Source organism: bacterium, from assembly GCA_035691305.1.
In the GTDB taxonomy this organism is placed as follows: domain Bacteria; phylum Sysuimicrobiota; class Sysuimicrobiia; order Sysuimicrobiales; family Segetimicrobiaceae; genus DASSJF01.
Genome location: DASSJF010000082.1, coordinates 115344 through 228572, shown reverse-complemented (window position 1 = coordinate 228572; position 113229 = coordinate 115344). Strand labels below are relative to the sequence as shown.

The 113229-nt window shown below is 70.5% G+C and carries 120 protein-coding genes (2 of these 120 running past the window's edge); 38 read left to right on the top strand and 82 right to left on the bottom strand.

The window, feature by feature from the left end:
• The 4 genes from VFL28_16625 to VFL28_16610 form a co-directional block, all read left to right on the top strand.
• Nucleotides 1–306, top strand: partial view of a CoA transferase gene (locus VFL28_16625; GenBank protein ID HET7266292.1) — the 3' end only. 915 nt of this gene lie to the left of the window's left edge; only the last 306 of its 1221 coding nucleotides appear in the window; the start codon falls outside the window, past its left edge; it ends in the stop codon at nt 304–306.
• Nucleotides 303–1922 carry a thiamine pyrophosphate-binding protein gene (locus VFL28_16620; protein ID HET7266291.1) on the top strand — a complete coding sequence of 540 codons (1620 nt, stop codon included), beginning with the start codon at nt 303–305 and terminating at the stop codon, nt 1920–1922. The genes VFL28_16625 and VFL28_16620 overlap by 4 nt, the downstream gene beginning before the upstream one ends.
• Before the next feature lie 205 nt (nt 1923–2127).
• Nucleotides 2128–3870 carry a histidine kinase gene (locus VFL28_16615; protein HET7266290.1) on the top strand — a complete coding sequence of 581 codons (1743 nt, stop codon included), beginning with the start codon at nt 2128–2130 and terminating at the stop codon, nt 3868–3870.
• Nucleotides 3860–4522, top strand: a complete 663-nt coding sequence (locus VFL28_16610; protein ID HET7266289.1) for a response regulator transcription factor — start codon at nt 3860–3862, stop codon at nt 4520–4522. Before VFL28_16615 ends, VFL28_16610 begins: the two co-directional genes overlap by 11 nt.
• 52 nt (nt 4523–4574) lie before the next feature.
• Here the strand turns inward: VFL28_16610 and VFL28_16605 are convergent, their stop codons facing one another.
• The 5 genes from VFL28_16605 to VFL28_16585 all read right to left on the bottom strand — a co-directional run bounded on the left by VFL28_16605 (nt 4575) and on the right by VFL28_16585 (nt 9080).
• Nucleotides 4575–6011: a hypothetical protein gene (locus tag VFL28_16605; GenBank protein HET7266288.1), complete on the bottom strand. Its 1437-nt coding sequence runs from the start codon at nt 6009–6011 to the stop codon at nt 4575–4577.
• A gap of 62 nt (nt 6012–6073) precedes the next feature.
• On the bottom strand, nt 6074–6511 hold the full coding sequence (locus VFL28_16600) for a cupredoxin domain-containing protein (protein ID HET7266287.1): 438 nt from the start codon (nt 6509–6511) through the stop codon (nt 6074–6076).
• A gap of 11 nt (nt 6512–6522) precedes the next feature.
• A complete protein-coding gene (locus VFL28_16595) occupies nt 6523–8001 on the bottom strand; it encodes a 4Fe-4S binding protein (protein ID HET7266286.1) in 1479 nt (492 codons plus the stop codon).
• Complete coding sequence (locus tag VFL28_16590) at nt 7998–8459, bottom strand: cupredoxin domain-containing protein (protein ID HET7266285.1); 462 nt, start codon at nt 8457–8459, stop codon at nt 7998–8000. Before VFL28_16590 ends, VFL28_16595 begins: the two co-directional genes overlap by 4 nt.
• A gap of 81 nt (nt 8460–8540) precedes the next feature.
• Entirely contained in the window at nt 8541–9080 is a 540-nt protein-coding gene (locus tag VFL28_16585; protein ID HET7266284.1) for a sulfocyanin-like copper-binding protein, read from the bottom strand.
• 141 nt (nt 9081–9221) lie between these two features.
• Here VFL28_16585 and VFL28_16580 point away from each other — a divergent pair, with 141 nt between their 5' ends.
• Both VFL28_16580 and VFL28_16575 read left to right on the top strand, forming a co-directional pair.
• A complete protein-coding gene (locus VFL28_16580) occupies nt 9222–10187 on the top strand; it encodes an NAD(P)-dependent oxidoreductase (GenBank protein HET7266283.1) in 966 nt (321 codons plus the stop codon).
• Nucleotides 10169–10636 carry a TIGR03668 family PPOX class F420-dependent oxidoreductase gene (locus tag VFL28_16575; protein ID HET7266282.1) on the top strand — a complete coding sequence of 156 codons (468 nt, stop codon included), beginning with the start codon at nt 10169–10171 and terminating at the stop codon, nt 10634–10636. Before VFL28_16580 ends, VFL28_16575 begins: the two co-directional genes overlap by 19 nt.
• On the opposite strand, the gene VFL28_16570 is transcribed toward VFL28_16575, so the two are convergent.
• The gene (locus VFL28_16570) at nt 10599–11762 is read right to left on the bottom strand and encodes a hypothetical protein (GenBank protein ID HET7266281.1); all 1164 of its coding nucleotides are present in this window, start codon (nt 11760–11762) and stop codon (nt 10599–10601) included. The genes VFL28_16575 and VFL28_16570 overlap by 38 nt on opposite strands.
• Nucleotides 11763–11956: 194 nt before the next feature.
• Between VFL28_16570 and VFL28_16565 the strand changes: the two genes are divergently transcribed.
• Both VFL28_16565 and VFL28_16560 read left to right on the top strand, forming a co-directional pair.
• Nucleotides 11957–12841, top strand: a complete 885-nt coding sequence (locus tag VFL28_16565; protein HET7266280.1) for a DUF2066 domain-containing protein — start codon at nt 11957–11959, stop codon at nt 12839–12841.
• 68 nt (nt 12842–12909) lie between these two features.
• Complete coding sequence (locus VFL28_16560) at nt 12910–13437, top strand: CGNR zinc finger domain-containing protein (protein HET7266279.1); 528 nt, start codon at nt 12910–12912, stop codon at nt 13435–13437.
• On the opposite strand, the gene VFL28_16555 is transcribed toward VFL28_16560, so the two are convergent.
• From VFL28_16555 to VFL28_16545, 3 genes are all read right to left on the bottom strand, one after another.
• Nucleotides 13434–13802 (bottom strand): YciI family protein, encoded by a 369-nt coding sequence (locus VFL28_16555; protein ID HET7266278.1) that lies wholly within the window; start codon nt 13800–13802, stop codon nt 13434–13436. The two genes, VFL28_16560 and VFL28_16555, sit on opposite strands and share 4 nt — an antisense overlap.
• Nucleotides 13799–14230, bottom strand: a complete 432-nt coding sequence (locus VFL28_16550; GenBank protein ID HET7266277.1) for a YciI family protein — start codon at nt 14228–14230, stop codon at nt 13799–13801. Before VFL28_16550 ends, VFL28_16555 begins: the two co-directional genes overlap by 4 nt.
• 97 nt (nt 14231–14327) lie before the next feature.
• Nucleotides 14328–14918 carry a pyridoxine 5'-phosphate oxidase C-terminal domain-containing protein gene (locus VFL28_16545; protein HET7266276.1) on the bottom strand — a complete coding sequence of 197 codons (591 nt, stop codon included), beginning with the start codon at nt 14916–14918 and terminating at the stop codon, nt 14328–14330.
• A gap of 92 nt (nt 14919–15010) precedes the next feature.
• On the opposite strand from VFL28_16545, the gene VFL28_16540 reads away from it, so the two are divergent.
• Entirely contained in the window at nt 15011–15271 is a 261-nt protein-coding gene (locus tag VFL28_16540; GenBank protein ID HET7266275.1) for a YciI family protein, read from the top strand.
• 15 nt (nt 15272–15286) lie between these two features.
• Nucleotides 15287–16567: an RNA polymerase sigma factor gene (locus VFL28_16535; protein ID HET7266274.1), complete on the top strand. Its 1281-nt coding sequence runs from the start codon at nt 15287–15289 to the stop codon at nt 16565–16567.
• 21 nt (nt 16568–16588) lie between these two features.
• Here the strand turns inward: VFL28_16535 and VFL28_16530 are convergent, their stop codons facing one another.
• The 14 genes from VFL28_16530 to VFL28_16465 form a co-directional block, all read right to left on the bottom strand.
• A complete protein-coding gene (locus VFL28_16530) occupies nt 16589–17200 on the bottom strand; it encodes a LysE family translocator (GenBank protein ID HET7266273.1) in 612 nt (203 codons plus the stop codon).
• Nucleotides 17197–18564, bottom strand: coding sequence for a dihydroorotase family protein (locus VFL28_16525; GenBank protein HET7266272.1), 1368 nt, complete (start codon nt 18562–18564; stop codon nt 17197–17199). The genes VFL28_16530 and VFL28_16525 overlap by 4 nt, the downstream gene beginning before the upstream one ends.
• A gap of 16 nt (nt 18565–18580) precedes the next feature.
• Nucleotides 18581–19633 carry an alcohol dehydrogenase catalytic domain-containing protein gene (locus VFL28_16520; GenBank protein HET7266271.1) on the bottom strand — a complete coding sequence of 351 codons (1053 nt, stop codon included), beginning with the start codon at nt 19631–19633 and terminating at the stop codon, nt 18581–18583.
• 97 nt (nt 19634–19730) lie between these two features.
• A complete protein-coding gene (locus tag VFL28_16515) occupies nt 19731–20762 on the bottom strand; it encodes an alcohol dehydrogenase catalytic domain-containing protein (protein ID HET7266270.1) in 1032 nt (343 codons plus the stop codon).
• A complete protein-coding gene (locus VFL28_16510) occupies nt 20759–21502 on the bottom strand; it encodes an isochorismatase family cysteine hydrolase (GenBank protein HET7266269.1) in 744 nt (247 codons plus the stop codon). The genes VFL28_16515 and VFL28_16510 overlap by 4 nt, the downstream gene beginning before the upstream one ends.
• A gap of 5 nt (nt 21503–21507) precedes the next feature.
• Nucleotides 21508–22209 (bottom strand): ABC transporter ATP-binding protein, encoded by a 702-nt coding sequence (locus tag VFL28_16505; protein ID HET7266268.1) that lies wholly within the window; start codon nt 22207–22209, stop codon nt 21508–21510.
• Entirely contained in the window at nt 22209–22898 is a 690-nt protein-coding gene (locus VFL28_16500) for an ABC transporter ATP-binding protein (GenBank protein HET7266267.1), read from the bottom strand. The genes VFL28_16505 and VFL28_16500 overlap by 1 nt, the downstream gene beginning before the upstream one ends.
• A gap of 91 nt (nt 22899–22989) precedes the next feature.
• Nucleotides 22990–24273 (bottom strand): ABC transporter substrate-binding protein, encoded by a 1284-nt coding sequence (locus tag VFL28_16495; protein HET7266266.1) that lies wholly within the window; start codon nt 24271–24273, stop codon nt 22990–22992.
• A 14-nt stretch (nt 24274–24287) separates the two neighbouring features.
• Complete coding sequence (locus tag VFL28_16490; GenBank protein ID HET7266265.1) at nt 24288–25280, bottom strand: branched-chain amino acid ABC transporter permease; 993 nt, start codon at nt 25278–25280, stop codon at nt 24288–24290.
• Between the two features lie 3 nt (nt 25281–25283).
• Nucleotides 25284–26144: a branched-chain amino acid ABC transporter permease gene (locus tag VFL28_16485; GenBank protein ID HET7266264.1), complete on the bottom strand. Its 861-nt coding sequence runs from the start codon at nt 26142–26144 to the stop codon at nt 25284–25286.
• 4 nt (nt 26145–26148) lie between these two features.
• Nucleotides 26149–27132, bottom strand: coding sequence for an amidohydrolase family protein (locus tag VFL28_16480; GenBank protein ID HET7266263.1), 984 nt, complete (start codon nt 27130–27132; stop codon nt 26149–26151).
• A 10-nt stretch (nt 27133–27142) separates the two neighbouring features.
• Nucleotides 27143–28399, bottom strand: coding sequence for a Xaa-Pro peptidase family protein (locus VFL28_16475; protein ID HET7266262.1), 1257 nt, complete (start codon nt 28397–28399; stop codon nt 27143–27145).
• Between the two features lie 33 nt (nt 28400–28432).
• The gene (locus VFL28_16470; protein HET7266261.1) at nt 28433–29650 is read right to left on the bottom strand and encodes a Xaa-Pro peptidase family protein; all 1218 of its coding nucleotides are present in this window, start codon (nt 29648–29650) and stop codon (nt 28433–28435) included.
• The gene (locus tag VFL28_16465) at nt 29647–30642 is read right to left on the bottom strand and encodes a Gfo/Idh/MocA family oxidoreductase (protein ID HET7266260.1); all 996 of its coding nucleotides are present in this window, start codon (nt 30640–30642) and stop codon (nt 29647–29649) included. Before VFL28_16465 ends, VFL28_16470 begins: the two co-directional genes overlap by 4 nt.
• Before the next feature lie 178 nt (nt 30643–30820).
• Between VFL28_16465 and VFL28_16460 the strand changes: the two genes are divergently transcribed.
• Nucleotides 30821–31519, top strand: a complete 699-nt coding sequence (locus tag VFL28_16460) for a hypothetical protein (GenBank protein ID HET7266259.1) — start codon at nt 30821–30823, stop codon at nt 31517–31519.
• Between the two features lie 26 nt (nt 31520–31545).
• Here VFL28_16460 and VFL28_16455 read toward each other — a convergent pair whose 3' ends face one another.
• The 7 genes from VFL28_16455 to VFL28_16425 form a co-directional block, all read right to left on the bottom strand.
• Nucleotides 31546–32187 (bottom strand): Dabb family protein, encoded by a 642-nt coding sequence (locus tag VFL28_16455; protein ID HET7266258.1) that lies wholly within the window; start codon nt 32185–32187, stop codon nt 31546–31548.
• Between the two features lie 3 nt (nt 32188–32190).
• Entirely contained in the window at nt 32191–32880 is a 690-nt protein-coding gene (locus VFL28_16450) for a hypothetical protein (GenBank protein HET7266257.1), read from the bottom strand.
• Complete coding sequence (locus tag VFL28_16445) at nt 32880–33713, bottom strand: carbohydrate ABC transporter permease (GenBank protein HET7266256.1); 834 nt, start codon at nt 33711–33713, stop codon at nt 32880–32882. The genes VFL28_16450 and VFL28_16445 overlap by 1 nt, the downstream gene beginning before the upstream one ends.
• A complete protein-coding gene (locus tag VFL28_16440; GenBank protein HET7266255.1) occupies nt 33703–34677 on the bottom strand; it encodes a sugar ABC transporter permease in 975 nt (324 codons plus the stop codon). Before VFL28_16440 ends, VFL28_16445 begins: the two co-directional genes overlap by 11 nt.
• A 76-nt stretch (nt 34678–34753) precedes the next feature.
• Nucleotides 34754–36058: an extracellular solute-binding protein gene (locus VFL28_16435; GenBank protein ID HET7266254.1), complete on the bottom strand. Its 1305-nt coding sequence runs from the start codon at nt 36056–36058 to the stop codon at nt 34754–34756.
• Between the two features lie 23 nt (nt 36059–36081).
• Nucleotides 36082–37086: an amidohydrolase family protein gene (locus VFL28_16430; GenBank protein HET7266253.1), complete on the bottom strand. Its 1005-nt coding sequence runs from the start codon at nt 37084–37086 to the stop codon at nt 36082–36084.
• A 4-nt stretch (nt 37087–37090) separates the two neighbouring features.
• On the bottom strand, nt 37091–38104 hold the full coding sequence (locus tag VFL28_16425; GenBank protein ID HET7266252.1) for an NAD(P)-dependent oxidoreductase: 1014 nt from the start codon (nt 38102–38104) through the stop codon (nt 37091–37093).
• A 53-nt stretch (nt 38105–38157) separates the two neighbouring features.
• Between VFL28_16425 and VFL28_16420 the strand changes: the two genes are divergently transcribed.
• Nucleotides 38158–39342, top strand: coding sequence for an MFS transporter (locus VFL28_16420; protein HET7266251.1), 1185 nt, complete (start codon nt 38158–38160; stop codon nt 39340–39342).
• 4 nt (nt 39343–39346) lie between these two features.
• Here the strand turns inward: VFL28_16420 and speB are convergent, their stop codons facing one another.
• The 12 genes from speB to VFL28_16360 all read right to left on the bottom strand — a co-directional run bounded on the left by speB (nt 39347) and on the right by VFL28_16360 (nt 51006).
• A complete protein-coding gene (gene speB / locus VFL28_16415) occupies nt 39347–40351 on the bottom strand; it encodes an agmatinase (GenBank protein ID HET7266250.1) in 1005 nt (334 codons plus the stop codon).
• A gap of 26 nt (nt 40352–40377) precedes the next feature.
• Nucleotides 40378–41211: a carbohydrate ABC transporter permease gene (locus VFL28_16410; protein ID HET7266249.1), complete on the bottom strand. Its 834-nt coding sequence runs from the start codon at nt 41209–41211 to the stop codon at nt 40378–40380.
• Nucleotides 41198–42154 carry a sugar ABC transporter permease gene (locus VFL28_16405; protein ID HET7266248.1) on the bottom strand — a complete coding sequence of 319 codons (957 nt, stop codon included), beginning with the start codon at nt 42152–42154 and terminating at the stop codon, nt 41198–41200. The genes VFL28_16410 and VFL28_16405 overlap by 14 nt, the downstream gene beginning before the upstream one ends.
• Nucleotides 42155–42158: 4 nt before the next feature.
• The gene (locus tag VFL28_16400) at nt 42159–43175 is read right to left on the bottom strand and encodes an amidohydrolase family protein (protein ID HET7266247.1); all 1017 of its coding nucleotides are present in this window, start codon (nt 43173–43175) and stop codon (nt 42159–42161) included.
• Nucleotides 43172–44479, bottom strand: coding sequence for an extracellular solute-binding protein (locus VFL28_16395; GenBank protein HET7266246.1), 1308 nt, complete (start codon nt 44477–44479; stop codon nt 43172–43174). The genes VFL28_16400 and VFL28_16395 overlap by 4 nt, the downstream gene beginning before the upstream one ends.
• Nucleotides 44480–44496: 17 nt before the next feature.
• Nucleotides 44497–45636, bottom strand: a complete 1140-nt coding sequence (locus VFL28_16390) for a hypothetical protein (protein ID HET7266245.1) — start codon at nt 45634–45636, stop codon at nt 44497–44499.
• A gap of 133 nt (nt 45637–45769) precedes the next feature.
• A complete protein-coding gene (locus VFL28_16385; GenBank protein HET7266244.1) occupies nt 45770–47404 on the bottom strand; it encodes a PucR family transcriptional regulator ligand-binding domain-containing protein in 1635 nt (544 codons plus the stop codon).
• Nucleotides 47405–47424: 20 nt separating this feature from the next.
• Nucleotides 47425–48732 (bottom strand): extracellular solute-binding protein, encoded by a 1308-nt coding sequence (locus VFL28_16380; GenBank protein ID HET7266243.1) that lies wholly within the window; start codon nt 48730–48732, stop codon nt 47425–47427.
• A gap of 31 nt (nt 48733–48763) precedes the next feature.
• The gene (locus VFL28_16375) at nt 48764–49747 is read right to left on the bottom strand and encodes a D-glycerate dehydrogenase (protein HET7266242.1); all 984 of its coding nucleotides are present in this window, start codon (nt 49745–49747) and stop codon (nt 48764–48766) included.
• 54 nt (nt 49748–49801) lie between these two features.
• Nucleotides 49802–50059, bottom strand: coding sequence for a zf-HC2 domain-containing protein (locus VFL28_16370; GenBank protein HET7266241.1), 258 nt, complete (start codon nt 50057–50059; stop codon nt 49802–49804).
• Entirely contained in the window at nt 50059–50697 is a 639-nt protein-coding gene (locus tag VFL28_16365) for a sigma-70 family RNA polymerase sigma factor (protein HET7266240.1), read from the bottom strand. The genes VFL28_16370 and VFL28_16365 overlap by 1 nt, the downstream gene beginning before the upstream one ends.
• 132 nt (nt 50698–50829) lie before the next feature.
• Nucleotides 50830–51006 (bottom strand): hypothetical protein, encoded by a 177-nt coding sequence (locus tag VFL28_16360; GenBank protein HET7266239.1) that lies wholly within the window; start codon nt 51004–51006, stop codon nt 50830–50832.
• A gap of 135 nt (nt 51007–51141) precedes the next feature.
• On the opposite strand from VFL28_16360, the gene VFL28_16355 reads away from it, so the two are divergent.
• The 7 genes from VFL28_16355 (at nt 51142) to VFL28_16325 (ending at nt 55001) form a co-directional block, all read left to right on the top strand.
• Entirely contained in the window at nt 51142–51786 is a 645-nt protein-coding gene (locus VFL28_16355; protein HET7266238.1) for an MOSC domain-containing protein, read from the top strand.
• Nucleotides 51783–52559: a 3-oxoacyl-ACP reductase family protein gene (locus VFL28_16350; protein ID HET7266237.1), complete on the top strand. Its 777-nt coding sequence runs from the start codon at nt 51783–51785 to the stop codon at nt 52557–52559. The genes VFL28_16355 and VFL28_16350 overlap by 4 nt, the downstream gene beginning before the upstream one ends.
• On the top strand, nt 52546–53268 hold the full coding sequence (locus VFL28_16345) for a transporter substrate-binding domain-containing protein (protein ID HET7266236.1): 723 nt from the start codon (nt 52546–52548) through the stop codon (nt 53266–53268). The genes VFL28_16350 and VFL28_16345 overlap by 14 nt, the downstream gene beginning before the upstream one ends.
• Before the next feature lie 25 nt (nt 53269–53293).
• Complete coding sequence (locus VFL28_16340) at nt 53294–53539, top strand: hypothetical protein (GenBank protein HET7266235.1); 246 nt, start codon at nt 53294–53296, stop codon at nt 53537–53539.
• Between the two features lie 18 nt (nt 53540–53557).
• Nucleotides 53558–53842 carry a hypothetical protein gene (locus VFL28_16335; protein HET7266234.1) on the top strand — a complete coding sequence of 95 codons (285 nt, stop codon included), beginning with the start codon at nt 53558–53560 and terminating at the stop codon, nt 53840–53842.
• A gap of 62 nt (nt 53843–53904) precedes the next feature.
• Nucleotides 53905–54567, top strand: coding sequence for a haloacid dehalogenase type II (locus VFL28_16330; GenBank protein ID HET7266233.1), 663 nt, complete (start codon nt 53905–53907; stop codon nt 54565–54567).
• A 32-nt stretch (nt 54568–54599) separates the two neighbouring features.
• Nucleotides 54600–55001: a hypothetical protein gene (locus VFL28_16325; protein ID HET7266232.1), complete on the top strand. Its 402-nt coding sequence runs from the start codon at nt 54600–54602 to the stop codon at nt 54999–55001.
• Nucleotides 55002–55014: 13 nt separating this feature from the next.
• Here VFL28_16325 and cysK read toward each other — a convergent pair whose 3' ends face one another.
• Nucleotides 55015–56049, bottom strand: coding sequence for a cysteine synthase A (gene cysK / locus VFL28_16320; GenBank protein ID HET7266231.1), 1035 nt, complete (start codon nt 56047–56049; stop codon nt 55015–55017).
• Nucleotides 56050–56292: 243 nt separating this feature from the next.
• Between cysK and VFL28_16315 the strand changes: the two genes are divergently transcribed.
• The 6 genes from VFL28_16315 to VFL28_16290 all read left to right on the top strand — a co-directional run bounded on the left by VFL28_16315 (nt 56293) and on the right by VFL28_16290 (nt 62442).
• Entirely contained in the window at nt 56293–57081 is a 789-nt protein-coding gene (locus VFL28_16315; GenBank protein ID HET7266230.1) for a 5-oxoprolinase subunit PxpA, read from the top strand.
• The gene (locus VFL28_16310) at nt 57063–59381 is read left to right on the top strand and encodes a xanthine dehydrogenase family protein molybdopterin-binding subunit (protein HET7266229.1); all 2319 of its coding nucleotides are present in this window, start codon (nt 57063–57065) and stop codon (nt 59379–59381) included. Before VFL28_16315 ends, VFL28_16310 begins: the two co-directional genes overlap by 19 nt.
• Nucleotides 59381–60349 (top strand): TIGR03619 family F420-dependent LLM class oxidoreductase, encoded by a 969-nt coding sequence (locus tag VFL28_16305; GenBank protein ID HET7266228.1) that lies wholly within the window; start codon nt 59381–59383, stop codon nt 60347–60349. The genes VFL28_16310 and VFL28_16305 overlap by 1 nt, the downstream gene beginning before the upstream one ends.
• Entirely contained in the window at nt 60342–61310 is a 969-nt protein-coding gene (locus tag VFL28_16300) for a CoA-transferase (protein HET7266227.1), read from the top strand. The genes VFL28_16305 and VFL28_16300 overlap by 8 nt, the downstream gene beginning before the upstream one ends.
• 10 nt (nt 61311–61320) lie before the next feature.
• The gene (locus VFL28_16295; GenBank protein ID HET7266226.1) at nt 61321–62091 is read left to right on the top strand and encodes a CoA-transferase; all 771 of its coding nucleotides are present in this window, start codon (nt 61321–61323) and stop codon (nt 62089–62091) included.
• Nucleotides 62092–62169: 78 nt separating this feature from the next.
• Nucleotides 62170–62442 (top strand): DUF4242 domain-containing protein, encoded by a 273-nt coding sequence (locus VFL28_16290; protein ID HET7266225.1) that lies wholly within the window; start codon nt 62170–62172, stop codon nt 62440–62442.
• A gap of 106 nt (nt 62443–62548) precedes the next feature.
• On the opposite strand, the gene VFL28_16285 is transcribed toward VFL28_16290, so the two are convergent.
• Genes VFL28_16285 through VFL28_16250 form a run of 8 tightly spaced genes read right to left on the bottom strand, consistent with a single transcriptional unit; the run spans nt 62549 to nt 70040 of the window.
• Nucleotides 62549–63514 carry an alpha-ketoacid dehydrogenase subunit beta gene (locus VFL28_16285; protein HET7266224.1) on the bottom strand — a complete coding sequence of 322 codons (966 nt, stop codon included), beginning with the start codon at nt 63512–63514 and terminating at the stop codon, nt 62549–62551.
• Entirely contained in the window at nt 63514–64530 is a 1017-nt protein-coding gene (locus VFL28_16280) for a thiamine pyrophosphate-dependent dehydrogenase E1 component subunit alpha (GenBank protein HET7266223.1), read from the bottom strand. The genes VFL28_16285 and VFL28_16280 overlap by 1 nt, the downstream gene beginning before the upstream one ends.
• 4 nt (nt 64531–64534) lie before the next feature.
• Nucleotides 64535–65377 carry an urea carboxylase-associated family protein gene (locus VFL28_16275; GenBank protein HET7266222.1) on the bottom strand — a complete coding sequence of 281 codons (843 nt, stop codon included), beginning with the start codon at nt 65375–65377 and terminating at the stop codon, nt 64535–64537.
• Between the two features lie 19 nt (nt 65378–65396).
• Nucleotides 65397–66116 (bottom strand): ABC transporter ATP-binding protein, encoded by a 720-nt coding sequence (locus tag VFL28_16270; GenBank protein ID HET7266221.1) that lies wholly within the window; start codon nt 66114–66116, stop codon nt 65397–65399.
• Nucleotides 66113–66916, bottom strand: coding sequence for an ABC transporter ATP-binding protein (locus VFL28_16265; protein HET7266220.1), 804 nt, complete (start codon nt 66914–66916; stop codon nt 66113–66115). The genes VFL28_16270 and VFL28_16265 overlap by 4 nt, the downstream gene beginning before the upstream one ends.
• Nucleotides 66913–67950, bottom strand: coding sequence for a branched-chain amino acid ABC transporter permease (locus VFL28_16260; GenBank protein HET7266219.1), 1038 nt, complete (start codon nt 67948–67950; stop codon nt 66913–66915). The genes VFL28_16265 and VFL28_16260 overlap by 4 nt, the downstream gene beginning before the upstream one ends.
• On the bottom strand, nt 67947–68846 hold the full coding sequence (locus tag VFL28_16255) for a branched-chain amino acid ABC transporter permease (protein ID HET7266218.1): 900 nt from the start codon (nt 68844–68846) through the stop codon (nt 67947–67949). The genes VFL28_16260 and VFL28_16255 overlap by 4 nt, the downstream gene beginning before the upstream one ends.
• A 57-nt stretch (nt 68847–68903) precedes the next feature.
• Nucleotides 68904–70040, bottom strand: coding sequence for a branched-chain amino acid ABC transporter substrate-binding protein (locus VFL28_16250; GenBank protein HET7266217.1), 1137 nt, complete (start codon nt 70038–70040; stop codon nt 68904–68906).
• Nucleotides 70041–70260: 220 nt separating this feature from the next.
• Here VFL28_16250 and VFL28_16245 point away from each other — a divergent pair, with 220 nt between their 5' ends.
• Nucleotides 70261–70929, top strand: a complete 669-nt coding sequence (locus tag VFL28_16245) for an urea carboxylase-associated family protein (GenBank protein HET7266216.1) — start codon at nt 70261–70263, stop codon at nt 70927–70929.
• Here VFL28_16245 and VFL28_16240 read toward each other — a convergent pair.
• The 9 genes from VFL28_16240 to VFL28_16200 are packed head-to-tail and all read right to left on the bottom strand — an operon-like array spanning nt 70926 to nt 81886.
• Nucleotides 70926–73310: a xanthine dehydrogenase family protein molybdopterin-binding subunit gene (locus VFL28_16240; protein ID HET7266215.1), complete on the bottom strand. Its 2385-nt coding sequence runs from the start codon at nt 73308–73310 to the stop codon at nt 70926–70928. The two genes, VFL28_16245 and VFL28_16240, sit on opposite strands and share 4 nt — an antisense overlap.
• Nucleotides 73303–73767 (bottom strand): (2Fe-2S)-binding protein, encoded by a 465-nt coding sequence (locus tag VFL28_16235; GenBank protein ID HET7266214.1) that lies wholly within the window; start codon nt 73765–73767, stop codon nt 73303–73305. Before VFL28_16235 ends, VFL28_16240 begins: the two co-directional genes overlap by 8 nt.
• Nucleotides 73764–74645, bottom strand: coding sequence for a xanthine dehydrogenase family protein subunit M (locus VFL28_16230; GenBank protein ID HET7266213.1), 882 nt, complete (start codon nt 74643–74645; stop codon nt 73764–73766). Before VFL28_16230 ends, VFL28_16235 begins: the two co-directional genes overlap by 4 nt.
• Before the next feature lie 2 nt (nt 74646–74647).
• Nucleotides 74648–75436 carry an SDR family oxidoreductase gene (locus VFL28_16225; protein ID HET7266212.1) on the bottom strand — a complete coding sequence of 263 codons (789 nt, stop codon included), beginning with the start codon at nt 75434–75436 and terminating at the stop codon, nt 74648–74650.
• A gap of 58 nt (nt 75437–75494) precedes the next feature.
• The gene (locus VFL28_16220; protein HET7266211.1) at nt 75495–77159 is read right to left on the bottom strand and encodes a hydantoinase B/oxoprolinase family protein; all 1665 of its coding nucleotides are present in this window, start codon (nt 77157–77159) and stop codon (nt 75495–75497) included.
• On the bottom strand, nt 77156–79228 hold the full coding sequence (locus VFL28_16215) for a hydantoinase/oxoprolinase family protein (protein ID HET7266210.1): 2073 nt from the start codon (nt 79226–79228) through the stop codon (nt 77156–77158). The genes VFL28_16220 and VFL28_16215 overlap by 4 nt, the downstream gene beginning before the upstream one ends.
• Before the next feature lie 36 nt (nt 79229–79264).
• Nucleotides 79265–81016: a CocE/NonD family hydrolase gene (locus tag VFL28_16210; GenBank protein HET7266209.1), complete on the bottom strand. Its 1752-nt coding sequence runs from the start codon at nt 81014–81016 to the stop codon at nt 79265–79267.
• The gene (locus tag VFL28_16205) at nt 81013–81450 is read right to left on the bottom strand and encodes a cupin domain-containing protein (protein HET7266208.1); all 438 of its coding nucleotides are present in this window, start codon (nt 81448–81450) and stop codon (nt 81013–81015) included. Before VFL28_16205 ends, VFL28_16210 begins: the two co-directional genes overlap by 4 nt.
• A 16-nt stretch (nt 81451–81466) precedes the next feature.
• Entirely contained in the window at nt 81467–81886 is a 420-nt protein-coding gene (locus VFL28_16200; protein HET7266207.1) for a cupin domain-containing protein, read from the bottom strand.
• 88 nt (nt 81887–81974) lie between these two features.
• Between VFL28_16200 and VFL28_16195 the strand changes: the two genes are divergently transcribed.
• Nucleotides 81975–82382, top strand: coding sequence for a VOC family protein (locus VFL28_16195; GenBank protein HET7266206.1), 408 nt, complete (start codon nt 81975–81977; stop codon nt 82380–82382).
• 38 nt (nt 82383–82420) lie between these two features.
• Nucleotides 82421–83287, top strand: a complete 867-nt coding sequence (locus VFL28_16190) for an AEC family transporter (protein HET7266205.1) — start codon at nt 82421–82423, stop codon at nt 83285–83287.
• Here VFL28_16190 and VFL28_16185 read toward each other — a convergent pair.
• Together VFL28_16185 and VFL28_16180 are read right to left on the bottom strand one after the other, a co-directional pair.
• Nucleotides 83214–84638: an ATP-binding protein gene (locus tag VFL28_16185; protein HET7266204.1), complete on the bottom strand. Its 1425-nt coding sequence runs from the start codon at nt 84636–84638 to the stop codon at nt 83214–83216. The genes VFL28_16190 and VFL28_16185 overlap by 74 nt on opposite strands.
• Before the next feature lie 52 nt (nt 84639–84690).
• Entirely contained in the window at nt 84691–85908 is a 1218-nt protein-coding gene (locus VFL28_16180) for a threonine synthase (protein HET7266203.1), read from the bottom strand.
• Between the two features lie 311 nt (nt 85909–86219).
• On the opposite strand from VFL28_16180, the gene VFL28_16175 reads away from it, so the two are divergent.
• Nucleotides 86220–86975 (top strand): hypothetical protein, encoded by a 756-nt coding sequence (locus tag VFL28_16175; protein HET7266202.1) that lies wholly within the window; start codon nt 86220–86222, stop codon nt 86973–86975.
• Nucleotides 86976–86979: 4 nt separating this feature from the next.
• On the opposite strand, the gene VFL28_16170 is transcribed toward VFL28_16175, so the two are convergent.
• Together VFL28_16170 and VFL28_16165 are read right to left on the bottom strand one after the other, a co-directional pair.
• Complete coding sequence (locus tag VFL28_16170; GenBank protein HET7266201.1) at nt 86980–87819, bottom strand: methyltransferase domain-containing protein; 840 nt, start codon at nt 87817–87819, stop codon at nt 86980–86982.
• 122 nt (nt 87820–87941) lie between these two features.
• Nucleotides 87942–88616: a DEAD/DEAH box helicase gene (locus VFL28_16165; GenBank protein HET7266200.1), complete on the bottom strand. Its 675-nt coding sequence runs from the start codon at nt 88614–88616 to the stop codon at nt 87942–87944.
• 370 nt (nt 88617–88986) lie between these two features.
• On the opposite strand from VFL28_16165, the gene queF reads away from it, so the two are divergent.
• Together queF and VFL28_16155 are read left to right on the top strand one after the other, a co-directional pair.
• Nucleotides 88987–89349, top strand: coding sequence for a preQ(1) synthase (gene queF / locus VFL28_16160; protein ID HET7266199.1), 363 nt, complete (start codon nt 88987–88989; stop codon nt 89347–89349).
• A gap of 107 nt (nt 89350–89456) precedes the next feature.
• Complete coding sequence (locus tag VFL28_16155) at nt 89457–89921, top strand: QueT transporter family protein (protein HET7266198.1); 465 nt, start codon at nt 89457–89459, stop codon at nt 89919–89921.
• A gap of 5 nt (nt 89922–89926) precedes the next feature.
• Here VFL28_16155 and VFL28_16150 read toward each other — a convergent pair whose 3' ends face one another.
• The 8 genes from VFL28_16150 to VFL28_16115 form a co-directional block, all read right to left on the bottom strand.
• A complete protein-coding gene (locus tag VFL28_16150) occupies nt 89927–91312 on the bottom strand; it encodes an amidase (protein HET7266197.1) in 1386 nt (461 codons plus the stop codon).
• 20 nt (nt 91313–91332) lie between these two features.
• Complete coding sequence (locus VFL28_16145) at nt 91333–91536, bottom strand: hypothetical protein (protein HET7266196.1); 204 nt, start codon at nt 91534–91536, stop codon at nt 91333–91335.
• A gap of 28 nt (nt 91537–91564) precedes the next feature.
• Nucleotides 91565–92113 (bottom strand): ECF transporter S component, encoded by a 549-nt coding sequence (locus VFL28_16140; protein HET7266195.1) that lies wholly within the window; start codon nt 92111–92113, stop codon nt 91565–91567.
• A gap of 120 nt (nt 92114–92233) precedes the next feature.
• Entirely contained in the window at nt 92234–93073 is an 840-nt protein-coding gene (locus VFL28_16135; GenBank protein ID HET7266194.1) for an energy-coupling factor transporter transmembrane component T, read from the bottom strand.
• Entirely contained in the window at nt 93070–93942 is an 873-nt protein-coding gene (locus VFL28_16130) for an energy-coupling factor transporter ATPase (GenBank protein ID HET7266193.1), read from the bottom strand. Before VFL28_16130 ends, VFL28_16135 begins: the two co-directional genes overlap by 4 nt.
• Nucleotides 93939–94814 carry an energy-coupling factor transporter ATPase gene (locus tag VFL28_16125; protein HET7266192.1) on the bottom strand — a complete coding sequence of 292 codons (876 nt, stop codon included), beginning with the start codon at nt 94812–94814 and terminating at the stop codon, nt 93939–93941. The genes VFL28_16130 and VFL28_16125 overlap by 4 nt, the downstream gene beginning before the upstream one ends.
• On the bottom strand, nt 94799–96052 hold the full coding sequence (locus VFL28_16120) for an ArgE/DapE family deacylase (protein HET7266191.1): 1254 nt from the start codon (nt 96050–96052) through the stop codon (nt 94799–94801). The genes VFL28_16125 and VFL28_16120 overlap by 16 nt, the downstream gene beginning before the upstream one ends.
• Nucleotides 96053–96071: 19 nt before the next feature.
• A complete protein-coding gene (locus VFL28_16115; protein HET7266190.1) occupies nt 96072–97532 on the bottom strand; it encodes an aldehyde dehydrogenase family protein in 1461 nt (486 codons plus the stop codon).
• A gap of 135 nt (nt 97533–97667) precedes the next feature.
• Here VFL28_16115 and VFL28_16110 point away from each other — a divergent pair, with 135 nt between their 5' ends.
• Nucleotides 97668–98696, top strand: a complete 1029-nt coding sequence (locus VFL28_16110) for an amidohydrolase family protein (protein HET7266189.1) — start codon at nt 97668–97670, stop codon at nt 98694–98696.
• Nucleotides 98697–98882: 186 nt separating this feature from the next.
• Here the strand turns inward: VFL28_16110 and VFL28_16105 are convergent, their stop codons facing one another.
• From VFL28_16105 to VFL28_16065, 9 genes are all read right to left on the bottom strand, one after another.
• Nucleotides 98883–99362 (bottom strand): DUF4189 domain-containing protein, encoded by a 480-nt coding sequence (locus VFL28_16105; GenBank protein HET7266188.1) that lies wholly within the window; start codon nt 99360–99362, stop codon nt 98883–98885.
• 190 nt (nt 99363–99552) lie between these two features.
• The gene (locus tag VFL28_16100; GenBank protein HET7266187.1) at nt 99553–99837 is read right to left on the bottom strand and encodes a hypothetical protein; all 285 of its coding nucleotides are present in this window, start codon (nt 99835–99837) and stop codon (nt 99553–99555) included.
• Between the two features lie 40 nt (nt 99838–99877).
• A complete protein-coding gene (locus VFL28_16095) occupies nt 99878–100456 on the bottom strand; it encodes a DUF4337 domain-containing protein (protein ID HET7266186.1) in 579 nt (192 codons plus the stop codon).
• 177 nt (nt 100457–100633) lie between these two features.
• Nucleotides 100634–101899, bottom strand: a complete 1266-nt coding sequence (locus VFL28_16090) for a D-alanyl-D-alanine carboxypeptidase family protein (GenBank protein HET7266185.1) — start codon at nt 101897–101899, stop codon at nt 100634–100636.
• Nucleotides 101900–101910: 11 nt separating this feature from the next.
• Nucleotides 101911–103008: a Zn-dependent alcohol dehydrogenase gene (locus tag VFL28_16085; protein HET7266184.1), complete on the bottom strand. Its 1098-nt coding sequence runs from the start codon at nt 103006–103008 to the stop codon at nt 101911–101913.
• A gap of 165 nt (nt 103009–103173) precedes the next feature.
• Entirely contained in the window at nt 103174–104370 is a 1197-nt protein-coding gene (gene ada, locus VFL28_16080) for a bifunctional DNA-binding transcriptional regulator/O6-methylguanine-DNA methyltransferase Ada (protein HET7266183.1), read from the bottom strand.
• 354 nt (nt 104371–104724) lie between these two features.
• The gene (locus VFL28_16075; GenBank protein ID HET7266182.1) at nt 104725–105000 is read right to left on the bottom strand and encodes a hypothetical protein; all 276 of its coding nucleotides are present in this window, start codon (nt 104998–105000) and stop codon (nt 104725–104727) included.
• Nucleotides 105001–105112: 112 nt separating this feature from the next.
• Complete coding sequence (locus VFL28_16070) at nt 105113–106177, bottom strand: AI-2E family transporter (GenBank protein ID HET7266181.1); 1065 nt, start codon at nt 106175–106177, stop codon at nt 105113–105115.
• A 115-nt stretch (nt 106178–106292) separates the two neighbouring features.
• Entirely contained in the window at nt 106293–107258 is a 966-nt protein-coding gene (locus VFL28_16065) for a cobalamin-binding protein (GenBank protein HET7266180.1), read from the bottom strand.
• A 197-nt stretch (nt 107259–107455) separates the two neighbouring features.
• Here VFL28_16065 and VFL28_16060 point away from each other — a divergent pair, with 197 nt between their 5' ends.
• Genes VFL28_16060 through VFL28_16035 form a run of 6 tightly spaced genes read left to right on the top strand, consistent with a single transcriptional unit; the run spans nt 107456 to nt 112377 of the window.
• Nucleotides 107456–108133 carry a methyltransferase domain-containing protein gene (locus tag VFL28_16060; GenBank protein ID HET7266179.1) on the top strand — a complete coding sequence of 226 codons (678 nt, stop codon included), beginning with the start codon at nt 107456–107458 and terminating at the stop codon, nt 108131–108133.
• The gene (locus VFL28_16055) at nt 108130–109344 is read left to right on the top strand and encodes an NAD(P)/FAD-dependent oxidoreductase (protein ID HET7266178.1); all 1215 of its coding nucleotides are present in this window, start codon (nt 108130–108132) and stop codon (nt 109342–109344) included. Before VFL28_16060 ends, VFL28_16055 begins: the two co-directional genes overlap by 4 nt.
• Nucleotides 109345–109809: an SRPBCC family protein gene (locus tag VFL28_16050; protein ID HET7266177.1), complete on the top strand. Its 465-nt coding sequence runs from the start codon at nt 109345–109347 to the stop codon at nt 109807–109809.
• Between the two features lie 45 nt (nt 109810–109854).
• Nucleotides 109855–110334, top strand: a complete 480-nt coding sequence (locus VFL28_16045) for a hypothetical protein (GenBank protein HET7266176.1) — start codon at nt 109855–109857, stop codon at nt 110332–110334.
• A 31-nt stretch (nt 110335–110365) separates the two neighbouring features.
• A complete protein-coding gene (gene fabF, locus VFL28_16040) occupies nt 110366–111610 on the top strand; it encodes a beta-ketoacyl-ACP synthase II (protein HET7266175.1) in 1245 nt (414 codons plus the stop codon).
• Nucleotides 111611–111666: 56 nt separating this feature from the next.
• Nucleotides 111667–112377, top strand: a complete 711-nt coding sequence (locus VFL28_16035; protein HET7266174.1) for a hypothetical protein — start codon at nt 111667–111669, stop codon at nt 112375–112377.
• Between the two features lie 52 nt (nt 112378–112429).
• Here the strand turns inward: VFL28_16035 and VFL28_16030 are convergent, their stop codons facing one another.
• A protein-coding gene (locus tag VFL28_16030; protein HET7266173.1) for a phenylacetate--CoA ligase crosses the window boundary here: on the bottom strand, nt 112430–113229 show its 3' portion. Its footprint extends 520 nt past the window's final position; the window shows 800 of its 1320 coding nt (coding positions 521–1320); the start codon falls outside the window, past its right edge; the stop codon is at nt 112430–112432.

The window sequence follows — 113229 nt, the reverse complement described above, 5'->3', positions numbered from 1 at the left end:
CGACGGTACACGAAGCGGGAGGCGATGGAGCGACTCGGGCGGGCGGGTGTCCCGGCCGGGGCGACGTTCGATACGCTCGAACTCACACAAGACGACCACCTCAATCGCCGGGAGGCGATCGTAACGGTGGACCATCCGACGCGCGGGACGCTGAAGATGCCGGGGTGGCCGGTCAAGATGGAGCAGTCACACGTCGGCGTGACCGCGGCACCGCTGCTCGGCCAGCACAACCGCGACGTGTACACCGAGTTGCTCGAGCTGCGCGAGGATGACATCGCCAAGCTCCACGAACAGGGTGTGATATGACCGGCAACGAGATTCTCGCGCGGACGCTCAAAGACCACGGGGTCGAGGTGATTTTCTTTCTGATGGGCGGCCCCATGATCGACTGCGAGAACGCGTGCGGTCAACAGGAGATCCGGATGATCGACGTCCGGCACGAACAGGCCGCCGCGATGATGGCCAACGCCTACAGCCGGCTGCGCCGGCGCCCCGCGGTGTGCATGGCCTGCAGCGGCCCGGGCGCCACCAACCTCGTCACGGGCGTCGCCAACGCCTCCGTCGACTCCGCGCCGGTCGTCGCGATCGGCGGCTCGACGCCGGTTTCTCAGTCCGGGATGGGCGCCTTCCAGGAGACCGATCAAGTGGCGGTGTTCCGGCCGATCACCCGCTGGGCGGAGCGCTGCTACGATCCGCGACGGATTCCCGAGCTCGTCGCGACGGCGTTTCGCCACGCCTTTGGATCGCGGCCCGGTCCTGTCTACCTCGACATGCCGGGCGACGTGTTGTACCGCGAGGTCCCCGACGATCAGGTGCGGTGGACGGCGGCCCCGGGCGGCCGGCACCGGCCGCAGGGCGATCCGGCGCTCGTCGAGCGGGCAGTCGGCCTCATCGCGGCGTCCGAGCGCCCCGTTGTGATCAGCGGCAGCGGCGTGCTGTGGGCCGAAGCCGAGCCGGAGCTGCGCGCGCTCGTGGAGCAGGCGAAGATCCCGTTCTACACCACCCCGCAGGGACGCGGGGCCATCCCCGAGGACCACCCGCTGTCGTTCCTCGGCGCGCGGAGCGCCGCGTGGCGCGACGCCGACCTCGTCGTGCTGGCGGCGACGCGGCAAAACTACGTGGTCGGTTACACACGGCCGCCGCGCGTCAACCCGAGGGCGAAGCTGATTCAGATCGACATCGATCCGGCGGAGATCGGCCGCAACCGGACGCCCGACGTCGGCATCACGGGCGACGCGAAAGCGGTGCTGGCGCAGCTTATCGCCGCCGGCAGCGGCCGCCTCCGTCCGGAGCGACGCGCGGGCTGGATCTCCGGCCTCGCCGGCGAGGACGAAGAGAAGCGCGCGGAACTCGAAAAGCGCATGTCCTCCGGCGCCACCCCGATCCACCCCCTTCGCCTCTGCAAAGAGGTCCGCGACTTTCTTCCGCGCGGCGCGGTGCTGTGCGTCGACGGCCAGGAGATCCTCAACTACGCACGCAGCGCGATCCCATTCTACGCGCCGCACAGCCTGAACTCGGGACCGTACGGCTGCATGGGTGTCGGGCTGCCGTTCGGCCTCGGCGCCAAAGCCGCGATGCCGGACGCGCTCGTCGTAGTCCTGCACGGCGACGGCTCGTTTGGGCTCAACGCGATGGAGATGGACACCGCCCTGCGCCATCGCCTGCCGGTGATCTGCATCATCTCGAACAACGGCGGGTGGACGGCGACCGATCGGCCGAAGACGGGCCGCGACCTCGGCTTCACGCGCTACGACCTCATGTTCGGCGCGATCGGCTGCCACGCCGAGTACGTCGAGGACCCCGGGCAGATCCGGCCCGCGCTGGAGCGCGCGGCGGCAAGCGGAACGCCCGCGGTCGTGAACGTAATCACCGACCCGACCGCGCGCGCTCAGACCGCGCGGTACGCGGACTACTCCACGTAGCGCCGCGGCATCCGGCCGGGGCCCGACCTCGACAATCCAGCCCCTGCCGTATGGTGCCGCCACCGACGCGCCGCCATACTGGGGGGACAAGCGCGACACAGCCGGGCCGAGGAGGTCGATTACGGTCCCTGTTCCCGGAACACCGGGGTCAAAGCGGCGGCTACCGGGCGGATCCCTGGGGCTGCAGGCACGCATTACGCTCAGCGTGGCGGCCGCCACCGCGGTCATCCTCGCGGTGTTTGCGGTCATTGCGGTACGGGCGGTGCAGGAAGCCACGTCCACCGTGCTTCAGCAACGGGTCCGCGTCGCGGCGGCGCTGACCGGCGGCATCGCCGCGATCCTCGACGGGTACCGGCACGAGCTCGACGACTTGGGCTGGGAGCTCTCCCAGGAAACCTCGCCCGAGCGCCGGGCGGCGGTCCTCGAGAATTCCGAGTGGGCCCGCCGGTTCTCCGGCCTCGCGATCGTGCGGCCGAACGGCCGCGTGGTCTGGGCGCAGCCCGCGGCGTGGTTCGCTTCGATGTCGCCGGATCTGGCCGCGGCGATCGAGGGCGCCGCGGCCAGCGGCGCGGCTCCGCTGCCGCCGACCCGCGTCGCGCCGGCGGTCCGCCTGACCGCGCTTACCGTCCCGCTTGCGGGAGGCGATGTGCTCGTCGGCGCGGTCGATCTGGAACGCGTGGCGCTCGCCGGGGCCTTCGACGAGCGGGGGGGACGCCCCGTCGACTTCGAGATCATGGACCCGGGCGGGACCGTGCGCGCAGCCGCGATCATGGCGGACGTCGGCCGCCCGAGCGAGCATCTTCCCATGCTGGCGCCGCTGGTGCGGCCCGGGCAGAACGCGATCGTCCTCCACAACGTGCCGGGCCATCCGCACTACGTCGCCTATACGCCGCTGACGGGATTCCCGGGATGGGCCGTCAACCTCGAAGAGCCGCGCGACGTCGTGCTCTCGCTCCCGTACGCGCTCCTCGCGGGACTGTTGGCGCTCGGCGCGGTCATCGTCGGGGGTATGTCGACGCTGGCGTTCTTCGACACGAAAGGCGTGGTCCGACCGCTCGCGCGTCTGCGCAGCGCCGCCGAGCACATCGCCGGCGGCAATCTCGAGGACGCGGTGCACGTGGAGCGCCGGGACGAGGTAGGCGCCCTCGCGGAGACCTTCGAAGCGATGCGGGTGACGCTGCGGACATCGCGCGAAGAGATCGCCGCCTGGAACCGGGAGCTGGAGAGCCGGGTGGCCCGCCGCACCCAGGAGCTCAGCGCCGCCCACGCCCTCCGCCGCCAGCTGCTGGAGCGGATCGTCGTCGCGCAGGAGGATGAGCGCCGCCGCGTGGCGCGAGAACTCCACGACGAGATCGGTCAGGGCCTGAGCGCCCTGGTACTCCAGCTCGGCGCCGTCGAGGGGACGCTCCCGCCCGAGGACGGCGCCGCGCGCTCGCAGCTCGCAGCGATCCGCGTCGAGACCTCGGAGATGATCGGGAACGTGCGGCGGCTCATGCTCGACCTGCGGCCCGCGGTGCTGGACGATCTCGGACTCGTCCCGGCCATCCGCTGGTGCGCCGACTCCCACCTGGCTCCGGCCGGCATCGGTCTGCGCATCACCGTCTCCGGACTGGCCGAACACGATCGCCTGCCCCGCCGGCTCGAACTGGTGACGTTTCGTCTCGCCCAGGAAGCGATCACGAACATCATCCGGCACGCGCAGGCGCGGCATGTCACGATTTCCCTCGCGCGCGCGGACGGGTCGCTCGAGCTGGTCGTCGTCGACGACGGCCGGGGCTTCGACGTCGAGCGGCTGGCGGTGCCGCGCGAAGAACGCGGCTGGGGCCTCGCCGGCATGCGCGAGCGGGCCGCGCTGCTCGGCGGGACGCTGTCGGTGACGTCCCGGCCGGGGGAGGGCACGCGCGTGTCTGCCAGGATTCCGGTGGAGGAGACGCCGGGTGCCGATTAGGGTGCTGATCGCGGATGATCACCGGATAGTCCGCGCGGGCATCCGGGCGTTTCTCGAAGGCAAGTCCGATATCGCCGTCGTCGGCGAGGCCGGGACGGGCGAGGAAGCCCTGGCGATGGCACAGACCCTGCGCCCCGACGTAGCGGTGATGGACCTCAACATGCCCGGCATGGGCGGGCTCGAGGCGATCCGCCGAATCAAACGCGAGGCCGCGGAGGTGCACCTCGTCGCCCTTACCATGCACGGCGACCAGCGCTTCTTTCTGGAAGCCCTCGCGGCCGGCGCCGAAGCCTACGTCCTCAAGGGCGCCGACCCGGCCCAGCTGCTGGAGGCCGTGCGCGCCGCGGCGGCCGGGACGGCCTATCTCACGCCCGAGCAGGCGAAGCGGATGCTGACCGAGTTCCGCCGCGCGGGGGAGCGCGAAACCGAAGGGGCCGGGCCGGGCCTCACGGGACGCGAGCGCGAGGTGCTCACCCTTATCGCGCAGGGGCTCACCGGAAAGGCGATCGCCGAGCAGCTCGGCCTGAGCCCGAACACCGTGGAGCGGCACCGCACCAACATCATGAACAAGCTGGGCCTGCACAACCGCGCGGAGCTCGTCCGGTTTGCGATCCGCGAGCGGCTGATCGACAGCGAACCGCCCGAGCCCTAACAAACGGACGGCGGCGGGCGCGTATCCCCGCCGCCGTCCGTGGTCTACCGCCCTAGAACGCCCACCAGGTGAACAGCAGGAGCGTGTTGTTGTCGCTCGCGTTCCGGCCGGAGCCGTCGTAGTTCGTCGTCCCGCCGTTGAACATCAGGTAGTCCGTGTACTGCAGTCCGATCCGGACGTTGAGCCACGGATAACCTGGGTGGCTCACGTCGCTTCCGAACGGGGTCCAGTCGACCTGCGCGATGATCGCCTGCGAATTCGGGCTGCCGTTGGCGCTGCCCGTCAGCGCAGCCGGCGCGTAGAGGCCCGTATCCGTACTCCCGGTCGTGCTGGTGAAGGCCAGCGTGGCCCCGTACCGGCTGTTCCAGTAGTACGATGCCGCGATGCGGAACTGCGTCAGATTGTTGGTGGCGTTGGCCGACAACCCCGCCGCCGACGACGCCGCCAGGTTTTGGTTCTCGAACAGGACGTTGCTCGTGATTGCCAGGACGTTGGCGCCGTATGTGCGCTGATAGGTCGCGTCGATTCCCCAGTCAGTGAACGAATTCTGGTCGGTTGGGCTGTTGGCGCCGGGCACGTTCCGCAGCGGCATGTTCATGTACACGCCGCCGATTTCGAGGAAGTTCGGGCCCCACGACTGCTGGTGCGCCAACCGGAAGTAGGGCGCCCCGCCGACGATCGTGCCAAAGCTCGAGGCGGCGATGTTCATCGTCGTGAGCGTGTTCGGGTCCCACGATTGGTAAAGGCCGGCCTCGACATACCAGCTGTTATCGTACAGTGCGTACAGCGTTGTCCCGTAGACGGTCGTTCCGAGGCCGGCGATCGCCGGGTTCGCGGCCGGGAACGGTCCGATAAAGGGAATGATGTACGGGAACGCAAAACCGTTGTAGAGCGTGTTGTAGGGATCCCCCGCCCCCGGCGTATTGTTGAAGTGAAACCCCACCAGCAGCGAGTGGTTCTTGATGGTAATGGGCTTCGTGATCGCGAGGTCCGACGTGGCCTCGGACGCGAACATCGGCCCGCCCGGCGCCTGCAGAAGCCCGATCTGCTCGAAGCCGCCGATGCCGTACTCGCCCTCGAACGAGTGGCCGCCCGCGATGAAAATCGACGTCCCGCTGCCGAGGAGGTTGGAGAAGTTGTTGGTGTTGCTGTACCCGCTGGGGGGGGACGGCTGGTCCACCGCCTGGGTTTGATAGCTCGGTGACACGACGAGGTTGAGCGGGATGTGCGCCCAGGGGCCGGTCCCGCCGCCCCACGTGTAGCCGTTTGCCCGGAACGCGATCCCGAACGGCGTGAGCTGGGGGCCAAAGCCGCCCACGTGGCACGCACTGCACGGCGCGCCGGTTTGCGCGGCGAAGCTCGGCAGCGCGTCCGCCGGCCGCGCCCACACGCAGAGGGCGAGTAGACCGAGCGTGGCAAGAAGGACCGCGCGGGAACGAAGCGCGCGGAGGAGTGTCGCGTCGAGCACGTAGCGCGTAGCAGGCACCATGGCCCCCCCTTGCGTGCGTAATCTCAGACGAGTCTCAATTCTACGTGCTGTTCCGGCAGTCCTTACGGGGCCGTCACGATCAGCTTGCCGAACATCGTGGCGTGTTTTAGCCCGCAGAACGTCGTGCACATGTAGAGGTAGGTGCCCGCCTTGGGCGCCGTCACCGTGAGCTCCATCGACTTGCCGGGAATCAAGGCGGTCACCTGCGCGTCCAGGCCGATGATCCGGAACCCGTGCACGACGTCGTCGGACTCGAGCCGGATCCGGAACGGCACGCCCGCCTTCGCGTGCAGCACGTTGGGCGCGTACTGCCACTGCTGCGCGTGCACCACGGCGACATTTCGATCCATGTATCGGCCGTAGGCCAGCACGGCCGCCGGGCCGATCGCGAGCGCCACGACCGCGACCGCGAGCGCCGCGAACTCGCCGATTCCGATCGCCCGGAGCTTGAACAACCGCTGCCGGGTCCGCTTCGATACCGCCTGCATGAGGGTTCGCATCTCGGCCTCCTTTAGCCGACGAACAGCCAGAGAAACGCCGCCGTGATTCCCGCGAGCAGGACGATCTGCGGCAGCACCGCGCGCGCCGCGGCGGCCGGCGCGGGGAACGTCTGCCGGGCGATCTTGCGCGCCACGTCGACCGAGTAGACGAACCCGAACAGCAGCGCCGCGGCCTGCAGCGCCGGCATCCAGCTCGTCAGCACCGGCGTCCACGCGAAGTGCGCCGTACCGAAGAGGTTCCAGCCCCAGCCGAAGGGGTCGGAGATGATGCGGATCACGTACGAGCCGTTGGGCAGCAGGATCGCGAAACTGAAGCCGATCCACGCGAGGAGCCCGATCGGCACCAGGTGATAGGTGAAGTTGGTGAACACGCGCCGGAACGGCACGGTCCGCCCCGCGAGGCGCCAGGACAACCACGCGGTGGCGCCGTGCACCGCGGGCAGGACGCCGGCCAGCAGCGCGATGAGCCCGCCGGCGAAGAGCGCCCAGCCGCCGAGCGACCTCAGGTTTGCCATGTCCTTGAGTGTGCCCCACGGCCCCATCATCGTCGCGGAGTACACGCCGGCCGCGCCGAGCATGATGAAGGCCTTCCACGACTCGTCGAGGCCGCGGTGGGAATCCACGAGCAGATCCGTGCCGAACGGCCGGGCGAACAGACCCATGTTGTCGTGCGAGCAGCAGCGGAAACACTCGAAGCACAGTCCGCAATAGGTATTGCGCTTGAGGCTGGTCGGCTGCTCGAGCCACGGGCAGCCGTGACCGGCCATGCTGCCGAGAATGCACTCTTTGGACTTGTGGCCGACGCAGACCGGCTGGCTCCTGGGCCGGATCTCGATCGCCGCGAAATTGGCGTACAGGCCGAGGAAACCGCCCACCGGGCAGAGGTAGCGGCAGAACGTCCGCCGCTCGTAGACCAGGAAGAGCGCCGTGCCGAGAATCATGATCGAGCCGAGCAGCGCCACGGTCGCCCAGGGCCGCGTCGTGATGATCCCGCTGAACGCCGCGACGCCGAGGAAGACGACGTTGACGAGCCACATGCTGCGCAGCTTCTTCGGCCACTTCAGGGACAGCCCCAGCGGGCGGTGCCACCGGCGCTTGACGATCGAGAACCGCTGCACCCACTCGCCGAGCACCGGAAGCGGGCACATGCCGCACCACAGGCGAGAGGCGAAGGGCACGAGCACGAGCATCAGCGCGGACCACCAGAGGATCCAGATGAAGACGATCGCGATGTTCGCGTTGCCGACGGGCGTGCCTACGACGCCCGCGGCGAGGATCACCAGGAACAGGAACAGGTTGAGCGCGGTGGGCACGAAGGTCGTCCAGCGGCTCCGCAGCAGGCTGCGAAGCCACGTCGCCTTCGTCAGCTCCAGGCGGGCGTCCACCGGCACGAGCCCGAGGAACGCCTCGCGCGGAGCGGCCGGCATCTTCGCCGTTTCGACGGCCTCAGCTATCGCGGTGTTCCCCACGATCCGCTTCCCGCCGCTCATCGTCCGCGTCCCTCCTCCCACGCCGCGAACAGCGCGGAGGCGCCGACCATACCGACGGCCAGCAGGCCGAGCCGCAGCGTGACGTTGGGCTGCACCCGCAGCCAGCCGATCATGTAGGGGTGGAACGCGCCACACGTCACGGCGCACCGGAACATCCAGCGTCCGCTGCGCGTGGCCACGAACTTCACGGTGATCGTTTCGCCGGGCACGACGGTCTCTGTGACGTTGTAGCCGTCGAGGTAGAACCCGTGCGTCACGTCGGTGGCCTTGATGACGATCGTGACCGGGTCGCCTTCGTTCACGGTGACCACGCCGGGCGTGTAGCGCCACTGCGACGCCTCGAGCGTGATCGTCCGCGGATGCGGCAGCGGCGACGCCCCCAGCCGGACCGCGAAGAGGCCGGCTGCGAGGAGCGCACCGCCAACCGCCACCGCCAGGAATCGCCGCCTTCTCATCATGCCCGCCTCCCCTCCACTCGGTGGGATCGGGCCCGGCGGCTCGCGCTGCGCGGCCGCCGGGCCTCCCGTACCTCTATCGGCTCAGTTCGAACCCACGGTGAGAGTCGCCGCACCGGCCGGGGTGACGCTGGGTGCCTGGGCGTCGGGCGAGACGACCAGCTTGTCCCACATCCCGGCGATGGCGTGGCCGGACACGCCGCAGACGAACTCGTACGTGCCGGGCTTGCTCGCCTCAAACGTGAACGTCTGCTTCGCGCCCTTGGGAAGCCCCGCCGAAAGATCTTTGGTAGTGGCTCCCGAGAACACCGGAGCTCCGCCCGGCGCCGGCTGCTTGTCCGCGCCTACCGCCAGCACGGCCACGCTGTGCGGCAGGTCGTTCGCGTTCGTGAAGTGCACGGTGACCTGCCAGCCGACCGGGACGGTGACCGTCATGCCGCCGTTCTTGTAGCCGTTGAAATCGAACCCGCCGCCGCCGGCGTCCTTGCCGGCCACGATCGACACGTCGACCGCGTGTGCCGCCGCCGCGAGGCTCGCCGTCCCGGGGACCAAGGCCGCGGCGCCGCCGATAATCGCCACCGCCAGCATCCGCCGCATCACTCTTGCCAGACCGGCTGTTTTCATGGTCTATCCTCCTTTGGTCTCCCGACCGCGTGTCTGGGGCTGCGGTACGGGTACGGCTGTTACCGGCACTGTAGCCCCCTGCGCGCCGGCGGCCATCCCCAAAGGCCGCCACCGCCGAATGGCGATTTCCTGTGAGAAGGCATCGGGCGGCCGCCCGATGTCCGCTTCCCGCATGAACTGCTCCCGGCTGCACAGAAGTACCGCGAGCATGGTGACAAAATCATGACTAAACGAGTCGGGTTTGTCGGGTTGGGCCGAATGGGACAGCCGATGGCGCGGCGGCTGCTCGCCGCGGGCTACCCAGTCACGGCCTACGACATCCGGGAGGACGCCGTGGCGGCCGCGCGCGCCTCCGGCGCCGCGGCCGCCACGAGCGTCGCCGGTGCCGTCGAGGGCGCGGATACGGTCATCACGATGCTGCCCGACGGCCCCGCGGTGGAGCGCGCCGCGCACGGCGCCGATGGCCTCCTGGCCGCGGCACGCGCGGGGCAGACGCTCCTCGAAATGACGTCCTCGCACCCATGCGTAACGCGGAAACTCGCGGCCGACCTGACTGTCCGCGGCGTGGGGACGCTCGACGCGCCGGTCTCAGGCGGCGTGCGCGGCGCCGAACAGGGCACGCTCTGCGTCATGGTGGGCGGCGCCGCGGCGCTGCTGGACTCGCAGCGGCCGGTGCTGGAGTGCTTCGGCCGGATCGTCCACGTTGGGGACGCGCCCGGCGACGGCGACATCGTCAAGACGATCAACAACCTGATGTCGGCCGCCACGGTTTGGAGCGCCGTCGAGGCCGTGGCGCTCGCGCGGCGCGCGGGCGTCGCGCCCGAGCGGATGCTCGAGGCCGTCAACCTCTCGAGCGGGCGGAGCAACACGACCGAGAACAAAGTCGCGCAGTACATGCTGCCGCGCCGCTTCACCACGGGCTTCACGGTCGCGCAGTACCTCAAGGACCTCGACATCTGCCTCGACGTCGCCGCGGGACTGGACGTGCCGATGCTGCTCGGCGAGGCGCTGCGGCAGGCGTGGCGTGCGGCCGCGCAGTCCGGGCTGGCCGCGGAGGACCACACCGCGCTCATCACCTTGGTCGAGCGGTGGCTGGGAACCACGTAGCGGGCCGGCCCGCCGCGCGAGGGGGCGCGACCGCGCTCCGCCGGGCGCGCATCGCCCGCCTCGCCACCGCCGACCGCCGCGGACGGCCGCATGTCGTGCCGATCTGCTTCGCCGAGACCGGCGGCCGCCTCTACTCCCCGATCGACGAAAAGCCCAAGCGCGCCGCGCCGCTACGCCTGCGGCGCGTGCGTAACATCGCCTCGAATCCGCACGTGGCGGTGGTGATCGACGCGTACCGGGAAGACTGGCGGCGCCTGTGGTACGTGCTCGTCTTCGGGACCGCGCGCGTCATCAAGCCGGGCGTCGCGGAGCACACCCGGGCGCTTCGCGCGCTGCGGCGGAAATACCGTCAGTACCGGACGATGCGCCTGGAGCAGCGCCCGGTGCTCGCGATCACGGTGGACCGCACCGTCACCTGGCCGCGTACGGCGCGTACTCGAGCACGCTGAGCCCGCGGTAGCGGTCGATCGCGTAGACCAGGCCCCGGGCGTCCACGAAGATGTCGTTGGTCTGTACCGCCGGCTCGCCCTCCGGCGCCGGCGGAACGTAATAACCCACCTCGCGCGGCAGGTAGGGATCGGAGACGTCGACCGCGCGCACTCCGCCGCTGAACCACGCAAGAAACACGATATTGTCCGGACCGACGTGCTCCCACGGCTGGTGCGCCCCGAAGCGGCGGCCCGGTACGACGAGCCCCGCGGGATCGGCCTGGTACGTGGCCACGGGCACAGGCCGCGACTCGTTCGTGATATCGAGCACCCACATGAACGCCGGCGGGTCCTCGAGCACGTCGTCCGTGACGTCTTCGTCGGTCACAACCGCGAAGCGGCGGCCGCGGATCGCGTGCGGCAGCGGCAGCACCGTATGCGTCGGCGACGTGTACGGCGGGTTCCAGGCGGCGGATCCGATCGTCCGAGGCGCCCGGTGATCCGCAATGTCGAGGATCACGGCGCCGGCCTGCCCGCATGCCGCGTACGCGCGCTCGCCGCGCGCCAGCACAAGATGCACCCAGTAGTGCCGCCCGCCGGACGGCGGCTGCTCCCCGGCGGCGACGTGCTGTCCGGGCAGCCACCACTGCCCCACCATCTCGGGACGCTCCGGGCGCGCCACGTCGACGATCGTCAGGATGTTGGTGGAAAAACCCTCCCACTCGGTCGAGAGGAATACGCGGGTCCCGGCGAGGTCGAACCGGTGGACGCCGCGCGCCGCGGTCGCAACCCCGCCGATGAGGCGCGGCTTCGCGCGGTCGGCGATATCGTACAGCACGAGACCGACCGGGGGCCGGCCGGCGCGGTCCGCCCCGGCCCGATGCGAAGAAAAACGTTCGTGATTGACCAGCATGAGGTCGCCGAGCACGCGCACCTTGTGCGAATGGATGTTTTCCGGGATGGAGATCTGCGAGGCGAGCTTCGGCGCGCGCGGATCGGAGACGTCCACGATGCTGGTGCCGTACGGCGGCGCCATGTGGCCGACATAGGCCCAGCGGCCGTCGACGACGACCTGACCGCCCCCGGGAATGTCGAGGTAACCGATGCGGGTGAACTGCGACGCGCGCGCGCCATCGCGCTTTTCCAAGGGGAACCGCTCCCGACGAGATGAGCCGTGTCGTGGGGTGGTACGGCGGGCCACGCGCGACTTCCTCGGCCGCGGCCCGCCGGCGAGAGGCAGGTAGTCGATCAGGAGGCGCGTAACCAGCGTTATCGGATCGGCGGTTATCGCGGGGGTGGGCGCGCATCTCGCGGGCCGGGCCCTGCCAGGGGGTGGTGGCAATGACGGATCGGCACACGACACCGCGGTGGCGCGTCCCTGCCGCGTCCCTCGGGGTACTCCTGGTCACTCTCGCGGCCGGGGTCCCATCCTTCGGCGCATTTGTAGGGGGGGCCACCCCGCCCAAGGACGTCCCCCAGTTTTCGTTCGTGGCGCGGAATCTCGAAAGCATGTATCAGGCTGTCGCGGTTGTGACGGGGTCCGACAAGCGGTACCGCGGGATGGGGTTCGCCCAGTGTCTGCGGACGGTACTCGCGAAGGTCTCAGGCAATCCACGGCTCGGGAAGGATCCGCGGGTCGACCGTTTCACCCGGCAGGCGAATCTGTTTGTCGCGTCCTTTGACTACGTGGATCAGATGGCCGCCTACCACGTCAAGGATGACCAGGGCACCTACGACCGGCCGTTCAACCTCACGGTGCGCTTTGTCCCGGCGAAGATCGACGCGATCCTCGCGACGCTCGGGGAGCGGCCCTGGCACGGTGAGCGGCCGGTCATCATCCCGGCGCTGGCGGTGCACGGCGTGAGCACCGCCTACCTCCTCAGCGCGAACGTCGCCGCGGGCGCCGACCAGCGGGGCTCACTCGAGGAGATGGCGAGCGAGATGGGTCTGCGCGTCCGCTTCCCGACGGACGCGCAGTTGGCCGGATGGGGCGTGACGTTACAGCGATTTGCGCCGCCCCGCGCGTCGACGCGGCCGAACCAAGCACTGGTCGCCGGCACGTTGCAGTTCCAAACGGCCCTGCCCGGGTGGGCCGGATCGTGGCGAATGCGCTACCGGAGCGGCGACTACGCATGGACGATCCGCGGGGTGAATTTCGACGCGGCGTTTCGGGATCTTGTGAACGGCGTCGCTCTGGTCGCGTCAGGCCACGGCGCGCCGGAGTGATCACGCCGCACCGCGCGTCGCCGATGGAACCGGGCGGACGTGCGCCGGCGCCCCGGACACTGCGCTTGGTGCAGGAGTTTATCAACACCTACAATATCGAGCGCTCGCATCTCGGGCTGCGCACCGACGAGTTCGCTGCGCCGGCGGACCTCCGCCGCTGGCTGACCGTCCGCGGCCTGCTGCGCGGATCCGCGGCGGTCCGCCCCGACGACGTCCGGCGCGCGGTCGAAGTGCGCGAAGCCCTGCGGCGCCTCGCGCTCGCCCACAACCGGATGCCGGCGACCGCCGAGGCGGCCGCGGCGCTGGCCCGCCTGGCGCGCGACGCGCGCCTGGTCGTCCGGGTGCGGCCGGAGGGCACGATGAGCCTCGATCCCGACGCGCCGGGCGTCGTCGGCGCGCTCGGCCGGCTGCTGGCCGCGGCGCTCGTCGCGCAGATGGACGGCACCTGGCGGCGGCTCAAGGCGTGCCGCCGGTGCCACTGGGCATTCTACGACCAGTCCCGCAACCGCTCCGGCGCGTGGTGCTCGATGTCGATCTGCGGCAACCGCGTGAAGGCCCGGACGTTCCGGACCCATCATCCGCGGGCGGCGCGTTAGGATTTCGAGAGGCCGTCCGGCACACCGCGGACTTCCAGGATCGGCCGGATTTCGATCGTCCCCAACTTCGCGCTCGGAAGCCGTCCGGCGATCGCAATGGCCTCGTCGAGGTCCGTCACGTCCAGGAGAAAATATCCGCCGAGCTGCTCGCGCGTCTCCGCGAACGGCCCGTCCGTTATGAGCGGCTTGCCGTCCCGCACGCGCACGCTCGTGGCCGTGGCGACCGGGTGCAGCGGCGCGGCGACGGCGTTCCGCCCGGCCGTGCGGAGATCATGGACGATCTGCCCGGAGTCCTTGTAGCATTGCTCCCGCTCGCTTTCGTCCCAGGCCCGCTCGTCACTGTACGCCAGCAGCATATACTTCATCGCATCTCCTTTCGCTGTCCCGCCGAGCGGCCAACCTCAGGGTACTTCGCCGCGACTTTCCGGACGTCTTCGGGGAACTCGGACATCTCGAAGATCTGCCGGACTTCGATCGTGCAATCCTGGCCCGGACACCGCGTCGCCCACTCGACCGCTTCGGCCTTCGAGTTGACGTTGATGATCCAGTACCCGCCCAACGCCTCCCGCGTTTCGATGAATGGGCCGTCGGTGACGATGTGCTTGCCGCCCCCCGTGAACTCCACACGAGCGCCCGCCCGCTGCGGATGCAGGCCGTCGAGCGCCACCAGGATCCCGGCCTGACGCATCGACTCGTTGTACTTCATCATCGCGTCGACGGCCTCCGCGCTCGGCACCGCATGCACGTCTGCCTTCTCGTAACCCTTCGGGATCATGAGCAGCATGAAACGCATTGGGAACCCCTCCCGTTCGGCTTCTCACTGCGTGGTCGTCCGGCGCGGCTCGAAATCGACAGCGCCGCCGGCCTCCCCGGAGGCGCCGGCGCGGGCCTCAGGGGACCAGCGTGGCGCCCTCCCAGCCCTCCGCGACCCGCCGGTACCGCCGGCGATCGTGCAGGCGATCCTCCGAGCCGTGCCACGCCTCGATCTCGCGCGGCACTACGTAGATACCCGCGAGACTGGCCGGCCGCGGCACGCCCTCGCGGGCGGGATAGCGGCGGCGAAGGTCCTCGATTCCGGCCAGGAACGCCTGGCGGGAGGGCACCTCGCTGCTTTGCGGCTGGTATTCCGCGTAGTAGTGCTCGAGCAGCATCGAACCGAGCCCTTTGCGCCGCCAGTACGTCTCGATTTGCTCGGGCTCCATCGGCGTGATCGGCCCCCAGATCCGGTACTGCCGCCGGACCGTCGGCCAGTGGATCAGCAGGGTGGCCGTCTCGGCGCGCGCCACCTGATGCCACTTGGGGCTCGTTCGGCTGATGAGCACGCCGACGCCGCGCTCGGTAACGTCGCGCAGCGTGAGCGCGCGCGCCTCCGCCCGGTCCGGCGCCGCGATCGTGACGAGGTAGCAGACTTCCGCGAGCGGGTCGCCGCGCTCGCGCGCCCGCTCCCGCTCGGTGACGATCTCCTGGATCGGTTCGGCCATGCTCATGACTTTTGGGCCCGGCGCGTGTCGATCCTCCGGCTCCCCGAACGACGACCTAACGTAGGCATCCCACCATCGGGAGACGGGGGTCGATGACGTATCTGTGCCTGATCTACAATAACAAGGAAGTGGAACCGGCCGGGGCGCCGGGGCGCCGGCAGGGTGCCGTGACGATCCGGGTGAGGAACGGCAGGCTCTCCACGGTCGAGGGCGGCGGGGCCGCCGGCGGCCACCTACAGGATGTCGTGCTCATCCGTGCCCGGGATCTGAACGACGCCATTCGCGTGGCCTCACAGATGCCCGAAGCACACCTCGGCTCCGTCGAAATCCGGCCGGTCGACGACCCGGAGTAAAGGACCGTGATCGCCCTGGCAACGCAGCCACCCAACAGCCGTGAAGTCGAAGAGGCGCGTCAGGCGGTGGAGACCGTCTACCGCGCCGAGTCGCGCCGCGTCCTGGCCACGCTCATTCGTCTCGTCGGGGACTTCGACTTGGCGGAGGAGGCGATGCACGACGCGTTCGCCGCGGCCGTCGAGCAGTGGCCGCGCGCCGGGGTGCCCTCCAACCCCCGGGCGTGGCTCGTGTCGGCGGGACGTTTCAAGGCCGTCGACGCCTTGCGGCGCCGGACGCGGTTCGACGCGTCGCTCGGCAAGATTGCCGAAGAAATCGAACTGACCGCGGGCGATGCGGCCGATCGGCCGGACTACGGCGAACTTGAAGACGACCGGCTGCGGCTGATCTTCACGTGCTGCCACCCGGCCCTCGCGCCGGAGGCGCAGGCGGCGCTCACGCTGCGCGAGGTCTGCGGGCTTACGACCGAGGAGATCGCGCGCGCGTTCCTGACCGGCGCCCCGACGCTGGCACAGCGCATCGTCCGCGCGAAGCGGAAGATCAAGGACGCGCGCATCCCCTATCAGGTCCCGTCGAAGGAAGATCTGCCCGCCCGGCTGGACGGCGTGCTGCGCGTCGTCTATCTCGTGTTCACCGAGGGGTACGCGCCCTCGTCCGGCCCGTCGCTCGTCCGGGCCGACCTGTCCGGCGAGGCGATCCGCCTGGGCCGGCTCTTGCTGGAGCTGCTGCCGGAGCCCGAGGTCATGGGGCTGCTCGCGCTGATGCTGCTCCACGAGTCGCGGCGCGCCGCGCGCACCTCTCCGTCCGGCGAGCTCGTACTGCTGGACGACCAGGACCGCTCGCAGTGGAATCGGAACCAGATCGTAGAGGGCACGGTACTCGTGGAGCGGGCCTTGGCCTCTCGGCGCTTCGGCCCGTATGCGCTCCAAGCGGCGATCGCCGCAGTGCACGCCGAGGCGCCGTCCGCCGCGGCGACGGACTGGGGCCGGATCGTCGGCTTCTACGACGCTCTGCAGGCCGCGTACCCATCTCCCGTCGTGGAGCTCAACCGCGCCGCGGCGGTGGCGATGCGCGACGGTCCGGCGGCCGGCCTCGCGCTCATCGACGCGCTGCTCGGGCGTGGAGACCTCGACGACTACCACCTGGCCCACGCCGCGCGGGCGGATCTGTGCCGGCGGCTCGGGCGGACCGCGGAGGCCCGCGCGTCCTACGAGCGCGCCCTGCGGCTCGTGAAACAGGAGCCGGAGCGGCGGTTTCTCGAACGGCGCCTGCGCGAGGTCACGGCCGCCGGCGGCTGACCGGCCGGATGCCGGCTACAGCTAGCGGCTGGCAAAAGCGAGCTTGACGCCCAGCGCGACGAACGCCGCCGCGAACGCACGGCGCATCCAAGCCAGGACGGGCGGACGCGAGATGACGTGACGGCGGACCGCCGCGGCGCCGAGGCCGTACCCGACGAACACGACGAACGTCAGCAGCATGAACACCGCGCTCAACGCGAGCATCCGCGACAGCGGGTGCGTGTCGGCGGCGCTCACGAACTGCGGTAGAAACGCCACGAAGAAGATCGAGAGTTTCGGATTTAGAAGGTTGATGAGCACCGCGGTACCGATCACCTCGGCGGCGGACCGGGCGCCCGCGGGTTCTTCGACGCGGAGTGCGCCGTGCTCGCGCAGCGCATTCCAGCCCATGTAGAGAAGGTACGCGACGCCGGCATACTTGAGCGTCTGAAACGCGACGGCGCTCGCGTGCAGCAGCGCGGCGAGCCCCAGGACGGCCGCGGCCATGTGCGGGATGATGCCCAGCGTGCAACCGAACGCGGCGACAACGCTGGCCCGCCGCCCGCGCGAAAGCCCGGCCGCCAGTGTATACAGCACGCCGGTGCCGGGGGACACAACGACAATCAACGACGTCACGAGAAACTCGAGACTCACGGGGTCTGCCCCTCTCTCTGTTGCGCGCCGGCGCCGGGCAGCCAGCGCCCCCACCCCGGCTCGCCCACCCCGCGGCCGTCGCGCGCGACGAGCCGCCCCCGCACGAACGTCATCGCCGGCGTGCCGATCACCTCGCGGCCCGCGTAGGGCGTCCAGCCCGCCTTGCTCACGACCGCGGCGTCGGCAAGGCGGCGCCGACCCGCGGGATCGATGAGCGTGATGTCCGCGTCCGCGCCGGGAGCGAGCGTGCCCTTCTGCGGATAGAAGCCGTACAGGCGCGCGGGTTGCTCGCAGAGCACGTCGACGACCCGTTCGAGCGTGGTTCGGCCCTGCGCCGCGGCCGTCAACATGAGCGACAGCGTCGTCTCCACGCCCGGCAGACCGAACGGACACGCCCAGATGTCCCCCCGCTGCTTCTGCGCGCGCGTGGCCGGCGCGTGATCTGTGCTGACGTGCGTGACGGCGCCCGAGGCGAGGCGTGCCCACATCGCGTCCGCGTCCTCGGGTGTGCGGATGCGCGCCGGCGGCGTGAACTTCCGGAACGGTCCGTGCTCCAGCACCTCGCGCTCCGCGAGATAGAAGTACTGCGGACAGCTCTCGACCCACAGCCGCGCGCCGCTCCGCCGCACCGCCGTGATGAGGTCCACGATCGGCGCGTGGCTCGTGTGCGCGATCACGACGCGCGCGCCGGTGAGGCGCGCGAGCGACGCGACCTCGTCGGCCGCCACCGCCTCCGCCTCGCGGGCCCGCCATTCCGGGATCACCCCGCCGTCCGTGCGGCCGGATGCGCGAAGCGCTTCGGCCCGGTCCCGCGTGATCGCGTCGTCCTCGCAGTGCGCCAGCACGACGCCGTCCCACCGGGCGATCTCGTGAAACGCGCGCAGGAGGTGGCCCGCCGGCACGGCCGGCACGCCGTGCGTCTCGCAGGTGAAGACCTTGAGGTACGCGGGCCCGGCCGCCCACAACTCGGCCAGGCGCGGCACCTGATCCGGCCACACGTGTGCCGCGAGCGCAAAGTCGACGAGCGACCGGCGCGCGAGGTGGCGCACCTTGCCGCGGAGGTCCGCGGCCGTCCGCACCGGCGCGGCGTGCGTGTGCTCGACCACCGTCGTCGTCCCGCCCACCGCGGCCGCGGTGCTGCCGGTGATGAAGTCCTCGCGCTCCGTCTCGCCGGGGTCCATGAAGTGAACGTGGCTGTCGACGACGCCGGGGATCGCGATGAGGCCGCCGGCGTCAACCGTCTCCCGGGCCGGCGCGTCGAGCGTGCCGAGCGAGACGATCCGGCCGCCGTCGACGTGCAGATCGGCCCGGTAGCGGCCGCGCGGGCCGGCGACGGTCGCCCCGCGGATGACGAGATCGATCATCGGGAGGCGGGCCCGCTCACTGCGCGACGCGGACGACGACGCGCCCCGTCACGCGATCTTCGCGCACCATGGCGAGCGCGTCGTTGGCCCGCTCGAGCGGCACCTCCTCGGCCACGATCGGCCGGACGAGTCCGCGCGCGACGAGATCGAACGCCCGGCGCAGCTCCCGGCGCGTCACGTACCGGGAGCCGGCGACGGTCAGCTGGCCGAGCACGACACGCTCGCTCGGCAGCGGCGGGTAATCGGCCGCGGTCACGGTGTACCCCACCAACACCACGCGGCCGCCCTTCCGCGCCAGATCCACCGCCGCGAGCAGCGATGCGTGATGTCCGACCGTATCGACCACGACGTCCGCGCCGCGGCCGCCGGTCGCCTCGCGCACGGCGCCGGCCGCGTCGGCCCCCGCCGGAAAGGCGCCCTCCGCCCCGGCGACCCGCGCCGCGTCGAGCCGGTGGCGCTGCAGGTCGACGGCCAGCGCGCGGGCGCCGGCGGCGCGGACGACCTGCACCGCGTGCAACCCCACCCCGCCGGCGCCGAGGATCGCGACGCTCTCGCCCGCCTGCACCCCGCCCCGCGTCACGACCGCGTGATAGGCGGTGCCGAGCGCGCAGGACAGCGGTCCGCCGTGCTCCGGCGCGACGTTGGCGGGCAGCGACAGCACGCAGTCGTCCGGCACGACGAGGTACTCCTGAAATCCCCCGGGCGACGTGAAACCCGTCCAGCCGCGCAGGCGGTCGCAGAGATTCTCTTCGCCGGCCTGGCAGTGCTCGCAGGTCCGGCAGCCCCAGTAGTTGTAGACGACCACCCGGTCACCGGCCCGGAGGCCGCGCGACCGTCCGTCCTCCGCGGGACCGAACTCCACGATCTCGCCCGCGATCTCATGCCCGGGGACGTGCGGCAGGCGCAGCGACGGCGAGAACGGCATCGCGCCGTCGGCGATTTTGAGATCCGACCGGCACACGCCGCAACCGAAGACGCGCACGAGCACCTGCCCCGGCCCGGGCGCCGGCCGCGGCAGATCGAGCAGCCGCAGCGGTGCTCCGTATTCTGCCACCGCCATCGCGCGCATGCCCCGTCCCTCCGATGCCGGCGCTTACCGCCGGTTAGTCCCGCTCGCGCGGGGCGACGCCGGCGCCGGCCGCCGGCCAGTCCCCGCAAGGGGGCGCTCAGGCCTCGTTCACAATCGCGCCGCGTCCGAGGAGCGACCGGCTCCGCAGGAGTCCGTGCAGCGCTTCCACGTCCGCGAGCGGCCGCACGTCCGACACAACCGGCGTAATCGCACCGTCGCGGACGAGCCGTCCGGCCGCCAGCACCTCGGCGCGCGACGCGTAGCGCGATCCGAGCAGCGTCAGTTCGTTCATCACCATCTGTCGCGACGGCGCCTCGAGCATGGTGTCCTGAAACGTCGTGAGCGTGACCATCCGGGCGCCCGGCCCCAACAACCCGAACGCCCACGCGAGCGTGTGGTGGCTGCCGACGAGGTCGATCGCGACGCTCGCGGTACCGTCGAGCGCCGTCCGCGCACGACCCTGTGCGTCCGGCGCGGTGATGTTCACCGTCTCCGCGGCGCCGAGGCGCCGGCAGTGCTCCAACTTCGCGTCGTCCACGTCGACGGCGACCACCCGGCCGCCGAAGAGCCGCGCCATCTGCGTCATATGGATGCCGACGCCCCCGCCGGCGCCGATGACGAGCACGCGGTCGCCGGGCCGGACGCCCGCCCGCGCGGCGCAGACGTGGTACGGCGTCGCAACCGCGTCCGGGATCACCGTGCCGTCCACGAACGGCACGCCGTCCGGCAGCGGCAGGACGTTGGCCTCCGGCAGGACGGCGAGTTCGGCATAGCCGCCGTCGCGGTGGACCCCGACGTAGCCGGCGTGGCGGCGGCAGAGCGGGTCACGGCCCGCGAGACACCACTCGCACCGGCCGCACGTCAGGTAGAAGTAGCTCATCACGCGGTCGCCCGCCCGGACCCCCGCGACGCCCTCGCCCGTTTCAACCACAACGCCCGTAAACTCGTGGCCCGGGATCCGCGGCAGGGACTCGGGGCGGCCGAGGTTGCCGCCCATGTAGTTCACCACCGTCAGGCCGACGCCGCAGGCCCGAACGGCGATCAGCACCTCGCCGGGGCCGGGTGCCGGGTCGGGGTGGTCGCCGTGGCGCAGCGGCTCCCCCCAGGCGTGGAGGAGCTGGGCCTTCACCGCGCGCGGTTGGCTGCGGGCACGCCGCCGAACAGCGCCAGGATCTCGTCTACCGGCAGCACCCAGCCGAGACAGCGCTGGACGTTCTCCAGACCCAGCACGTGCAGGTCGTCGCCGTACATGCTGGCCACGCCGTCCTGGGCCACTACGACGCGGAAGTCCCGGTTGAACGCGTCGAACGCCGTACAGAGCACGCAGGTATTGGTGTTGATCCCGCAGATCACGACGGTTTCCGCCCCGAGCGCCCGCAGCAGCGTGTCGAGGTCGGTGCCGTAGAACGCGCTCAGCCGTTTTTTGCTGCGGATCACGTAGTCGCCCGGCTCCGCGGCGAGCTCGGCCGGCAGCTCCGTCTGCACGGAGCCTTCCTGGTTGTGGTGCACGATCGTACTGCGCCGCCCCGGCGTCATCGACTCGCGCGCCGCCTCGACCGCCTTCCAGAAGGGGTTCACCATGCTCTCGAGACCCGGCGGCGTCGTGCGCCGGTACGTCAGCAGGACGTAGATGACCGGCACGTGCGCGGCTCTCGCGCCGCCGAGCAGACGCGCCACGGCCGCCCGCACGCGCCGCGCGTCGCCGGTGGACACCGGCATCGTCGCCACCTCGGGGTCCAGATGTCCCCGGTGGACATCCACCGCCAGCACCGCGGCCTTCGCCGGATCGAGGCGCAGCTGCGCGCGGATCGCCTCGAGAAACGGGCGGCGGTCGACAATCTGTGTTCGCGTCGAATCATCCGTGGACATCGGCGCTACACCCCCAGGTAACGGTGCGTGACCTCGGCGTCGGCGGCCAGGTCGGCCGGCGGACCGTGGTAGACCACGTGGCCCTTGCTCAGCACGTAGACGTCGCCGGCGACCCGCAGCGCCATCGGCAGGTTTTGCTCCACGAGCAGAATGCTCAGGCCCTCCTCGCGGAGGCGGACGATGGCGTCTCCGAGGTTGCGGACCAGCAGCGGCGCGAGACCTTCCGACGGCTCGTCCATCAGCAGCAGGCGGGGATTGGTCAGCAGCGCCCGGCCGATGGCGAGCATCTGCTGCTCGCCGCCGGAGAGCATGTTGCCGCGGTGGCCGGCGCGTTCTCCGAGCCGCGGGAAGAGCGTCAACACCCGCTCCACCGTCCAGGTCGCGCCGTTCGCCGCCCGCGCCCCGACGGTCAGGTTCTCGAAAACGGTCAGCGACGGGAAGATGCGGCGGCCCTGCGGAACGAGGCCGATGCCGAGCCGGGCGATCTCGTGGCTCGGCGCGCGCGTGATGTCGCGCCCGCCGAAGAGCACGCGGCCTCGGCGCGGCCTGGCAAACCCCACGATCGAGCGGATCAGCGTCGTCTTACCCATGCCGTTCCGGCCGAGCAGTGCCGCGACCGTGCCGGGGCGGACCTCCAGGCTCACGCCCTGCAGCACGTAGGAATCGCCGTAGTAGGTGTGGATGTCCTCGACGGTGAGCGCGCCCATCAGTGCGCCCTGCCCGCGTCTTCCGCGCCGAGGTAGATCTCCTGAACCGAAGGATCCGCGCGCACCGCGTCCTTCGCGCCCTCGGCCACGACGCAGCCGAAGTGCAGCACCGTGATCGCGTCGACGATCTCGAATGCGACGTCCATGTCGTGTTCGATCAGCAGCAGGGTCAGCCCGGGATCGAGGTTCTTGATGAACTGCGCCATCTCGCGGCGCTCTCCCGGCGACAGCCCGGCCGCCGGTTCGTCCAGCAGCAGAAGGCGCGGGCGTCCGGCGAGGGCCAGCAGCACCTCGAGCTGGCGCTGCTCCCCGTACGAGAGGACGTGCACTTCGACGTCGCGTTTCTGCCAGAGCCCCGCGGGCTCGAGCAGCCCCCGCGCGCGGTCCAACACCCCGCGGTCCCGTCGAAGCGGCCGCAGCATCGCGTACTTGGACGGCGAGAGCGCCTCCACCGCGAGCAGCATGTTGTCTTCGACGGTGAGCGCGCCGAAGAGGTTGGTGATCTGAAAGGTACGGCCGAGCCCGAGCGCGGCCCGCCGGTGCGCCGGGAGACTCGTCACGTCGCGGCCGAAGAGCCGCAGGCGGCCGGAGGTCACCGGAAGCTCCCCCGTGATGATGTTGAACAACGTCGTCTTGCCGGCGCCGTTCGGCCCGATGATGGCCCGGCGAGACCCCTCCGGCACCGACATGGAAACGTCCCGGATCGCTTCGAGGCCGCCGAACCGGCGACAAATCCGGTCGAGCTCCAGGATGGGCCGCGTCCTCAGCGTGCTGCGATCCTTACGCGCAGTGCGCGCACGGCGGATAGTTGCGGTCGTACACCGGCTGCTTCAGGAAATCTGCCGGCGCGAACGTCCAGAACTGCGAGACGTTGTGGAAGGTGTGGATCACCGTGTTGACGAGACGGCCGTTTCGAAATTCCACCTTCCGCACGTACTCGTTCTGGATCGGATTGTGGTAACTGTCGAGGCGGATCGGCCCCCGCGGGGCGTTCGGCAGCTGGACCGCGAGCAGCGCGCGCAGGAACGCCGCGCGGTCGTCCACCTTGCCGTCGATGCGCCGCGCCGCCTCGTCGAGCCACATGCCGCCGGTGTAGTTGGTCTCCGCGTAGTACGACGGATCCTTCTTATAGCGGGCGTTGTAGGCGTCGACGAACTTCTTCGCGGCGAGCGTGGTCAGCCCCGCGGCCCAGTGCAGGCACGTGACGATGCCGGTCGCGTCCTCCGGCGCACCCATGCCGCGGAGCAGACTCTCGTCGGACAGCAGGCCGCCCCCGATGAGCGGGGTCTTGTCCTTCAGGCCGTACTGCCGGTACGCCTTGGCAAAGCGGATCACGTCGACGCCGACCGGAATGGCGAACACCGCGTCCACGTCCCGGCGCAGTTGCGTCACGTACGGACTGTAGTCCGGGGTTCCGAGCGGCGCCCAGATCTTCTGCACGATCTGCCCGCCGTGCAGTTCGAACGTCTTCTGAAAGCCCCCGACCACCTCGTAGCCGAACGCGTAGTCGCTGCCGATGGTGGCGATCCGCTTGTACTTGAGCTCGGTGGCCGCGTACTCGCCGAAGGGATGCGAGGGCTGGCTGCTCGACCAGCCGGTGCGGACGAAGTTGGGGGCGCCCTTCCGCTGCGTCAGGTCGTCCGCGGAGGCCACCATGTAGATCATCGGCGTACCGCGTTCGGCCACATAGTCGCGGACGGCGTAGGCTTCGGAGGCGAGGAGCGGCGCGGTGAGGAGGTGGACGCGATCCTGCTCGATCAGCTTGCGGGCCTTCGTCAACGCGTTGGCCGGCACGCCGCCCGCGTCCTCGACAATCAACTGCACCTGCCGTCCGCCGAGCATCGAGTTCTTCTCGGACAGGTACATCTGAAAACCGTCCAGCATGTCGCGCCCGCTCGGCGCGACCGTGCCCGTGATATCGGCGACGAACCCGATCCGGAACGCGGCCGACGGCTGCGCGTACGCGACCGGGCGCAGACCGCCGAGGGCCCGGGCGGCCGCGGCGCCGGCAAGGGCGGCCCCGCCTTTGAGCAGCGTCCGGCGTCCGATGCCATGTCTCGCCAATCTTCTCACCTCCACTAGGTGGTTTCCGACTGTTCGACGGCCGGGACCCGGGTCCCGCGTGCGGGAGGCCGCCGGGCGAACAGCGTGCGCGCGGCGCCGACCACCCCGCGCGGCGCATACATCACAGCCAGCACCAGAATCGCCCCGAGGATCGTCAGCCAGCGCTGCGTGATGCCGCTCAGCATGTTCTGGAGGAAGACGAGCAGCGCCGACCCGACGAGCGGGCCGAAGAGCGTGCCGGTGCCGCCGAGGATCACCATCAACAGCGCGTTCGCGGACGCGACGAGGTGCACGTCGGCCGGCGAGACGAAGCCGTTGTAATAGGCGTACAGGACACCGGCGAGGCCGCTGAACGTGCCGGCGACGATGAACGCCAGGTACTTGTGGAGGAAGACGTTGTAGCCGAGCACCCGCATCCGCGATTCGCTCTCGCGGATGCCGCGCAGCGTGAGGCCAAACGGCGATGTCACGACAAGAGACATCAAGAGCGCCGCGACCAACGTTACCGCCATCGCGAAGTAATAAAAGGTTTGAATCCGGCTCATGCTGAGCCCGGCCGCGAGCACCGGCCGCGCGATGCCCCGAAGGCCGTTGTCGCCGCCGGTCACCGAGACCCACCTGTAGGCGAGGCCCCAGATGATCTGCCCCAGCGCCAGCGTGATGATCAGGAAGTACGGCCCCGTGGCGCGGATGGCGAGCAGGCCGAACAGCGCCGCCGCGACCGCAGCGGCGAGGAGTCCGCCGCCCGCGGCGGGCCAGAACCCCCAGGCGTGCACGGTGGCCAGTACCCCGACCGTGTAGCCGGCGACGCCGAAGTAGGCGGCGTGCCCCAACGAGGCCAGCCCCGTGTACCCCACCAGCAGATCCAGGCTCATCGCCATGATGCCGTAACAGAACGTCAGCGTCAGCAGGTGCAGGTAGTAGGTCGGCGCGACGGCCGGCAGCGCGCCCAACGCGGCGACGATCACCGCGCCGGCCCCGAGACCGCCGTACGCCCGGGACCGCATCGGTCAGGCCCGGCCGAAGAGGCCGGTCGGCCGCACGGCGAGGATCAGCGCCATCGGCGCAAAGAGCGTAAAGTACGAGAGCTCGGGGAACAGCGCCTTGCCGAAGTTGTCGAGCAGACCGACGAGCAGGCTGCCGACGAGCGCGCCCTTCAGGCTGCCGAGGCCGCCGACGATCACTACGACGAACGTCAGGGGCAGGACGTCGAAGTCGGCGCCGGGATAGATCGAGAGAAACGCACCGCCCATCACACCGCCGGCGGCGGCGAGGAAGGCGCCGAGCGCGAAGACGCCGGTCATCACGCGTCCGACGTTGATCCCGAGACCGCGCGCCATCTCGGCGTCGTCGACGGCCGCGCGCACGGTCGCGCCGAGGCGGGTGCGCTCGAGCAGCAGCCACAGGCCCGCGAAGACGCACAGCCCCACGGCGATCACGAACATGCGGTACGCCGGAAAGTACACGGGGCCGAGCACGAGCGTCCCCGCGAGCGCCTTCGGCACCGGAATGCTTTGCGGGTCGCCGCCCCACAAGAGCAGCGCCTGGTCGGAAAAGAAGAACGCGAATCCCATCGTCAGCAGGACCTGGGGCAGCGCCTGCTGATGGAAGCGCGCGAGGAACCACCGCTGCATGACGATGCCGATCGCCCCGACGGCCGCGCCGCCGGCGACGATCGCGAGCGGGAACACCGACGTCCAGCGCATCACCGACAGCCCGACGTACGCGCCGAGCAGATAGTACGAGCCGTGCGCAATGTTGGCGACGCGCATCAGGCCGAAGATCAGCGTCAGCCCGCTCGCGAGCAGGAACAAGAGCGCCCCGAACGAGAGGCCGTTCAGCGCCTGCTGGAGGTAGAACGACGCCCCCACGGCCCTAGAGCTCGAGCCGCAGGAGCCGGGCCGCGTTGCCGGCCTCGATGGCCGCGGTCGCGGCGGGGGGAAGGCCGAGCCGCCTGAGGCGCGCGGCCGGATCGGCGTCCGCCATGTCGTACGGCAGATCGGTGCCGAGCAGCACGCGCTCGTGGCCGGCGGCCTCGATGAGAAACCCGAGCGCCCGGTCGCCGTGTGTGATCGTGTCGGTGTAAAACCGCCTGAAGGACGCGGACGGAGCCCGCCGGAGGGCGCTCTTCACTTCCGCCCGCACCGCGTAGGTGTGGTCAAGACGCCCCAGCAGAAACGGCAGCGACCCGCCGCCGTGCGCGAGCACCACCTCCAGGTCGGGGTGACGGTCGAGGACGCCGCGCATAACGAGACGCGCGCCGGCGAGCGCGGTCTCGGCGGGGTTGCCGACGGAGTTGTCGAGGTGCCACTCGCCCATGCGCTCGCCGCCGGCGTTGTTGAGCGGATGCGTGAACACGGGCAGCCGGAGCCGCACCGCGCATTCCCAGACCGGCTCGAACGACGGGTCGTCGAGATAACGGCCGTTCACGTTCGTGCCGACGTACAGCGCCCGGCAGCCGGCCCGGGCCGCGCGCTCGGCCTCCGCCGTCGCCGCCGGGACGTCCTGCAGCGGCAGCGTCGCGAACGCGAGGAACCGGCGCGGGTGGGCACGGGCGATCGCCGCGATCTCGTCGTTGAACACCGACGCGAGCTCCCGGCCGACATCCGGGGGCGCCCAGTAGAGCATCGGCGGGGAAAGCGACAACGCCTGAACGCCGATGCCCCAGCGGTCGAGCGCGGCGAGGCGCTCCGCGACGTCCCAGAACACCGGACCGATCGTCGACCGCTGGCGGGGGCTGCTCCAGACGATCCGCTCGTCCCCACGCGTCTCCACTTTGGCGCCGTACCGCGCGCCGATCCGGTCGAGCGCGGCCAGAAACCGCTCCGGAAAGACGTGGCTATGGACGTCGACGATCATGCGGCGGTAGTCAGGCGCGCATGTCGTCGGCGTGCTCGCAGAGCGTGAATCGCTCGTGGCCTGTCTCGGTCACGACGATATTCTCCTCGAGCCGCACCGTCTGCGGGAGCCCTGGGTGCCCGGCGAACGTCTCGATCGCAAAATACATGTTCTTCTTGAGCTCGGCCGGATATTTGAGCGAGTAGGCCCGCGAAATCCACATCCCCTCGTACAGGCTGAGCCCGATGCTGTGCGCGAACTGCTGGAGCGAGACACTCCCGTACTTGTCGTCGTCGTAGACGGGGAAGTGCTTCGCGACGTCCGCCGACGTCGCCCCGGCGCGGACCGCGCCGATCGCCGCATAGAGCGAGTCGTAGCACTCCTTGTAGAGGTCCTTTTCCTGCTGCGTGGGCTTGGCCGCAACCTTCCAGCAGCGGACGAAGTCGATGAAGTAGCCGCCCGGACCGACGGCGTTGATGTCGATGATCATCAAATCGCCCTGGCGGATGATCTTGTCGGTGTGCCAGCGGCGGTATGGACTGGTGTTGCCGCCCGAGGCGACGATGATATCGTAGACGAAGTCGAAGCCGCTGCGGTACAAGTACTCGTTCACTTTCGCGCAGACTTCCGCTTCGCGTACGCCCGGCTTGGCCCACTCGTGCTTGGCCATGTACATCGCGGCGTCCCCGTGCGCGGCGGCGATCTTGTGGCACTCCAGCTCGTCCTCGGTCTTGATGACGCGCGCCTGCGACATCGCCGGCCACCCGTTGACGATGTTGAGCCCCTCCTTCGTCAGGGCCTGGTAGGCCATCAGGTCCATGATATCGATACCGATCTTCTCCTTGTGCACACCCGACTCGCGCAGCACGTCGGCGATCGACCCCGCCATCCGCGCCGCCATCTCCGGCTCGGCGCCTTCCGACCACTTCCAGGTGATCGCCGGGCGGATTTCGTGCAGCCACGGCGCGTCGATCTGCGCGCACACGAGGTCGCTGCCGACCGTCTCGAACAGCACCGGGTCCTTCCCGCGGGGCAGCACCGCGTAGCGGATGAAGATGTTGTTCTTCCAGTTGCCCTGGTAGACCCCGGTCGTGTACCGGACGTTCTCACCGACGAACAGGATCAGCGCGCCGAGGTTGTGTTTGTCCATCATCTCCCGCGCGCGCGTGAGGCGGTCGCTCCGCAGCCGGTCGAAATTGACGCGGCCCTGCCAGTCCGTCCCGGAGGTGCTGAAGACGCGCCGCGGCTGAAGCTCGTGCTGCCCGGCGAGGAACTGATGGTACGTCATCGATGTGGCCCCCCTTTGACCGTTCTCACTCCGCTACGCAAGCAGCGCCGCGCAGTAGGGACTTCGCGAGATCCGCCGCGCCCCGCGCGGGGTCACGGCCACCATATCTTCCAGCCGGACGCCGCCGCCTCCCGGCACGTCCGGCAGCCAGATCAGCGGCTCGAGCGCGAACACCATGCCGGCCTCGAGCGTCACGGTTGCCGCCCCGGGAAACGCCTCGCCGATGTACGGAGGCTCGTTGGAGCCGCAGCCGATCCCGTGGCCGATGAAGAGACTGAGGAAGCGGTCGCCGAGCCCGTGCGCCGCGGCGCGGTCGCGGATCACCTTCGTGACCTCGGCGTTGGTCGCGCCCGGCCGCATCGCCTCGATGCCGGCCTGCAGACCCTCCCACACGGCGCGGTAGATCCGGCGCTGCTCCACGGACGGCCGCCCGCAGATCACGGTCCGGCCGATGTCGCCGAAATAGCCGTTCCAGCAGGCGCCGATGTCGATGAAGACCAGGTCGCCCTCGCGGATCAGCTTGTCGGTCGCGATCCGCGTCGGGGGGGACATCCGCTCGCCGCTCGCCACGAACGGCGTCGTCACGTGCGGATACTCGCCGCCGAGCCGGTGCAGCGTGCGCAGGGCCTCGCCGACTACTTCGCACTCCCGCGCCCCTTCGCGGACGGCGTCCGTCGCGGTCGCCGTGACGGCCTCGGCGATCGCGGTCGCCTCCTCGATCACCGCCATCTCCTCCGCGGTCTTGATCCGCCGGGCGGCCTGCATCGCGACGTCGCCGTCCGCCCACGTGATGCCGGCGCAGGTCTCGACGAGCGCGTCCATCAGCAGCTTGCTCGTGAGATCGATGCCGACCCGCCCCCCGCGCAGCCCCCGGCGGCGCAGCAGCGCGGGGATGAGCTCCGCGGCGACGTGGCGGATCAGCCCCGGCTCCTCGAGGATCGGGATCGTCTCCCAGTCACCGACCCACGGCATGGTGGCCTCGGCCCGATCGCGGTCCCCGCCGGAGACCAGCAGCGCCGTCGTCCCGTCGCGCGTGCAGAGCGCCCCGTTCAGCACGCCGTTCTTCCCGGCAATGACCTGCGGGCGCAGGCTCGTGAGATACCGGACGTTCTCCTCTTTCCAGACGAGGACGGCGTCGAGGCCGGCCGCGGCCATCGCCTGCCGCGCCCGTTCGATCCGTCCGGCGCGCAGGCGGGCCATGTCGATCCGCGCCTCATAGTCCGCGGCCCCGGCACCGCGCGACCAGGTCAATACGCGACCTCGACGAGGCGGCCCTCGCGCGCCGCCCGGATCACGGCGTCGGTCAGCTGCACGCTGCGGAGGCCGTCCGTGCCCGAGGCGTTCGGCTCGCGGTCGTGCGCGACGGCATCGTTGAAGGCGGCCACGGATCGCACGACCGCGTCCATGCTGGAATATTTGGTCGTCTGCTCGCCGGCGCCGGTGAGCACGCGCAGCTCGCCGACGCGAAACGGGCGCGTGGTGTCGATGCCGACGATGCGCCCCGCCGTCCCGTAGATGTCGATGTCCGGCTGGAAGTTTGGCACCTTCTGGTTGGCGTTGACGTACGCGAGCGCGCCGTTCTGGAAGCGCAGCAGCGCGAGCACCATGTGTTCCAGTTCCGTCGACCGGCCCACGTCCGTCACGGCCGTCACTTCCTTGACCTCCGAGCCGAGCAGGTAGCGCAGCAGGTCGAAGGGGTGCACCGCGATGTTGTTGATCGAGCCGAGGCCGGCGAGCTGCGGGTCGGCGCGCCAGCTGCGGAACGGGTTCGCGCCGGAGCTTACCTCGATCTGGACAAGAATGACGTCGCCGATCGCGCGCTGCTCCAGCAGGCGCTTCGTCTCGACGAACGCGGTGTGGTGCCGGGTCTGGAAGTGCGTGCCGAGCTTGAGGCCCGCGGCCCCGAACGCGTCGACCATGCGGCGGGCGTCGGCCGCGGAGAGGGCCAGCGGCTTTTCGCAGAGGACGTGCTTGCCCGCGCGCGCGGCGGCGAGCGCCTGCTCCGCGTGCTGCGCGTTCGGGGTGGAGATGTAGACGATGTCGACGTCGCGGTCGCGGAGCAGATCCGCGTAATCCGTATACGCCCGCCGCGCGCCGTGCTGCGCCGCAAACGCGTCCGCGCGGCCCTGATCGCGGCTCACCACGCCGACCAGCGAGCCCCGCTCGCCGAGCGCCTTGATCGCGGGCGCGGTCGCGCTGCCGGCGAAGCCGCCGGTTCCGATGATGCCCCAGCCGAGTGCCACCGTTCTATCCCCCCTATCGCGTCCATCGCGGCGTCCGCGATGTTCTTCGGTGAAGTCCCGGCGCCCTACCCCGGCGGGCGCCGTTCGCGACGTCGGCCGCCGCCCGTGGATCGGCGGGGCCCCTCCGCGGCGTCTCGCATCGGCACGCAGGCCGCGCCGCCGGCCCGCGAGAAATACCGTGCTCATGCTGCGACACTCGGTGATCTGGCGCCTCCGCGACACGACCACGCCCGCCCTGCAGACGGAGATGCTGGAGGGTCTGGCCTACCTCCGCATGGAGTGCCCGATGGTACGGTCGGGTGACTACGGCGACGACCTCTTCGGCGGCTCCCGCCGATTCGACGATCCGCCGCCGTTCGAAGCCTCGCCGGTCCGGCGGCGCGGCGCCGACGGCCCCCCCGCGAACTACGATGTGGCGCTCCACCTCGACTTCGACGACTGGGACTCCTACCGCCTGTACAGTCCGCATCCCGCGCATAGGGCCGGCTCCGTCTTCAACGGGATGGTATCCTGGGACGAACTCACGGCGCGCGTCGACTGGTACTTCGACGGCCAGGTCCCGATCCGCCACGGCCGTGTGAAACACGTCGCGATGTTCGTCTGGTCCGACGGCGCCTCCGAACCGGCCAAGCAGCGCGCCCTCGACGCCGTGAGGGCCCTCGGTGAGGCACCGGGCGTGGACGCCGTCACACTGGGCCACAACGTCGGGCAGCTCGTCAGCGATTACGATTGGATCATGGACGTCCAGCTGCCCGACCGCGCCGCGGCGGAGCGGCTGCTCGGCGGCCCGCACTACGCGCGGGCGATGGAAGCGGTCGCCGCCGCGACCAAGTACGAATGGACGGCGCGCCTGTCCCACGTCATGCGTGGTCCGTAACCTCGGGCCGTTCACCCACCCCGGTCTCATCCGGCCTTCATCCGGTGCTGGATCGCGGCGGTCTGCTCCGTCCGCGTGAGGCCGTCGAGCAATCCGGCCGCCTCGCGGTAGGCCGGGTGCGCGAGGAAGGCCGCGGCGCCTTCTGCGTCGGCGAAGTGCGCCTCGAGCACGAGATCCGCGCGCCCCGCTTTGGCCCAGCCGAGGTCGTCCGCGACCTCGAGGGCGTAGATCGCTTCGCAGTCGGCGCGCAGCGCGGCCAGCGCCCGCCGCGCCTCCCGTTTCCGCCGATCGTCGGCGCCCTCGCGCCAGCAGTACAGCGCGAGGTGACGCACCCGGCCCCGGACCGACGCCGGCCCTGTGTACAGGTAGTCGGCCCGGGCCTGCCTCTCCACGTGCGTGATGGCGTCGATGAAGCCGCCGACGCGGGAGTGGTGCGGGTCGGTGACGTACGCGTCCCAGGACGCCTTGTCGCGGTGATCCCGGAGCAGCGCGAGCCCGCAGTTCGTACCCGCGGACAAGCCGAGGTCTTCTCCGAAGTCGACCGCGTCGACGGAGCTCGCGTAGCTGATGTACGCGAGCCCTTCTTTGGCCCTGAGCCGCCGCTCCGGCGTCGCGTCCCGGTTCCACCGCCACAGCACGACGCGCCGCAGGACCGGTGAGATGGTCACCGCCTAATACCCCCGCATGACGTGTGTGATCCTCGCCGTCCATTCATGCTTGGTCGCGGACGCGATGACGCCGATCGCGGCGGCGTACCGCGGGCCTTCCACGAAGCCGCGCGCCGCCGCGTCTTGAATCTGGACGTCGAGGATCCAATCGAAGTTGCCTGCGGGGCCGCCCGCGTTCTCGCCGGTGACGGCCGACATGACGCCCGGTACCTGGGCCAGGCTTCGCGCCGCGGCGAGGGCCCGGGCGCGCGCCGCGGCGTCCGCGTCGGCGGCCCAGACGAACAGGGCCGTGTGGCGGACGAGCCCGCGGCGGACCGGCGGGCCGCCGTCGTGCCGCCAATCGATGCGCGCGGTCAGCTCCGGCACCGTGACGGCGGCCTGCAGGCGCGCCACGGCCCGGTACGTCTCGCCGGCGAAGTACCGGCCCCTCGCGGCCTCGTCGTCGAAGTCCAGATGGAGCGCGACGTCGTAGTTGCAGGCCGGCCCTTCCCGGCGCGCGCGCCAGCGCGGCGTGCGCTTCCACGGCGGGACCGCGAGCAGCGGGCTCGAGCCGCCGAACAGGTCGTCCCCGTAGTCGCCGGCGCGCGGTCCCTCGCCCTCCATTCGCAGAAAGGCCAGTCCGCGCCGCATCGCCAGCTTCTGGTCCTCGCCGGCAGTGTCGCGGTGGAGAAACAGCGCCGTGTGCCGCAGCATCAGTGGCGCATCCCCGTCGTCGCGACGCCGGTGATGATCTGGCGCTGAAACACCAAGAAGAGCAGCGTCAGCGGCACCGACGCGATCGCGGACACGGCCATCAGCATCGGAAAGTCCGACGTCTCCGCCGACTGAAACGTCTGCACGGCGAGCGGGACGGTGGCCTTCGCCGTGTTGCTGATAATGAGGAACGGCCAGACGAAGTCGTCCCAGGTCGACTGGAAGATCAGGATCGCGACGGTCAGGACCGCCGGCCAGGCGAGCGGAACGGCGATGCGCAGAAACGTCACCGCGTGGCCGGCGCCGTCGATGCGCGCGGCGGCGATGAGGTCGTCCGGGAGCGACAGGAAGTACTGCCGCATCATCAGCACGCCGAGGGCGTTCGCGGCGACCGGGACAATCATCCCCTGGTAGCTGTTGAGCCACCCGAGGCGCTGCACCGTAAGATACAGCGGCACCATGACCACCTCGAGCGGCAGCATCAGGGTGGCGAGAATGACGACCAGAAGGACGTGCCGGCCGAGGAAGCGGTATTTGGCGAGGCCGTAGCCCGCGAGCGCCGACAGCGCGACGTTCAGAACGGTGACGCAGCCCGTGACGATGGCGCTGTTCACGAAGTAGCGCGTGAAGCCGACGGTTCTGTACGCGGCCGGGTAATTGCTCCACAGCGGCTGCCGCGGAATCCACTGGATCGGCAGATCGAACACGTGCCGGTTGGATTTCAGCGAGGTCGAGACCATCCAAAAGATCGGCATGAGAAACACGATGGTCACGCCGGTGAGCAGGAGCAGCAGCGCGATCGTCACGATCCGCTCCCGGATCTTACTCTTCATGGGTCCTGAACGCGCGCAGGCTGAAGATGGTGAAGGCGACGATGATCAACAGCATGACGAGGGCGGCGGCGGACGCGTAGCCCATCTGGAAACCGATGAAGCCGGTCTGATACACGAACAGCGACAACGTGGTGCTGGCGTTGTCGGGGCCGCCGCCCGTCATGACCAGCGCGAGGACGAAGTTCTGCACGGTCAGCGTGATCGCAAACACCACGACGACCAGAAACGTCGGCTTGAGCATCGGCAGCGTGACCGACCGGAACCGCCGCGGGGGACCTGCCCCGTCGATCGCCGCGGCCTCGTACAGCTCGTGGGGGATCGACTGCAGGCCGGCCAGGTAGATGACCATGCACAAGGGGGTCAGCCGCCAGGCCGTCGCCACGACCAGCGCCTCGACGGCGCCCCGCGCGGACAGCAACCAGTTCACGGGGTGCAGCCCGACGGACTTGAGGACCGTGTTTACGAGGCCGTACGGATGGAAGAGGAACTGCCAGAGAATCGGCGTCACGATGATCGGCACGACGGCAGGCAGAAAGAGCAGCGTCCGAAACAATCCCCGGGCGGGAAGCCGCTGGTTGAGCAGCACCGCGAGGGCGAGTCCGAGAACCATCGAGATCGCGATGGTGGCGCTGACGTAGCGCGCGGTCGTCTCGAGCGCGCCGATGAAGACCGTGTCGTGCGTCAGCCGGAGGTAATTGGCGGCCCCGAGAAACCGCGACGTCCGCTGGGTGAGAGAGGCGTTGGTGAGACTCAGCGACGCGGCGTAGGCCATCGGCCAGAACTTGAAGCACACGAGCAGCAGCAGAATCGGAGCCACGAACACGGCGCCCCACCACGGCTGCGTGGGGCCGAGCCAATGCCGGCGCACCCGGGCCCAGAGCGGCTCGGCCGGCCGGCGGGCGCCGCCGTCCCGTACGCCGCCGCGCGCGGCGACGGCGCCCTGCGCGATACGTTCGTTGCTCACGAGGATGTGGAGCGTCCCGGCTCCGGACCGTGTGTCGGTTCGGAGCCGGGACGAGTGTATGCTCCTCTCGACAAGGTTACTTGCCGATCGCCTGCAGGTATTCTTGCTGCGCCTCCTGGAGCGCCTGCGGGATCGCTTCGCTCTTGAACACGACCTTCTGCACGCCGTTCTGGATCGCGCCCTGCAGCTGGCCCCAGTGCGTGGTCTGAGGCAGCGGCTGGGCGTACGTCAGCTCGGTCTTGAACACGTCGATGAAGGGCGTGGCCTTCACCTCCGGCGCCTCAAAGACGGCCCGGCGCGGCGTGATGCTGCCGGTGTTCACGAAACGAACCACGCCGCGGCTCGCGATGTAGTCGATAAGGCTCCAGGCGGCGAATTGCTCGGCCGCGGAGGCGGTCTTGTTGACGCAGAAGTCGAACGAGTACTTCGGCGAACCGCCCGGCTTCCCCGTAATGCTCGGCAGCTGCGAGACGTAGACGTTGCCCTTTAGGTCGGGATTGAGGCGAACCGCGAAGCTCACGGCATTCGCGCCGCCGTACGACATCACGTCCAACCCGTCGGCGAAGTCCTGGTAGGGCGACGTCTGCACGTCCTTTGTGATCGTCGGCGCGACGGCGGTATCTTTGAAGATCTGCATCGCTTTCACGGCCGCGGCGGACGTCAGCAGCGGGCTGCCGTCCCGGTCCAGCACGCGGGCGCCCTGCGATTCGACCGACGCGACGAACAGCATCGCGTACCACTGAGGCCCGGCGGTGTAGCGGACGCCGAACCCGCGCTGGACCAGCTGGCCGCCGGCATCATACTTGGTCAGCCGCTTCTGCAGGGCCGCGACCTGCGCCCACGTATGAGGGATGTCCTCGGGGATCTTGAGGCCGGCGGCCGTGAACTTCGCCTTATTGACGAGCAGGCTCCAGGACGGGGCGGAGACCGGGAGGCAGTAGACCGCGCCGCCGCGACTCTGGGCGTCGAGCGCGTGCGGCAGATACAGATCGTTGATCTGCCGCATGGTCTCCTTGCCGAACGCCGCCGGGATCGCCGGGGCCATGTACGGCACAAACCCCTCGATCCAGGGCTCGAAGACGGCGAACACGGCCGGCCCGCCGCCGGTCGGCAGCTGCGTCGAGAGCTTCTGGAATCCCGGACCGAGCGGTGTCTGCGCCGCCTGGACGGTGACGTTCGGGTGCAGCTTCTGCCATTCGGCGATCAGTTGTTCTTCGATGTGGAACCCCGGCGCTTCGTCGCTGCCGAACATCGTGAGCGTGATGTTGCCGCTCGGAAAGCCGGCCGGCGCCGAATTCGCGGCCATGCCGCCCGCCAGCAGCGAAGCGGAAACCGCGACCGCCGCCAGAACCGCCACTCGTACGACCAACCATTTCCGCATGCCGACACCCCCGTGTGCTGTTGTCACAGACCGAGCAATCCCGCGAGATTCCTGACCAGAACTTTCGATTCGACGTCCCGGGGGAGGCCCGCGGCGCGCACGGCGTCCACGGGGCGCTCGTCCCCCATGTTGAACGGGTAGTCGCTGCCGATCACGACGTGATCCTCGCCCATGCGGTCCAGCAGGAACCGCAGGGACAGCGCGTTGTGCGTCAGGCTGTCGCAGTAGAGGTTCACGAGGTACTCGCTCGGACGGCGGGCCAGCCGCTCGTGCACCTCGCGCCGCGCCGCCCAGCCGTGGTCGAGCCGCCCGACCTGGTACGGCAGGTATCCTCCGCCGTGCGCCAGGATGACGCGGAGCTTCGGAAACTGCTCGAAGACACCGCCCATGATGAGGTGCGACGCCGCGAGCGCCGTCTCAAGCGGGAAACCGGCGAGGTTCCACAGGGCGTAGTCGTGGAACCGCCGCATATCGCCCCAGTTCTGCGGATGCAGAAACAGCGGCACGCCGAGCCGCTCCGCCGCCGCGTACACCGGCCGCAGACCGGGATGGTCGAGGTCGCGGCCGTTGATGTGGGTGCAGATCTCGGCGCCGCGCAGTCCCAATTCCGTAACCGCGCGGTCGAGCTCCGACGCGGCCCGATCGGGGTCCTGCATCGGCAGCGTGGCCAACCCGGCGAAGCGGTCCGGATGCGAGCGCACCAATTCCGCCATGCCGTCGTTCTGCATCGCCGCGATGCGCGCGCCGGCCGCCGGCGGCGCCCAGTAGTAGAACTCCTCGGGCGACGGGCCGAGGGCGGCGGCGTCCAGTCCGCGGCGGTCGAGCGCCTCGAGGATCAGCCCCTCGTCGTACAGGTGCCGCGGCAGCGTCGTGCCCGGCTCGAGGACGACGTCCGGCGGCGCATGATACACCATCCGGTCGGCGCCGCCGTCGCGGGCGAGCTCCACGATATCGGCGAACGTCCCGCGCCGCACCGAGTCGACGAACCTCGGCGGCACGACGTGGAAGTGGACGTCGATCGAGCGCACGGCGCTAGTCGAGCACCAGCCCGTCCGGACGCTCGCCCTGGATGAGCGCGACGATCTGCCGGGCCGTCGCCTTGGTGAGCTCGCTGCGCGCGTGCCAGGTGGCCCCGCCGTTGTGCGGCGCCAGAATGACGCTGTCCATCGTGAAGAACTCCGGGCTCGGCGCCATCTCCGGCGACCGCGGCGGCTCGTGCCAGAAGACGTCAAGGCCGGCGCCGGCGATCGTCTTGTTCTGCAGCGCGCGGACGAGCGCCGGTTCGTCGACGAGCCGGCCCCGCGCGGTGTTGATGAAGTACGCGGTGGGCTTCATCAGCCCGAATTCCCGTTCCCCGATGATCATGTGGTTGTCGGGATTGTAATCGACCTCGAGGCAGAAGAAATCGCTGCGCCGCAGCAGTTCGTCCTTACTCGCGACCCAGGTGAGCCCCATCTCCCGCTCCTGGTCGGGACTGAGCCGGGTGCGCTTATTGTAGAGGAGGCTGCACCGGAACGGCCGCAGACGCGGGACCATCTTCTTGGCCACGATGCCGAGGCCGAAGAGCCCGACCGTCTTCCCGATTACGCCCGGCCCCATGAGCGCCATCGTGTGCTCCTGCAGCGAACGGCCGGACCGCGTGTAGCGGTCCGCGTCAACCATCCGGTAGGCCAGGCCGAGCAGCATCGCGATCGTCAGATCGGCGGTCGCGTCGGCGATGTGGTCGTACACGGGCTCCCACGGGTACTGGAAGATCACCGGGATCCCGAGCTGCCGCGCCGTGTCGAGGTCGACGGAGTTGCCCTGCGGCAACCGCCGGTGCACAAGGGCGACGCCTTTGAGCTTCGGGTTCGCCTTGAGAATCTCAGCCGTGATGTTGTTTCCACCCATCACCAACAGGTAGTCGGAGCGCGCGGCTTCGACGATCCATTCCTCTTGACTCATGTTGCGGTCGACGCGAGGAAACACCCTGACGTCGGCGACCTCCCGCAGAATCTCGAGCCCCGGCTCCGGAATCGGCTGGCTGACGAACACCCTCGGCTTCACACCGCACCTCCGCGATGAAATGACTGCTCCGGCGTCGAACCACGCACCCCACGATGAGCGCCGGTGACCGCGTACCCCCCAGCCTGGCGCTCGGCGCGGCGGGCTTCTGCACGAGCATCTCCTGGCAGGCCGTCGTCCCGGTTCTGCCCCTCTATCTGGCCCAGCTCGGCTACAGCACTGCCGCGATCGGCGTCGTCGCCGGACTGTTCAGCGTGACGATGGCGGTAACGGAGCTCCAGGCCGGCAGGTTCGCGGCCGCCTTCGGCCGGCGGCGCGTGCTGCTCAACGGCTACGTGGCCAACGCCGTCTGCCTCGGCCTCGTCGCGGCGGCTCACGGACGGCCGTTCGTCGCGGGTTCCCTGTCGGCGGCCGGCGCGGCGCGCGGCGTCATCGTCCCGCCGCTTCACGCGACCGTCGCCCATTCCGCCGGCCCCGCCACGCGCGGCCGCGCGTTCGGACTCTTCTGGCTGTGGACGTCGTTCGCAGCGCTGAGCGGCCCCGCGATGGGCGGCCTGCTGGCGGCGCGTTACGGATACCGGGCGGCATTCGCGCTGGCCGCCCTCTTCAGCCTCGTCGGTCTGTTGATCATGCGCCTGTTCACACGCCCCGCGCCCGGGGACGGCCCCGCGGCCGGCCGACTCACCGGCCGGGCCGCCTCCGCCGGCGGCCTGCGGACGCTGCTCTCCGACCCGTCGGTCGCGCTCCTCGGGCTCAGCATCCTGCTGTGCTACAGCCTCTCCGGCATCTGGGCCACGTTTCTGCCCCTGTACGCGGCGCACCGCGGCCTGCGGGTGCAGACGATCGGTTTGATCTTCGCGCTGCAGGGCGGCATGTATGCGCTCATGCAGTGGCCGACCGGCCGGTTGATCCGCCCCGAACGCGGCCGCTGGATGGTTGCCGCGGGCATCGGCTGCATCGCGGCCGTCGAGCTCGCCGTTCCCTTCGCGCGCGCGGCGTCCGTACTCGTGGCCGCGGGCATGCTGTACGGGATCGCGATCGGCCTCATGCCCGTGACCTTTTCGACCCTCGTCACATGGCGCGTGCCGCCCGACCGTTACACCGGTGCGATGAGCGTCTACAATGCCGCGATCGACTTCGGGTTGTTCGCCGGTCCGCTGCTCGGAGCCGCGGTGGCGCGGGTCGACGTCGCGGCGCCGTTTGCGCTCGCGCTGCCGCTCGGGCTCGCCGCGGTGGTCCTGAGCCTGCGAACCGAGCACGGGTCGCCCGGCGCCGGCTAGCCCGCTACTCGCCATTCCGTCCGGCCGCCGCCCCCGCCCGTCCGGCCGCGCCAGGCCGCGCCCCGGACTTCGACAGCGCGATCAGGGCGAGAAACTCGAAGACGACCGTGGCCGCGAGCAGCGCCGTGATCGCGGTCGGGTCGTGGGCCGGCAGGACTTCCACCACGTCGAACCCGGCGAAGGGCAGACCGGTGATGTGGCGCAGGATCTGCAGCCCAAAGGCACTGGTCGGCCCGCCGGCCTCCGGCGTGCCGGTGCCCGGCGCGAACGCTGGGTCGAAAAAGTCGATGTCGAAGCTGAGAAACGCGGGTCCCGCACCGACCCGCCGCCGGATCGCCGCGGCGACCTCGGCCGGGGACATCGTGAGCAGATCGGGCGCGAGCAGCGTCTCGAAGCCGAGCCGCCGGTTGTCGTCGAGATCGCCCGGCGCGTACTCGCTGCCGCGCAGCCCCACCTGAATCGAGCGCGCGGTATCGAGGAGCCCCTCCTCGCATGCGCGGCGGAAGCCCGTCCCGTGCGTGTAGCGCACCCCCCAGTAGTTGTCCCAGGTGTCGGTGTGGGAGTCGAACTGAACGAGCGCGAGCGGCCCGTCGCGCTTGGCCAGCGCCCGCAGTTCGCCCAGCGTGACGGAGTGGTCGCCGCCGAGCCCGATCGGCAGCACGCCGGCCGCGGCGCACCGGGCCCACTCCTGCTCGATGTTCGCATAGGTGCGCGCCACGTCGCCGGGCACGACCATCACGTCCCCGCAGTCTACGACGCGCAGCGTCTCGACCGCGTTGATCTTGTGAAACTGGTTGGACGGCCGCAGCAGCACCGAGATGTCGCGGATCGCGGACGGGCCGAACCGCGCGCCGGTGCGGAAGCTCGCCGCGGTATCGAATGGAATGCCCATGATGGCGACGTCCGCGCCAGCCTCCGCCGCGTTCGCCGCGTACGGGAGCCGCATGAAGGTGCGGATCCCGGAGAACCGCGGGCTCTGGGTCGCGCTCGGAATTTCGGTCGACTGCATGGCCGGCACCTGGGCCTCGCGAGACGTCAATCCTTGAGGCCGGAGAGCGCGATCCCTCGAATGAAGGCGCGCTGGAAGAAAAAGAACAGCAGCACCATCGGCACCATGGCGATCGTCGAGATGGCCATGACCGAGTTGTACGTCGTGACGTACTGCGATTCGAAGCGCTCGAGGCCGATCGGAATCGTCCGCAGGGCGTCGTCCGTGACGATGAGGTACGGCCAGACGAAGGCGTCCCACGTTTCCCGCCACGTCAGGATAGCGAGCGTCAGCACGGCCGGCCAGCAGAGCGGTACGACGATGCGGAAATACGTGCGGAGCTCGCCGGCGCCGTCGATCCGCGCCGCTTCGACGAGCGAGTCCGGCAGGCTCAGCATGTACTGGCGCATTAGAAAGACGCCGAAGGCGTCCGCCGCCACCGGGACGATCAAGCCCTGATAAGAGTTGAGCCAGCCGAGGTCCTTCGCGATGATGAACGTCGGCACCATCAGGACCTCGATCGGCAGCATCAGGGTGCTGAGGATCGCGATGAACAGCGCGCGCTGACCGAAGTACCGGTACTTCGCGAGGCTGTATCCGGCCATGCCGGCCAGCAGGACGTTCAACACCGTCACGGACAGCGACACGATGAAGCTGTTGGCGAAGTAGCGCGCGAACGGAAACTGGTTCCACGCGTCCGGATAGTTGGACCACTCGGGCGGGTGCGGCAGCCACTGCACCGGCAGGGCGAAGACTTGGTTCAGCGGCTTCAGCGACGTCGAGACCATCCAGACGATCGGCGCCAGCTGCACGAGGCCCCAGCCGGCAACCAGGAACACGCCAACCCACGTGAGCAGGTCGCGGCGCCTATCCGCGGGCATCGTCGCGGAAGATCCGCAGCTGCAGCAGGGTGAACACCATGGTGCCGAAGAGCAGAAACATCGAAGCGGCGCTGGCAAGCCCCATCTTGAAGTACTGGAACCCGGTCTGGTAGATGAACAGCGACAGCACCCGCGTCGCGCTGCCGGGTCCGCCGCCCGTCATGATGAGCACGTTCGTGAACACCTTGGACATGAAGATAATCGAGAGAATGACCACGAGCAGGACCGTCGGCCGCAGCAGCGGCAGCGTCACGTACCGGAACGCGTCGACGCCGGCCGCCCCGTCGATCGACGCCGCTTCGTAGTACTCGTTCGGAATGTTCTGCAGCCCGGCGAGATAGATGATCATGAAGTACGGCACGAAACGCCACAAGGCCGAGAGAATGAGCGCCGGCATGGCCGCCCGGCGGTCGGCGAGCCACCCGAGCGGCGGCAACCCCAAGCCGTGGAGTGCCGCGTTCGCGAGGCCGTACGGATGGAACATGAACAGCCAGATGATCGCGTAGACGACCACCGGCACGATCGCCGGCAGGAAGTAGAGGGTTCGCAGAAAGTTCCGGCCGGGCAGCGGCGCGTTGAAGATCACCGCCGCGGCGAGCGACAGGAACCAGATGAACACGCTGGTGCCGAAGACAAAGTAGACTGTGACCGCGATCGATTGGTGAAACAGCGGGTCGCCGAGCAGATCCGTGTAGTTGCGCAGCCCGATGAATCGCGGCGGGCTGAGCAGATCGTAGTTGGTGAGGCTCAGATAGAGCGCCTGGATCATCGGGATGAATTTGAAAACGACCAGCAGCAGAAACATCGGCGCGAGGAACAGATAGCCCCACGCCTGATGCCGGGCCTCCGCGGAGCGAAGCCATGCAAGCGACCAACCGCGGGCGGAGCCGGACGCTGCGCCGGCCCGAGATGCCGCGGTCGTTCCCGCGCCCAGCGAGCCCACGTCCTTACGTCAGCTTCAACAGCCGCGCCAGGTTGCGGCCGAGCACGTTCGCTTCCGCCCCCGTTCCAAGGCGGCACGCGCGCACGGTCTCGACCGGCGTCTCGTCCCCCATGTCGAAGGGGTAGTCCGTACCGATCACCACGTGGTCGTCGCCGAGCCGCTCGACGAGGAACCGTAGCGACGTTGTGTTGTGCGTGAGGGTGTCGCAGTAGATACCGCCGAGGTACGCGCTCGGCGGCTTCGGCAGCCGGTCGTGGAGTTCGGCGCGCACCTTGTACCCGTGGTCGAGGCGGCCGATCTGGTACGGGAAGTACCCGCCGCCGTGCGCCAGCACGACCTTGAGGCCGGGGTTGCGCTCGAACACCCCGCCCGCGACGAGCCGCGCCGCGGCCAGTCCCGTCTCGAAGGGAAAGCCGACCAGGTTCCAGAGGTGGTAGTCCTTGATGCGCCGCATCTCGCCCCAGTTCTGCGGATGCAGGAAGATCGGGACATTGTGGCGCGCCGCGGCGGCGAAAACCTGCTCGAACGCCGGATCGTCGAGATCCCGTCCGTTGATGTGCGTGCAGATCTCGAACGCGCGCAGGCCGAGACGGGTCACGGCGCGTTCCAGCTCGCGCACCGCCCGCTCGCCGTCCTGCATCGGCAGCGAGCCCATCGGGATCATCCGGTCCGGGTGCGAGCGCGCCAGTCCCGCGATGCCGTCGTTGGTGACCTGGGCGATCCGCTCGGCGGTTTCCGCGTCGGCCCAGTAGTAGAATTGCCCCGGCGACGGCCCGACCGCGGCGGCATCCAGGCCGCGCCGGTCCAGGCCCCGGAGCATGAGGCCCGGATCCGTGCACTCCGCCTCGACCGCTCCGCCGGGTTCGAGTACCACGCCCGCCGGCGGATGGTACACCATGTGCTCCTCCCCGCCGCGGCGCTCCATCTCCACCCAGCGGCGGAACGTGCCCCGCCGGACCTCGTCATAGAACTCCGACGGGACGACGTGAAAGTGGACGTCGATCGTTTCGGGCGCACTCACCGCGTCGCCCGACTGTACTCTTCCGCGGCCTGATCGAGGGCCTGCTTCGAATCGGCGCCGCTCAGGATCACGCGCTCCACCAGGCGCTTGAGCGCGGCTTGCAGCTCAGGGTAATTGGTGCTCCTCGCGACCGGCCGCCCGAGCGAGAGATCGTGGTTGAACACGTTCAGGAACGGAGTCTTCTGGGCCTCGGGAGTCTTGTACCAGCCTTCCGCGCCCTGCAGGAAGCCGATCCGCGTCCACCACAGCGTGGGCTGAGTGCTGAAGTAGTGGATGATGTCCCACGCCACGCGCTTCTGCGCCGCCGACGCGCGCGCGTTCACTGTCCAGTTGAAGGAGTAGAGCAGCGTCACCGGGCGGGCTGGGTTGAGCTGCGGCAGCGGGACGACGGTCATGTTGCCCTTCATCTTCGGGTTGACCTGTTCGAACACCGGCCCGCCGTTCGGCCCGGCAAACGTCATTGCGTCCTGCTCTACCGCGAAGTCCTGATACGGGGACGAGCAGGTGTTTTGGGTAACCTGGGGCGCCACGACGAGACTCTTCCACGTGTTGAGCGCCTCGAGGCCCGCCGGGCCGTTGAACGCCGGTTTGCCGTCCTGCAGGACCTGACCGCCGGCCTGATACACCAGGGCCTGGAAGAGCTGCGCTTCCCAGTGCCCGTCGTCGCAGACGTAGCGAAACTCAAAGCCCTTCTGCGTGATCCGGTCGCCCTGCTTTTTCGTGAGGACCTTGTCGAGCCGCGCGACGTCAGCCCACGTCTTGGGCGCGTCTTTCACCGGGTCGAGACCGGCCGCTCGGAACAGCCGGTTGTTGATCCACAGACTGTGGGCGTTCATTTGATCCGGCACCGCGTACAGGGTGTGGCCGGCCATGAAGCCGTCCAGGACGTGCGGCAGGTAGAGCGTGAGCACGCCGTCCACCGTCGGCTTCCCCCAGGCGGCCGGGGGCAGCGGCTCGAGCGCCCCCGCCTTGATATACTTGGGCAGCACAGAGTCAGGCGCTTCGAAAATCACAGCCGCCGTGCCGGCGGCAACGGCCGCCGCGACCGTCAGCGATTTCACGTCCGTCTCGAACTGAATTTTGACGTTCGGGTGCATCTTCTCGTAGTTCGCGATCAGTTCCAGCAGCAGATGCGACTTCGTGCCGTCGCCGCCGTCCCACTCGGTGATCGTCACCGGTCCGGTCGGCAGCACCCAGCCGGCCGCGGCGGTGGCCGCGGGCACACCGGCCCCGCGGAACCCCGCTCCTAAACAGACCGCCAGGACCGCGCTCACTGCGATTGCAAGACGGGCGCGACGCATCATCGGTCTCCCCCTCCTCATCAGTCGTTGCGTCGGAGCTCCAGCACGCTCAAACCCTCGTAGCGGTCGATCGCGTACACGAATCCCCGGCGATCGACGAAGATGTCGTTGGTCTGCGCCGCCGGGCGGCCGCGTCCGGGAGGCGGGACGTAGGCCGCGAGCTCGCGCGGGCGGTACGGGTTGGAGATGTCCACCGCGCGGACCCCGCCGCTGAACCAGGCGAGGAACACGACATTGTCCTCTCGGATGTCCTCCCACGGCTGGTGCGCGCCGAAGCGCTGCCCCGGCACCACGAGCCCGTCCGGCGCCGCCTGGTACGTCGCGACCGGCACGGGGCGCGTCTCCTCGGTGATGTCGAGCACCCACATGAACGCCGGCGGATCCTCGAGCACATCGTCGGTCACGTCCTCGTCGGTCACGACGGCAAACCGGCGGCTGCCGATGCGGTGCGGCACCGGCAGAAACGTGTGCGTCGGATTGGTGTACGGCGGGTCCCACGCAACGGCGCCCACGGTGCGCGGCCGGCCGAGATCGGAGATGTCGACGATCATCACCCCGGCGTGGCCGCACGCCACGTACGCGCGGTCGCCGCGGGCCAGCGCGAGATGCACCCAGTGGTCGATCGGCAGCGGTTGCGGCGCCGCCGCCTCCTCCTGGCCGGCAAACGACCACCGGCCGGCGACCTGCGGGCGCGCCGGATCGGCGAGATCGACGATCAGCAGGATATTGGAGCGGAACCCCGGCCATTCGGTTGAAAGAAACGCGTGGCGCCCCTGGAGGTCGAACCGGTGAACGCCGCGGCCCGCCGTCCGGAAGAACGCGATCTCGCGCGGCCGGCTCCGGTCCGCGATATCGAAAACCTTGAACCCGACCTCGGGCCTGACCGAGCGGTCGTTTTCAGGGTAGCGCTCGTAGTTCACGACCATCACGTCGCCGGCGACCCGTACTTTGTGCGAGTGAATGTCGCCGGGGACGTTCAACTGGGCGACGAGCCGAGGATGCGCGGGATCGGCGACGTCGAGAATCGACGTACCGTACGGCGGCGCCATGTGGCCGACATACGCGTAGTCGCCGTCGACCGTGATCTGCCCTCCGCCCGGGAGCGCGAGATGCCCTACCGGCTCGAACCTCGCTGCGACCTGCCGGGCGCTTGGCAACATCTCACCGACCGCGGAGGGATTATTGTCTCAGCATGCGCGGGCACGGCCGTAGATTCAAGGGGTGCGGTGCACTACCTGTACGCTCCGATCTGTGCGCCGCGCACAGGACGGCAGAAAGCGGGCGTGGACGGGGTCAGCGAGGCTCTGAGGCCAGCAGGTGTTCGATTTCCTTGATCACCGCGAGGTCCCGGCGCACCGTCGGGTCGCCCAAAGACCGGCAGAGCAGCGTCTGGACTCGCTCCAGGCGACCGCGCATCGTGTTGCGGTGGATCCCGAGCGCCGACGCCGCCGCCTCCTTGTTGAAACCGGCGTCGACGAGCGCCCACAGCGTCTCGCGCAGCACACGGCCCATCGGGCCCGCGAGCGCCGGCCCGAGTGTCCTGGCGTACATCGCCTGCAAGGAGGCCGTGTCGGAAATCTGGGCGAGGAGATGCGCGAGCGTCAGGTCCTCGAAGAACAGCACGCCGTCGGCGTCCTTGGCCAGAGCGAGCGCGCGGTCGGCCTCCCAGTACCCTTTGGAAACGCCGGACAGCCCCGCGTGCGCCGTCCCGAAGGTCACCAGCGCCGGCGGCACCCCGCCCGCCTCCGCCAGCGACTCATGCACCACGCGGCCGAACCGGCGCAGCCGCTCAGGCTCGTCCGGCATGCGGCCGACCGGCAGGAGACACACGACGCGGTTGAGCGAGTAGGTGACGAGCGTCGGCAGCCGCTTCTGGCCCAGCAGCCGGCGGACGATCTGGGCGGCGCGCTCGCGGCGGTAGTACTCGTCGCCGCTGGTCAGCGGCCATTTGCGGCCGCGCGCGGCCCGGTTCACGAGCGACACCATCATGACCACATAATCGCCGTCCGGGTCGAAACCGAGGAGCCTCGACCGTTCGATCAGGTCCTCTTCCGGCACGTCTCCGCGGATCAGCGCATCGACGACGGTGTGACCGATGCGCGCCTCCACGGCGGCCTGCGAGCGCTGGCGCAGGATGTGCAGCGCCGCGACCATCGAACCGTGCTCCGCCACGCGGAGCTCGAGGTCGCCGAGCGGCGCGTCGCCTTCGAGGATTCTCAAGTACCCGAGGAGCTCGGTCCCGGCCCGGATCGCGCACGCCGCCCCGCCGTCGAGGCGCACCGCCCCGTCGGCGTGCCGCAGCCGTTCGTATACCGCGCGCGCCTCGGCGGGAACGTCGGCCCGCGGCGATTTCACCGCGGCGGGCGAGTCCGCCGGCAGGCGGTCCGCCCGGGCGAGGGGCCGGGACTCGGCGTCCTCGATGGCGACGGATCGGCGCGTCAGCTCACAGACAGTGCGGGCGATGTCGTTCAGGTCTTTCGCCTCCACGGCCGCGGCCGTGATCTGCCGGTGATACCGGTCGGCGCGCTCGATCATCTCGTACTGCCGGCGGACCAGCTCGCGGCCGACCGCTTCCGTCACGTCGGCGAACCGCAGCTTCCGCGGCGCGACCAGCACGGGCAGCTCGAGCCGGCCGGCCTCGTCCACGACGCTCGCGGGGATCTCGCCGAGGAACGGTCCGGGATCGAAGAGAATCGCCGCCAGCCGCTTGGCGTTCAGCGCGCGGATCGTCCGGCGGCTCGTCTGCTCGATCTCGGGCCACCCGTACCCTGTGGTCAGCAGCAGCTCCCCGCCCTGGATCCACCGCACGATCTCGGGGTTGTCGATGATGTGGCACCAGCGGATCTGCCGGTCGAGCCCGGCGCCGCCGGCCACCACCTTCACGTCCTGCAGCGCCTCGAGCCGCAGCGCCTCTTTGACCGTCAGCATGCCGGCGCCGTGCCCCCGTTCTACCGGTACGCCGCGGCGTACTCGCCCGCGGCCTGATCCAGCGCCCGCTTCGGATCGGCGCCGTTCAGAAAGATGCGGTCGATCATCTTGGCGAGCGCGGCCCGCAGCTCCGTGTAGTGCGTCGACCGCGCGACCGGGCGCCCGGCCGCGAGCTCGTGCACGAAGACGCCGAGGAAGGGCGGCTGCCGACCGGCCAGCGGATCGTACCATTTCACCGGCTGCAGGTGTCCCGCCGCGGTCCAGAACAGCCGCGGCTGCGTCGCCGCGAAGTGGATGAAGTCCCACGCCACGGTCCGCTCGTCCGCGGGCGCCTTGGCGTTCACCGCCCAGTTGTCCGAGTAGACGATCGTGATCGGCGTCTCCGGCGTCATCTGCGGCAGCGGCGCGGCGGTGTAGTTGCCGGTCATCTGGGGGTTGATCGCCTCCACGGCCGCCCCGGCCGTCGGATCGCCGATCATCATCGCGTCCTGCTCCGCCGCGAAATCCTGGTACGGCGACGCGGCCGTGTTGTGCGTGACCTTCGGGTCAACGATCAGCGTGCGCCATACGGTCAACGCGCGCAGCCCCGCGCCGCTGTTGAAGACCGGGATCCCCGCGCGTGTGATCTCGCCGCCCGCCTGATACAGCAGCAGCTGAAACAGCAGCGACGGCCAGCGGGCGCCTTCGGCGGCGTAGCGCATCTCGAAGCCCTTCTGGACGACCGAGCCGCCCTGCGCCTTGGTCAGCAGGGTGTTCAGCTTGGCCACGTCGATCCATGTCTTCGGGGCGTCCTTGACCGGGTCGAGGTGCGCCGCGCGGAACATCCGGTTGTTGATGAACAGGCTGAGCGCATGCTCGCGGGCCGGGATCGCGTACAGTCTGGCGGCGTCGATCTGGGCGTCCAGCGTGCGCGGCACGTAGGTGCCTTCGACCGCGATGACGCTGTGCTGGTCCCACGCCGCGGGCGGCAGCGGATCCAGCACATGGGCTTCGTAGAGATTGGGCAGGTACCAATCCGGCGCGACGAACATGTCCGGGGCGGTGCCGTCGCCGAGCGCGGCGAGGATCCTGCCTTCCACATCCGGGACGGCTTCGTACTTGATCGTGAAGGTCTTCGCCAGTTCGCTGTGCAGGCGCATGTACGCCGGGATCACGGTGTTCATCATCAAGGCGTTCCGGGGCCCGTCGACCGCGTCCCAGTACGTCACCGTCACGGGGCGCTGCGGCAGCACCCATTCCGGCGCCGCGCGGGCCCACGGCGCGGCCGCGACGAGCAGCGCGACCGCGACGAGCAGCGCGACCGCGAGGCGCACCCAGGACCGTTTCATCCGCCCCTCCCCCTACTGCGCGGCCGAATGCTTACCGCGCGTAGACCTCGGGATTGGCCACGTTCGGGGGGCGGTCCCCGCGCAGCCATGCCTCGACGTTGTCGACGACGACTCCGGCGATCCGCTCGCGGGTCTCTCGGTCCGCGCTGCCGACGTGCGGCGTCAGGACGACGTTCGACATCTCGATCAGCTCCCGGGTAACCCTCGGTTCGTGCTCGTAGACGTCGAGGCCGGCCCCGGCGATCCGCCGCTCCCGCAGCGCCCCGACGAGCGCCGCCTCGTCGACGAGCGGTCCCCGCGAGGTGTTGATGAGGTAGGCGCTCGGCTTCATGAGCCCGAGCTCGCGCTCGCCGATCAGGTGCCGCGTCTCCGGCGTGAAGAGCGCGTTGACGGACACGAAATCCGACGCACGCAGCAGGTCATCCAGCGGCGCCCACTCGATCCCGAGCGCGCGCTCCTCCGATTCCGGCAGGCGGGTGCGCTTCATGTAGAGCACGCGCATCCCGAAGCCGCGGGCGCGCTTGGCCACCTCCCGCCCGATCGCGCCGAAGCCGACGATGCCGATCGTCTTGCCGTGGACGGTGCCGCCGACGAGATGCGTCGACTGCGAGCCGGGAAAGACCCCCGCGCGCAGCAGCCGGTCGCCCTCGACGATCCGGCGCGCGACCGCGAGCAGAAGCGCCATGTTGACGTCGGCCGTGGCCTCGGTCACCAGCGGCGGGATTACGGTCACGGGGATGCCGCGCACGGTCGCCGCGGCGAGGTCGATGTTCGCGGGGATGATCGCCATACACGCGACGAGCCGCAACCGTGCGCCGGCGGCCAGCACCTCCGCGTCGACGCGGTCGTGAAGCAGACAGAAGAGCACGTCCGCCTCGCGGACCCCGGCCAGCAGCCGGTCGCGCGGCGCGATCGTCAGGGGATCGCCGAACATCTCCACCGCCCCGAGGCTCCGGAGCCGCGCGAGCGCGCCGTCCGGTATGGGCTGCGTGAGGTAGACGCGCGGCGTCGGCATGGACAGGATCGGGGTTCGCAGCGACGCGCGCCCGGTCCTCTTCGAGCGTCCGCGCTATGGGGGCAGGCGCCTCTTCCAGTTCCGGAACGCGTCGAGGAGGCCGCGCTTCGCGTCCTCGGAGATCGACTCGCGTGGCAGCCGGCCGAGAGCGGACACCGTGTCCCGCATCTGTTCGAGGTAGTCCCGGCAGGGCGGACATTCGGCGACGTGCGCTTCGAAGCGCGCGCGATCCGCGGCGCCCAGTGTTCCTTCGAGGTACTCCGTGACCGTCTCGACCAAATCGCGGCAGGTCATCTCATCCGGCGACGGCATCAGTCGACCTCCTCGAAGTATCGTTCGAGCGCGTGCCGCACCTTGGATCTGGCGCGATGGAGCAGCACCCGTTGATTGACCGGCGTGATCCGAAGGAGTTCCGATACCTCGTCCGCGCTCCATCCCTCGACGTCCGTCAGCGTGATCACTTCCCGCTGGCCCGGCGGCAGCGCGTCAATCGCGCGCTGAATCTCCGCCCGCACCTCCGCGGCGAGCAGCCGGTTTTCCGGCGACGCGCCCCAACTCTTCGGCGGCGCCGCCCAATGATGCGGCCACCGGGGATGGTCGGCCGCGAGGAACCGCTCGGCCGGCAGCGCGGGCTCGCCGCCCTCGGCCGCCGCTTCGAGGGCTGAAAATGGGAGACTGCGGCCTTCGCGCTGCGCTTCCGTGCGCACGCGGTTCATGAGGATGCTGAAGACCCACGTCTTGAGCGTGCTCCGCTGCTCGAACCGCCCGATTCCCCGCAGCACGCCAAGCCAAGCGTCCTGCACGACGTCCTCCGCCACGGCGCGGGACAGGTGCATGGAGGCCAGTCGCATCATCGCCGGTCCGTAGTGGTCCACGAGATCGAGAAACGCCGCGTCGTCGCCGGCGCGAAGCCGCGCAACCATCTCGGCGTCGCCAACCGGCGGTCGCACGGCGGCGGAGTCGCGTTCGTCGGACACACCGGGGCGTTCCAAGAAGACGGGGACGAGTCCTGCGATCCGAGACCGGGCGGCCCTCCCGGGGGATGGCCGGGAGGGCCGCGGCGGCGCCGGGACGATCAGGCGTTAGTTGCGGTCGTGCTCAACGATCACCGCGGTGCGGCTGTCATGGTCGTAGATGACCCCGCTGCGGTCGTGCTCGACGGGAAGCAGACCCTGCATCGTCTTCTGCACGAACGTGCCGGTCACCACCAACACCGCTGCCACTGCAAACAGCGCGAACGCCTTCCGGAACGACTTCATTCTCTTCCCTCCATTCTCGATCGGTCTGTGGAATTAGTCTCGCGAGGGCGCGGTTTGTTACAGGCGTAACGGACAGGTGTGAGCGAAGACTACAGCACCGAGTCCCGTACCTTATCGTGTGGGAGTCAACCGCCCTTGCGCATCGTCTCGGTGAACGTCGCCCGGCCCCGCACGGTGAGCCACGCCGGCCGGCGGGTCAGGACCGCGATCTTCAAAGAGCCGGTCGAGGGAGCGGTGCGGCTGCGGACGCTCAACCTGGACGGCGACCGGCAGGCCGACCTTCGGGTGCACGGCGGCCCGAGCAAGGCCGCCTATGTCTACCCGGTGCAGCACTACGCGTTTTGGCGCCCGGAATTCCCGGAGATGACGCTGCCGTGGGGCATGTTCGGCGAAAACTTCACGGCGGAGTGGATGGACGAAGACCACGTCAACATCGGCGACCGGTTCCGTGTCGGGACGGCGGAAGTGCGGGTGACCGAGCCGCGTGTCCCCTGCTACAAGCTGGCCGCGAAATTCGACCGTCCGGACTTCGGCAAACGGTTCCTCGCCAGCGGACGCACGGGTTTCTACCTCGCCGTCGTCCGCGAAGGAATGGTGCAGGCGGGCGACGCGATCGAACTGCTCGAACCCGACCCGCACGGGGTCACGGTCGCCGACGTGGCCCGCCTCTACGGGCATCCCTGGGCCGACCGCGGGCTGCTGGCCCGTGCCGTCCGCGTGCCGGCCCTGCCCGAAAAATGGAAAGCGCACTTCCTGAGCCGAATATCACGCTCTCCATGAGCCTGCGGGGACAGACGGCGCTGGTCACCGGCGGGTCGCGCGGCCTCGGCCGGGCGATCGCTGTGCGCCTCGCGCGGGACGGCGCCGCCGTGTGCGTGAACTACCGCAGTCGAGAGGACGAGGCCGAGGCCGTGTCGGGCGAGATACGCGGCGCCGGCGGCCGCGCCATCGCGGTACGGGCCGACGTCGGCGACGCCGGGCAAGTTCAGGCGATGGTCGACCGCGCCGCCGCGGAGCTGGGACCGGTATCCATCCTCGTCAACAACGCCGGCGTGTCTGTCCACGCCACGCTCGAGACGTTCGACCCGGCCCGGTTCGAACAAATGCGCCGCACCAACGTGGACGGCGTAGTGCACGCGACGCGCGCTGTAGCGCCCGCGATGAAGCAGCGGCGCTACGGCCGGATCATTAACATCAGCTCCGTGGCCGGGAACGGCACGGCGCGGACCGGCCTGACGTTCTACGCGATGACCAAGGCCGCGGTATCGGTGCTCACGCGCCGCCTCGCGATGGAGCTCGGGCCGCACGGCATCACCGTCAACGCCGTGGCGCCCGGGTTCATCATGACCGACATGGTCAGGGAACACCGCTCCGAGCAGCAGCTGCGCGATCTGGTCGGCAACCTCGCCGGCCTGGCAATGGTCGGCCGGGTCGGCGCCCCGGAGGACGTGGCGAACGCGGTCGCGTTTCTGGCCGCGCCGGAGTCGAGTTTTGTGACCGCGCAGATCCTCACCGTCGACGGCGGCCGGATGGACTACATTGGCCACTCCTGACGCCCGCGCGGCGCTCGCGCCCTCGGGCACGCTCCGCGTTGGGCTCAACTATGGAAACTTCCTCCTCGTGCTCGCCGACGCGCCGGACGGCGCGTCGCGGGGCGTCGCGCCCGACCTCGGCCGGGAGATCGCGCGCCGCCTCGCCGTCCGGGTCGAGTTCGTGCGGTTTCCGCAGGCGGGACCGCTCGCGGACGCGGTGCGGGACGACCGCTGGGACATCGCGTTTCTCGGCAACGAGCCGCAGCGCGCCGCCGAGATCGCGTTCAGCCCGGCGTACCTCGAGATCCCGGTGACGTATCTCGTGCCGGCCGGTTCGCCGATCCGGACGATCGCGGATGTGGACCGGGAGGACGTCCGGATCGCGGTCTCCGGAAAGAGCGCGTACGACCTGTTCCTCAGCCGCACCCTGCGGCGGGCGGCGCTCGTCCGCGCCGAGGGCATCGAGAAGTCGGTCAGGCTCTTCACCGAGGACAAGCTCGAGGCGCTGGCGTGCCTCAAGCCGCGGCTCGTCGCGGCGGCGGACGCGCTGCCCGGGTCGCGGATTCTCGACGGTCAGGTGACCGGGGTGCAGCAGTCGATCGGGACGCCGCGCCGGCGGGGCGCGGACGGTGCCGAGTTCCTCCGCGGGTTCGTCGAGGACGCGAAGGCATCGGGGTTGGTGGCCCGGCTGGTCACGACGCACAACGTGCTGGGGGTCTCGGTGCCGTGACGGCCAAACGACTAGGAGGACGCCCATGACCGTTCGCATCGCGCCCGTGAAAGAACCCGATCTAAGTGACGACGTCCGGCAGGCCTTCGCCGATGCCGCCAGGCGCGGCGCGCCCAACCCGACGCTGCTCCGCATCCTGGCGCGGCACCCGGTCGCGCTGCGCGCCTTCTACTCAGGATGGCAGGACATGTTCTACGGCGGGATCGTCGGGCATCCGCTGAAGGAGCTGATGCGCGTACGCATGGCCCGGCTGCGCACGTGCAGCTACTGAAGCACCGTCCGCTCCGCCGTGGCGGAGCAGATGGGCCTCGACGAGGCCAAGCTCGACGCGACGTCGGACCCCGGGAACCCGGTGTTCACGCCCCGAGAGCGCGCGGCGTTGGAGATGGCGGCGCTGTTCACCCAAGACTACCGCTCGATCGGCGACGAGCATCTCCGGCGGTGGAAGGCGCAGTTCAGTGATGAGGAGCTGATCGAGCTCGGCGCGTTCATGGCGCTCGCCGACGGATTCGGGAAACTGGTCGAGATGCTCGGCCTGGGACAGCCGGACCAGCAGAACCGGCACGAGATCTAGACCGGCACCCCCGACGGGAACCAGCCGGCGGGATGCGCCGGCGTCGAACGCGGGAGGCCTCGATGAGGGTTGAGGCGCTGGTGTTCGATCTGTATGGCACGCTGCTCGACGTCCGTTCGCTCGACCGGCTCGGCGCCGCGGAGACGGGCGGCCCGGAATCGTTCGTCGCCGCCTGGCGCCAGAAACAGCTTGAATACACGTGGCTGCGGGCCGCGATGGGCCGTTACCAGGATTTCTGGACCGTGACCGGCGAGGCGCTCGACTTCACGCTTGAGCGGCTGGGGCTTTCGGTGGACCCGGCGGCGCGGCGGCGCCTCATGGACGCGTGGCTGACTCTGCTCCCCTACCCCGAGGTGGCGGCGGCGTTGGGACAGTTGAGCCCGCCCGTCTTCGCCGTGCTGTCGAACGGTAGCCCGCGGATGCTGGACCGTGCGCTGCGCGCCGCGGAGCTCAACCACTTGTTCGCGCACGTCATCAGCGTCGACGAGGTCAAGACCTACAAGCCGATCCCCGCCGTCTACGCGCTGGCGGAGCGGCGGCTCGGGCTTCCCCGGCCGGCGATGCTGTTTGTGTCGTCGAACGCGTGGGACGCCGCCGGGGCGAAGTCGTTCGGCCTGCCCGTGGCCTGGGTCAACCGGGCCGGCGCACCGGCCGAGCGGCTGGGATTCGCACCGGACCTGATCGTGCGCGACCTCGAAGAGCTTGTCGATCACGTCAGCGGCTAACCACGCTCACGGCGATACCTGAGGAGGACGGGATGAAGAACCAGGGCGGCGGCCTTGACGCGGTACGGCTCTATCTACAGAAGCGAATCGACCGGTGCGGCGCCCGAATCGCGGCCGGGCGGAAGGGCGCCGCGGGCGGATCGAAGCGCGGCGCCGGGCGGCGTCCACCGGCGGCGGAGGCCGAGGCTGCGGCGCGCAAGGCGTACCGCGACGCCCTCCGGGCGCTGGAGTCGGTGTCCTCGGTGGACGGCGGCCGCGCGGCGCTGCGGATGGCGGCGGAGGAAGTCGAGCGCGTCAAGTCGGCGCTCGCAAAGATCTACGAAGTGACGCGGCACGCCAATCATGACATCGCCGATGCGGCCGATTGGGGGATCGTCGAAGGCGAAGCGCAAACCGCCCTCAACATCGTCCACGAGGCCGAGCGGACGCGCTAGCGTTCGTCCGCGGTCAGTCGACGACCGTCAGGCGCTTGGCGGCGAGCCGTCGCGCGTCCTCGGGCCGCGGCGCGTGCTCGCGGTCCGGAACGGCCACATCCGGCGCCGCTCCGCAGAGTTCCGTCGTGAGGTAGCGCAGCCCGTTGTCGTTGATCATCGTGACGATCGTCTTCAACGCCGGGTAGCGGCGCGCGAGCTTCAGGCACGCCGCGACGTTGCAGCCGGAGGAGATCCCGCAGAAGATCCCTTCTTCGCGCGCGAGCCGGCGCGCCATCGCGATCGCGTCGTCCGAGGACACGGTCACGACGCCGTCCACCCATTTCAGGTCCAAGACCTCCGGAATGAATCCGTCGCCGATGCCTTCGATGCGGTGCGGCCCCCAGGCGCGGCCGGCGAGAATCGCGCACTCGGCCGGCTCGACGGCGAAAGACAGGATGTCGGGCCGCCGCTCTTTGAGGTACGCGCCCACCCCGGTCAGCGTGCCGCCGGTCCCCTGCGAGGCGACGAACGCGTCGACGCGGCCCTCCGTTTGCTCCCAGATCTCGGGCCCGGTCGTCTGCCGATGCGCGCGCACGTTGTCGGCGTTCGTGAACTGGCCGACCTCCCAGATGTTCGCACCGTGCCGCGCCTTGAGCTCGCGCACCTTCTCGAGGACGAGATCGACGTCGCTCTCGCCGCCCGGCGTGAGCACCAGCTCCGCGCCGTAGGCGCGGATCACGTCCTGCCGCTCGCGGCTCATGCCCGCCGGCATCACGATCATCACGCGGTAGCCTTTGGCCGCGCCGACCATCGCCGTCGCGATGCCGGTGTTCCCGGTCGTGCCTTCGATGATGATCATCCCCGGGCGCAGTTCGCCCCGGCGCTCCGCCTCGGCCACGATGAACGGAAGAATCCGGTCCTTCACGCTCCCGCTGGGTCCGAAGAACTCCAGCTTCCCGTACACCGCCGCCGATGCCGGCGAGGTGACCCGCCGAAGCCTGACGAGCGGGGTCAGCCCCGCCGTGTCGAGCACGCTGTCCACCGGGCGCCGCCGGCGTCCCCAATCCATGCCGTCCGATTCCCCCCTGTCGCTCCGCGGGCACGCGTCGTTGTATCTCCTTGGTCACGGTTCTCATCGCGCGCGCACGCGCCCTGCCCGGACCGGAGAGGGCCGCCCGGACGCGGGACCGAACTAACCGCTCTGCCGGCGGACCGCCTCCCGCCGTACCGCCCGCCGACTGCGCGGCGGGCAAACAGGAAACTGAAGCCCGATGTGGCCGCTCCCGCAGATCTTTCGAAAGGAGGTCCGCCGATGACGGCAGCGTCGCGGCGCGTCGATATCTCCGCGGACATGGGGGAATCCCTTGGACGGTGGCCGATGGGAGGGGACGAGGAGATCGCCCCCTACCTCACGTCCGCGCACATCGCGTGCGGCTTTCACGCCAGCGATCCGGCGACGATCCGCAAGACCGTCGAGCTGCTGCACCGCCACCGGGTCGCGATCGGCGCGCATCCGGGCTACCAGGACCTCATCGGCTTCGGCCGGCACAAAATGGACCTGACGCCGCAGGAAGTGGACGACCTCGTCCTCTACCAGGTCGCGGCGGTACGCGGCATGGTAGAGGCGTTCGGCGGGCGGCTGCAGCACGTGAAGCCCCACGGCGCGCTCTATAATGTCGCGGAAGTCGACGAAGGCTGCGCGGGCGCCATCGCGGCGGCGGTGAAGCGCATCGACCCCCACCTCGCCGTCGTGGCCACGCCGGCGTCACAGCTGGCGGGGCAGTGCCGCACCGCGGGACTGCGCGTGGCGCGCGAGTTCTTCCTGGACCGCGGCTACATGGCGGACGGCACCTTGGCGAGCCGGCGGCGGCCCGACGCGATGCTGATGGACCCGGACGAGATGTGCCGCCGCGCGGTCGGCGCCGTCCGCGACGGACGGGTGCCGACCGTGGACGGAAAGACCGTCGAGGTGCAGGTCGACACCATCTGCCTCCACGGCGACCACGCGCCGTCGCGCGCGGCCGTGCGGAAGCTGCGGGGAATGCTCGAACAGGCCGGCGTCGAGGTGTCGGCTCTCGGCACGTGGATAGCCGGCGCCTAGATCAGTATCGGGTCGTCGGCAGGCCGCAGCCCCGCTTCGACGCGGTCGACAAGATCCGCGGCGCCACCCGCTACGCCGCGGACTGGGAGCTGCCGGGCATGCTGTCCGGCGCGATCCTGAGAGCGCTCTACGCGTCGGCCCGGATTCGCCGGCTCGACATCGCGAGGGCCCGCAGGCTGCCTGGCGTCGCCGCGGTGCTGACCGCGGGCGACGTTCCGCACAACGCGGTCGAGGAAGACCCGACCGGCATCGGCCTCATCCGGTTCGCGACGCCCGTCCTCGCGGCGGATCGGGTGTGCTACCAGGGAGAGCCGGTCGCACTGGTCGCGGCGGACTCTCCCGAGCACGCCCACGCGGCGCTCGAAGCGATCGACGTCGACTACGAGCCGCTGGCGGGCGTCTTCGACGCCGAAGGCGCGCTCGCCGCGGGCGCGCCCCGCGTGCATCCCGATCGCGACAACGTCCTCGTGCATTGGACGCTCCGGCGCGGCGACGCCGCCGAGGCCTTCCGGCAGGCGCACGCCGTCGTGGAGCACACCTACCGGACGCAGCGCGTCGACCACGCCTACCTCGAACCGGAAGCGGGCGTCGCCTGGATCGACGCGCACGGCGTCGTCAACATCCGCGCGTCGTCGCAGGTGATCGAGCACTTCCGCGAGATCGCCGAGATGTTGGGCGTTCCGCACAACCGCGTGCGCGTGGTGGCGCCGTTCCTCGGCGGCGGCTTCGGCGGCAAGGAAGACATGACCGTCGAGCCCCACCTCGCGCTGCTCGCGTGGAAGACGGGACAGCCGGTCCGCATGGTCTGGACCCGCTACGAGTCGCTGCTCGCCCGGCCGAAGCGGCACCCGTTCGCGATGCGGTACAAGACCGGCGCCGCGCGCGACGGCCGCCTCGTCGCGCAGGAGATCTCGCTGATCGCCGACTCCGGCCCCTATCCCCTGCTCAGCCCGCGCGTCCTGTTCGCGGCCCTCGTCACGGGCTGTGGCCCGTACCGGATCCCCAACGTCGCGATCGACGCGCGCGCCGTCTTCACGAACAACGTACCGTCGAGCGCGATGCGCGGGTTCGGGGCGATGCAGGTCACCTTCGCCTATGAGTCCCAGATGAACGCCCTGGCGGAACGGCTCGGCCTGACTCCGGAGGAGATCCGCACGCGCAACTTCTTGTCGAAAGGCGACGCGCTCCCGACCGGCGAGCGCGTGGAGACCCATGTCGCCCTGCCGGAGGTGATGCGCCGGGCGCAGGCGGCGCTCGGCGAGCGCAGCCGGCCGTCGGGGCCCCAGGCGAGGATCGGACGCGGCTTCGCCTGCAACATCCAGCCGTACGGCCGCACCGTCTGGTTCCGGGACCGCGCGAGCGCCTGGCTCGGCTTCGAGGCCGACGGCTCGCTGGTCATCCGCACGGGGGTCCCCGACCTCGGGGGCGGGCAGTCCGCCGCGCTCGCCCAGATCGCCGCGGAGGTGCTCGGGGTTTCGCTCGAGCGCATCACCGTGCACGTCGGCGACAGCGCGCTGACCCCGCTCTCCGGCGGCACGTTCGCCACACGGCAGCTCTACATGTCCGGCAACGCGGTGCTGCGTGGCTCGCGCGAGCTGCGGGAGCAGGTCGCGCCGGTCGCCGCCGCGCTACTCGAAGCCGCGGAGGCGGACCTCGAGTTCGCCGACGACCACGTAGGCGTGGCGGGCAGCCCGGACCGCCGGGTCACCCTGGCCAAGATGGTCGTGGAGTGCGGGCGGCGCGGCGTTCCCGCGGCGCACCTCGCGACGTTCTACGCGGAGCAGGCGCCGCCGGTCGATCTCGCGACCGGACAGGGCCGCACCTTCCCGGACTTCACCTACGGGTGCCACGCCGCGGAGGTCGAGGTGGACGGGGAGACGGGCGCGGTGCGCCTGCTCAAGTACGCCGCGTGCCACGACGTGGGCCGGGCGATCAACCCGCAGAGCGTCGAGGGCCAGATCCAGGGCGGCGCGGTCATGGGAATCGGCCAGGCGCTCACGGAAGAGATCGTGGTCGAAAGCGGCAGCAACATGAGCACGCTCTTTGCGAGCTACCTGATCCCCTCGGCGCTCGACCTGCCGGACGTCCGGGCGGTCGTGGTCGAATCCGGCGAGGGGAAAGGGCCGTTTTCAGCGCGGGGGATCGGCGAGCCGCCGACCGGGCCACCGCCGGCCGCGATCGCCGGCGCGATCCACGACGCCACCGGCGCGCGCCTGACGGACCTGCCGATCACGCCCGAGCGGGTGCTACGCGCGCTCGAGGCGGACGGCCGTCCGGGCCGTGACGAAAGGAGAGATTGATGCCGGAACCGCAGTTCGGAGTCGCGCTCGAGAACTTCACGCCCGCCTCGGTCGAGCCGAGCATCGACCGCGTGCTGGCCTACGCGGCCCAGGCCGAGGCGCTGGGCTTCGCCTCGGCCTGGGCCTGGGACCACATCCTCCTCGGCACCCGGCGGGCGTTCCCCTTTCTCGAGTCGCTCGCGACCCTGAGCGCGCTCGCGGCGCGGACGCAGCGCCTGCAGCTCGGTATCGGGGTGCTCGTACTGCCGCTGCGCAATCCGGTCATCCTGGCGAAGGAGCTCGCGACGATCGACCAGATGTCGAAGGGCCGGCTCGTCCTCGGGCTCGCCGCCGGCTGGTACGAGCGCGAGTTTCAGGCCTGCGGCATTCCGTTCGCGGAGCGCGGCCGGATCTTCGTGAAAAACTTCGAGATCATGCGCCGGCTGTGGACCGAGGACAGCGTCAGCGGGTCGGTGGACGGCTACGTCTTCAACCAGGCCGTAATGCTCCCGAAGCCGTTCCGGCGGCCGCACCCGCCGCTGTTCATCGGCGGCTACGTCGACCGCGTGCTGCGGCGGGTGGCCAAGTACGGCGACGGCTGGCTGACCTACTTCTACACGCCGGAGACGTTCCGGGCGACGTGGGCGAAGATCCGCGGCTTTGCCGAGGAGCAGGGCCGCAACCCCGCCGAGCTGCGGAACATCAGCCAGCTCCCGATCTGCGTCGCGGGCACGTACGAGGACGCGGACCGCCGCGTCAAGGAGTTCATCGGCCGCTACTTCGACGTCGCGCCGTGGAGCGAGTCGACGCCGGAGAGCGCGATCCGCGGCACCCCGGCGCAGTGCGCGGAGCAGCTTGCCGCCCACCTCGACGCGGGCGAGGAGCACATCGTCCTGATCCCGTCGGAGTACCGGACGGATCAACTCGAGGTGATCGCGCGCGACGTGCTGCCCCGGCTGCGTCCCGGCGCGAGACGCGTGCATGCCTGAGCGGCCCGCGCGCACCTTCGTCGAGGCGCGCCGCGGGATCGAGGCCAAGAACAAGGCGCCGCGGGACAAGCGGTTGCCGCTCGCCGCCGCGGCCGCCCTAGTGCGCGACGGCGAGCACATCGCAATCGGCGGCTGCCTCTACTCGAGAACGCCGACGCTGCTGTTGCGGGAGGTGCTGCGCCGGCGTCCCCGCGACGTGGTGCTCTCCCGCAGCCTGATGTGCTACGAGAGCGAGCTGTTTCTCGCGGCGGGCGCCTGCCGCGAGATCGTGACGAGTTGGGTCGGGATCGGGCTGCCGTGGGGCCTGTCGCGGATCGTGCGCGAGTTCGTCGAGGGCGGCCGGGCGCGATTCGAAGAATGGAGCCACCTCGCGATCGGCATGCGTTACCACGCCGCCGCGATGGGCGTCCCGTTCCTCCCCACCCTCTCGATGCTCGGCTCCGATCTGATGCGCACCACCGGCGCGAAGACGATGACCTGCCCCTTCACCGGAGAGCCGCTGTGCCTCATCCCGGCGCTCTTCCCCGACGTGGCGCTGATCCACGTCCACCGCGCGGACCGCTTCGGGAACGCGCAGATCGACGGCTATCCGCACATGGACGCCGACATCGCCGCGGCCGCGCAGACCGTCGTGCTGAGCGCCGAGGAGATCGTGGACCCCGACGAGATCCGGCGCACCGCGGACCGCACCGTCATCCCTTTCTTCGCCGTCGACGCGGTGGTCGAAGCGCCGTACGGCGCCTACCCGCACGAGATGTACGGGCGGTACGACGCTGACCTCGAGCACATCGACGCCTACGCGAAGCGCGTCGCCGCGGAGGGCGTCGCCGGAGTCCGCGCCTACCTCGACGAGTGGGTCTACGGACCGGAGACCGCGGAAGCGTACTTCGCCAAGTTCGGCGCGGACCGGCTCGAGCGGCAGCGCCGGGTGGCGCGCGACCTCACCGGCAGGGACCCGTGAGGAACCGGACGTGACCGAAACGGCCGGCTACACCGCCTCCGAACTGCTCACCGTCGCGGCGAGCCGTCTGCTCGCGGACGGCAAAGTCGTGTTCGCGGGCGTCGGCACGCCGCTGCTCGCCTCGGCCCTCGCGCGTGCGACGCATGCGCCCGGCCTGACCATCGTCATCGAGGGCGGTTCGATCGGCCTCGAGGTCGCGCCCGGCAGCCTGCCGATCTCCACCAACGAGATGCGCGGCGCGCGGCGGGCCGTCGCGCTGCCGTCGATCACGCAGATCTTCCTGTACGCGCAGCGCGGCTTCTTCGACTACGGCTTCCTCGGCGGGGCCCAGATCGACCCGTACGGCAACATCAACACCAGCGTCATCGGTCCGATCGAACGGCCCAAAGTGCGCCTCCCGGGCAGCGGCGGCGCCTGCGACATCGCCTGCCTCTGCCGGGAGATCATGATCGTCACCCGGCACGAGCGGCGCCGGTTCGTCGAGCGGCTCGATTTCCTGACAAGCCCCGGCCAGATCGGCGGTGAGGGCGCCCGCCGCGGCGCCGGACTCCTGTTCGGGCGGGTGACCGCCGTGCTGACCGACCTCGCGCTCATGGACTTCGATCCCGCGTCCGGCCGGATGCGCATCGCGGCGTTGCAGCCGGGCGTGGAACCGAGTCAGGTGAAGGAGCAGACCGGCTTCGACCTCGGGGCGGCGGCGAACGGCCGGCGCCTCGAGCCGCCGGCCGAGCATGAGCTTCGCGCGCTCCGCGGCCTGGACCCCGAACGCGTGTTTCTCTAGCGGCGAAGCTTCGCTCGGCAGGCTCGTGACAAACCGGGCGAGAATCTCGGCTCATATCTTCTGCGGAGGTGGCGAGCGATGCCCCGGTACATGGTGGAACGGACATTTCCCGCCGGTCTGGAGATCCCAATGACCGAGCAAGGCGCGCAGGCATGCCTGAGCGTCGTCGGCAAGAACGGCGTCGAAGGGGTCACCTGGGTGCATTCCTATGTGAGCACGGACAAGAAGAAAACGTTCTGCATCTACGACGGACCAAACCCGGACGCCATTCGGCGCGCCGCACAGGCCAACGGCCTGCCCGTCGACAGCGTCACGCAGGTAAGCGTTCTCGATCCGTACTTCTACAAGTAACCGCCACGGCGCGATAGAGTACACGTTCTGCGCGCGGGCAGCCGGTGGCTCGACGCCGGGGAGCCGCCCATAAACCGGGACCGCGTTCACCCGTGAGCGTTCGAGATTACCAACGCACCAGTCGCTTAATTCCCTCGTGGATCCGGTCCACGCTCGGCAGGTAGGCGCTCTCGAGGGGCGGCGCGTACGGCACCGGCGTGTCCGGGGCCCCGATCCGCGAGATGGGAGCGTCCAGCGAGGTGAAGAGATGCTCGCCGAGGTAGGCGGCGATCTCCGCACCGATGCCGCCGCGCAGGCGGTCCTCGTGCACGATCAGGGCGCGGCTGGTCCGGGCCACCGACTCGGAAATCGTCTCGAGATCGAGCGGCAGCAGCGTGCGCAGGTCGATGACCTCCGCTTCGATGCCGTCGGCGGCCGCGCGTTCCGCGGCCTCGAGGCTCCGGTGCGCCATCATCCCGTAGGTCAACACGGTAAGGTCCCGCCCCGGCCGCCGGACGGCCGCGTGGCCGAGCGGCGAGACCGTGAGGCCCTCGTCGACCTCGCCCCGCTGCGAGCGGTACAGCGCCTTGTGCTCGAGATAGAGCACCGGGTTGGGATCGGCGATCGCCCCCAGGATGAGTCCCTTCGCGTCCGCGGGCGTCGACGGCATCACGATCTTGAGGCCCGGCGTGTGGAAGAAGTAGCCTTCGATCGACTGTGAATGGAACGGCCCGCCGTGGGTGCCGGCGCCGCACGGCGCGCGCACGACCATCGGCACGCAGCCGCCCGCCCGGTAGGACGACGTGGCCGCGGCGTTTACCACCTGGGTGAACGCGTTTGAAATGAAGTCCGCGAACTGCATCTCGACGACCGGCCGCATCCCGACGAGCGCCGCGCCCACCGCGGTCCCGACAATCGCCGCCTCGCAGATCGGCGTGTCGATCACGCGCGACGCCCCGAACTCCTCGACGAAGCCCTTCGTCAGCTTGAACGCGCCGCCGTAGACGCCGACGTCCTCGCCGAACACGATGACCGACGGATCGGCCCGCATCGCCCGGCGCAGGCCGTCGGCAATAGCTTCGATGTAGGTCATTACGGCCACGGCGTCGCCTCGCAGTACACGCCCTGCTCCAGTTCGGCGGGGTCGGGCGGCGGACTCGCTTCGGCCCACGCCTGCGCGTCGTCGACCTCGGCCTGCGCGTCCGCGCGGAGCCCGGCCAGCCGCGCGGCGGTGACGGCCCCGCTCTCCACAAGGTGCCCGGCAAACTGCTCGATCGGATCCCGCCGGCGGCCTTCCTCGATCATCGCTTTCGGGACGTACGACGCGTCGTCGGCCTCGGAATGCCCCCGCACCCGCATCGTCCGGCCCTCGATGAATGACGGCCCGCCGCCCGACCGGGCACGGTCCACCGCCTCCCGCGCCGCGCCGTAGACCGCGAGCACGTCGTTGCCGTCGACGGAGCACGCACGCATGCCGTACGCGGCCATCCGGACGTCGAGCGGTCCCGCGATCTCGCGCGCGAGCGGGGTCGAGAGCGCGAACTGGTTGTTCCAGCAGACGAGCACGAGCGGCAGCCGCAGCACCGCCGCGAGGTTGGCCGCCTCGTGAAACTCCCCCGTGGCGAGCGTCCCTTCGCCGAAGTTGGCGAGCGCCACGCGCGGCTCTCCGCGGACCTGGAAGCCGAGCGCGGCGCCCGCCGCGATCGGAACGTTGCCGCCGACGAAGTCGGTGTGCAGAAGAATGCGGGGCCCGAGGCCGCCGATGTGCAGGTTGCCCTCCCGGCCGCGGGTCGGCGAGCCTGTGCGGCCGAGGAAGTTCGCGAAGTAGTAGCCGAGCGGCATGCCCAGTACGAGCCGGGCTCCGAGGTCCCGGTGCAGCGTGGCGGCGACGTCGTCCGGTCCGAGCGCGGCCGCGGCGCCGACGGCGATCGCCTCGTGGCCCCAGCCGGTGAAGCAGGCGCCGACGATCTGGCCCGTCTGATACAGCTTGACGACCCGTTCCTCGGCGAGCCGCTGAAGCACCATGTAACGGTAGAGGCGCTCGAGATCGCCCGGCGCGAGATCGGGCGCGGCCGCTGCGGAGGTGCGCGTGCGTGTGTCGTCGGTCATGCGATCAGCGCGCCGCCGATTCGGGCGACCGAAGCCCGTGCCCTCCCCGGTAGTCGACGGGCCCGCGGGGCGCCCAGCCCTCGAGCAGTGTCGGGGCCGGCCGCGACACCTCGACGGCGAGCGGCCGGCAGACCGACAGCGGATCGGCGCGATGCGGGCCGAAGATCGGCTTCGAGATGTCCCCGCCCGGGCAGGTGGACAGCGCGCACAAGAGATCCATCTCCGCGAAGAACTCGAAATAGTCGCCCTGCTTCGCCGGACAGGACTTCGCGAAGTAGCGGCCGTCTTTCCGCAGGCCGGTCACCATGAACACGTTGAGCACGTCGTGGACGTCCAGCTCCGTGAGATGGTACGCAGCCACGGCGCGGGTCAGGTTGGAATGGCAGGTCAGATCGAATTCCTCGCCGTTCAGCATCTTGGTCACGTACGGATCACACCGCGTGCCGAGCAGGTCGTGGCAGCCCGCTCCGTCCTCGTCGACGCCGTAGTTGATCGTATCCGCCGTGATCGTCAACATCGGGCGCAGGTACGGCAGGCAGGACCAGAGCCGGTCGAACGTCGTCACATGCGACCCGTGCAGCTGCCGGGTGCGCGACGCCCAGAACCGCTCGCGCGGGTTCGTCAAATTCCAGGCGTTGAAATCGCCGACCTGCGGGCCGTCGACGCAGATCATGCGGCAGAGGTGGCCGGCCGGCACGGTCCAGGCGCGCCCGGACCGAATCGGAATCACGAACCGCTCGACGGGCGTCCGGCCGCCTACCTCGCGCGCCAGCCGCCCATAGAACTTCCGGTCGACGTCGAGCGGCGTGCCGGGTCCGCGATCGTACAGTGGCGGGGGTTCGGGCATGTCGAAACCTCCATTCGGTTCAGCCGCCGCGCGCCCCGATGCCGAGGTAGGCACGGCGGACCGCCTCGTTGCGGGCCAGGTCGGCCGCCGGGCCCTCGAGCACGACGCGGCCGTTTTCGAGGACGTAGGCCCGCTGCGCGAGCCGGAGCGCGGCGTTCGCGTTCTGCTCGACGAGCAGAACGGTCGTGCCTTCGCGGTTGATTTCGGCGATCTTCTCGAAGATCAGACGGACCAGCACCGGCGCGAGCCCCATCGACGGCTCGTCCAGCAGCAAGAGGCGCGGCTTGGTCATGAGCGCCCGCGCCATCGCCAGCATCTGCTGCTCGCCGCCGGAGAGCGTCCCGGCCAGCTGGGTCCGCCGCTCCGCAAGGCGCGGGAAGAGCGTGAAGACGCGGTCGAGCCCCCCGCGCGGCACCCCGGCCTCGATATAGGCGCCCAATTTTAGGTTTTCTTCGACGGTCATGAGCGAGAAGATCCACCGGCCCTCGGGCACCTGCGTGAGTCCGAGGCGCACGATCTCGTGGGCCGGCTGGTGGTCGATCCGCCGTCCCGCGAACCGGATCTCGCCGGACCGGGGGCGCAGCAGCCCCGAGATCGTCCGCAGCGCCGTGGTCTTGCCCGCGCCGTTCGCGCCGGGCAGCGCGACGATCTCGCCCTCCTCGACGTGGAACGACGGCCCGTGCAGGGCCTCGATGGTGCCGTACGCCGTGACGAGGTCGCGGACCTCGAGGAGACTCATTCGCCGTCCTCGCGCCCGAGGTAGGCCTCGATGACCTTGGAGTCGCGCTGGATCTGGTCCGGCGAGCCTTCCGCGATCTGCACGCCGTGATCCAGCACGATGATGCGGTCGCTGATGCCCATCACGACGCTCATGTCGTGCTCGATCAGCAACACGGTGACCCCGGAATCGCGGATCTGGCTGACGAGCTGCACGAGCCCGGCCTTCTCCGCAGGGTTCATGCCGCTCGCCGGCTCGTCGAGGATCAGCAGGCGCGGCGCCGTCGCGAGCGCCCGCGCGATCTCGAGGCGCCGCTGGTCCCCGTACGCCAACTCGCGCGCGAGCCGGCTCGCGCGGCCTTCCAGCCCCACGAACGCCAGCCAGCGGCGGGTCTCGTCCCGCACCCAGGCCTCTTCACGCCGGTGCAGCGGCGTGTGGAGCAGCGAGTCGAGCGTGCCGGCGTGGATCCGGCCGTGGAGGCCGATCATCACGTTTTCGTCCACGCCGAGGTCGGGGAAAAGACGGATCATCTGAAAGGTCCGCGCGATCCCGTGCCGCACGACGAGGTCCGGACGCAGCCCGGTGAGGTTGTTGCCCTCGAACGCGATCCGCCCCGCGGTCGGCCGGAGGAAGCCCGTAATGCAGTTGAACACCGTCGTCTTGCCCGCGCCGTTCGGTCCGATGATACTGAGGATCTCACGGAGCCCGACGTCGAACGAGACGTCCGAGACGGCGACGAGGCCGCCGAAGCGCATCGTGAGGTGCTCGACGCCCAGAATCGCGCCGGTCCCCACGTCCGGCGGCCGCGAGACGGCCGTCACGACGAAGCGCCCGGCGCCGCGGAATCTGCCGCCGAGGCGCCGGCGGCGACGCCGGCCGCCGCCTCGGCTTCGGACATCGCGACTTCACGCGCCTCAATCCGCCCGTACCGGCTCGGCCACAGTCCCTGCGGCCGCAAGAGCATGAGGACGATCAGTCCGACGCCGAAGGCGAGCATGCGGTACTGATCGACCCCTCGGAGGATCTCGGGCAGGATCACGATCACCGCGGCGCCGAGGATCACCCCCGGCAGACTGCCGCGGCCGCCCAGGATAATCACCATCAAGATGGTCACCGATTGGATGAACGTGAAGCTCGACGGGTTGATCGCCGTGAGCTTTACGGCGAAGAACGAGCCGGCCCCGCCGGCGAACACCGCCCCCAGGACGTAGGCCAGCAGCTTGTAGTACACGGGATGGATGCCGGCGGCTTGAGCCGCCGCCTCGTCCTCGCGGATCGCAAGCCAGGCGCGCCCGAGCCGCGAGCGCGAGAGGTTGTAGGAGCCGAACAGCACCACGAGCGCAAAGGCGATCCCGAGAAAATAGAGGTGCGCCGGCGTCCGCAGCACAAACGCGCCGATCTGCGCGTGAGGCATGTCGTAGATGCCTTCCGGCCCTCCGGTGAAGTTGAAGTTGGTCGCGGCAATGCGGACGATCTCGCCGAAGCCGAGGGTCACGATCGCGAGGTAGTCGCTGCGCATCCGCAGCGTCGGCCCCCCGATGATAACGCCCGACGCCGCGGTGAAGCACGCCGCGATCGGCAGCGTCAGCCAGAACGACATATGGCTGTTGACCATGAAGTACGCGGTCGTATACGCGCCGATCGCGAAGAACGCCGCGTACCCGAGGTCGAGCAGACCCGCGAACCCGACCACGATATTGAGGCCGAGTCCGAGCATGACGTATACGAGGACGAGCGTCCCGACGTCGATGAGGTACGATGTGCCGAAGACCGGGAGCGCGACCGCCGCCAGAACGGCCGCAACGGACAGCGCGACGGGAAGCAGCGGGCGCGACGCGGCGGACCGGCTGCTCACATCCGCTCGACCACGCGCTCGCCCAACAGACCGCGCGGCCGCACCACCAGCACGAGGATCAGCACGGCGAAGGCCACGACGTCCTTCCAGCGGCTGGAGTAGTATCCGGCCGCCAGGCTTTCGAGGATGCCGAGCACGAAACCGCCGACGACGGCCCCCGGGATGTTGCCGATGCCTCCCAACACGGCGGCCGTAAAGGCCTTCAGTCCGATCAAAAAGCCCATCAGGAACGAGATCTGCGAGTAGTAGAGGCCGGTCATAACGCCCGCGAACGACGCCAGCGTCGATCCGAGGAAGAACGTGATCCCGATGACCCGGTTGACGTCGATGCCCATGAGCCGCGCGGCGTCCTGGTTGATCGCGAGCGCCCGCATCGCCATCCCGGTCTTGGTGCGGTTCACGACGACGTAGATCGCGGCCATCAGCACGATGCTCGACACGAAGATCAGGATCTGCAGCCAGGAGACGGTGACGCCGGCGAACGCCGGACCCGCGCGGCCGAACAGGTGCGGGTAGACCAGAAACGACGGACTGTAGATCAGCAGCAGGCTGTACTCGAGCGTCAGCGACGCGCCGATCGCGGAGATGAGAATCGACAGGCGCGCGTGGAGCAGCGGCCGATACGCGACGCGGTAGACTAGCGTGCCGAGCAGGCCGGTGAGCCCCATCGACACCACAAGGGCCAGCAGCGTGGTCAGGATCGGGCTCTCGACGTGCAGCAGCGCCAGCAGACCGTACGTGGAGAACCCGAAGAACGCGCCGGCTGCGTAGATGTCGCCGTGGGCGAAGTTGATCAGGCGGATGATGCCGTACACCATGGTGTAGCCGAGCGCGATCAGGGCGTAGAATGCCCCAATCGTCAGTCCGTTGACGATCTGCTGGAGGGCGATCTCCATTGATCAGCAAACGGGGCCGCCCCTGGATCCGGGGCGGCCCCGCGCCTTACCGCGGCCTCACATTCCGGTGGGCACGAAATCGTTGCCCTTGATCATATACGTGATGTAGAGTACCTGGACGCGGTCGCCCTTCTTGTCGAAGGTGATCTTACCGGTCGCCCCGGAATAGCCCGACGTCGCCTGGAGCGCCTTGATGATCGCCGCGCGGTCCGCGCTCTTCGCACGTTGGATCGCGTTGATCACCACGCCTACCGAGTCGTACTCGAGCGCGGAGTACGGACCCGGATCCTGCTTCCAACGGGCCGTGTAGCGGCTGATGAACGACTTCGCCGTCGCCTGGTTCTGGGGCAGCGGGGTCGACGTAATGTAGACGCCGGTCGACGCCGGACCGCACTCCTTGATGAACGTTGGATCGTTGTTCGCGTCGCCCGCCATGAACTTGCCCGATACCCCCAGGTCATGGAACTGCTTGCAGACCAGGCCGCCCTCGGGGTAGTAGCCCGTGAAGTAGGTGACGTCCGGGTTCAGGCTCTTGACCTTGGTGAGGGTCGCCGAGAAGTCTTTCTCACCCGGGGTGATCGCGTCGAAGAAAACCACGTTCACGCCGGACATCTTCTTGAGCGCATCCTGCGTCGCCGTCGCAAGGCCCTTCGCGTACAGCGTGTTGTCGTGGATGATGGCGACTTTCTTTGCGTGGAGGTCCTTGGTCATGAAGCCGGCCGCGTACGGCCCCTGCTGGTCGTCCCGGCCGATGACCCGGAACACGTTCTCGAAGCCCTGGTCCGTGAGCTTCGGGTTGCTGGACGCGTCCGCCACGAACGCAACGCCCGCGTCGTGGTAGACGGCGCTCGCCGGAATCGCGGCGGACGAGCAGTAGCCGCCCGCCACCGCCGCCACGCCCGCGTCGACGAGCTTGTGCGCGGCCGTCACGGCCTGCTGCGCGTCGCACGCGTCGTCGAACGAAACGATCTCGAGCTTGCGCCCGAGGACGCCGCCTTTGGCATTCTGCTCGTCGGCGGCCATCGTCGCGGCCTGCACGATATCCGTCCCCATCTTGGCGTTCCCGCCGGAGAGCGGCACCGGGACGCCGATCTTGATCGTCGCCCCCTGCGCGCCCACGCCGGGCACCATGCCGGGCACCATGCCGGTGATCAGGAACACCAGCAGCGTGGCAACTGCGAACACGTTCCGCATGCTGCTCCACCCCTCCCCACGTGTTCGGCGCAAAAGCAGTGCGCCGCGCGTCCCCCGGGGTTCTCCGGAGGGAGGTTGCAAATCCTCCCCGCCAGAAGTCCGTCCGACCGGGTATGGCGCTATCTCAAGTACGCACGACGGGCCGCCGCGGGTTCGGGGGGCGGCGCCACCGGGGGGGCAAGTTTAGCGAGGTTATTCGAGCATCGCGGAGGTGATACTGATGGAGCATCCCGGAATCAGCCCGTCGCTCCTGGCATGGCAGGAGACGCTTCCCGCACGCGGAGGCACGGCATTCCCGATCCGGGCCGGCCAGGTCTGCCGGATCGTCGACCTGGAGGGACAGCAGGTTGCCGACTTCATCTGCTTCAACCTGAACGACTACGTCGACAAGATCTCGCCCGAGAACACGCAGCTGCTGAACGGGACGCTGTTCCTGACCAAGGGACACCACCTGTACTCGACCAAGGCGACGCAGTTGATGACGATCACGGCGGACACCTGCGGGGTCAACGACATCATCAGCGGATCGTGCAGCGAGTACACGAACGCGTTCCGATACGGCGTGCGCGGGACGCCCAACTGCCGCAACAACTTCGAGCGGGCGCTCAAACCCTACGGCATCCCGCTCACCGAGATCCCGTACTCGTTCAACGTCTTCATGAACACGCCGGTCGCGTCCGACGGCGGCACCGGCATCCAGGAGCCCAAGTCCAAGCCGGGCGACTACCTCGACCTGCGCGCGAACATCGATCTCTTGATCGCGGTCTCGAATTGCCCGCAGGAGCGCAACCCGTGCAACGCCTTCAAGCCGACGCCGCTGCAGGTCGTGGTCTACGACCCGGAACCCACCGGCAAAGGCGCGGGGATCCAGCCGTGGGTGAGACGCTAACGCCGCCCCGACGCCTCCGGTCCTAGGAGGCCCAGGGCCCGCGCGACCCGCTCGGGGGTGATCGGCAGCTCGGTGACGCGGACGCCGACCGCGTCTTCGACGGCGTTCGCGACCGCGGCCGCCGGGGGCCCGATCGGCGGCTCGCCGATGCCGCGCGCCCCGAACGGCCCCTTGCCCTCGTGCGACTCGAGGAGCAGCGGCACGACGTCGGGCACGTCGAGCGACGTCGGGATGAGATATGAGGCGAAATTGGTGGACAGATTGACGCCTCGGTCCACCACGATTTCTTCCATGAGTCCGTAGCCGAGGCCCATCACCGCGCCGCCCTGGATCTGGCCCTCCACGCTCTGGGGATTGATGGCCCGTCCCACGTCGTGGCAGGCCGCGTGGCGCAGTACGGTCACGGCGCCGGTTTCGGTATCCACCTCGACTTCGACCGCGTGCGCCCCGAACGTGTAGTCCGGAAAGATCCGCCCGCCGCCGCGCTCGAGATCCACCGGGTCTCCCGCCGGCGCGTGGTAGACGCCGAGGTAGCTGCGGGGAACGCCGTGGCGCGCGCACTCTTTGAGCACCGCCGGCCACTCGACGCGCCTGCCCGAGTCGTCCGCCGCGCCGCCGTCGCGCGGCGTCACCCGATCCGGCCGCGCACCGAGCATCTGCGCGGCCACCGGGAGCAGCCGGCCGCGGAGTCCGTTCGCGGCTTCGAGCACGGCGTTCCCCGACATATAGAGCTGGCGCGTCGCCGTCGTCGTACCGGCGAGCGGCGTCAGCGCGCTGTCCCCGATGTGCACGGCCACCCGCTCCGGTTCGACGCCGAGGACCTCCGCCGCGATCTGGCACAGCGACGACGCCTGGCCGCCGCCCACGTCGGGGACGCCGGCCCGGACGACGACCGTGCCGTCCATCTCGAAGCCGACCCACGCGCTCGCCCAGTCGTGGAGCCAGACGATGCGGCCGTAGGGCTGAATGTTGCACGCGATTCCCCGGCCGCGCCGCCGCGTGCCCGATGCCGCGCCGCCGGGGCCGGCGGCGGCAGACCCCGCGGCCGGCTCGCGCGTCCCGAGCGCGGCCCACGCCCGCTCCGCGGCTTCGGCGACGCCGACGTGCGTGTCGAGCTCCTGGCCGACGGGGAGCCGGTCGCCCTTGCGGAGCGCGTTGCGAACGCGAATCGCGACCGGATCGATCCCGAGGCGCCGGGCGAGGCGGTCCATCTGCGACTCGTAGCCGAGCACCATCTGCATGCCGCCGAAGCCCCGCATCGCGCTCGTCGGCGGATTGTTGGTGTAGACGACCCGCGCGTCGATCGTCGCGTTGGGAATGCGATACGGGCCGGCCGCGGTCACGGTCGCGTACATCAGCACGAGCGCGCTCAGGTACGCGTACGCGCCGGAGTCCGCGAGCAGCGCCACGTGCTGGGCGACGAGCGTCCCGTCCCGCATGGCGCCGGTCCGATACCGCAGCAGGAAGGGATGGCGCTTGGGGCGGGCGAGCAGCGACTCTTGGCGGGACCACACCATGCTGACCGGGCGGCGCGTCCGCGACGCCAGCAGGCCGAGGAAAACCTCGACCGTGACGTCTTCCTTGCCCCCGAACCCGCCGCCGACGTAGGCGCCGATGACGCGCACGCGATTGTGCGGCAACCCGAGCGCCTCGGCCACGTCGCGGAAGTGCTCGATCACCTGGGTCGAGACCCGGATCGTCACCACGCCGTCCGCGTCGACCCAGGCCACGCCGCACTCCGGCTCGAGATAGGCGTGGTCGATGAACTGGCAGCGGTAAGCGCCCTCGACGAGGGCGTCGGCCTTCGCGAGCGCCGCCTCCGCGTCGCCGGTCTGCACGTGCCACCGCGCGAGCACGTTGCCCTCCTCGTGCACGCGCGGCGCGCCGGGCCGCAGCGCCTCCTCCGGGTCGAAGACGCCCGGCAGCGCCTCGTACTCGACCTCGATCGCCTCCAGCGCCTGCTGCGCAATCGCCGGCGTCTCCGCGGCGACCAGCGCGACAGGCTCGCCCTGATAGCGAACGACGGCGTCGGCCAGCACCTGGATGCGCGCGCGCAGGGCGCCGACCTCGCTCGTCTGCCCGGGGACGTCGGTCCACAGCGTGTTGCGCGGCACGTCACGGGCGGTCAGGACCGCGGCGACCCCGGGGACCGCGAGGGCGCGCGCGGTATCGAGGCGCCGGATACGCGCCGAAGGGTACATCGACCGCAGCACGGCCCCGTGCAACATGCCCGGCATCCGCCAGTCGGCGGCGTACAGGGTCGCGGCCTGCACTTTGTCGCGGGCGTCGTGGCGCGGGATCGGCTTGCCGACGACGCGCAGCCGCTCGGCGGGAAGGACAGCCGCGGGGGAAGCGCCCGGTCCGGGGGCGGGCTCACCCACGGCCGGCGGCCTCGATCGCGTCGACGATCTTCGTGTAGCCGGTGCAGCGGCACAGGTTGCCGGCGATGGCGCGGCGGATGTCGTCGCGCGTCGGACGCGGATGCCGTCTTAAGAACGCGTGCGCGGTGAGGATCATCCCGGGCGTACAGAACCCGCACTGCGCGGCGCCGTGCGCGACAAAGGCCTCCTGGAGCGGGCTGAGCGCGCCGGCCGGAGCGAGACCCCGCACCGTGGTGATCTCGTGTCCCGCGGCCCGCGAGGCCAGCAGCAGGCAGCTGCTCACGGGCTCGCCGTCGAGCAGCGCGGTGCACGTGCCGCAGACGCCCTCGCCGCAGCCGTCCTTCACTTCGATTGCGCCGAGTTCATCCCGCAGCACGGCGAGCAGCGTGGCGTGCGCGGGAACGCGTATCTCGCGGCGCTCGCCGTTCAGCGTGAAGGCGATCGTCAGCTCGGTCATGGCCGGCCTCCCGCCGACGCGCGCGCGGTCGCGCGGAGAAGCGCGCGCACGGTGAGAACGCGCGCGAGGTGCCGGCGATACTCGGCGGACGCGTGCACGTCGTCGCCCGGCTCGATCTCCAGCGTTTGCTCCTTAACCACCTGCCGGAACACCCGCTCGGACGGCTCGACGCCGCCGAGCGCCGCCTCCACCTTGGCAAGCCGCGCCGGCGCCGGGCCCGCCCCGGCGATCGCCACGCGGACGCGCGTGGCGCGCCCGCCGCCGTCGAGCTCGACCGCGGCGATCGCCGCCACGATCGCGAAGTCCCCCGCCCGGCGCGTAAACTCCTCGACCGCGTAGCCGGCACGGCCCTCCGGCAGCGTGAGGCGCACCGCGGCCAGGAGCTCGTCCGGCCGGAGCGACGTCGAGAGCAGCCCCGTGAAGAACTCCGCCGCGGGAATCGTGCGGTCGCCCCGCGGCCCGCGGGCCACGAGCACGCCGTCGAGCGCCCGGATGACCGCCGGCAGCTCGGCCGCAGGGTCGGCGTGCGCCAGGCTGCCGCCGATCGTCCCCATCGTCCGAACCCGCACGTTGCCGATCAGCGCCGCCGCCTCCGAGAGCAGCGGACACGCGGCCAGCGGGCCTTCGCCCTCCTCGAGCGCGCGGTGCCGGACGAGCGCGCCGATCTCGAGCGTGTGCCCGTCGAGCCGGACGCCGCGCAGCTCGTCGAGCCGGTGAATGTCCACGACCGCGGACGGGCGCACCAGGCGCAGCGTCAGCATCGGCACGAGGCTCTGCCCGCCGGCAAGCACCTTCGCGTCCTCGCCGAGGCTGCCCAGCGCGGCGAGCGCGTCCGCGACCGTCGCCGGCGCGTGATAGTCGAAGGGGACCGCGGGCATCGTCACACGTCCCACCCGCCGTCGACGACGATTTCGTGGCCGCTGATCTGCCGGCTCTCGTCCGACGCGAGGAAGACCGCGGCGTTCGCGACGTCGGTCTCCTCGGTGAACCGGCGCATCGCCATCTCGGAGACGTACTCGTCGAATACGGCCTCGCGGGTCCAACCGCGCACCCGCGCCTTCTCCGCGATGATCTTGTCCATCCGGTCGCCCGCGACGACGCCGGGGAAGATCGCATTCACGTTCACGTTGTAGGGCCCGACCTCGAGCGCGAGCGTGCGGGTGAGCCCCCGCACGGCCCACTTCGAGGACGAGTACGCCGCGCGAAATCGGTAGCCGCGGAGACCGGAGGTCCCCGCGATGTTGATGATCTTGCCGTACTTCCGCTCGATCATCCCCGGCACGAACGCCCGGCAGCAGAGGAACACCCCGCGCACGTTGACGGCCAGCACGCGATCCCACTCCTCCGCCGGGATCTTGTGCAGCGGCGTCTCGATCGGGCCGATCGTGCCCGCCCCGTTCACGAGGATGTCGACCCGCCCGAATTCTTTGAGCGCCCGGTCCGCGAGCGCGGCCACCTGGTCCTCGCGCGTCACGTCCGCCGGCACCGCGAGATGCCGCGATCGCGCGCCCTCGACCGGGGGCAGCCGCTCCACGAGGGCCGACAGCGGCCCCGGCTCGCGCGCCGCGGCGACGATCGAGGCACCCTCGCGCGCGAACGCCTCGCAGACCGCATCCCCCATGCCCTTCGCCGCGCCGGTGACGACCGCCACGCGATCCCGCAACCTCACGCCCCGTCTCCCTCCGCCGGCGGACCGCCTGACGGCGGACTCGCCGGCAACGATGTCGTCAAACCGCCGGCGGCGCCGCCGCCGGTGGTGTCCCTCCGGTCACGTACCCGTTGTCGAGATCCGCCCGCCGAAGCGCCTCGGACCGCTCCCCGGGCGGCCCGTACCCGCCGCCGCCGGAACTCTCCAGCACGATGAGATCACCGCGCCGCAGGTCACGGTTCTCCTTGGGCGCGACGGCGAAGCGCTCCCCCCCGCGCTCGCAGGTCACGCGGAACGGCGCGCCGTCGCCGCCCCCGAACACGCCCCACGGCCGCACGCGCGCGCGCTCGATCATCGTCGACAGCTCCGCCTGCTCGCACAGCACGCGGTACGACCGGCGCAGCCCGAGCCCGCCGCGGCGCCGGCCGGGTCCGCCGCTGTCCGGGCGCAGCGCGCAGCACTCCACCCGCAGCGGATATTCGCTCTCGATCACCTCGACCGGCGTGTTCATCACGTTGCTCATGTGCACGCGCACCGCGTTGGTCCCGTCCCGGTCGCGGGCGGCCCCCTCGCCTCCGCCGTGCACCTCGTACAACACGAACGGCCGCCCGTCCTCGTGGCGTCCGCCAAACATCACGAGCCCGGACGTCCCGGGACCGCCGGCGACGATCCGGTCCGGGAGCACCGGCGCGAGCGCCCGGAACACCGCGTCCACGACGCGCTGCGACGTCTCGTGGTTGCCGCCGACGCGCGGGGCTTCGGGGCCGGGGTTCAACACCGTACCCCCCGGCACGCGCAGACGGAGCGGCCGGTAGCAACCGCCGTTCGCCGGGATCTCCGGACCCAAGAGCGCCCGCATCGCGTAGAAGACGGCCGAAGCGGTCACGAAGCGTGTGGCGTTGAGCGGCCCCGCGGTCTCCGGCGCGGTGCCCTCGAAGTCGACGTCGAGGCGGTCGCCGTCCGGCCGCACCCGCACCGCGATCCGCACCGGCCGCTCGTCGATGCCGTCGCCGTCGAGCCAGTCTTCGCCCGCGTACTCCCCCGGCGGCAGCGCCGCGATCGCCCGGCGCATCAAGGTGTCGGACTCGTCGAGCATTCGCGCGAGGCAGCCGGCCACCGTGTCCCCGCCGAAGCGCTCGAAGATCTCCCGGAGACGCTGCGCCGCCACCGCGTTCGCGGCGCACTGCGCCAGGACGTCTCCGCGCCGCTCGTCGCGCCCCCGCACGTTCGAGAGCACCATCTCGAGCATCGGCGCGTTCGGGGCGCCGGCGAGAAACAGCGGCACCGGCGGAATGCACAGGCCTTCCGCGTAGCGATCCCGGGCCGTCGCGACGTAGCTGCCACGCCGCGCGCCGCCCACGTCCGGCCAGTGTGCCAGGTTCACCGCAAACGCCACGGGCCGCCCGCCGTGAAACACCGGTGTGATCGCCTTCACGTCCGGCAGGTGGTTGCCGCCGACCTCGGGGTCGTTCGTAAAGTACACGTCGCCCTCGCGGAGCGCCGACGCGGGTACGCGTTTCAAAAATTCGCCGACGGTGAACGCCATCACGCCGAGATGGATCGGAATGTCGCGACCCTGCGCGACCAGATTCCCGTCCGCGTCGGTCAGCGCGCAGGATAGATCGCCCGCCTCCTTGAGGACGGGCGAGCGCGCCGAGCGCATCAGCACGGCGCGCATCTCCTCGGCGACCGAAAAGACCGCGTGCCGCACCACCTCAAGAGTGATGGGGTCGACCGGCATCATGCGGCCTCGAGCCACAGGAGGCCCGCGGCGTCGCACCGCAGCGCCTGCCCCGGCGGCACGACCACGGTCGACCACTCGTCCTGGACCACGGCCGGACCGAGCAGCCGCGTCTCCGGCTCGATGCCGCCGCGGGTGTGCACGGCCGCCGGCATCCATCCGCGTCCGTAGAAGAACGCGCGCCGTTCGCCTCGGCCGCCCCCGCCGCCCCGGGCATCTCGTCCCGCGCTCCGCCCCGCGGACGGGGCGGAGGCGGCGGGCGCGGCGCCGCCGTCGCGGGAGGGCACGACCGCGCTCACGCGCAGATTGACGCACTCCACGGGTTCGTCGGTCTCGTACCCATACCGGCGGCGATGCCGATCGGTGAAGCGCCGCCGGATGCCCGGCGCGTCGAAGCCCGCCGCGACGGCGACTTCCAGTTCGTAGTTCTGGCCGCGGTACCTCAGGTCCATGGACCGCTGAAGGACGACGCGGCCGGCCGCAACGCCGTCCCCGGCGAGCCGCTCGAGCAGTTCCGCCTCCATATCCGCGAACGGCACGTCCCACGTAGACGGCGCCGAGGCGCCGAGAACGAAGCGCCGCGTCCGCACGGCATCGTAGCGTAGGTCCGCGACGAGACAGCCATAGGCGGAAAACCCGCTCGAGCACGGCGGGACGAGCGCCCGCGGCATCCCGGCGAGCTCGATCAGCCGTCCGGCGTGCAGCGGACCCGCCCCGCCGTAGGCGATCAGCGCAATGCCGCGTGGATCGGCGCCCCGTTCGACGGATACCATGCGCAGCGCGCGGGTCATCGCCGCGTTGGCGACCTCGAGCACGCCCGCGGCCGCCTCGGGCACGGACATTCCGAATCGCGTGGCGAGCGGCTCGAGCACCCGCCAGGCGAGCGCCGGATCGAGGCGCAGCCCGCCCACGCCGGCCTCGGGGTCGAGATAGCCCAGCACGACGTACGCGTCGGTCACCGTCGGCTCCTCACCGCCCCGTCCGTAGGCGGCCGGGCCGGGCTCCGCGCCGGCGCTGCGCGGTCCGACGCGGAGCGCCCCGCTCTCGTCGACCCACGCGATCGACCCGCCGCCGGCGCCGATGCTCTCGACGGCCAGCGAGCGCACCCGGACGGGCTGGCCGTGGACGCGGCGCTCGGTGAGGGTCTCCACCTGTCCGCCGTGGATCAGGCAGACGTCGGTCGACGTCCCGCCCATGTCAAGCGCGACGGCGTCTGCCACGCCCGCGGCGGCGGCCGCGGCGCGCGCCGCGGCGACCCCGCCCGCGGGGCCGGACAGAATCATCGCGAGCGGCACGCGGCGCGTCTGGCCGGGAGGCGCCATCCCCCCGCTCGACTGCATGAGGCGTAAAGTACCGCTGAGCCCGCACCCCGCGAGGCCGGACTCGAGGTCGGCCAGGAACCGATCGACCAGGGGGACCATCTGCGCGTTGACGCAGGTCGTCTGCGTGCGCTCGTACTCGCGGAACTCCGGGTTCACGTCGGACGAGAGGCAGACGTGCGGCACCGCCGGACGCAGCAGATCCGCGGCGCGCCGCTCGTGCGCCGGGTTGGCATAGGCGTGGAGGAAGCTCACCGCGACGGCCTCGACGCCCGCCTCGCGCAGCGTCCCCGCGAGGCGCACCACGGCGGCCTCGTCGAGCGGTACCTGCGGCCGCCCGCGGTGGTCCATCCGCTCGGGCACCTCGAAGCGCAGCGCGCGCGGCACGGCCGGCGGCGTCCGGCCGGGGACGTCGAGCCGGTAGAGATGGTCGCGCTGCTGCCGGCCGATCTCCAGGACGTCGCGGAATCCTTCGGTGGTCACCAGCGCGGTGCGTGCTCCACGGCCTTCCAGCACCGCGTTCGTAACCGCCGTCGTGCCGTAGGTCAGGCGCGCCACGCGCTCGCCGGCGCGCACGACGCGGCGGAGCCCCTCGCGCAGCGCCCGCGACGGGTCGCGCGTGGTGGGCATCTTGCAGAACCGGAGCGGCCCGCCCGAGGCGGGCCGGGCGACGACGTCGGTGAACGTGCCGCCGACATCGACCCCGACGCCTACGGCGTCCGGCACGATCGCCTGGAGGTCAGATGCCCTCACCCCCCGAACCTCGCCGGCCCCCTGGGCGCGGCGTCCTCAGCGCGGGATTACCGGCAGCAGCACGAAGGCACAGTGCACCCCGCCGGTGTGCAGCGTGTTCCGGCCGCCGAACACTGCGGCCGGGCGATCGTCCGGATCCGTGTGCACGAACGGTCCGGATCCCCGAAACGGCGTGACGAACGACCGGATCTCCTGCGCGGGTCCCGGACGCTCGAAGTCGCGTCCGAGGACCGTGAACGCGACGCGGCCGCCGGCCGGCACCACGACCGACGTCGGCCAGATCTCGACGTCCAGTTCGTAGACTCGGCCGGCGACGAGTTGCTCGGCGTGGTCGTGGGCGTGATACGGCCGCCACGGCGTGGAGAGGGCCGGGTCGAGCCGGCGTTGGGAGGCGCGCAGCCATCCGTTTGCGACAGGCGAGTGCGGATCGAGCGCGCCCTGAAAATCGATCTCGCGGCCCGCGGCGTCGAAGGCCTGCAATACCACGAACACGTCGGTGTCGGCCGTCGACGACGACAGGAAGAGCTTCGCCGCGGCCGGGCCGGTGATTTCCGTCGTGTCCGGAAACGGCGGCGTCGAGAAAGTCACGCCGGCCCCGCCGGCGTCGTAGACCGCGGACAGGGCGGCGCCGGACGCCTGCTCCGCGAGCGTCCGGGCGCCGGCGTCAAGATACCATTTCGTCCACCGCGTGCCCTTGAGCGGCCATTCGTCTTCCGCCCGCTCCTCGAAACGGTCCGGGTGACGGACCTGCAGCAGCACGCGCGGCTGGTCCTCCCAGCCGTTCGACTCGCCCTTAAGGAAGTGGTCGAAGAAACGGCGCTGCAGCGTGCGCCCGTAGTCCGTGTAGAAGTGGGTCCAGTGCTCGAGGCCGTGCACCTCGAGCCATTTCTCCGTCGACGCGGCGCGCATGAAGCCCTCGAAGTTGCCGCGCGCGTGGAGACCGTGCCCGCCCCAGTTGGCGGCGGAGAGAAGCGGTACGCGCACCTTCGACCAGTCGGGCGAGCGCTCGCGATAGAACGGCCCGTCGAGCGGCCGCGCCAGCACCGCGCCGCGCAGGTCCGCGCGGCTGGCCGCGAGCACCTCCTCGGAGAGCGTCTCCGGACCGGCGACCGGCTGGCCGGTGTTGGGATTGACCGGACCGCGGTCGCCGAGGCCGTGCTGGACGGTAAGGACCTGCTTCTTCATCCAGTTGCCCCAGAAGTCGCACAGGATGCCGCCGTGGCGCGTCATGTCGCGGTACCAGTCCGCCGCCCCCTCCCAGGGGCAGATCGCCGCGAGGTGCGGCGGCTGCAGCGCGGCGACGTGCCACTGGTTGATCGCGTAGTACGAAATGCCCGCGAGGCCGACGCGGCCGTTGCTCCAGGACCGCGTGCCCGCCCACTCGATACACTCGTAGAGGTCGCGCGTCTCGCGGGGACAGAACGGGTCGAGGAAGCCCGGAGACCGGCCGGCGCCGCGCGAGTCGACGCGGACGCACGCGTAACCGTCGGGGACCCACTTCTCCACGTCCGGCAGCTCCCAGCTCTGATAGCGTCCCGACGACCCGCGCACGACGTCGGGGTGATGCTCCACGAGCCGGGTCCACTGATCGGGGTACCCCTGCCGGAACGGGAGGCCCTTCGCGTACGGGCCGTAGGTGAGCAGCACGGGATGCGGCCCCGCCGTGTCGGGGCGAAAGATATCCGCGCGGAGCACGACGCCGTCATTCATGCGGATGCCGGCGTCCCACTCGATCACCATGCCCGCGTCGCGGTCGACGCGCCACGGGCGCTCGGACGATTCGGTCATCGGCGCCGCCCGCGGCTTCCCTTGGACTTCGCCCGATGCGCGGGCTTTCGCGCCACCGGCCTGCGCACGCGCGGCCGGTCGACCCGCGCCGACGCCGACCAGCCCCGGCTGCCCTCGCCGTCGACGAGATTCTTGCTGCTGAGGAAGACGCTGTCTTCGATCGCGCGGATCTCGTGGACCACGTTCGGCGGCACGTGGATCACCTCGCCGGCCTCGACGATCTGCTCCTCATCGCCGACGTGCGCCCTGAGCCGCCCGTTCAGCAGGTAAATGATCTGCTCGTTGGGGTGCTCGTGGGGATCGGCCCCGGTGCCGCCGGCAATCCGGTAGCGGCCGACTTCGATAATCGCTCCGGTGACGGTACCGCCGGTGGCCGTGGAATAGTGCGGCGAGATGACTTCGTCCGGCAACGCGTCCCACTTGTGAAACGGCATCGTCGCCCCTCCCTGCCTACCCGGCGCTCTTCGACGCTTCGGCCCAAGGCTTCTCCACGAAGAACGTCCCGGCGTCCTCCTTGCTCGGGCAGTTGCCGTACGTGAACACCAACTCCGCGGTCTCCGTGTCGCTCATGTTCTGCAGCCCGTGGACCACGCCGGCCGGAACGTAAACAAACTGGTTCTCGGCGACCACGTACTCTTTTCGGTCCTCGCCCATGAAGATGCGCAGCCGGCCCTTGCGGATGAAGAACGACGCTTCGCAGGAGTGGTAGTGCGCCTGGTTGCGCCCGCCGGGCGGGATGCGCGTGCGGCCCATCGTGATCGTGCGGGAACCGACGCTGTGCTTGTCCACGCCGAACGCGATCACGAGCGGCGGTTCGTACGTGACGTCCGAAGCGATCTTCTCGGAGTCGACGATTGCGTAATCCGCCATGGGGGTCCTCCGCGTGAAGAAGGTCGAGGGAAGCGCACTTCGACGGCCCGCGGCAGGCCTCCCTGCAGACGGACACGAAGCGGCAGGCGTGCCCGAAGTGCTGCGGATTCATCACGTCGGCATCATTGTGCGCGACGCCGAAGCGGCGGCGGAGACGTACCGGACGGGCCTCGGCCTTGACGTGCTCGGCGTCGAAGACTATCGCGGCGAAGCCACGGTGGCGCTGCTCTCCGCCGGTGAAAGCCTCCTGCACCTCATCCAGCCGCTGACCGACGGCACGATCTGGGCCGCGGCGCTGCGCGACCGCGGTGAAGGCCCGCACCACGTCGCGCTGGAAGTCGCCGACATCGACGCCGCAATCGCCGGCGTCAGGGCGGCGGGACTGCGCACGCTCGAAGACCGGCCGCGCCGGGACCCCGGCGGCGCCTTCGGCGTGTTTCTGGATCCGGGGGGCGGCGCGACCCTCATCGAACTCGTGCAGGCGGTCCGGAGCTGATCGGCGTCCTCGGGGTCTTCAGCAACGTTATTGGACCGGTGCTCCTGATCGGCGCGGCGGGGTACGCGCTCGGCCGCGCGAAGCTCGTCGACGCGCAGCCCCTCACGTCGCTGTCGGTCGCGGTGCTCGCGCCGGCGATCTCTTTCTACGCGGTCACCACCGCGACGGGGGACCACACTGTGCTCGCGCGGATGGCCGCGTACCTCGTCGTGCAGCTCGTCCTGATCGGCGCGATCGCGATCGCCGCGGCGTCCGTCGCGCGGTGGGATCGCACGCGCCGCACCGGTCTCCTGCTTGCGACGCTGTTCAGCAACGCCGGCAACGCCGGGCTGCCGCTCGCCCTCTTCGCGTGGGGCAGCCGCGGCCTCGCCGCGGCGCTCGCTTTCTTCGCGGTACAGGCCGTGCTCGTGAACGTGCTGGCCGCCTACATCGCCGCCCACGCCGAGTCCGGCGCGCGCCGCGCGCTGCGGACGCTCGCCCGGCTGCCGATCACCTACGCCGTGGCCGCGGGCCTCTTGCTCGACGTGCTGGGCGTCGTGCCGCCGGCGCCGGTCGCGCGGGCGGCCGAGCTGCTGGCGAACGGAGCGGTCGCCGTGATGCTGCTGCTGATCGGGGTGCAGCTCGCGCAGGTGCATCCGAACGGCGAGTGGCCGGCAATCACGGTAGCGACGATCATCCGCCTGGGGATCGCGCCGGTGCTCGCGTGGGTGACGGCGCCTTGGGTCGGGCTCGAGGGCGTGGCGCGGCAGACCAGCATTTTGCAGTCGAGCCTGCCGACCGCGGTCACGGCCGCGATTTGGGCGTCGGAGTTCGGGGTCGCGCCGTCCCTCGTCAGCGGCGCCGTGATCGTGACGACGCTGTTGAGTCCGCTGACCGCCGCGGTGCTGCTGACCCTGCTTCGCTAGCCTCCCGCCGCAGCAGCGCTTCCCCGCGCAGCGCGTCGATGAACTGCCGGGCGGCCCGGCACGAACGGCCGTTGTGCCACTGCGCCCAGACGATCGCGCGGCGGTGCAGCTCCTCGCGCGGGACGTCGAGGCCGAACTGTGACGCGAGCCCCTCGACGACGTGGAGGTACCGCTCCTGGTCCGGCACCAGGAACGGCGCGTGGATGCCGAAGCGGTCGGCGAGGGACAGTTTCTCCTCCGCGGCCTCCTGCGGGTTGACCTCGTCCTCGGGGCCGCCGGCCGCTTGGCGGTCGGCAAACCGCTCCACGACGAGGCGCCGCCGGTTGCTCGTCGCGTACAGCACGACGTTGTCCGGCCGCGCCTCGACGCCGCCCTCCAGCACCGCCTTCAGCGCCTTGTACTGCGTCTCGTGCTCGTCGAACGACAGGTCGTCCACAAAGAGGATGAACCGTTCGCGGCGGCCCCGTAGCAGCGCGAGAATACGCGGATAGTCGCCGAGGCGGTCCTTCGCGACCTCGACGAGCCGCAGGCCCGATCCGGCGTATTCGTTCGCGAGCGCCTTGATCGTCGACGATTTGCCGGTACCGCGGTCTCCGTAGAGCAGCACGTTGTTGGCCGGGCCGCCGGCGACAAACTGCCGCGTGTTCTCGACGACCGGCTCGCGCTCCAGTTCGTAGTCGACGAGATCGGCGAGGCGCACCGGGTCCGGTACCGCGACGCCCTCGAGGCGCCCCGCACCCTCGTCGTGGACCCAACGGAACGCGCGGTACCGGCCGAACAACCCCACGCCCGCCGACGCGAAGTAGGCGGCGAGGTCCTGCGCGAGCACCGGCCACTCCCGCGATGCGTGCAGGCGCCGCATGATCCGCAGGCGCGCCGGAGCCGCGGCCGCGCCGTCGAACGGCCGGAAGCCGTCCCAAGAGACCGCCGGCCGCCCGGTCAGCCGCGCCGCGGCTTCGAACAGGGCCGTCCCGCCGCGCTCGTGGCAGACGGCGAGCGCCGCGAGATCGGTGCGCACCTGCGCGACCAGCGCCGGCCCGAGCGCGTGCCACGGCGCGCGCTCCGCTTTGTGGCTGAAGGGGTTGTCGTCCTCGAGAAGCCGCGCGATCAGATGCGTCTGCCACGCGTCGCCGACAAGCGGTCCGGCGGCGGACTCCGTCTCCACCGCGAGAAGCGTGAACAACCGGGCGTACGCGGCGGCGGCCCGCACCGCGTCGGGCGCCTCGCGGGCCAGCGCTCCGACGAGCTCGCGCCACTCCCGGCCGGCCGGGTCGTCCAGCACACCCCGCAGCACGACAAGCGACTCCGCGGCGCGCGCGAGATCCCGCCACCCCGCGGCGCTCTCCCGCACGGAACCGGCGCGGCGGCGCGTGGGGCGGCGAGACGCCTTCCGGGCCATCCGGTCAGGCGCTCAGCGCGGCCGGCGGCTCCGCCGGCTTGAACTCCGGCAGCGCGGGGTGCAGCAGGTCGACGTACTTGAGACCCGCGCCGGTGTTGAAGAGCACAACCGTCTCATGTTTGCGCACGAGCCCGTCGCGCACCATCGCCTTGAGCGCGCCGTATGTCGCGGCCCCCTCCGGACAAGCGAACAGGCCGTCCTCGCGGGCGAGTTCCTGCATGTCGGCGAGGATCGATTCGTCGGAGACGCTGTAGGCCGTGCCGCCGCTGTCGCGCACAGCCTGCAAGATGAGGTAGTCGCCGATGGCGGCCGGCACGCGGAGCCCGGCGGCGATCGTCCGCGCGTCGCGCCAAGGCTCGGCGTGCGTCCGACCCTCCTGGAACGCGCGCACCATCGGCGCACAGCCCGCGGCCTGCACGACCACCATCCGCGGCCGCTTGGCGCCGATCCAGCCGAGCGTTTCCATTTCGGCGAAGGCCTTCCACATACCCACGATGCCGGTGCCGCCGCCGGTTGGATAGATGATCACGTCCGGCAGCGTCCAGCCGAGCTGCTCGGCCAGCTCGTAGCCGAGGGTCTTCTTGCCCTCCGCGCGGTACGGCTCGCGCAGCGTCGACATGTCGAACCAGCCGCGCGAGGCGCCCGCCCTCCGCAGCACCTGGCCCGCGTCGGTGATCAGCCCGTGGATCAGGTACGTGTGCGCGCCGTACGCCGCGCACTCCGCCTTGTTCGTGTGCGGGGCGTCGACCGGCATCACGAGGTACAGTTCGAGATGGGCGCGCGCGCAGTAGGCCGCGGCGGCCGATGCCGCGTTCCCGGCGGACGGCATCGCGATCGTTGTCACGCCGAGCTCCTTCGCCCGGCTGATCGCCGCGGAAAGGCCGCGCGCCTTGAACGATCCCGTCGGGTTGAGGCCCTCTTCCTTGCACAGCACGTTCGCGAGGCCGAGACGGCTGCCCACTCCCGGCACCGGCAGGAGCGGCGTCATGCCCTCGCCGAGCGTGACGATGTTCGATTCGTTTCGCACCGGCATCAGCTCATGGTAGCGCCACATCGTCGCCGGACGTCCCCGCAGCGACTCGCGCGCGAACTCGCTGCGCGCCCGGTCCAGATCGTACCGGGCGTAGAGGACCTTGCCGCAGGCCGGACAGACGGTGTGGAGCTCGTCGGCGGCGTACGTCGCCGCGCAGGCCGTGCACTCGAGGTGATGCAGGAAGTTCATGGAGACCCCCTTTTGGGCGGCACGCCCGCCCGCATCTACGTTACAACTTCTCGCGGGGAAACGAAAAAGCCCGCGCGGACCGCGCGAGCCCTCAAACTGTTGACAGGGCGTATTATATCATATCTGCGATCCAAATGGAAGAGGCAGAATGAATCTATGGACATTCTAGAAATACGTCGGACAGCGCCCGTGGACCACAAATTGTCGCGCTTGCGGAGCTTAGCCCACCGGGACGAGTGAAATTGCCGGGGATTCGGGGAAAAGGTGTCTTATTCTTGGCTGAAACACCTCGAACAGTACGAGGGTGAACCGTGGCAAGGTTCTTCTCCGCCGCCGCTGTGTGGGGTCGCCTGCTCCTCCGCGACGTTCCAGACTCCGACTCGTGGAACCCCGATCGGATCGTCTATTGGGATGAGACCTACCTCGACGGCGTCTCCCGCCTGGCGATCGCAGGACAAAAGATCTACACGACTGCTGACCTTGACGCGGCGATCCACGCCTCCCGGCGGCCGCCGGGCATACGGCCGTTGTGGGTTCGCGAGGATCTGTTGGAAGACGCGTTGTTGCGTTGGGACGCCGCCCGGACGCCGGCGCGTCGATCCCCCTGGCGGGCGCGCGCCGCGGTCGCCGTCGCCGTCATCGCGGCCTTCGTGATCGGCCGCGCCGTCGGCGCACCCGGGCCGACGGGCCGAGTGCCGCCGGGATCGCTGAGTCACAGCGCGGCGCCCGCCGCCACCGCCGTGCCACGACCAGTCGCGGCCGCCGTCTTCGGCGTCGGGAATCCAGCCGCCGACAGCCCGGCTGTCCGGCGCCACACCGCCGCCGCACCGCCGCGGGCGCGTGCGCGGTACGCGGTCACGGTGGGGACTTTCACGGATCCCGACGCCGCCGACCGGATGCGGCACATCGTGCTGCGGAAGGGATTCCTCGTAGTGGTCGTCCGGCGCGGGGGACTCTCCGAGGTCGTGACGCCGGTGTTCGCCACCCGCGTTGAGGCGGAGCGTGTCGTGCGCGGCATGGAAGACAGCGGGATCCCGCCGGAGATCGTGACCTTGGTCGCGCGGTGAGGCCCTACGCGGGCGCGTGCGTGATGAACTGCAGCCAGTACCGCGGCACCGTGCCGGATAGGCGGGCATCTTCGATCGCCGCCCGCACGGTGCGCTTGAGCGCGTCCGCCCCGGCCTCGAGCGGCACGCCGGGGAGCGCCCCTTCGATGAACATCGAAAACTGTCCGATGTCTTCGAGGCTCTCCGGCGACATCTCGACCTTCTGAAGCTCCCAGGACGGGGCCACAAACCCGGCGCCGGACAACAGCTGCGCGTACTCCTCGGGTGTGCGCCACCGCATCGCCGCGGCCCGTCCCTCGTGCGTGTGCGCCACCGCGATGCCCGATTCCTGAACGAGGCGGGCGGCCCGCACGACCCACGAACGCCAGAAGCGCTCGGTGCCCGGGACGTAGCATCCCTTGAAGTAGGTCGTATTGAACGCGAGCACGCCGCCGGGCCCGAGGACCGCGCGGATCTCCCGCGCGACGCGCTCCTTGTCGGCGATCAGGTGAATGGCGTTGCAGAACACGACGACATCGACCTGCGGGACGAGCCGGCTGAGGTTTTCGGCGCTGCCGTGAACGAAGCGCACGACGCTCGACGCGATCCGGCGCCGCGCGCGGTCGAGCTCGGCGATCGAAGGGTCGACCGCGTAGATGATGCCGCGCGTGTGCTCGCGCATCCGCGCGAGCAGCAGCTCCGTGATCGCGCCCGGTCCGCACGCGAGATCCACGATTCTGGGGCCGAGCGCGGCGACGCGGTCGACGAGCCACCGGTTGACGTCCGTGAAGAAGTCGTGGCGCGCGAATCGCCAGAAGCCGAACCGGTCTTCTTCAGGCGAAGAGTCGTCCGCGACGCGGGACATCACGGGCTGCTCGTCCACAGCCGTATTATAGCCACGTCCCGGAGCGCCGCGCAAGGACGCTCCGGGACGTGACGGGGACCGCAAGCGTAGTCATGGGGCCGCGCGGCCCGGCCGGCGCCCGATCAGGCGCGGTGGCCGGAATTGAGCGACTGCACCGGCGCGTCGGTGACCCAGATCGGGTTGCGGAGATACCGGCTCACCATCGCGCGGATCGGCTCGGGCAACGTCGACGAGAACAGCGCCGTCTGGCGCGTCGACGGAGTGCGCACGAGAATCTGCTCCACGTCCGTCCGCAGCCCCATCTTCAGCATGCGGTCGGCGTCGTCGAGGACAAGCATGTGCACGCTGCGGAGCGTCAGCGTCGCCTTGCCGAGGTGCTCGAGCACGCGGTTCGGCGTGCCGACGACGATATGCGGCTTCTCGCGCAGCCGCGTGATCTGCCGGGCCAGCGGTTCGCCGGTCGAAATCGCGACGATGCGCAGCCGCGTGTGCGCCCCAAGCCGCCCGAGGTCGCCCGTGATTTGCCGCACCGCATCGCGGTTGGGCGCGAGGACGAGACCCTGCACCGCTTTGCTGCGCGGATCGAGCCGCTGCAGCATCGGGATGCCGAACGCCGCCGTGGTGCGCGGCGCGGGATCGGCCTGCGCGACAAGATCGCGGCCGATGGCGAGCGACGGGATCACGCGCGACTGAATCGGCGTGGGAGTCGCCCAACCGAGCTCCTGCAGCGCACGCTGGATGCGAGGATCGGCCAGACCGCCGAATCCGTTCGTACTTGCATGTGTTTCGATGGCCATTCGCACGCCCCTCGAATCAGGTTCTGCGCCGTGCGACCGGCACGGACCTCAGCCGATGATGCCGGTACACGGGACACGACCGGAGACAGTCACCCACTCCCGCCGGACCGTTGGAAGATGCGTCGTTGCGTCGCTGGAGAGACGCCGGGGTTTGAGTTTGGCTGCGCGGTTATTGTACCATAGCATCGGTTTGACGTACAACCGAGCCGGGTGGCGAACATACGTGCGCCCAAAGCCCTCCACGACCCATAAAATCAGGCCGGGCGGCGACTCCGCCGGCATCGACGGCGACCGCAGCCGGCCGACTCAGCAGTCCGCAACCGCGAAATCACCGGTCCCGGTCGATCTGGAAATCCGCGATCCGGCCACGGTGCGGGCCGACGTCTTGGAGACGTTCCCGTATGAGTACGCCGGATCGCCGGCCGTGGTCGAGATCGACACCGATGAATTCACCGCGGTCTGCCCGTGGTCCGGCCTGCCGGACTTCGGCCGTCTGGTGGTCCGCTATCTGCCGAAGGCGCGCGTGTTGGAGCTGCGCTCGCTGAAGCACTATCTCTTATCCTACCGCAGCGTCGGCATCTTCCAGGAGCACGCCGCCAACCGCATCCTCGAGGACTTGGTGCGCTCGTCCGACCCGAGCTGGATGGAGCTCGAACTCGACTACCGCGTCCGCGGCGGCGTGCACACCGTCGTCCGCACGCGGTGGCCCCGACCGGCGACCCCGGCATCGTGACCGCCGGCCCCCCCGGGTCTGCCGGCGGACCCGCCGCCGGCGACCATGGAATCGAAGCCGCCGGAGCCGCGGCGGCGGCCGCGCGACGTGGGGGGGTTGCCCGGCGCGTGGCCGAAGGCGCCGTCATCGCCGCGGCCTACGCCGCGCTGACGATCTACCTCGCGCCGGTCGCCTACGGACCATACCAGCTGCGGCTCTCGGAGATTCTGAAGCCCCTGGTGATCTGGGAGCCTCATCTCATTCCCGCGTTCGTCGTCGGGAACTTCCTCGGCAACCTCACGAGCCCGTTCGCCGGTCCGTGGGAGTTCGTCTGGATGCCGTTTGCGAACCTCGTCGGCGGATGGGCCGCATGGCGGCTCGGCCGCGTGAACGCCTACCTCGGCGCGACGGCGTACGCCGTCATCATCGCGGCGGCCGTATCGGTGATGCTGTCCTTCATTTTGCAGGCGTCGCCGCGGGTGCTGTTCCCGCCCCTCGTGATCAGCGAGATCCTGCTGATCGTCCTCGGTGTGCCGGTGATGCAGCCGGTGCACGCGGCGCTGCGAAAGGTCCTCAAGAGTCCGACGCGCTGACCCGCCTACTCGGGTTCGGGCGGCCGGCGGGTGTGCCACGGCGTCGCCCGCTCGTAAGCGGCGCCGATCGCGATCACGGTCTCTTCGTCCATCGGCCGGCCCGCGATCTGCAGCCCGACCGGCAGACCGTGCGCGCCGAATCCGCACGGTACCGAGAGCGCCGGCGCTCCGACGAAATTGAAGAGACGGCTGAAGCGCGTGATCACCGCTCGAGTTTCCAGGACCTCACCCGCGAGATCGATCGTGTCCTGACCGATGCGCGGGGCGACCGCGGGCACGCTTGGCAGGACGAGCGCGTCGATGCTTCGGAACAGTTCCGCGTACTCGTCGAACGCCAGCGCGCGGAGCTTCTGGGCCCGCAGGTACTGCGCGGCGGTCACGAACAGCCCGGGGCGAAGCCGCTCGAGGGTCTCCGGTCCGTAGTCCCCCGGACGCTCCCGCAGCCAGCGCTCGTGGACGCTGGCCGACTCGGCCTGGATGATCGCGAGTTGCGCCGCGAACGTCTCCGCCATGTGCGGCAGGGCCACGGGCTCCACGCGCAGCCCCAGCCCGCGCAGAACGTCGAGCGCCGCCTCGAACGCGACGGCCACGCCCGGCTCGACCTGCCGGTGGTACGAGTCGTCGAAGACGCCGATGCGCAGTCGGCGCACGTCGCGGCGGACGGCCGCGCGAAAATCCGGCGCGGGCTGCCCGAGCGTCGTCCGGTCGTGCGGGTCCGGCCCGGCGATCGCCTGGAGCACGATCGCCGCGTCTTCGACGGTCCGGGTCAGCGGACCGGGATGGTCGAGAGACCACGAGAGCGGGAACACGCCATAGGTACTGACGCGCCCGTACGACGGCTTGAGGCCGACGACGCCGCACAGCGCGGCCGGAATGCGGATGCTGCCGCCGGTGTCCGTACCGATCGACGCTGCCCCGAGCCCCGCCGCCACCGCGGCGCCGCCGCCCCCGCTCGAGCCCCCGGGGATCCGGTCGAGCCCCCAGGGATTGCGGGTCGGCCCGAAATACGCGTTGTTGTTGGTGATGCCGAAGGCGAATTCGTGCAGCGCCGCCTTGCCGAGCAGCACCGCCCCGGCGTCGCGCAGCCTGACCGTGACGGTCGCGTCGCGCGCCGGCACGTGGTCGGCCCGCACCCGCGATCCGCACGTGGTGCGGATGCCGCGGGTGTCGATGAGGTCCTTGAGGGAGACGGGCACGCCGTGCAGCGGGCCGCGGTAGCGGCCCGACGCGATCTCGCGGGCGGCCTGCTCCGCCTGCGCGCGGGCCAGGTCCGCCGTCACCGTGATGAAGGCGTTAAGCGCGCGCCACCGCTCGAACTGCTCGAGCGCGGCCTCGGTGACGGCCGCCGCCGAGACCTCGCGAGACTCGAGCCGCTCCGCGAGCCCGGAGATCGTCTCGTACGCGAGGGCGGTCAGCGGTGCGTCTCCGGTTCGTACGGCAGGTCCGCGAGCGGCGGCAGTGCCGGACGCCGGTCGTCGATCGGCAGGGCGCGGAGGCGGTCGAGATCTGCGTAGACCCTGGAAACGACCGGGGCCAGCCGTTCGAGCGCGTCCTGCGGCAGCGACAGGCCGAGCACCCGGGCGAGCTGCGCCAGGCCGGCGGTGTCTACGGGCATGCGGCGAAGACCGGAGTCAAACGGAACACTAAACCCGTGCGCGGGCCTCCGGCCGCTGCACGCGCTTCCAACCCAACAGCACCGCGAGCGAAATGATCACCGCGACGATGATCTCCGGAATCCCATGTGTCACCGCGACCACGACGGCTGCCTTCGTGGGAATGTAGTGGCGCAGAACGCCGAAGCCGAGCACCAGGACCGTGTTCGTCGCCGTGCCGACGATCGCCGCAACGGTGATCGCGGTCACTTCGCCGGACCGCCGAAACGCCATGTAGGCCCACGCCGCGAAGATGCCGATGAAAATTCGCGGCACGATAGCAACGATGGGATCCTTGAACAGCGGGATCGTAGCGAAGAAGAAACTGTAAAGTCCAAAGATCGTACCGATGATTGCGCCGACTACCGGGCCTTCCAGGATCGCGCCGATGATCGCCGGAACATGCATGATCGTCGCGCTTCCTGCCGCGGTCGGCACCGGGATGAAACCGAGACGCGTGGCACCGAGGAAGATCGCAATCGCGGCAAGCACCGCGGAAATCACGATGCCTCGCGTCGAGAGTCCCCCCTGACCCTGCATCGCTTCCCTCCCGTGGTCGTCGTGGGCCACGGCATCCCCGGCCGCGGGCCCCGCATAGAACAGCGGGGCCATTCCCTACGTCCGCGCGCCCTCCTGCTGCGTCTTGCGCGGTCCCGATGTCTATTTCGCGAACGGCACGCGCAGCATAGCAACGAGGAAGATGAACGCGGCGGTGGGCACCAGCCAGTCGAGAGCGGATCCACCGAGCACCGTGTATGTCGTGCGCCCGGCGCCGCCGGTGTACGCGCGCGCCTCCATCGCGACGATCAACTCCTCACCACGGCGCAGCGCGAACGTAAACAGTGGAACGAGAATGGGCAGCATCTGCCGGGTGCGCTCCACGAACTGCCAGCGGTTCCCGCCGATACGGCCCCCGCGGGATGCCTGCGCCTTCATCAGCCGTTCGGCCTCCAGCGCGAGCGTGGGCACGAAGCGGATCGCAATCGTCACCACGAGCGCAAGTTCGTGTCCCGGCACCCGGAACCGCCGCAGCGGCCGCAGCAGGCTTTCGATCCCATGCGTGAGCTCGGTGGTCGTGGTGCTGAGCGTGAACACGCTCGTTACTAGCAGTAGCTCCACGAATCGGACTGCGGAGACGACCACCAGGCGGACGACTGCCGCGGTGACAACGATCCAGCCCCACTGAAACACCACCGGGCTCGACGGCGCAAACCCTCGTCCGAAGAACAACAACTGCATGACTGCGAGGATTACCAGCAATGGCAACGCCGGGAGGAGACCGCGAAGCGCATAACGCATCGGGATGCGCCCGGCCGTGACGATCCCGAGGCATGCCGCCATGAGTACGGCATTGCCTGCGTAGGTCGGAGTGAAGCTGACGGCTCCAAGGAAGAGAAACGTCGCGACAATCTTCGCGCGCGGGTCCATCCGGTGCAGGTACGAACCGGTCGGCAGGTACTGGCCGAGCGTGATGTTGCGCAGCAGCTCGAACTCGCTCATACGCGCGCCCCGAGCAGCGCCGCCACCGCATCGCCCGCCTCTTCGACCGTCAGCGCGTCGCCGGCGACCGGCAGGCCGAGGGCGCGCAGGCGCTGGACGACCCGCACCGGCTCCGGCGGCAGCAGGCCAAGGGCCGCGAGGCGCGCCGGGTCGCCGAACACCTCGCGCGGCGAGCCCGCCTCCGCGACCGCCCCATCCTTCAGGATGTACAGACGGTCGCTGAGGCGCGCCACCTCTTCCATGTCGTGCGAGACCAGGACGAGCGTGAGGCCTTCGCGGGCCCGCAGCTCCTCGATGCGGTACCGCAGCTCCGCGCGCGCCCCCGGGTCGAGGCCCGAGGTCGGCTCGTCCAAGACGAGCACGCGCGGCCGGATCGCAAGCACGCCGGCGAGGGCGGCCTTGCGCATCTCGCCGCCGCTCAGCGAGAAGGTGTACCGATCCTTGAACCGCTCGAACGGCAGCCCCACCGCGTCCATCGCCCACCGCACGCGGGCGCGGATCTCGTCCGCCCCGAGACCCAGCTGCCGCGGCCCGTAGGCGACATCGTCGCCGACGAGCGGCTCGAACATCTGGGTCTCCGGATCCTGGAACACGAGACCGACCTGCTGGCGGATGCGCCGCAGATCGGTGCGCGGGTTCGCGAGGTCGTGCCCGTCGACGACGACGCGGCCGCGCGCCGGGCGGAACAGGCCGTTGAGGTACTGGATCAGGGTGGACTTGCCCGAGCCGGTCCGGCCGAGGATGCCGACCACCTCCCCGGCGCGCACCTCGACGCTGACGCCTCGCAGCGCCGTGTGCTCAAACGGCGTGCCCACCATGTAGGTGTGCCACAGGCCGGCGACCTCGATGATCGGGGCGCCCGCGCTCACGACCGGCCGCCCGCGCGCGCGGCCACGGCCGCGGCGAACTCGTCGACGGAGAGCACGTCGATCGGGAACCCCGGTACGTGCGCGCGCACGCGCAGCGCGACGGCGGTCACGGGCGGCAGATCGAGGCCGATCTCGCGAAGAAGATCGGCACGGGCGAAGACCCGGCGCGGCGGCCCATCCAGCAGGATGGCGCCCTCAGCCAGCACGACGATGCGGTCGGCGCGGGCGGCCTCGTTCATCAGGTGCGTGATCGCGACGACCGCGGTTCCCCGCCGGCGCAGCTCGCCGACGATCGCGGCGACGGCCTCCCGGCCCTCAGGATCGAGCATCGACGTCGCTTCATCCAGCACGACGCACGCCGGCCGCATCGCCAGCACCGACGCGATCGCGACCCGCTGCTTTTGCCCCGCGGACAGAAGGTGCGGAGGGCGCTCGCGGGCGTGCCACATCCCCACCAGCTCGAGCGCCTCGCGCACCCGGAGGCGCAGCTCGTCGTGCGGCACGCCGAGATTTTCGGGACCGAAGGCGACGTCTTCCTCGACGATCGTCGCGACCATCTGGCTTTCGGGGTGCTGGAAGACCATGCCGACGGCGCCGCGGATCGCCCGGGTGTGGACCGGATCACCCGTGTCGAGCCCCGCGACCAGTACGCGGCCGGCCGTCGGTCGCAAGAGCGCGTTCAGGTGCCGGGCGAACGTCGACTTGCCGGAGCCGTTCGGGCCGACGATCGCCACGTACTCGCCGGCGTCGATCCGCAGCGAGACGCCGCGCAGAACCTCGCCGGGCCGGGAGGGCGCCGCCGGCGCGCCGGACTCCGGGGCGGCCGCGTACGAGAAGTGCAGGTCCTCGCAAACGATCAGCGGACCGGCCATTCGCCTCCGAAGAAATAGCACGCCGCCGCAGCGTAGATGCGGCACGCCTCGGCGATCTCGGCGACGCGGACAAACTCGTCGACCTGATGCGGAATCGTGACGTCGCCGGGCCCGATGGTCACGATCGGGACGTGCGCCCGCGCGTGCAGGAATGTGCCGTCGGTGGCGCCGGGCACGCCGGCGATGCGCGGCGGCCGGCCCTGCACGCGCCGGCAGGCGTTCGCGACGGCGACCGCGATCGGTGCGGCGGGGTCGGTCTCGGTCCAGGGCCGCTCTTCGATGACCTCGAACTCGGCGCCGCACCCCGTGGTCGCGGCGGCCGCCGCCCGCGCCGCCGCGGTAAGATCCGCGCAGATCGCCGCGTGGTCCTGTCCGGGGATCGTCCGAATGTCGAGGCCCACGAGCGCCTCGGCGTGCATGACGTTGAGCTGCGCCGGCTCGCCGGCGCGCAGCAGGGTCGGCGTCACGCTCGGCTCGCCGAGGAGCGCGTGGCGGCCGTGGCGCGAGATGTAGCGCGCCTCGAGGGCGCCGGCTTCGCGCACGAACGCCGCCGCCGCCGGAATCGGGTTGCGGCCGCTCTTCGGCATCGCGCCGTGCGCCATGCGCCCGCGGAACCGCGCGAGCGCGCGCACCCCGCCCTTCTGCACGAGGCACATCGCGTTCTCCTCGGGCTCGCAGATAATCGCGCCGCGCGCGCCGTCCGCCCAGCCGTTGCGAATGAACGCCTTGATGCCGAGCATCATGCCTTCTTCGTCGGCGACGATCGCGAGCCGGACCGTCCCGGGAAGGCGCGCGCCGGCGCTGCGCAGCGCACGCACGGCGCCGACCGCGGCGGCGACCCCGGCCTTCATGTCGGCGGAGCCGCGGCCGTACAGCCGTCCGTCGCGGAGCTCCCCGCCGAACGGCGGGACGGTCCACGCGGCGGCGTCGCCCTCGGTCACAACGTCGGTATGGCCTTCGAATATGAGCAGGGGCCCGGACGCCGTGCCCGGCAGGTCGGCGATGACGTTCGGCCGGCCGGGCGCCGCGTCTTCGACCCGGACGACGAGATCGAGCCGGCGCAGCTCCTCGGCGACGAAGGCGGCGGCCTCCGCCTCATTGCCGCGCGGGTCGCCGGGCCGGTAGACGCTGGGGATGCGGACGAGACGGCGCGCGAGATTCAGCGTGTACGCGTCGTCGATCGCCGCCAGCACGGCGTCGAGCGCCCGTTCCGCGGCGGCGCTCCCCTCGCTCGGCACGGGCCCGCGGTCCGAAGGTTTAGTAAATCTTGGACTCCCGCGGCTTGCCCGTGTAGTCGAAAAACACCGTTTTCAGCTCGGTGTAGAACTCGAGACCTTCCTCGGCCATCTCACGGCCGCCGACGCCGCTCCACTTGATGCCGCCGAACGGCACCTGCGCCTCGCCGCCGACCGTCGGAGAGTTCACGTGGACCATGCCGACCTCGACGCGGTCCACGAAGCGCATGATGGCCGATGAGTCGCGCGCGTAGATGGACGAAGAGAGGCCGTACGTCACGCCGTTGGTCACGGCGAGGGCCTCGTCAAGCGAGCCGACCGTGATCATCGAGAGGACGGGGCCGAAGACCTCCTCCCGCGCGATCCGCGCGCCGGCCGGAACATCGACGAACACCGTCGGCTCGACGAAGTACCCGCGCTCGCACGCGCCCTCGGTCGCGCGCCGGCCGCCGGTGGCGACGCGCAACCCCTCGCGCCGCGCCCCGTCGATGTACCCCAGCACACTCTCGAGTTGGTGCGCGTCGACGAGCGGTCCCATGTCGACGTCCTTCTCCAACCCGTTGCCGAGCCGCATCTTCTTGGCGGAGGCGACGATCCGCTCGGTGAGGTCCCGCACGATATCGCGGTGCGCCACGCACAGGCTGGTCGCGGTGCACCGCTGTCCGGTGCTGCCGAACGCCCCCGAGGCGACGCCGGCCGCGGCGACGTCGAGGTCCGCATCCGGCATCACGACGACGGCGTTCTTGCCGCCCATCTCGCAGGTGACCTTCGCGAGGCGGCGCGCGGCCCGCGCGTAGACGTCGCTGCCGATCGCGGTCGACCCCGTGAACGACACCGCTTTGACGTCCGGATGGTCGACGAGCGCGTCTCCGACCTCCCCGCCGCTGCCCGGCAAGACCTGGAGCACGTGCTCCGGCAGGCCGGCTTCACCCAAGATTTTCGCGTACTCTTCGGCGAGCAGCGGCGTGAGCGTCGCGGGTTTGAGGATGACGGCATTCCCGGCCACGAGCGCCGGCCCGGCCTTCCACACCGGCTCCGCCCAGGGGAAGTTCCACGGCGTGATGACCGCGACAACGCCGAGAGGCTGGCGCAGCGTGAACAGCAGCGTCGACGGCATCTCGGACGGGCGGGTACGCCCGCCCATGCGGAACCCCTCGCCGGCGAACCATTCAAAGAGCACGGCGCCGCGGATGATCTCGCCGCGCGCTTCGGAGACGATCTTGCCCTCCTCACGCGTCAGCAGCCGGGCCAGGTCATCGGCGCGCGCCCGGGTGATCGCCGCGGCCCGCGCGAGCACGCGGCCGCGCTCGGGGGCCGGCACGTCGCGCCACTTCGCGAAGGCGGCCTTCGCGCGGGCGACGGCCGGTTCCACGTCGGCGGCGGTCGCCTGCCGAACTTCGGCCAGCACATCGGTCGTGTCGGCCGGGTTGACGTCGACCACGACGCGGGGTCCGGCGTCGCGGTGCACGCTGGAAGTACTCATCGGATCTCCTCCCGGGACGGTGAGGTGAGGCGTTCGTTCGTGCTTCGCAGGACCGGACTCCTGCCGAGGGAAATTCGTGTGTGGGCCGCGCCCGTTATGCCGGGCAGAGACCGACGACGCCGTAGGAGCCGCCGAATGAACGGACAGCATCTCGACGAAGCGCAGCGCGACGGATTCGCGTCGCCGCCGCCCCGCAAGGTGTCGTGTCCCATCGTGGACATGCACACCCACATGACGGAACCCGGCACCAATCACGAGCTCGTCGACGCCGGGCGCCGCTACGGGATCGCGCGGATCGGCGCGATCACCCAGCTCGACGAGGGCCTCGCGCTGCGGCGCCGGTACCCGCGTGAGATCGAGATCATCGCCCGGCCGCCGCTCGCGCCGCCCCCCGGCCGCCCCGCGCCGCGCGACGACCGTCCGCCGGAAGAGCGCGGACTCGAGACGATCCCGCGGGCGGCGGCGAGTGGCGTGCGCGTCATTAAATTCTGGTTCGCGCCGCGCATCCGCGACCGCCTCGACTTCCTCTTCGATTCCCCCCGCCTCGACCGCATCTTCGAGGCGATCGCGGCCCACGGGCTGGGCGTGCTGGTGCACGTGAGCGATCCCGACCGCTGGTTCGAGCACAAGTACGATCCGGCCAGGTACGGCACGAAGGCCGATCAGTATCCGATGCTGGAACACCGGCTGCGACAGTATCCAACGGTGCCGTTTCTCGCGGCGCACATGGGCGGCGATCCCGAGCACCTGGACCACCTCGCCGACCTGCTGACCCGCTACCCCAACCTGTATCTGGACACGAGCGCGACGAAGTGGATCGTCCGCGAGCTCGGGCGCCAACGCGAGGCCGCGCGCACGTTCTTCGGCCGCTGGGCCGATCGCATCTGCTTCGGGACGGATCAGGTCGTGCTCAAGGACTCCGACCCGGTCCGCTACCTCGTGCGGTACTGGGTCCATCAGATGTTCTGGGAGACGGATCTCGAGTGCGAGTCGCCGATCCCGGATCCCGACGCGGCCGGCGCACCGAGGCTGCGCGGGCTCGACCTTCCCGCGGACGTCCTCGAGCAGATCTACTGGAAAACGGCCGGGCGGGCGTTCAGAATCGACGCCCGCCCCGCACAACACACCGCCGCCGATTCCAGGGACAGAACCGGCGGCGGTTAGCTATCGTCTGTGGACCGCTTAGCGGATGATCAGGTGTCCGGTGGCCCACAGCGCCAAGCCGACCAGAAGCAGCAACCCGGCCAGCAGCATCGTTTTCCACCTCCTGTTCATCCGAACTATGGTGTATCCCGCACTATATTCCCAGTATAGCGCGTTTCAAAACACCGCACGAATTCCGCGCGCGCCTTACTGTCCGCCCCTCGTGGCCCCCATGCCGGTGTCGCACTGCGAGGCCGAGACGACGCAGAACGACTGCCGGCCCGTCCCCGCCGTGTCGTAACACTGCGCGAGCGCCTGCGACTCCGCCGTCTTCTTGTCGTAGGCGACGGCCCAGCCGGCGCCCGGGGTGCCCTTCTTGGGATCCATCGCCACCGCGGCGCACTGCTGGCTGATCGTCTTCACGACCTTGCAGACGCTGCGGGCGTCGGAGGAAGCGCCCTTCGCGGTCCGGCAGAGGTCCAGCGCCTGATTGGACGCCTGACTCGAGTTGGAGACGTTGCTGACGATCCCGAACGCAAATCCGTGATTGGCCACGTCCGACGGCTGTCCGATCGCGAGGGCCCCGTCGGCGAACGCTGCCGCCGGCCAGGCCGCGCCCACGACCGACACGACCGCCGCTGCGATCAGCGCCCGCGTTCCCGCCGCGCCACCATGCATCTGTCCCATTGTACCTGCCACCTCCATGGAGAGATCCGACGCGCCGCCGCGGACCGGTTCCTTCCGGACCGGCACGGTGACGCACTCATTTGTTGTTTCTGTACCCGGGTTTCGGCCCCGAAAAACGAGAGCCGGCGCCCGTGAGCGCCGGCTGCGAGGGCGCGACCGGAGCGCGGCCCGCGGCCGCGCTCGACGCCGGTCAGGCGATGGCCTTCTCCACGTCCTCCCTGGTCAGAGATTCGCCGAGCTCAGCCGACCACCGGAGGAGCGTCTCGATCACCTGCTCGCGGGACATGCCGAGCGTCGACATCATCTCCTGAACGCACAGCTCGACAACGTACTCGAGGCGCCCGCTCCATCCCGCGTCCTTCGCCTCGGCGACGAGCGACACAACGATGCCCGCGAGGAGCGGCTCCGCCCACTCCCGGCGCGCGGCCTGGGCCTCAGTCGACACCGCGGCCCCCGACCCCGACTGGTTCTCCACACCGCACCTCCCCCGCGTCTCTGCCCGTCCGCCGCACGCGTCAACCGACCGCCAAGCCCTGCGTCAGCAGCACGGCGCCGGCCGCGCCCGCGACGATCCCACCGTACCACAGCGGCGGCCGACGAACGATCGCCGCCACCGAACACAACACGATCCCCACCTGGAAGAACGCCACCGAGCTGCCGAAGCGCTGGTGCAGCACGTCGTACCGTTCCGCCGACTGCCGTGCCTCGTCGCGTCGCCGTTCCAGCGCCTGCGCGTCTTTGCTGATCTTCTCTTGATCCGACGTGTAGCGCGCCACCTCGCGATCGTAGCGCGCGGCAAGCGCCGCGGCCTGCGGCGTATGCTGCAGCCGCAGGACGTCGCGCTGCACCTCGAAGACGTGGCGCTTGATCCCCTTGGCCTGATAGAACGCCCACTGGTCGGACGCCTGGTTCTGGTACAGCGACGCCTCGGTCAGCCGCGCCAGCGACCCGTGCACCGCCTTGCCGCCCGCGAAGCTGGCGTAGGCAGCGAAGACGGCAAGCAGCGCCGTCGTGATCGCCACGGCGGGGATGAGCCAGTGCGGGTGTTCTTCCGCAGCCTCGACCCTGGACTCGACCTCGAACCCCTCTTCCACCGCGCCTCCTTCACGCCCCCGGCCGCCGTCTCCCGACCGGCGATACCCGGGATCGAATCGATTTCTGGACCACGTGCGCGCACTCCTGCGAAACGGGCGCGCGAGGGGCCGGAAGAACGCGACGCGGCCGGCGCGCCTTCCGGTGCGCCGGCCGCGTGGCCGCGTACGCCTGCGGGGCTAACTCGGCGGCGAGTACGTGCCGCGCGACGTAACCGGATGCCGGTGCAGCAACGAGGCCGCGGCGTACGTGATCGCACCCCACAACCGTCCGAAGAGGCCCGAGCGCCCGACGGCGGCCGAGGCGAGCAGCGGCACACTCTGCACGACCCGGCCGTTGCGCCGCACCGTCAGCGTCCCGACCTCCTGGCCGCGCGCAACGGGCGCGAACGGCCGCGCCGTGATTTGCTCCGTCACCTCGAAGTCGCCGCGCGAACCGCGGGGCACGAGCACGGTCACCGGACGGGCGGGCGCGATCGCGACCGCGTGTACGCTGCCGCCGTACACCCGCAGCACCGCCGGCACGACCGTCTGCCACGGCACCGAGACGACGGTGTAGTGCGCGAACCCCGCGGCCAGCATGCCCTCGGCCAGCGCCGTACGGCGCGGCACGGAAGGCGCACCCAGCACGACGGCGACCAGACGGAGATCGCCGTCGCGGGCCGTTGCGACGATGCTGTAGCCGGACTCCTCCGTATGTCCGGTCTTGAGACCGTCCACGCGGGAATCGCGAAAGATGAGGTTGTTCCAATTCGCCTGCTTGATGCCGGCGTAGGTTTCGTACCGCGGGCTGCTGTACTGCGTGGCCTTCGGAAACTCCAGCAGAACGTGCCGCGCCAGCACCGCCATGTCGGCGGCGCTCACGTGCTCCCCGGGCGCGGGCAGGCCGTGGGGCGTGACGAAGTGCGTGTCGTGCATGCCGAAGCGCTCCGCCGTAGCGTTCATCTCCTCGACAAACCGGTCCGCGGATCCGCCGACCGTCTCGGCCAGCGCTTCCGCGGCGTCGTTGCCCGACGCGACCATCAGGCCCTCCAGCATCTGGCGCACCGTAACGGTGTCCCCGACGTTGAGGAACATCCGGCTGCTGCCGGGCACGCGGCCGATCCGCCACGCCTCGGTGCTGACCGTGACGTTGGTGTCGGGCGTCAGCCGTCCGCTGTGAATCGCCTGCAGCGTGAGATAGAGCGTCATCAGTTTGTCGAGGCTCGCCGGTTGGTGCTGCACGTGGGCGTTCGTGCTCTCGAGCACTTCGCCCGTGCTCACCTCCATGAGGACGGCGGCCGCGTTCGGGAGCGGGGCGCGCGCACCGGCCGGCCCGCCCGGCTGGGCAGCGGGAACGTGCGGCCGCGCGGCCGCCTCGGCCGGACCGGGAACCGCGGCCCACGGCTGGAGCGGCAGGGCCGCGCACAACGCGGCAATCGCGAGGCGCGAGACAGGCCGCGGCATTGGACGCCTCCTCACGCCGCCGACACCTGCAGGATGGTTCGCAGGCCGTCGCCGCGATCGAGCGCGTCCACCGCCTCGTTGACGCGGTCGAGCGGGAACGACGCGGTCACCAGTTCATCGAGCATGAGCTGCCTCCCATAATACAGCCGGAGCATCCGTGGAATGTCGTCGCGCAGGCGCGCCGAACCGTAGAAGCAGCCCCGAAGCTGTTTCTCGTTCATCACAAACGCGGTCCCGCCCACGGCGAGTTCCGCCTTCGCCGGCGGGATGCCGACCGCGACCGCCACACCGCCGCGGGCCACCGCGTCCACGGCCTGACGGACCGTCTCCGGCCGCCCGATCACCTCGAACGCGAAATCTGCGCCGCCGCCCGTGAGATCGCGGATCGCCGCCAGCGCGTCGTCCCGCTTGGCGTTCACGACGTGGGTGGCGCCGAACCGCCGTGCCGCTTCGAGGCGGTGGTCGAGCAGATCCACACCGATGATCGTCGTGGCGCCGGCGATGCGGGCGCCCTGCACGACGTTCAGGCCGACGCCGCCCAGCCCGATCACCACCACGCTGGCGCCGGGCGTCACGCGCGCGGTATTGACCACCGCGCCGACGCCGGTCGTGACCGCGCAGCCGAGCAGCGCCGCGACGGACAGCGGCAGGTCGCGATCGATCCGCAGCACCCCCGATTCGGGGACGACCGCCTGCTCCGCCCACGAGGAGACACAGGTGAAATGGTTGATCTCTTCGCCCCGCAGGCGCAGCCGCGTGGTCCCGTCGGGCATCCGGCCGCGGACGCGATACCGCATCTCGCACAGATGGGGGCGGCCGCTGTCGCAGTACCGACACGCGCCGCACGACGGCGCGAATAGGAGCACCACGTGGTCGCCGGAGCGCACCGACTCGACCCCGGCGCCGACGGAGGCGATGACGCCCGACGCCTCGTGCCCGAGCACCACCGGCAGCGGCATCGTGAGGTCCCCTTTGATATAGTGGAGGTCGCTGTGGCAGACGCCGGTCGCGACGATCCGGACCAGCACTTCGCCCGGACGCGGCGGCTCGAGATCGACGTCCTCGACGACGAGCGGCTTGCCGACTTCGTAGAAGACCGCGGCGCGCACCGGCGGGTCCTCCTCTCGAGGAAGTGAGCGGGGCTTCCCGCCGCCCGGCGATGAATCCTCTCACGACCTTACCGTGTACGTTGCCCCGATTGAGGTCGCAAACCGACATCAAAAAGGGGAACTCGCGGCCGAGTTCCCCTTCAGATCGCTCCGGCGGGTGACCGTTCAGCGGTGCCCGGCCGCGGCCTCCCGCTCGAGCAGCGCCCGCTTCCGCTCGACCCCAAGCCGGTAGCCGCCGAGGCCGCCGTCGCTCTGGACGACGCGATGGCACGGGATGACGAGCGGCACGGGGTTCGCCGCGCAGGCCCGCGCGACGGCGCGGACGGCCGCCGGTCGCCCGATGGCGCGCGCGACCTCGCTGTACGAGCGCGTCGCACCGTACGGGATCGCGCGCAACGCCTCCCACACCCGCGCCTGAAACGCCGTCGCCCGGATGTCGACGGGCAGATCGAGGCGCGTCTCGCGGCCGTCGAGGTATCCCAGGATCGACCGCACCGCCGGCGCGAGCGCCCGATCATCCCGCACGAGGCGCGCCGCCGGATATTCGGTCCGTAGCGCCGCGGCGTGAGCCGCGTCGCCGTCACCGAGCGACACCGCGCAGATTCCCCGGTCGGTGCGGCCCACCATCAGACGCCCGAGCGGAGTGGCCACGGTCGTGTATCGGATCGTCGCCCCGGCCCCGCCGCGGCGGTACGCCGCGGGCGTCATGCCGAGCCGCTCCCCGGCGCGTTCGTACAGCCGGCTGCTCGACCCGTACCCCGCGTCGTAGAGGGCGGTCGTCACCGCCGCCTGCGCACGCAGCCGGGCCTTGACGATATCGAGCCGGCACGCGTCGACGTACCGCTTCGGCGTAATGCCGAGAACCTGGGCGAACGCGTGGCGGATCGCCTGCGGCCGGCTCTCGAGGGCGCCGGCCAGCGACGTGAGTTTGAGCGGCATGTCGAGGTGGGCCTCGATGAACCGGCACGCGTGCTGGACGAGCGCGACGGCGTCGCGGCGTTCGCGGAGGACGTCGGGGCGGCATCGCCGGCACGGGCGGTAGCCGGCCTCCGCCGCCTGCCTGGGCTCCCGGAAGAACCGGACGCGGTCGCGCTTCGGCCGGCGCGCCGGACACGAAGGCCGGCAGTAGATGCCGGTCGAGCGCACGGCGAAGACGAAAGTGCCGTCGGCCGACGCGTCGCGCGTGAGCACCGCCTGCCACCGGCGGTCGTCGTTCGCGCCGAGGCCGTTCCGGCCGCCCGTTTGCGTTCCACCGGCGGGGACGCCGTCGCGAAGGAGCCTGTCCGTGCGCATCCCGTTTACGTGATCCTCGCTCGCGCGCGCTCCGTTCGTCTGCGCCGCGACGTCGTGTAGGTTCAGCATACCACCACCTCCATCGTCACACCGATGGTACGCGCCACGCGGAGACGCCGCTATCCGTTTTGGAAGGATAAACCGACACATACAAGACCGTGCACGATCTCGCGGGCCGGTTCGTCCCGGCGGGCTTGGAAGACGACCTTGTCACGAGGGGGCCCTGCGCTATCGGCGATCGCGCCGTCAACCGGCGGCGACCCGGCCGGAGCGGCTGCGCGACGACATGCCCGTGCTGACGCGCGCGATGCAGAGTCTGCGGCCCGTCCCCATCCCGACCGAACCCGATCCGGTCCACGGCGGACACAACATGAGCCGCGGCGTCGTCCGCCGCGGCTCGATGTAGCCGGCGTTCCGGCCGGCTCAGTGGCTGTGGGTCGCGTCCCACTGCAGGGCCGCCACGATGTCGTTGCGCGCGCGCTGCATGTTCTCGATCGCGCGAACCCGGAATCCGCCGTAGTCTGTCTGGTCGTGCTGCAGCTGGTCGATCATCCCTTCCAGCGCGGCCCGCACGTGCACGAGATTCCGCCCGCTCCCGACCTCGCCGCGCGCCGGCGGCACCTGCGCCATCGCCGCGCCCGCCGCCGCGAACGTCGCGGCCGCCGCGCCTGCCCCCGCGAGAAACTCTTTCCGCGTCACGATTCGCCACCTCCCAGTGGTTCCCGCACCGCTCGCTGTACCGGATATAGCGCGCGCCCGACGCGCTCAGTTCCCGGCGGCGGCGGGATCTTCCGGGGGTCGACTCAGCGGCTTAGCGTCGACGAGCCGCGGCCGCGGCGGGGAGCGCCTCGGGCAACTCGACCGGCACCGGCTCATCGGGCGCGGGCGCGAGGGTCTCCCGCAGCGCCTTCGCCAGCGCCGCGGCGGGCGGCGCGAGGAACATGCCCATCAGCCCGAACAGCGCGTTGCCGACCAGCAGCGCAAGCAGGATGGTGACCGCGTGCAGCCGCAGTTCGTGGCCGATGATTTTCGGCAGGATGATTTTGGTCTCGGCGAGCTGCACGATGGTGAAGAAGGTCAGCACGGTCAGCGCCGTCGCCGGCGACTGCAGCGCGGCGATGCCGACGATCGGGATGGCGCCCAACACCGGGCCAATGATTGGAATCGCGCGCGTCAGGCCGGCGAAGATGCCGAGCAGCAGCGGATAGCGCACGCCCAGAATCGTCAGGCCGAGCGTGATCGCCGTGCCCGCGATCAGCATCAGGATCAGTTGCGCGCGAACGTAGCCGGCTACAATGCGGTCCGCCCGGCGGCCGGCGAGCAGCACGATCCGCCGCGCGCCGGAGGGCAGAAAGCCGAGCAGCTCGTCGCGCAAGACCGGCAGGTCCAGCAGAAAGTAAAATGCGAGGATGGGAATCAGCAGCACTTCGAAGCCCTTGGAGATCCAGCGCGCGGTACCGCGCAGCGCGCCCGTCGCGGCGCCGAGCGCGATCATTTCCGCTTGATCGAGGGCCCGCTCCACCTGTGGTACGAGCGGCGCCGGGAGGCTCCGGCGGAGCCCATGCTGCAGCTGCGTCAGCGCCGCGCCCACCTGGTCGCGGTACTGCTCGACGTTCTGCGCAAAGTGCCGAGTTTCGGTGGCGAGCGGCCGCATCGCCAGCCGGACGACAAGGCCCAGCGCCAGGGCCGCCGCCACGAACACCGCGAGAACCGCAACGAGGCGCGGCACGGGCCGGCCCCACAGCCGCAGCCGGCCGGCGCGCTCCACGAACGGCATCAATGCATAGGCCAGCATCGCGCCGAGCGCGACCGTCACCAGGACGAATCGCAGACGCCACAGGATGAATGCGACGGCCGCGGCGACGACGGCCATCATCGTCGCCTTGGCCCACCGATCGAGCGTGCTTATCCGACCGCCCCCCAACGGCTTCGCCCAGCGGAAGTCGGCGTAAGTAGTTCGAAACGCCGACGCCGCCCCCTGCCATTGTGCCCTACGTCGCTTCGACCCGGACCCACAGCCCGGCGGCGACCCCGCCGCGAGGGCCCTCGCCTCCCCGGCGCGACGGCACGGGCGCCGGCGAGGCGGCGTCGCGCAGGATCGCAGCCATGGTTTCCAGGCCGTCCACGAGCCGGGGGCCCGAGCGGCTGAAGAACGCCCCGCCGTCGGTCGCGTACACGCGGCCCGCGGCCACCGCGGGCAGCGCCCGCCACGCCGGCCGCTCTGCGATCGTGCGCAACTCCGCGCGCGTCCGCGCGATGTCGAAGCCGCAGACGGTCAGCACAACGACCTCGGGCGCGGCCGCCGCGATCTCGTCCCACGCGACGCGAAACGAGGGACGGCCGGGTCGGCCGACGACCTCGCGGCCGCCCGCGAACTCGACGAGTTCGGGCATCCAGTGCCCGCTGCAGAACGGCGGATCCAGCCATTCCATGCAGAAGACACGAGGCGCGGCGGCGGCCCGTCCCGCGTCGCGCCCCGCGTGCGCCACCTCGGCGACGCGCGCCCGGAGCGACGCAAGGAGCCGGCGGGCCTCGGGGGCGCGCCCGGCCGCGGCCCCAACCCGCGCGATGTCGCCGAAGACATCCTCGAGCGTGTGCGGGTGAAGCCGCAGGACACGCGGCGGTCCGGGAAGCCCGGCCACGACGGCTTCGACATCAAGGCTCGGCAGGGCGCAAACGTCGCATAGGTCCTGCGTCACGATCAGATCCGGCCGCGCCGCGGCGAGCGCATCCACGTCGAGCCGATACAAACTGTCGCCGCGGCGCAGCGCGGCTTCAACCGCCGCGTCGATCGCCGCGCTGCCGAGCGAGGAGTCGACGCGGGGCCGGACCACCACCGGGCGGCCGCGGACCTCCGGCGGGTAATCGCACTCGTGGGTGACGGCCACGATGTCGCCGGCGAGGCCCAGGGCGGCGACGATCTCCGTGGCGCTCGGCAGCAGGGTCGCAATGCGCATAGGGAGACCGATTTCGCGATTGAATGGGGAAAGCCTAGTCAGAGAACCGGCGGCGCCGCGAGCGCCCGCGCGGCGTTACGGAGCCGTTGCAGCCCGGCAGGATACTTGGAACGGAACTGCGGAGGACGCATCGTGGCGGCAGAGGGCGCGTGGGCGCGAATCTAAGGGAACCGGCCGCCGGACCCGTCCCGGAGTTGATGGACGATCCGGCGTGTCCCGAGGCGCTGATGCGTCCGAATCTCGCCGCGCTCGGACGCATCAACCGGCTTACGGGCGCGGTGCATCTCGTGTGCGATTATCTCGACCGCCTGCTGCCGGCGTGGCGACGTTCCCGCACGCTCGGCGCGCCACTCGCGCTCCTCGACGTCGCGACCGGCGGCGCGGACATTCCGCGTGCCGTAGTCCGGTGGGCCGGGCGGCGCGGCGTTCCGGTGCGGATCGCCGCCGTCGACCGGCATCCGGCAACGGCGCGCCTGGCCGCGGAGGCGTCCGCCCAATTCCCGGCGATCGAGGTGGTCCGGGCCGACGCGCGCGCGCTGCCGTTCCGCGACGGCGCGTTCGACGCCTGCCTTTGCACGATCTCGCTGCACCATCTCGAGCCGGAGGAGCGGCCGGCGCTGCTGCGGCGACTCGACCGGCTCGGGCGCCTCGGTTTCTTTGTCGTCGACCTCGTTCGCTCACCCGCCGCGCACGCCGGTGTGTGGCTGCTGACGCGGTGCTTCCGCAATCCGCTCATCCGCACCGACGGTCCGCGCTCGGTCGGCCGGGCATATTCGTGGGCGCAGTACCAAACCCTGACCGCGACGGCCGGAATCCCGAAACTCACGGTGCGCCGCGTGCCGGGCTTCCGGGCGGTGCTGGAACGGCTCGGGTGACGGCGCCCGTCGACGTGGCCGTCGTCGGCGGCGGGCCCGCCGGCAGTGCGACCGCGGCGCTGCTCGCGCGGCGCGGCTGCCGGGTCCTCCTCGTCGACCGCGCCGTGTTCCCGCGCGCCAAGCCGTGCGGCGACTATTTGAATCCGGGCTGCGACGAACTCTTCGACCGCATGGGCGTTCGCGCGGACGTGCGGCGGGCGGCCGCGCCGGTGCGCGGCATGCGGCTCGTGACGGCCGACGGCGAAGACGCGCCGCTCGCCTTTCCCCGGCGGAACGGCTGGGCGCTGCGCCGGGCGGTCCTCGATCAGTTGCTGCTCGATCACGCCGGGCGCGCGGGGGCGACGATCCACGACGCCACGCGCCTCACCGCGATAGAATCCGGACGCCGGAACATCCGCATCGTCGTCGAGCGCGGCGGTCGGCAAGAGTCGTACGCGACGCGGCTCCTCGTCGGCGCGGACGGCCTGCGCTCGACGGTGGCGCGAGTCGCCGGAATGGGCGTTCCGGTCCGGCACGGTCGCTACACCGTCGGAGCGTATCTCGGGGGTCTCGCGCCGGTGGATGGCGGCCCTGAGCGCGCGACCCCCGAAACGCGGGCATGGGGCGAGATTCACCTGCGGCAGGACGGGTACTGCGGCGTCGCGCATCTCGCGAACGGCCTCGCCAACGTGACGATCGCGGTCCGCCGCGATGCCGTGCGTGCTTGGCACGGCGATCTGGAGGCGGGCTACCGATCGTGGCTGCGCGGCTGCCCGGGGCTCCGCGACCGGCTTCACCGCGCCGAGCGGGTCGGTCCACTGATCACCGTCGGGCCGCTCGGATACTACCGCCGGCGCGCCGCGCGCGGCCGCATCTTACTGGTGGGCGACGCCGCGGCCCATCTCGACCCGATGACCGGCCAGGGCGTGTACCTCGCGCTCCGGGGCGCGGAGATGTGCGCGGCGGCCGCCGCCGAGGCCCTCGATCGCGCCGGCGTCCCCTCGCCCTGGGCCTACACGCTCGCGCGGGCGCGCGCGTTCGGACCCGTCTTCACCGCCGCCCGGCTCGTCCAAGTGCTCGCCTTCCGTCCGGCGGTCGTTCGCCGCGCCGCGGCGCAGGTGACGCGCGACCCAGACCTCGGACGCCGGCTCATCGGCGTGATCGGCAACACGGACGGCGTAGGCGGCGTGCTGCATCCGGCGGTGCTGCCGCGCTTCCTGGGGTGGACGTAGGTGCACACCGAGACCGCGGTGCGGATTCGGGGGTCGGTCGAGACGATTTTCCGCTACGCCGCGCACGTGGAGAGCTGGCCCCGGATTCTCCCGCACTACCGCGCCGTCCGGGTGGTCGCATCCGAGGGGGACACGCGGGTCGTCGAGATGAAGGCGCGCCGCGGTTGGATCCCGATCTGGTGGTGGGCGCGTCAGCGCGTGGAACCGGCACCGCCGCGTATCCGCTTCACGCACGTCCGCGGGGTGACCCGCGGGATGGAGGTCGAGTGGCGGTTCGAGCCGGCGGCCGGCGGCGACGTCGCGGTGTCGATCGTGCACGATCTGGATCTGCGCTGGCCGCTCGTCGGGCGCGCCGTCGCGCGGGCGATCATCGGCCCGCTGTTCATCGAACCGACCGCGAGGACCACGCTCAGGCACATCAAGCGACTGGTCGAGGCGGAGGGGTCTCCGGATACCGTTTCGTGACACGCCTGGGGAAAAGCGTGCCGGAACGGAACCGAGGTGATCGGGATGTACGAAACCTATCCCAGACGCGTCGTGTCGGTGACGGTGCCGTGGCCGGTCGCGGCCGCGGCGGTCTTTGCGCTGCTCGCCGCGCTCCTTGTGGGCGGGGTCTCTCTGCTCGTTCAAGTCCACGAGATGTCCGCGCAGCTGGCGGACCTCACCACGCGGCTGAACGCTCTGCCGGCGATGAACGGCAAGCTCGACACTCTGACGACGATGGACCGGACCCTTACGGAAGTCAACGGCAAGCTCGACACGACCAACGTGCTGCTGCGGACGTCCAACGCGAAATTGTCGGCGGCGCTCGTCGAGGCGAACAGGACGAGCCGGAGCGTCGACAAGATGCAGGACCGCCTCGGGGCGATGACCCGCACGCTCGACGCCCTGAGCGGGCCGCTGCAGACGATGCAGGCGGCGCTCGGCGCGATGCAGGCCGACATCGGCCGCATGACCCAGAAGATCGTCCGCGCCAAGCTGCTGTTTTGAGGGCGGCGGTGCAACCCAGCGGGGGTGAATCGTGACGGATACGAGACGCCAGGTCGTCGTAACCGGCATCGGCGCGATCACGCCCATCGGATCCGGCGCCGGCGGCCTATATGAAGGGCTGCGGCGCGAACGCTCCGCGATCGGCCCGATCACGCGGTTCGACGCGACGCCGTTCAGCAGCCGCGTCGCGGGCGAAGTCGCGGAGTTCGACCCCGCCGCGTTCATCGACGCGCGCCGCCTGCGGCGTCTCGACCGGTACGCGCAGTTCGCGGTCGTGAGCGCGCGTATGGCGATCGACGACGCCGGCCTGCGGCTGGAAGACGAGGATCGCGACGCGATCGGCTGCTTCGTCGGGTCCGCGCTCGGCGGCGCGGTCTTCGCCGAAGAGCAGCACGCGATCTTCCTGAATCAGGGCGTCCGCCGGATCCGGCCGACGCTCGCGCTGTCGGTGTTCTGCGGGGCCGCTTCGTGCAACGTCGCGATCGAGTACGACCTTCGCGGGCCGTCCAGCGCGAACTCCGACAGCTGCTCGAGCGGCGCGATCGCGATCGGACAGGCGTTCCGGACGGTCCGCGACGGTTACGCGGACGTGATGCTCGCGGGGGGCGTGGAGGTGCCGCTCGCGCCGCTGACGTTCGGCGCCTTCGACATCATTCGGGCGATGTCCACGCACAACGAAGAGCCCGCGCGCGCCTGCCGGCCGTTCGACCGCACGCGCAACGGGTTCGTGATGGCCGAGGGTGCGGCGCTGCTCGTCCTCGAAGAGCGGGACCACGCGCGCCGCCGCGGCGCGCGCATCTACGGCACGGTGCTCGGCTTCGGCGCGTCGAACGACGCCCACCACATGACGGCGCCGCTCCCCTCCGGCACCCAGGCCGCCCGCGCGATGCGGCTGGCGCTCGCGGAAGCCGGAATCGCCGCGGAAGACGTCGACTACGTCAACGCGCATGCCAGCGGCACTCCGCTCAACGATACGACGGAGACACTCGCGATCAAACAGGTCCTCGGCGCGCACGCCTACCGGATACCGGTCAGCGCGACCAAGGCGATGCACGGACACGCACTCGGCGCGACCGGGGCGATCGAGGCGGCGAGCTGCTTCCTCAGCCTGCTCCATCGTTACGTTCCGCCCACGCTGAACCTGGAGGATCCGGACGAGGGCTGCGATCTCGACTACGTACGCGGCGCCGGCCGCACGATGCCGGTGCGTCACATCTTGAGCAACTCGTTCGGGTTCGGCGGGATCAACGCGGCCCTCGTGTTCGGCCAGGCCTGACCGCGGACCCAGGCCCCCGGCGCGCGCGTCGCGAATGAGGACCCCGAGGTGAGACCATGGTGAAACGGGCGTTCGGGGCGCTCGCGGCCGCGGCGGTGCTCGCCGCCGGCGGCGCCGTTCCGGCCGGCGCCCAGGCCACGTGCCGCCAGATCCTGATCGCGACTACGCGCACGTCGAGCCCGATCACGGTCACGCCGCTCGATGCGATCGCGTTTCCCGTGCCCCTCGTGCCGGCCGCCGCGACGGTGACCCGGCAGATCACCGTCTGTCCGCCCGGCGCGACGCTGCCCCTGGTGACGCCGCCTGCCCCCTTCGTAATCGGTGTGCCGGTCGTCGGAACGCCGGAGTTCGAGGTGCCGATCGTCGGCCCGGTCGTGTTGCCGGTTATCCAACCCGGCACCGGAACGACGGCACCGGCCCCTCCGGTCGCTGCGCCGCCGGCCGTTCCGCTCGTGACCGGCGCCGTACCGAACGATACGGTCGCAGGACTCGCCGCGCAGGCGGCGCGCTTCGACCGGACGGTCGTGACCGTCACGGGGACGGCGGCAGCGGTCCAACAGACGGCCGACGCGCAGGGCTCGCCCCTCACGGTGTTCCGGCTCGAGGCCGGGGGCCGGTCGGTCGGAGTGGTCGCGTGGGGCCGCTCGACGGTGCGGGAGGGTGAGCGCGTCCGCGTGAGCGGACCCTTCTACCTCTCGACGCCGTTTGCCGGTCCGTCGGGAGCACCCTGGCACGACGTGATCGAGGCGGACCTGCTGGAGCGCTGAGCCGCCGGCCCATCGGGTGGCGCGCCGCCGGCGGGACGGCGCACCGCCGTGTTTACCGCCGCTCGTCGATGACCCGGCGGAGCTTGCCGCCTTCGCTGCGCGGCAGGGTTCCCGGCCCTTGCAGCGTGATGCGCGCGGCGATGCCGCAGACACCCCGCAGCCGTCCGGCGATCCGCTCCCTCAGGTCGTCCGCCCCGCCGGCGTCCCCCCCGAGAGGGCCGAGCGCGTCCGCGGCGCCGGATGCGACCTCGACCCGCACCTCGAGCGCGTCCAGTGTCCGCTCCCGTGTCACGACGAGCTGGTAGTGCGGGGACAGCTCCGGAAACTGGACCACCACCGCTTCCACCTGCGACGGAAAGACGTTGATGCCGCGAATGATCAGCATGTCGTCGGTCCGCCCGACGACGAGGGACATCCGGACGAGCGTGCGCCCGCAGACGCACGGCGCGGGATCGAGCGACGCGAGGTCGCCGCTGCGGTAGCGGAGCACCGGCAGCGCTTCTTTCGTGAGCGTCGTAAATACCAGCTCTCCGACTTCGCCGGGCCGCACCGGCTCGCCGGTCTGCGGGTCCACCGCCTCGACGAGGAAGTGGTCCTCGAAAATGTGCGAGCCGTGCTGCGCCTCGACGCACTCGTTGCTCACGCCGGGGCCGATCACTTCGCTGAGGCCGTAGATGTTGACCGCCTTGAGCGGCAGCGCGCGCTCGATCTCGCGGCGCATCGCCTCCGTCCACGGCTCCGCGCCCAGCACCGCGGACCGCAGCGCCAGGCTCCGCGGATCGATGCCGCGCGCCGCGGCCGCCTCCGCGAGCGTCAGCATGTAAGACGGGGTGCACGCGATCACGCGCGGCT

Excerpts from the sequence above, each read along its gene's own strand:
- ada (HET7266183.1), bottom strand. The coding sequence starts at position 104,370 with ATGCTGAACCTACACGACGTCGCGGCGCAGACGAACGGAGCGCGCGCG.
- VFL28_16060 (HET7266179.1), top strand. The coding sequence starts at position 107,456 with ATGGACGATCCGGCGTGTCCCGAGGCGCTGATGCGTCCGAATCTCGCC.
- VFL28_16490 (HET7266265.1), bottom strand. The coding sequence starts at position 25,280 with ATGCGGTCCCGGGCGTACGGCGGTCTCGGGGCCGGCGCGGTGATCGTC.
- VFL28_16330 (HET7266233.1), top strand. The coding sequence starts at position 53,905 with ATGAGGGTTGAGGCGCTGGTGTTCGATCTGTATGGCACGCTGCTCGAC.
- VFL28_16035 (HET7266174.1), top strand. The coding sequence starts at position 111,667 with ATGGTGAAACGGGCGTTCGGGGCGCTCGCGGCCGCGGCGGTGCTCGCC.
- VFL28_16480 (HET7266263.1), bottom strand. The coding sequence starts at position 27,132 with ATGATCGTCGACGTCCATAGCCACGTCTTTCCGGAGCGGTTTCTGGCC.
- VFL28_16110 (HET7266189.1), top strand. The coding sequence starts at position 97,668 with ATGAACGGACAGCATCTCGACGAAGCGCAGCGCGACGGATTCGCGTCG.
- VFL28_16600 (HET7266287.1), bottom strand. The coding sequence starts at position 6,511 with ATGCGAACCCTCATGCAGGCGGTATCGAAGCGGACCCGGCAGCGGTTG.
- VFL28_16370 (HET7266241.1), bottom strand. The coding sequence starts at position 50,059 with ATGCCGTCGCCGGATGAGATGACCTGCCGCGATTTGGTCGAGACGGTC.
- VFL28_16375 (HET7266242.1), bottom strand. The coding sequence starts at position 49,747 with ATGCCGACGCCGCGCGTCTACCTCACGCAGCCCATACCGGACGGCGCG.
- VFL28_16605 (HET7266288.1), bottom strand. The coding sequence starts at position 6,011 with ATGGTGCCTGCTACGCGCTACGTGCTCGACGCGACACTCCTCCGCGCG.
- VFL28_16445 (HET7266256.1), bottom strand. The coding sequence starts at position 33,713 with ATGAAGAGTAAGATCCGGGAGCGGATCGTGACGATCGCGCTGCTGCTC.
- VFL28_16500 (HET7266267.1), bottom strand. The coding sequence starts at position 22,898 with ATGTCGGTGCCGGAGGGGTCTCGCCGGGCCATCATCGGGCCGAACGGC.
- VFL28_16450 (HET7266257.1), bottom strand. The coding sequence starts at position 32,880 with ATGCTGCGGCACACGGCGCTGTTTCTCCACCGCGACACTGCCGGCGAG.
- VFL28_16340 (HET7266235.1), top strand. The coding sequence starts at position 53,294 with ATGACCGTTCGCATCGCGCCCGTGAAAGAACCCGATCTAAGTGACGAC.
- VFL28_16105 (HET7266188.1), bottom strand. The coding sequence starts at position 99,362 with ATGGGACAGATGCATGGTGGCGCGGCGGGAACGCGGGCGCTGATCGCA.
- VFL28_16585 (HET7266284.1), bottom strand. The coding sequence starts at position 9,080 with ATGAAAACAGCCGGTCTGGCAAGAGTGATGCGGCGGATGCTGGCGGTG.
- VFL28_16255 (HET7266218.1), bottom strand. The coding sequence starts at position 68,846 with ATGGAGATCGCCCTCCAGCAGATCGTCAACGGACTGACGATTGGGGCA.
- VFL28_16250 (HET7266217.1), bottom strand. The coding sequence starts at position 70,040 with ATGCGGAACGTGTTCGCAGTTGCCACGCTGCTGGTGTTCCTGATCACC.
- VFL28_16350 (HET7266237.1), top strand. The coding sequence starts at position 51,783 with ATGAGCCTGCGGGGACAGACGGCGCTGGTCACCGGCGGGTCGCGCGGC.
- VFL28_16070 (HET7266181.1), bottom strand. The coding sequence starts at position 106,177 with ATGATGGCCGTCGTCGCCGCGGCCGTCGCATTCATCCTGTGGCGTCTG.
- VFL28_16505 (HET7266268.1), bottom strand. The coding sequence starts at position 22,209 with ATGGGCGCGCTCACCGTCGAGGACATCCACACCTACTACGGCGATTCC.
- VFL28_16420 (HET7266251.1), top strand. The coding sequence starts at position 38,158 with ATGAGCGCCGGTGACCGCGTACCCCCCAGCCTGGCGCTCGGCGCGGCG.
- VFL28_16280 (HET7266223.1), bottom strand. The coding sequence starts at position 64,530 with ATGACCGACGACACACGCACGCGCACCTCCGCAGCGGCCGCGCCCGAT.
- VFL28_16395 (HET7266246.1), bottom strand. The coding sequence starts at position 44,479 with ATGATGCGTCGCGCCCGTCTTGCAATCGCAGTGAGCGCGGTCCTGGCG.
- VFL28_16620 (HET7266291.1), top strand. The coding sequence starts at position 303 with ATGACCGGCAACGAGATTCTCGCGCGGACGCTCAAAGACCACGGGGTC.
- VFL28_16220 (HET7266211.1), bottom strand. The coding sequence starts at position 77,159 with ATGATGCCGGTCGACCCCATCACTCTTGAGGTGGTGCGGCACGCGGTC.
- VFL28_16565 (HET7266280.1), top strand. The coding sequence starts at position 11,957 with ATGACGGATCGGCACACGACACCGCGGTGGCGCGTCCCTGCCGCGTCC.
- VFL28_16065 (HET7266180.1), bottom strand. The coding sequence starts at position 107,258 with ATGCGCATTGCGACCCTGCTGCCGAGCGCCACGGAGATCGTCGCCGCC.
- VFL28_16275 (HET7266222.1), bottom strand. The coding sequence starts at position 65,377 with ATGCCCGAACCCCCGCCACTGTACGATCGCGGACCCGGCACGCCGCTC.
- VFL28_16170 (HET7266201.1), bottom strand. The coding sequence starts at position 87,819 with ATGTCCCGCGTCGCGGACGACTCTTCGCCTGAAGAAGACCGGTTCGGC.
- VFL28_16475 (HET7266262.1), bottom strand. The coding sequence starts at position 28,399 with ATGACGTACCATCAGTTCCTCGCCGGGCAGCACGAGCTTCAGCCGCGG.
- VFL28_16435 (HET7266254.1), bottom strand. The coding sequence starts at position 36,058 with ATGCGGAAATGGTTGGTCGTACGAGTGGCGGTTCTGGCGGCGGTCGCG.
- VFL28_16090 (HET7266185.1), bottom strand. The coding sequence starts at position 101,899 with ATGCCGCGGCCTGTCTCGCGCCTCGCGATTGCCGCGTTGTGCGCGGCC.
- VFL28_16410 (HET7266249.1), bottom strand. The coding sequence starts at position 41,211 with ATGCCCGCGGATAGGCGCCGCGACCTGCTCACGTGGGTTGGCGTGTTC.
- VFL28_16555 (HET7266278.1), bottom strand. The coding sequence starts at position 13,802 with ATGAAGTATATGCTGCTGGCGTACAGTGACGAGCGGGCCTGGGACGAA.
- VFL28_16380 (HET7266243.1), bottom strand. The coding sequence starts at position 48,732 with ATGAAACGGTCCTGGGTGCGCCTCGCGGTCGCGCTGCTCGTCGCGGTC.
- VFL28_16300 (HET7266227.1), top strand. The coding sequence starts at position 60,342 with ATGCCTGAGCGGCCCGCGCGCACCTTCGTCGAGGCGCGCCGCGGGATC.
- VFL28_16385 (HET7266244.1), bottom strand. The coding sequence starts at position 47,404 with ATGCTGACGGTCAAAGAGGCGCTGCGGCTCGAGGCGCTGCAGGACGTG.
- VFL28_16235 (HET7266214.1), bottom strand. The coding sequence starts at position 73,767 with ATGACCGAGCTGACGATCGCCTTCACGCTGAACGGCGAGCGCCGCGAG.
- VFL28_16245 (HET7266216.1), top strand. The coding sequence starts at position 70,261 with ATGGAGCATCCCGGAATCAGCCCGTCGCTCCTGGCATGGCAGGAGACG.
- VFL28_16550 (HET7266277.1), bottom strand. The coding sequence starts at position 14,230 with ATGCGTTTCATGCTGCTCATGATCCCGAAGGGTTACGAGAAGGCAGAC.
- VFL28_16315 (HET7266230.1), top strand. The coding sequence starts at position 56,293 with ATGACGGCAGCGTCGCGGCGCGTCGATATCTCCGCGGACATGGGGGAA.
- VFL28_16325 (HET7266232.1), top strand. The coding sequence starts at position 54,600 with ATGAAGAACCAGGGCGGCGGCCTTGACGCGGTACGGCTCTATCTACAG.
- VFL28_16230 (HET7266213.1), bottom strand. The coding sequence starts at position 74,645 with ATGCCCGCGGTCCCCTTCGACTATCACGCGCCGGCGACGGTCGCGGAC.
- cysK (HET7266231.1), bottom strand. The coding sequence starts at position 56,049 with ATGGATTGGGGACGCCGGCGGCGCCCGGTGGACAGCGTGCTCGACACG.
- VFL28_16545 (HET7266276.1), bottom strand. The coding sequence starts at position 14,918 with ATGGCCGAACCGATCCAGGAGATCGTCACCGAGCGGGAGCGGGCGCGC.
- VFL28_16140 (HET7266195.1), bottom strand. The coding sequence starts at position 92,113 with ATGCAGGGTCAGGGGGGACTCTCGACGCGAGGCATCGTGATTTCCGCG.
- VFL28_16115 (HET7266190.1), bottom strand. The coding sequence starts at position 97,532 with ATGAGTACTTCCAGCGTGCACCGCGACGCCGGACCCCGCGTCGTGGTC.
- VFL28_16590 (HET7266285.1), bottom strand. The coding sequence starts at position 8,459 with ATGATGAGAAGGCGGCGATTCCTGGCGGTGGCGGTTGGCGGTGCGCTC.
- VFL28_16360 (HET7266239.1), bottom strand. The coding sequence starts at position 51,006 with ATGAAGTCGTTCCGGAAGGCGTTCGCGCTGTTTGCAGTGGCAGCGGTG.
- VFL28_16205 (HET7266208.1), bottom strand. The coding sequence starts at position 81,450 with ATGCCGTTTCACAAGTGGGACGCGTTGCCGGACGAAGTCATCTCGCCG.
- speB (HET7266250.1), bottom strand. The coding sequence starts at position 40,351 with ATGCAGTCGACCGAAATTCCGAGCGCGACCCAGAGCCCGCGGTTCTCC.
- VFL28_16510 (HET7266269.1), bottom strand. The coding sequence starts at position 21,502 with ATGTCCACGGATGATTCGACGCGAACACAGATTGTCGACCGCCGCCCG.
- VFL28_16305 (HET7266228.1), top strand. The coding sequence starts at position 59,381 with ATGCCGGAACCGCAGTTCGGAGTCGCGCTCGAGAACTTCACGCCCGCC.
- VFL28_16180 (HET7266203.1), bottom strand. The coding sequence starts at position 85,908 with ATGAACTTCCTGCATCACCTCGAGTGCACGGCCTGCGCGGCGACGTAC.
- VFL28_16210 (HET7266209.1), bottom strand. The coding sequence starts at position 81,016 with ATGACCGAATCGTCCGAGCGCCCGTGGCGCGTCGACCGCGACGCGGGC.
- VFL28_16135 (HET7266194.1), bottom strand. The coding sequence starts at position 93,073 with ATGAGCGAGTTCGAGCTGCTGCGCAACATCACGCTCGGCCAGTACCTG.
- VFL28_16200 (HET7266207.1), bottom strand. The coding sequence starts at position 81,886 with ATGGCGGATTACGCAATCGTCGACTCCGAGAAGATCGCTTCGGACGTC.
- VFL28_16285 (HET7266224.1), bottom strand. The coding sequence starts at position 63,514 with ATGACCTACATCGAAGCTATTGCCGACGGCCTGCGCCGGGCGATGCGG.
- VFL28_16540 (HET7266275.1), top strand. The coding sequence starts at position 15,011 with ATGACGTATCTGTGCCTGATCTACAATAACAAGGAAGTGGAACCGGCC.
- VFL28_16290 (HET7266225.1), top strand. The coding sequence starts at position 62,170 with ATGCCCCGGTACATGGTGGAACGGACATTTCCCGCCGGTCTGGAGATC.
- VFL28_16390 (HET7266245.1), bottom strand. The coding sequence starts at position 45,636 with ATGTTGCCAAGCGCCCGGCAGGTCGCAGCGAGGTTCGAGCCGGTAGGG.
- VFL28_16525 (HET7266272.1), bottom strand. The coding sequence starts at position 18,564 with ATGATCGATCTCGTCATCCGCGGGGCGACCGTCGCCGGCCCGCGCGGC.
- VFL28_16145 (HET7266196.1), bottom strand. The coding sequence starts at position 91,536 with ATGCCCGTAGACACCGCCGGCCTGGCGCAGCTCGCCCGGGTGCTCGGC.
- VFL28_16125 (HET7266192.1), bottom strand. The coding sequence starts at position 94,814 with ATGGCCGGTCCGCTGATCGTTTGCGAGGACCTGCACTTCTCGTACGCG.
- VFL28_16270 (HET7266221.1), bottom strand. The coding sequence starts at position 66,116 with ATGAGTCTCCTCGAGGTCCGCGACCTCGTCACGGCGTACGGCACCATC.
- VFL28_16520 (HET7266271.1), bottom strand. The coding sequence starts at position 19,633 with ATGCGCGCGATGGCGGTGGCAGAATACGGAGCACCGCTGCGGCTGCTC.
- VFL28_16045 (HET7266176.1), top strand. The coding sequence starts at position 109,855 with ATGTACGAAACCTATCCCAGACGCGTCGTGTCGGTGACGGTGCCGTGG.
- VFL28_16595 (HET7266286.1), bottom strand. The coding sequence starts at position 8,001 with ATGAGCGGCGGGAAGCGGATCGTGGGGAACACCGCGATAGCTGAGGCC.
- VFL28_16165 (HET7266200.1), bottom strand. The coding sequence starts at position 88,616 with ATGGCCATCGAAACACATGCAAGTACGAACGGATTCGGCGGTCTGGCC.